Origin of the sequence: Burkholderia sp. GbtcB21 (assembly GCF_019091065.1) — a bacterium.
Taxonomy (GTDB): domain Bacteria; phylum Pseudomonadota; class Gammaproteobacteria; order Burkholderiales; family Burkholderiaceae; genus Burkholderia; species Burkholderia pyrrocinia_C.
In genome coordinates, this window is record NZ_JAGXKA010000022.1 from 1 (window position 1) to 81,705 (window position 81,705).

Sequence of the window (81,705 nt, forward strand, 5' to 3'; positions counted from 1 at the left end):
CCCGCGATACCTTTCGGCCGCGTCGTGCTGTCTCTCGACCCGCACGCCGAACAGGACTGGGTAGAACCGCTTTCGTCCACTTCCTCGAACGTGACTCCGTGCGCCATCGCTTTGTGACGAAGCTTGTTTCGGAAGGACGACCAGGATGCGTCGTAGATGCTCTTCGCCATCCTGGTTCTGGCGAGTTTGGTGGCCGACACATTGCCGACCGCGATGTAGTCGAAGCGTCGCACCAGATCGAGTGCGAGCTTGTGCTGGAAATCGGCGCGGGCATTCGCCACTTTCGCGTGCAGCTTCGCGATATGTCGTTTGTGCTTTCGCGCGCGTTGGGCTCTCGCCAGCTTTTCGGCCGCGCGCTGGCCGAACCGGTCGTTAGGCAGCTTCTCGCCGGTCGAAAGTGTGGCGAAGTCTTTCAGACCGAGATCGAGGCCGACGCCGGAACGGATCGGGCGCGCCTGAACATCGGGCATCTCGATCACGATGTTGAGAAACCAGTTGCCGCGCGCATCCTGCGCAAAATTGGTTCCGTCCTTGATCTTGCCTTCAGGGAGCGGCCGGCTGCTGAACACGCGGAAAGTATGGCCGGCAAAGCGAAACGCGTCGCCTTCACGTTTCATGTCGCGGCCTTTCAACGGCACCCAGCCAAGCGATTTCCTGCCGCGATAGCGCAGGTAAGGGCGCCGGTGCTGGCTGCGCGACTTCGCGTACTGCTCGCACGTTGCGTTGACCGTTCCCGAGTGAATGCCGAGTTCCTTGCTGCTGCCGGTCGTGAGCACATTCAGGTCGAAGCCGGTCGGCCACCTCTTGCTCCACTTGAGCGCGTGCTTCTGCGTGTCGTTGCAGAAATTCCAGACGTAGTTCACCGCACGGCTCTGATTGTTGAGCAGTCCGTTGAGCGACTTCACGCGGTAGCGGTAGACAAGAATCATGCCGGTCATCCTAACCTGCGGAAGAAACTGCCGGTCAAGGGACAAGGCGGTCTCAAGAATCAAGTGCAACGTTTAGCCAACCCGGTGGCAGCTAATTCCATCGCCATGGCCTCTTCGGGGGTTTTCCAGTTGAGGGTTTGACGAGGGCGTCCGTTCATCAGCTTGGCAATATCGTTCAACTGCATCTGGGTCACGCCTGACAGGTCCATTCCTTTGGGTAGAAACTGGCGCAGCAGGCCGTTGGTATTTTCGTTGCTGCCTCGTTGCCAAGGCGCGTAGGGATCCGCGAACCAGATATCCAGATTCAATCGTTCAGCCAGCTCGACATGACAGGTCATTTCCGATCCGCGATCGTAGGTCAGGCTTTCCCGCAGAAAGGCCGGCAGCTTCTTCATCTGGCGCGTGAAGCCTTCCAGTGCATCCTCGGCCGTGCAGCCATCCATGCGGCACAGCACCACGAAGCGCGTCTTGCGCTCGACCAGTGTGCCGACGCAGGAACGATTGAAGGCCCCCTTGATGAGATCGCCTTCCCAATGACCGGGCCATTGGCGCGTTTCGATTGCCTCGGGCCGATGGACGATGCGAAGTTCTTCCGGCACAAAGCTCTTGCGGGCCAGCGTCTTGCGTGCGTTGCCACGCACCGGTTTCTCCTGACGCAGGGCCTCAATCATGGCCTGCTTCAAGCCGCCGCGGGGATGGGTATAAATCGCCGCGTAGATCGTTTCGTGGCTGACGCGTTGCTCGGGGTTGTCTGGATGCATCTCGCGAAGTCTCGCAGCAATTTGCTGCGGCGACCAGCACCGATAAACCAGATCGTGATGCACCCGCCAGTACAGCGTGCTTCCTGCTGCCAGTTTCGCCTGACGCCGACTTCGCTCGCGGCGCGTCCGATAGGCTCTGGCCGCGCTTGTGGCGTCATAGCAGCGAGGCGCTTCCGTACGATTGCGCGCCAGTTCTCGTGTGATCGTCGACGCGCTGCGGCCAAGCAGCCTTGCAATCGCTCTGACGCTCGTGTTCCGGGCCTTCTCGATCATGATCACCGCGCGCTCTTCGGCGCTCAGATGCTTGTAATTCGTCATCGCAACACCCTATCTCATCAAAGGTGTTGCACTTGAAGCTAGAGTCTAAGCAAGTTGGGGCGAAAAGCAGGTCAACTCCATATCCTCTACAATTGCGGGTTCTCAATGCGTCTTTCGACGCGCCATCAAAGGACTACTCATGCGAATCCTGCACACTATGCTTCGCGTAGGCGATTTGGACGCGTCCATCCGCTTCTACACCGAGGTCCTCGGCATGCGTCTGCTCCGAAAGCACGACTACCCTGATGGAAAGTTCACGCTGGCATTTGTCGGTTACGAAGACGAGTCCGAAGCCGCAGCTATCGAATTGACCTACAACTGGGGCACCGACAAGTACGACTTGGGAACGGGGTACGGTCATATCGCGCTGGAAGTGGAAGACGCGTATGCCGCCTGTGAAGAAGTAAAAAAGCGCGGTGGCGTCGTGGCGCGCGAAGCCGGCCCTATGAAGCACGGTACAACCGTGATCGCCTTTGTCGCGGACCCCGATGGCTACAAAATTGAACTGATCCAGAAAAAAGGTCGAGTCGACTAAACCTCACAAAGCGTGAAGCCTCCAACTCTCATCGCACAGAGGACCATAGGCGGCGCTTACATTGCCCTTCGAATGTTCGTCCACCGTGAGCCCGCTCCGAGGCTGCGAGGTCCAAGTTTAGATTCTCGTTCCCGACTCCAAGACCATCTCGCGCCTCTCTAAACTCTCGTGCGAAACCGCCGATTCGAGCGCGCCGAACGCGCCGCCCACCCGATCTCGCTGCTGCTGCCCTATCGAATCAGCGAGGCTCGCCGATGACCACGCTTGCCGCCACGCCCATGCGCCGCGCGCTCGACATGCGCGCGGTGGGCCTGATGCTGTTGCTGTGCGCGATCTGGGGCTTCCAGCAGGTCGCGATCAAGAGCACGAATGCCGCCATCGCGCCGATGTTCCAGGCCGGGCTGCGCTCGGTGATTGCCGCGCTGCTGCTGTGGGGCTGGGCCCGCGCGCGCGGCACGCCGCTGTTCCACGCGGACGGCACGTTCGGCGCCGGCCTCGCGGCCGGTGCGCTGTTCGCCGGCGAATTCGTCTGCGTATTCTTCGGGCTGACGCTGACGAGCGCGTCGCACATGGCGATCTTCCTGTACACGGCGCCCTGCTTCACCGCGCTCGGCCTGCACCTGTTCGCGCCGGGCGAACGGCTGCAGCGCGCGCAGTGGGCCGGCGTCGGCCTCGCGTTCGCCGGTATCGCACTCGCGTTCGCGGACGGCTTCCTGACGCCGCGCGCGCCCGGCGCATCGGTGCTGGCGGGGCTGGCCGGCGACGCGCTCGGCATACTCGGCGGCGCGATGTGGGCCGCGACGACGGTCGTCGTGCGTTCGACGGCGCTCGCGCACGCAAGTGCGAGCAAGACGCTGTTCTACCAGCTCGCGGTGTCGGCGGTCGTACTGGTCGCGCTGGCCGCGCTGTTCGGCCAGATGTCGTTCGCGCATGTGACGCCGGTCGCGGTGGCAAGCCTCGCGTACCAGTCGGTGATCGTCGCGTTCGTCAGCTACCTGTCGTGGTTCTGGTTGCTGACGCGCTACAGCGCGTCGCGGCTGTCCGTATTCACGTTCCTGTCGCCGCTGTTCGGCGTCGCGTTCGGCGTGCTGCTGCTCGGCGAATCGGTCGGCTGGCGCTTCATGTCCGCGGCCGCGCTCGTGCTGACCGGCATCGCGCTCGTCAACACGCCGCCGCGCAGGCGGGCGTGACGGCAGGCGGCAGCCGCACATGCGAAGAAAGGCACGAGCGCAATAAAAAAGCTGCCCCGCGGGGCAGCCTCATCGCGACATCCGGTGGTCCGGCCCGCGCCATGCGCGTTACCCGGCCTTGCGCACCGCCGCGAGCGTCTGCGCGACGCCGACGTATTCGGCCACGCTCACGTCCTCCGCACGGCGCGCGAGATCGAAGCCGAGCGCATCGAAATCGATCGTCTCGCGATAGTCGCCGAGCGTATTGCGCAGCATCTTGCGGCGCTGCGAGAACGCGGCGGTGACGATTTCGCCGAGCAGCACCGGATCGACGTCCGGCAGTTCGTGCGGCTCGTACGGAATCATCCGGACGATCGCCGAATCGACCTTCGGCGGCGGCTGGAACGATTCCGGCGGCACGTCGAGCATCTTTTCCATCACGTAGCGGTACTGCAGCATCACCGACAGCCGCGAAAACGCCTTCGTGCCCGGCTCCGCGACCATCCGCTCGACGACTTCGTTCTGCAGCATGAAATGCTGGTCGATGACCACGTCGGCGAACGTCATCAGGTGAAACAGCAGCGGGCTGGAAATGTTGTACGGCAGGTTGCCGACGATCCGCAGCGACGGCTTGTCGCCGGGCGCCGCGAGCGAACCGAAGTCGAACGCGAGCGCGTCGCCCGCGTGCAGTTCGAGCAGCGCGCCGAAGCGCTGCTGCAGGCGCCCGATCAGGTCGCGGTCGAGCTCGACCGCGTGCAGCGGCGCCTCGGGCGTCGCGAGACGCTCGATCAGCGGCCCGGTCAGCGCGCCGAGCCCGGGGCCGATCTCGACCATGCGCTGGCCGCGCGCGGGGCCGATCGTCGACACGATCGAAGCGATCACGCCGTGATCGACGAGGAAGTTCTGCCCGAAGCGCTTGCGCGCGAAGTGGCCTTGGTGCTGTCTGCTGTTCGACATCGACTCAGTAAAACGAAAAATACGACGAATGGGGTGAGGTCGGGCCGTGTCAGGCCGCGCGGCGATGGCGCGCCATCGTGACGGCCGTATCGAGCGCGGCGACCATGCTGCCCGGATCCGCGCGGCCCGTGCCGGCCAGATCGAGCGCGGTGCCGTGATCGACCGACGTGCGGATGATCGGCAGCCCGAGCGTCACGTTGATGCCCTCGCCGAACGTCGCATACTTCAGCACGGGCAACCCCTGGTCATGGAACATCGCGAGCACGCAATCGGCATCGGCCAGATGGCGCGGCTGGAACAGCGTGTCGGCCGGATACGGGCCGCGCGCATCGATACCCTGCGCGTTCGCGCGGGCCAGCGCCGGCGAGATCACGTCGATCTCTTCGCGGCCGAGATAACCGTTCTCGCCCGCGTGCGGGTTCAGGCCCGTCACGAGGATGCGCGGCGCGGCGAGACCGAAGTCGCGCCGCAGGTCGCGATCGATGATCGCGAGCGTCTCGACGAGCCCGTCGATCGTCAGCGCGGCCGACACGTCCTTCAGCGGCAGGTGCGTGGTCGCGAGCGCGACGCGCAGCGGCCTGGCACCGGTGCCCGCCAGCATCATCACGACACGCGGCGTATGCGTGCGCTCGGCCAGGTATTCGGTATGGCCGGTGAACGGCACGCCCGCATCGTTGATCGTGCTCTTCTGCAGCGGCGCGGTAACGATCGCGTCGTACCGGCCCGCCAGCGCGCCGTCGATCGCCGCGTCGAGAAGGTCGAGCACGTACCGGCCGTTCGCCGCGTCCAGCTTGCCCGCCTGCACGGGAGCGGCGAGCGCGCGATGCGCGACCGACACCTGCCCGCCGGCGAGCGTTGCCGGGTTCGCGCCGACCGCCGCCGCGCGCGCGTCGAGCAGCGCCGCATCGCCGAGCACGGTGAAATGCGCGTCGGGCCAGCGCTGCGCGGCATCTCGCAGCGCCTGCACGGTCAGCTCAGGGCCGACGCCCGCGGGTTCGCCGGTCGTGATCGCGATCTGCAGCGCGGGCGTGGTCATCGGAGGCTCGTTCAGTTCGCCGGGCCGGCGCCGCCGATCTTGAACTGCACGTACGACGAGTCGCGCAGCTCGCGCAGCCAGTCGGCATATGCCTGCTCGGCCTTGCGCTGGCCGATCGCCTGACGCGCGATGTCCATCTGCTGCTGCACCGAGCCTTCCGCCTCGCGGCGGTTCAGCACCTGGATCAGGTGGTAGCCGTACTCGGTACGAATCGGCTGGCTGATCTGGCCGTCCTGCAGGTTGTTCATCGCACGCTCGAATTCCGGCACGGTTTCACCCGGGCTGATCCAGCCGAGATCGCCGCCCTGCGACGCCGAACCGTCCTGCGAGTAAGTACGCGCGAACTTCGCGAAATCGCCGCCGGCCTCGACCTGGTTGCGGATGTCGGCCAGTTGCTGGCGCGCCTGCCCTTCCGACTTGCCTTCGCCCACGCGCAGCAGGATGTGGCGCACGTGCGTCTGGACGATCTTCGGCGCCGCGGCGGAAGCGCCCTGGCTCTGGCGGCGGTCGACGAGACGCACGATCTCGAAGCCGTCCGGCACGCGGATCAGCGTCGGGTTGACCTGGCCCGGACGCAGCTTCGATGCGGCGTCGACGACTTCGGCCGGCAGCGCGCTCGGCGCCTTGAAACCGAGGTCGCCGCCCTTCTTCGCGTCGTTTGCTTCGGAGTTGTTCTTCGCGAGCCGCTCGAAATCGGCGCCCGACTTCGCTTGCTGCAGCAGCGCGTCGGCCTTCTTCTGCGCGGCTTCGATGTCGGCCTGCGGCGCGTTGGTCGGCGCCTTGATGAAGATGTGCTGGAAGCGCAGGTCCTGCTGCTGTGCCGCGTTCGGCCCGCGCTGGCTCGCGATGTAGTTCGCGACCTCGGCGTCCGACACGGTGATCTTGCCGTCGACCTCGCGCTCGCGCAGCTTCGACAGCATCAGCTCGGTACGCGCATCGCTCGTGAAGATGCTCCAGGGCACGCCTTGCGACTCCAGACGCGCGCGGTACTGCTCGAGCGTCATCCCGTTCGCTTGCGCGAGACGCTGCAGCGTCGACTGCACGGTCGCGTCGTCGATGCGGATCCCGTCGTCCTTGGCCTTCTGCACCTGGATCCGCTCGAGCACCATCTGGTTCAGCACCTGCGCGCGCAACTGGTCGGCCGGCGGCACCGGCGCGTTCTGCTGCTGCAGCCGGCGCGCGATCAGGCCGACGCGCTGGTCGAGTTCGCGGCCCGTGATCACGTCGTTGTTGACGACCGCGACGACTTCGTCGGCGAGCTGCGCACCTCGCGAACCGAGCGCCTGCGCCGCGGCCGGCGCGGCGGCGAGCAGCGCGGCGGACGCGGCGAGGCTGGACACGACTGCCGCGAAACGAAGGGATTTCTTCATTGCCACTGATACTCCATTGAAATCGTGCTGACCGGTGCAGACAAGCCGGCGTTACTCGTAGTTGCTGAAGCGGGACATCGGCGGCGGCGGCGGCGGCAGCGGCGTGTAGCCCGGCACCCCGGCGCGGAATGCGGACACGAGGCCGTTGTCGACGGTCGACAAGCCCTTGAGCGTCAGTTGCATCATGAAGCGCGTCGACGAGTTCTGCTGTCCCGACGAATTGATGCCGTTCGCGGCCCGCTGCACCCCGACCCCGAGCGCCCAGCAATCCGCGTCGTATTGTAAGCCGAGCAGACCGTCGACCACGCGATCGCCGGCGAGATCGTAGTTGAAGCGGCCGATCGCATACAGGCGGCGCGTGAGCGGCCACTGCGCGGACACCAGGAACTGGTTGATCGGCTGGTTGTCGAGCGTGGTGTTCGAGCGCGTATAGCGGTAGCCGACGTTGATCACGCGGCGCTCGCCCGGGCTGTAGCCGAAACCGATGCTCGACTTCACGAGCTGGTTGTTGTTCTGGTTGTACTGGAACGCCGTTTCCGACATGAAGCCCGAACCGAGCTTCAGCGCGGCGCCGACGATCAGGTCCGAGTGGCGCGCCAGCACGGCGCTCTGCCCGGGGTTCAGCGTGACGCGCTGATCGGCGAAGTAGTACTGCTGCGCGATCACGAAGCGCGCACGCTCGTCGCCGGTGCGCGGATCGATGAAGCGCGACGTGAGGCCGGCCGTGATCCGGTTCGCATCGGCGATCCGGTCGTTGCCGACGAACGTGTTCGGCTGGTAGATCTCCGCGAGGCCGAAGTCCGATTCCGCGGTGTCGAACAGCGGCGCGTTCGACTGGTCGCGATACGGCGTGTACACGTAGTACAGGCGCGGCTCGAGGGTCTGGATGAAGTCCTGCCCGAACAGGCGCACCGAGCGGTCGAAGATCAGGCCCGAGTCGAAGGTCACGGTCGGGATCGACTCGGTGAAGCGCTTCGGGTTGTTCGGCGTGCCCGACGACAGGTGGCTCAGGTCGTACGACGCGAAGTGGTACTGGACCTTCGGCACGACGAAGTAGCCGGGGCCGTACACGCCGTATGCGATGTACGGGTTGAAGACGATCCGGTCGCCTTCGGTCGCATCGGCCGTCGTGATGCGGAACCGCGAATAATCGGCTTCCGCGCCGAAGTCGAAGCCGCCGACGTTGTACTTCGTGTACTTCACGTTCAACTGCGGCTCGCGGCTGTACGGCGCGATCGACGGCGGCAGCGTCTGCCAGTGCTGGTAACGCGCAAGCACCGACCACGGGCCGTTGTTGTACGTGAGGCCGGCTTCCTGCTGGTACAGCGTCTGCGTCCCGTTGATGAACTGGTTCGTCGAACCGAGATCTTCGGGATAGGTGTTGTCCGAGACCTTGTTGTAGTAGACGTAGCCGCCGAAGCCGCCGCCGAAGTTCTGCTGGTGCTGCCAGTAGATCGCGTAGCGGTTGCGGTGCGCGAGCCGGTCATCCGGCAGGTAATTGGCCGTCAGCGTGCCCGAATACGACGCCGACAGGTAGCGGAACGTCGCTTCGGCCATCACGCCGCGCCGCGAGATGATGCGCGGCGTAAGCGTCAGGTCGCGGTTCGGCGCGATGTTGAAGTAGTACGGCAGCGACAGCTCGAAGCCGTTGTTCGAGTTCATCGAGAACGTCGGCGGCAGCAGGCCGCTGCGCCGCTCACCCGACAGCGGGAACGTCAGCCACGGGCTCGCGAAGATCGGCACGCCCTGGAAGAACAGCACGCCGTTGCGCGCGGTGCCTTCGTCGGCGCCCGTATCGAAGTCGAAGCGGCTGCCCTTGATGTACCACGCGGGGTTCGTCGAGCACTGGCACGCCGTGTACGTGCCGTTGACGAACACCGAGCGCTCGTTGTCGACCATGTCGACGCGCTCCGCGCTGCCCGACCCGCCCGTCACGTTGAAGTGGTACTTCGGCGCCGTCATGAAGCCCTGGTTCGCCTCGATCTTCAGATGCGCCTCGGGGCCCGCGAACGACGTGCCGCCATTGACTATCCTGACCTGGCCGTACGCATCGGCCATGTCGGTATCCTGATCGTAGTGGATCGCGTCGGCCTTCACGACGGCTTCGCCGCGCCGCAGTTCGGCCGAACCCTTCGCGGCCAGATCCTGCTCGGCCGTGCCGCTCGTGTGGTCGGCGATCACGAAGGCGGCCGGCTTCGCGCCGTCCTTCAGCGGATGATCCTCGAGCTGGGGTGCGAGACGCAGATCCCACGGCGAGTCGAGCGGCTGCGGCTGCGCAGCCGCGCCCGACAGCTGCGCGTACGACACGGCCGGCACGAGGCCCGGCACGGCCAGGAGCGCGAGCGCGAGCCGCCGTTTGCGCGGCGCCCCGTCACCGGGGAAAACATTCGGGAATAGCGGTTTGGGCGGCATCTATCGTTTGGCGAATCGCCCCTTGTCAACCGCGCCTTCACGGCACACTCGCGCACGGCGGGCCGCGCCGTCGAACCGCGACTGCGGCTGAGCGCAAACCGGGGAGGCGATCGGGCGGACGGCGCGACAGGCAGCGGACCTGTACGGCGGAAGCTGACGCGGGGCGCGTCAAAAAAGTCGTGGGGTATTATATGGCAAGACGTTCCCCCCTCCCCCGAGTTTCATGACGCCGCCATCCGCCGCATCCCAGCCCGACGCCCGCCTCGACGCACTCACCGCGTGGCTGCGCCCGCTCGCCGGGCGCTACGCCCTTGACCTGTCGACCCTCGCGCCTGCGTCGTCCGACGCCAGTTTCCGCCGTTATTTCCGTATCGCGTCGGCCACGAGCGCCGGCGGCACGCTGATTGCCGTCGACGCGCCGCCGCCCGAGAAGTGCCGCGAGTTCGTCCAGGTCGCGCAATTGCTCGCCGCGGCCGGCGATCACGTGCCGGACATCCTGGCCCACGATTTCGACGCGGGCTTCATGCTCGTGACGGACCTCGGCCGCACGTCGTACATCTCGGTGCTCGATCCGGCCGACCCGGCCGCCGCGCGGCCGCTGATGCGCGACGCGCTCGACGCGCTGATCCGCTTCCAGCTCACGTCGAAGCCCGACGTGCTGCCGCCGTTCGACGAAGCGTTCCTGCGCCGCGAAATGGAGCTGCTGCCCGAATGGTTCGTCGGCCGCCACCTGGGCAAGCCCGTCACCGACGCGATGCGCGGCACGCTCGACCGCACCTTCGCACTGCTGGTCGCCAGCGCGCACGCGCAGCCGCAGGGTTTCATGCTGCGCGACTTCATGCCGCGCAACCTGATGGTCTGCGAGCCGAATCCGGGCGTGCTCGACTTCCAGGACGCCGTCTACGGGCCGCTGACGTACGACGTCGTGTCGTTGCTGCGCGACGCGTTCGTCAGCTGGGACGAGGAGTTCGAGCTCGACTGCTTCGCGTATTACTGGGAAAAGGCGAAAAAGGCCGGCCTGCCGGTCGATCCGGATTTCGGCGAGTTCTACCGCCAGCTCGAATGGATGGGGCTGCAGCGCCATATCAAGATCCTCGGCCTGTTCGCGCGCATCAATTACCGCGACGGCAAGCCGCACTACCTGAACGACCTGCCGCGCTTCCTCGCGTATGCGCGCAAGGTCGCGCTGCGCTACCGCCCGCTCGTGCCGTTCGCGAAGCTGCTCGACGAACTCGAGGGCAACGCGCCGGCCGACGTGGGCTATACGTTCTGACTGTCCTGACACCCGGCCGAACATGAGCGACACCCTGACCACGGCGATGATCTTCGCCGCCGGGCGCGGCGAACGGATGCGCCCGCTGACCGACACCCGCCCGAAGCCGCTGCTCGAAGCGGGCGGCAAGCCGCTGATCGTCTGGCAGATCGAAGCGCTCGCACGCGCGGGCATCGAGACGATCGTGATCAACCATGCGTGGCTCGGTGAACGGATCGAGGCCTCGCTCGGCGACGGTTCGCGCTGGGGAGTGCGGCTCGCGTATTCGGCCGAGGGCGAAGCGCTGGAGACCGCCGGCGGCATCGCGCAGGCGCTGCCGCTGCTGGAACACGACGGGCGCTCGACGGTGTTCGTCGCGGTGGCCGGTGACGTGTTCGCCGAGTTCGATTACGGGAAGCTCGCCGCCCCCGCCGCGCGCATGTCGGCACTCGACGCGCCCGCGATGCATCTCGTGATGGTGCCGAATCCGCCGTTCCATCCGGCCGGCGACTTCGTGCTCGGTGGCGACGGGCGCCTGTCGCTCGACGGCGGCGAGCGCGTCACGTTCGGCAGCATCGGCCTGTACGACACGCGGATGTTCCGCGATCTCGCGCCCGGCACGCGACGCGCACTGACGCCGTACTTCCGCGCGACGATCGAAGCCGGCCGCGCGAGCGGCGAACTGTACGAAGGCGTCTGGGAGAACGTCGGCACGCCCGCGCAGCTCGGCGAACTCGACGCGCGGCTGCGCGCCGCGGGCTGACCGGACGACGGACTACCTACGCGGCGCCGCGTCGTGCCGCTACGCTGCCCGCGCGCGCTTCCGGCAGACCGCCCCGGGTTCCCGCTGCGCGCCACCGCGCGCAGCATCGCCGCTCACGCGGCCTCGGCCTCTTCCCCGCCCGCCGCCGCGCGCTGCTGCTGCAGCGCCCACATCTGCGCATACAGCCCGTCCGCACGCACGAGTTCGTCGTGCGTGCCGCGTTCGACGATCCGTCCGTGATCCATCACGAGGATCTGCTGCGCGTGCACGACCGTCGACAGCCGATGCGCGATCACGAGCGTCGTGCGGTGCCGCGCGATCTGCTCGAGCTCGTGCTGGATCGCGCGTTCCGAACGCGAATCGAGCGCCGACGTCGCTTCGTCGAACAGCAGGATCGGCGGATTCTTCAGCAGCGTGCGCGCGATCGCGACGCGCTGCTTCTCGCCGCCCGACAGCTTCAGCCCGCGCTCGCCGACCGGCGTGTCATAGCCCTTCGGCAAGCTTTCGATGAAATCGTGGATATGCGCGGCACGCGCGGCCGCGACCACCTCGTCGCGGGTCGCGGTCGGCCGGCCGTACGCGATGTTGTAGTAGATCGAGTCGTTGAACAGCACGGTGTCCTGCGGCACGATCCCGATCGATGCGCGCAGCGAATCCTGCGTGACGTCGCGAATGTCCTGGCCGTCGATCCGGATCGCGCCGCCCGCCTGCCGGTCGAGATCGTAGAAGCGGAACAGCAGGCGCGACAGCGTCGACTTCCCGGAACCGCTGTGACCGACCACCGCGGTCGTCGTGCCCGCGTCGATCGTGAACGTCACGTCGTGCAGGATCGACCGCGCCGGCTCGTATGCGAAGTTCACATGCTCGAAGCGCACCTGCGCGCCGGCCACCGCGAGCGGCCGTGCATCGGGTAAATCCGCGACTTCCTTCGCGGCCGACAGCAGCCCGAACATCCGGTCCATGTCGGTGAGGCTCTGCTTCAGCTCGCGATAGACGACGCCGAGAAAGTTCAGCGGAATATAGAGCTGCAGCATGAACGTGTTGATCAGCACGAGATCGCCGAGCGTCAGCTTGCCCGCGAGCACGCCCTGCGTCGCGCGCCACAGGATGAACACGAGCCCCGTGCCGATGATCGCCTGCTGGCCGAAGTTCAGCACCGACAGCGAGTTCTGCGAGCGGATCGCGGCCTTGCGGTAGCGCTTCAGGTTCTCGTCGTAGCGCTGCGCTTCCCACTCCTCGTTGCCGAAGTACTTCACCGTCTCGTAATTGATCAGCGAATCGATCGCCCGCGCGTTCGCGCGCGAATCGAGTTCGTTCATCGTGCGGCGGAAGTGCGTGCGCCAGTTGGTGACCTTCACCGTGAACACGATGTACGTGACCAGCGCCGCGAACGTCACGTACGCGTAATAGGCTTCGTACTTGACCACGAAGAAGCCGAGCACGAGCCCGACCTCGACGAGCGTCGGCAGGATGCTGTACAGCGAATACGAAATCAGCTGCTGGATGCCGCGCGTGCCGCGCTCGATGTCGCGCGACATGCCGCCCGTCTGGCGCTCCAGGTGAAACCGCAGCGACAGCCCGTGCAGGTGCCGGAACACCTGCAGCGCGAGCTGGCGCACCGCGCTCTCGGTGACCTTCGAAAACAGGATCTCGCGCAGCTCGGTAAACAGCGACGTCGACAGCCGCACGAACGCATACGCGACGACCAGCAGCCCGACGCCGCCCGCGAGCACGATGCCGGCCGACTGCTCGGCGCGGCCGAGCGCGGTGATCTGCTGCACGTAGGACAGGTGGTCGACGATGCGCTTCATCACGACCGGCACGCCGAGGTTCGCGACTTTCGCGCCGATCAGGCAGGCGAGCGCGAGCGCGACGCGCCATTTGTAGGTGCTCAGGTACGGCAGCAGCGACCGGATGGTCTGCCAGTCGTTGCGGGGCCCGGTCGAAGCCGGCGCGGGCTCGCCGGAAGCAGGAAATCGGCGCATGGGGGAAGGATCGGCGGCGGCGCCGGACGCGTGCATCGGCGGCCGGCTCGCCCGCTTTCTCGTACAATTTGCGAACGTTGTATTGTCGCAGAAGCCGCTTCGCGCCGCTGCCGGCGGTCTTGCCGGCCAGCCTGCGCGCGGCGGCGAATTTATTACAGGATGAAAGCCCCCGCCATGACCGATTCGACCCTCGAACTTCCGCAAAAGCAGCCCGCGCTGCGCGTCGTCCCGCAACCGCACGACGCGAACGTCCACGGCGACGTGTTCGGCGGCTGGATCATGTCGCAGGTCGACATTGCCGGTTCGATCCCCGCGAGCCAGCGCGCAAATGGACGCGTCGCGACGGTCGCGGTCAACTCGTTCGTGTTCAAGCAGCCGGTGTTCGTCGGCGATCTTCTGAGCTTCTACGCGACCATCATGCGCACCGGCAACACGTCGATCACGGTCGACGTCGAGGTGTATGCACAGCGCATGCGCCTGATGGGCGAAATCGTGAAGGTCACCGAAGCGACGCTCACGTACGTCGCGACCGGCCAGGACCGCAAGCCGCGGCAACTGCCGCCGCTCTGACGCTCCGACGGACAAGCGCCGCGCTGCGGTGCGGCGCGCGGCCCGTCAGTGCGTGGCCGTCAGCCCGAACTCCCGCATCGCGGGCAGGAAATCGTGATTCAGCTTCGGCTTGCGCGACAGCTTCACCAGCACGTAGCGCTGGAACGGCGCGAGCCGCTGCCACTGCGCGAGCGCGGGCGCCGACAACCCGGCCAGCGCGCTCTGCTGCACGAGCGACTCCGGCACCGTGTCGGTGGCGCGCCAGCTCGGCTGCTCGTCCGGCTGGAACCACGACGGTTCCAGATCGGCGTGCGTGCGCAGCATCTCGAACAGCGCATGATCGAAGTTGGGCTCGATCGCGGTGTCGTCGTCGGCCGGAAAGCGCGCGAGCAGCTTGCGGTCCTCGAGCGGCAGCAACTGCCACTGCTCGAGCGAAATCCGCAAACCGAAGCGGTCGAGGTTGAAACGCACGATCATCGGGATGTACGTGAAATTTTCCGACGAATCGTGTTCGAAGTTGAATAGCAACGGAGCGTCGCTGAGTCCCATGGTCGTTACCTGACGTGACGGTTGCCGGCGCGGCCGGCCTGCCTGGGGTATTTTAGAACCTCTGCGCGCGGACGGCGGACACGATTGATGGTCCGCCGGCCGTGCCTCGAATCAACGGGAGTGCTCGTGAATCCGACCGAATCCGACGAACTGCGCGACGAACCGCACGCCGAACCGCGCGGCGCGATCGAGCTGTCCGTGCGCCGCACGCGCGGCGGCGCCGTCGAAACCGCGCACGACTACGTCGGCCAGGAATGGCCCGTCGCACTCGTCTTCAACGGCATCTCGCACGCGGTGATGATGTGCACGCCGTGCGATCTCGAAGCGTTCGCAGTCGGCTTCGCAATCTCGGAAGGGATCGTCGCGCGCGGCAGCGACATCAAGGACATCGAGGTGATCCTGCACGCCGACGCGCCGCTGCCGCATGCGGAAGTCCATCTGGAAGTCGTCCAGCAGGCATTCGCCGCGCTGAAGGACCGGCGCCGCGCGCTCGCGGGGCGCACCGGCTGCGGCGTATGCGGAATCGAAAGCATCGACCTGCTCGACCTCGCGCCCGAACGCGTGCCCGACACGGGCTTTCTCGCGCGCCTCGCGCCCGACGCGCTGGCGCGCGCGGCACATGCGCTGCCGGCCCACCAGGCGCTCACGCAGCTCACGGGCGGCCTGCATGCGGCCGCATGGTGCGACGCAACAGGCGCGATCCGGATCGCGTTCGAGGACGTCGGCCGCCACAACGCGCTGGACAAGCTGATCGGCTCGCTCGTGCTGTCGCGCGCCGACGCGACCGACGGCTTCGTGTTCCTGTCGAGCCGCGCGAGCTACGAGCTCGTGCGCAAGGCCGCACGGGTCGGCATCCCGATGGTCGCAACCATCTCCGCGCCGTCGTCGCTCGCGATCGAGATCGCAAAGGCGGCCGGTTTGCGGCTCGTCAGCTTCTGCCGCGAAACCGGCCACGTGGATTACGGCACCGCGTGAGCGCTCGCGGCGGGCACCTTGCCCGCCGGTTCGGGAACCGCGCCCGGCAGTTCGTCCGCGGCGGCCGGCGGGAGCGCGTCGCATGCCGCGTCGCTCGTCCGGTTTCCGAGGTAGTCCGTCCAGAGCTTGCGGTCGGTGTCATAGAGCTTGCAGCGGCGGGCCGTGTCGAAATACCAGCGCCAGCTGAAGCGCTGCACGACGATCCGCCCGGGCAGCATGTCCTCCAGTTTCGCCTGCGCGGGCTTGAGCCGGTACAGCGGCACGCTCATGTCGACGTGATGCGCCGTGTGCTCCATGATGTGGTGCAGCAGGCCGCCGATACCGAACGGGAACGTCAGGTGCAGCGTGGTCGACACGAACGGCGCGGCATTCGACCATTCCGCGCGGTTCGCATGCCACGCGATGCGCGGGTCGGTGTGATGGACATACACGACGAAGCCGATCATCGAGCACCAGAACAGGAACGGCACGAGCACAGCGGTTGCGAGCAGCAGCGCGATGGGTTGCCCTGTCGCGATCGCCACCCAGACGACGGCGGCGATCCACACGGCCGCGAAGCCCGTCACCAGCAGGCAGTCGCGCCGGAATACGGGCCGCGACGCACCGACATAGGTCCTGGTCGGGAAATACATCCGCAGCCACCAGATCTCGACGAGGTAGTAAACCCCCGGCGCCCAGCCGCTTCGGTAGACGCGATCCAGCAAGCGGCGCACCGGCGACAGCGCGGCGTATTCCGCCGGCGTATGCGGCGCCCATACGAAGTCAAAGCCCTTCAGGTTCGTATAACCGTGGTGCACGACGTTGTGCCCGACTTCCCACAGGCTGTATGGCGTCAGCGACGGCAGGAATGCGATGCGGCCGAGCCAGCGGTTCAGCCGGCGATCGGGCGTCAGGCTCTGGTGACACGCGTCGTGCCCGATGATGAAGAGCCGCCCGGTGATGAAGCCGGCGGCCATCCCGCAGACGATCTTGCCGATGATCGACGGAATCAGCAGCGCGCCGGCGAACGCCGCGAACAGCAGCAGGTAGTCGAGCACGAGCAGCGCGATCGGGCGCACGATCTCGCGCGTGGCGAACGGCACGAGCCACGCGCGGATGACCTTGCGATGCGGGATCGGCTCGTCGGCACGAACCGGGGTCTGGGAATCGTTGTTGATCATGATGCGCAAAGGCGCGCGAACCGCACGCCCGAAAGGAACAAGGCCGTGCTGCGGGCACGGCGCGGAAGGGCGGGCCAAACCACGGCCCGGGCCGGTTAACGCGACATCATGTTCATGCTGACGTTGTGCATCACCCACAGCGTCCCGAAGATCAGGATCAGCGCGGTGAGCACCGTGTAGCTGAACGCCATCACGTTCCAGCGCTGGCTGGACGACGTGTTCATGTGCAGGAAGCACACGAGGTGCACGAGAATCTGCACGAACGCGAGCACCGCGAGCGCGATGAGCGCCGCCCTCGGCGCCAGCACGCCGCCCGTCACGAGGCCGAACGACGCGGCCGTCAGCAGCACCGACAGCACGAAACCGACGACGTAGCCGCCGGCCGTGCCGTGCGCTTCATCGTGGTGGATGAGTTCCGAATGAGCCATTTAGATCACGCCCGCGAGATAGACGAAGGAGAACACGCAGATCCAGACGATGTCGAGGAAGTGCCAGAAGAGGCTCAGGCAGGTGAGGCGCCGGAAGTCGCGTTCCGTCATGCCGGGGCCACGCGCGATCTGCACGACGAGCACGGCCATCCACAACAGGCCCACCGCCACGTGCAATCCGTGCGTGCCGACCAGCGCGAAGAACGCCGACAGGAACGCGCTGCGCTGCGGGCCCGCGCCTTCCGCGATCAGGTGCGAGAACTCGCGCAGTTCCATCGCGAGAAACGCAGCGCCGAGCACGAACGTCACCGCAAGCCAGACGAACACGGTGCCGCGCTGGCGGCGCTGCGCGCCGAGCATCGCGAAGCCGTACGTGATGCTGGACAGCAGCAGCGCGGCGGTCTCGAGCGCGACACCCGGGATATCGAACAGGTCCTTCGCGGTCGGCCCGCCCGCAAACTGGTGGCCGAGCACCGCGAATGTCGCAAACAGCGACGCGAAGATCACGCAGTCGGTCATCAGGTACAGCCAGAAGCCGAACACCGAATGCGACGGCGGATGGTGGTGCGCCGCCGGTTGATGGCCGACGCCCGCGAGAGATTGATAGGACATCAGTTCGCCTCCAGTTCGGCTTGCGGCGCCGGCGTGCCGATCCGCACGCCCGCGCGTTGTTCCTCGATCGTGCGGACGGTATCCGCCGGAATGTAATAGCCGTCGTTGTCCTGTGCGCTGTACAGCACCACCGTCGCGACGATGCCGACGAGCGCGGCAATCGCGAGCCACCAGATGTGCCAGACGAGTGCGAAGCCGAGCATCAGGCTGAAGAGGCCGACGAAGAAGCCCGCACTCGTGTTCGACGGCATGTGGATGTCCTGGTACCTGACGTTCTTGCCGAGGCCGAGCCCGAGGCCCTTCGCCTTGCGATACGCGAGCTCGTCGAGTTCATGAACGTTCGGGATCACCGCGAAGTTGTAGACGGCGGGCGGCGAATTCGTCGCCCATTCGAGCGTGCGGCCGTTCCACGGATCGCCCGTCGCATCGCGATACTGCGGCTGGTTGCGATTGCGCCAGCCGACCCACACCGATGCGACCTGGCACAGCACGCCGAGCGCGATCAGCGCGACGCCGAACGCGGCGGCGACCAGCCACGGATGCCAGGCCGGGTTGTCGTAGTGGTTGAGCCGCCGCGTCATGCCCATGAAGCCGAGCACGTACAGCGGCACGAACGACGCGTAGAAGCCGAGGAACCAGCACCAGAACGCGCGCTTGCCGAACTTCTCGTCGAGCCGGAAACCGAACACCTTCGGGAACCAGTAATGCACGCCCGCGAAGTAGCCGAACACGACGCCGCCGATGATCGCGTTGTGGAAGTGCGCGATCAGGAACAGGCTGTTGTGCAGCACGAAGTCCGCGCCGGGAATCGCCATCATCACGCCGGTCATGCCGCCGAGCGTGAACGTGACCATGAAACCGATCGTCCACAGCACGGGCGCCGTGAATTCGATGCGTCCGCGGTACATCGTAAACAGCCAGTTGAAGATCTTCACGCCGGTCGGAATCGCGATGACCATCGTCATGATGCCGAAAAACGCGTTGACGTCCGCACCGGAACCCATCGTGAAGAAGTGGTGCAACCACACGAGGAACGCGAGCACCATGATCACGCACGATGCATAGACCATCGTCCGGTAGCCGAACAACGGCTTCTTCGCGAACGTGGCGATGACTTCCGAATAGATGCCGAACGCGGGCAGCACGAGGATGTACACCTCCGGATGCCCCCATGCCCAGATCAGGTTCAGGTACAGCATCGCGTTGCCGCCGGCATCGTTCGTGAAGAAGTGCATGTCGAGGTAGCGGTCGAGGCCCAGCAGCGCGAGCGCGACCGTCAGGATCGGGAACGTGGCCATGATCAGCACGTTCGAGCACAGCGCGGTCCACGTGAACACCGGCATCTTCATCAACGTCATGCCCGGCGCGCGCATCTTGATGATCGTCACGAAAAAGTTGATCGCCGTGATCAGCGTGCCGACGCCCGAGATCTGCAGCGCCCACAGGTAGTAGTCGACGCCGACGCCCGGGCTGAACTGCAGCTCCGACAGCGGCGGATACGCGAGCCAGCCCGTCTGCGCGAATTCGCCGATCACGAGCGAGATGTTCATCAGGATCGCGGCCATCGCCGTCATCCAGAAGCTCAGCGAGTTCAGGAACGGGAACGCGACGTCGCGCGCGCCGATCTGCAGCGGCACGATCAGGTTGAAGAACGCGACCAGCAGCGCCATCGCCATGAAGAAGATCATGATCACGCCGTGCGCGGTGAAGACCTGGTCGTAGTGATGCGGCGGCAGGTAGCCGGGGCCGTTGTACGCGAGCGCGAGCTGCACGCGCATCATCACGGCGTCCGCGAAGCCGCGCAGCAGCATCAGCACCGCGACGACCAGGTACATCACGCCGATCTTCTTGTGATCGACGGACGTCAGCCATTCGCTCCACAGCCATTTCCATCGGCCGGTGACCGTCAGCGCGGCGACGATGCCCAGCACGACGAGCCCCATGAAGGCGCTCGCCCCCATGATGATGGGCTGGTCGAACGGGATCGCCGATAGTGTGAGTTTGCCGAACATGCGTTACCCCTTCGTCGTGCAGGCGGCGTCCTTCGGGTCGAGGGCGTGGCCGTTGTTGTATTTCGCGATGATGTTGTGAAAGAGCTTCGGATCCACCGACGAGAAGTAGCGTACGGGCGCCTTCTCGCTCGGCTGTGCGACCGCGCCGTATGCGGTCATGTCGAGCCGGTCGGACGACGCCTTCACCTTCCGCACCCACGCGTCGAACTGCTCGCGCGGCTCCGCGAGCGTGCGGAACTTCATGTCGGAGAAGCCGCGGCCGCTGTAGTTGGCGGACACGCCCGCGTAGCTGCCCGCCTCGTCGGCGATCAGATGCAGGCGCGTCTGCATGCCGGCCATCGCATAGACCTGGCTGCCGAGCTGCGGGATGAAGAACGAGTTCATCACCGAGTCCGACGTGATGCGGAAATTCACCGGCGTGCCGACCGGAATCGCGAGCTGGTTGACCGACGCGATGCCGAGCTCCGGATAGATGAACAGCCATTTCCAGTCGAGCGCGACAACCTCGACATCGATCGGCTTCACCGACGATTCGAGCGGCTTGTACGGGTCGAGCTCGTGCGTCGTCCGCCACGTGAGGATGCCGAGGAACAGGATGATCAGCGTCGGCACCGTCCAGATCACGACTTCGATCGCGGTCGAGTGCGACCAGTTCGGCGCGTAGGTTGCGTTGCGGTTCGACGCGCGGTAGCGCCACGCGAAGTAAAGCGTCAGCAGGATCACCGGCACGACGACGATCAGCATCGCCCACGTCGCCGTCGCGATCAGCGATTTCTCGGCGACGCCCACCGCGCCCTTCGGATCGAGCACGTGAAGGTCGCTGCAGCCGGCGAGTGCCGCCAGCAGCCCGATGGCGGGCGCCGCACGCGCTCCGCCGGTGATTCGTCCGATCATTGTTCGTTCGCCTGATTGTCGTTGAGAAGAGCCGGCCGTATGCCGTCATCGCGCGACGCATCCGGCCGCGGCGACCTGTGCGCGAACTGTACGGAAAATTGCCGCAGTGCAACTTGACGGCGGACAAGCTTTGCCGAGGTGAGCCGGAACCGCCCCGAGCGGGGCGAATCGGGACGCCGGCACCCGTGCACGATTGCCGGCGATGGCCTATGGCGCAACGGATCGGGGGCCGGCGCTCAAGCCCCGCGGATGGCGGGCGGCAATGGCGAAACGGGAAAGATGACGGCGCCGCACCGCGACACGAGAGACGCCGGCCGCGGCATCACGCCACGCCATCGTCGACACCGACGCGCGTTGCGAGTGCAGTACGGCAGCAGAACGGCGCAGGGGAACGCGGAACGCCGCGCGAACGCGCAGCGGCGCAGGTTCGAGCCGACGCGTCGATTGACGCATCGGCCGTGAAGACCGAACGCAAGCCGCGCGGTCGGCGGCTCGCGGGGGCTAGCGTGGCCGCCTCGGACGGCGAAGGAATCCGGGGCGGCAAAGCACGTGTGCCCGGTGTCAGTCGAACTGACGGAAATCCGGCTTGCGCTTCTCGAAGAACGCCGTCATCGCTTCGCGCGCTTCCGGCGCGCGCAGCATCGCGGAGAAATGGCCCGCCTCTTCGGCCATCCGCGCGGCGGTCGCCACGCCGCCCGTATCCTTCAGCAGCGCCTTCGTCACGCGCAGCGACGACGCCGGCAGCGCCGCGAGCTTCGCCGCCTGCTTCGCCGCGAACGCGTCGAGCTCGGCGGCCGGCAGCACGCGGTTGACGATGCCGATCCGGTGCGCTTCCAGCGCATCGAACGCCTCGCCGAGCAGCAGCTTCTCCGCGGCGACCTGATGGCCGGCCAGGCGCGGCAGCAGCGCGCTCGATGCGGCTTCCGGGCACAGCCCGAGCTGCGCGAACGGCAGCGAGAACGTCGCGGTGTCGGCCGCGTACACGAGATCGCAGTGCAGCAGCATCGTCACGCCGACGCCGACCGCGATGCCCGGCACCGCGGCGACGATCGGCTTCGGTGCACCACTGATCCGCGCGAGAAACTGGAACACCGGCGCGTTCTCGTCCTTCGGCGGCGCCTTCAGGAAATCCTCGAGATCGTTCCCCGAGCTGAAATTGCCGTCGCCGCCGCGCAGCAGGATCACGCGGACCGCCTTGTCTTCCTGCGCTTCGGCGAGTGCGTCGGCCATCGTCTGGTACATCGCCGCCGTCAGCGCGTTCTTCTTCGCCGGGCGCGCGATCGTGATCGTCATCACGCCATCGGCGCGTTCCACTTGAATTTCGGCCACAACCGTCTCCTTTGACTTTCCTCTATCGGAATGAAAAAACGGTGCGCGAGCTCGTGGCCCGCGCACCGTCGTCGCTTTTCGTCGCGTCCCGCTTACAGGCGTTCGATGATGCCCGCCGCGCCCATGCCGGTGCCGACGCACATCGTGACCATCCCGTACTTCAGGTTGCGGCGGCGCAGGCCGTGCACGACGGTCGCCGCGCGGATCGCGCCGGTCGCGCCGAGCGGGTGGCCGAGCGCGATCGCGCCGCCCAACGGGTTGACCTTCGACGGGTCGAGGCCGAGATCGCGGATCACCGCCAGCGATTGCGCGGCGAACGCCTCGTTCAGCTCGATCCAGTCGAGATCGTCCTGCTTCAGGCCCGCGGCCTTCAGCGCGGCCGGAATCGCTTCCTTCGGACCGATGCCCATGATTTCCGGCGGCACGCCGCGCACCGCGAAGCTCACGAAGCGCGCGAGCGGCGTCAGGTTGAATTCCTTGAGCACCTTCTCCGACACGACGAGCAGCGCGCCCGCGCCGTCCGACGTCTGCGAGCTGTTGCCGGCCGTGACCGAGCCCTTGTTCGCGAACACCGTGCGCAGCTTCGCGAGGCCTTCGAGCGACGTATCCGCGCGCGGGCCTTCGTCGAGCGCGATCTCGCGCGTCTTCACGTCGACTTCGCCGGTCGCGAGGTTCGGGAAACGCTCGGTGAGCGTGTATGCGGCGATCTCGTCGTTGAACTCGCCGGCCTGCTGCGCGGCGAGCGCCTTGCGGTGCGACTCGACCGAGAACGCGTCCTGGTCTTCGCGGCTCACCTTCCACTGGTCGGCGACACGCTCGGCCGTCAGGCCCATCCCGTACGCGATGCCGAAGTCTTCGTTGCGATCGAAGATGTGCGGCGACATCGACGGCTTGTTGCCCATCATCGGCACCATGCTCATCGATTCGCAGCCGCCCGCGAGCAGCGCGTCCGACTCGCCGACGCGGATGCGGTCCGCCGCCATCGCGAGCGCCGTGATGCCCGACGCGCAGAAGCGGTTGACCGTCACGCCGCCGACCGTCTGCGGCAGGCCCGCGAGCAGCGCGCCCATCCGCGCGACGTTCAGGCCCTGCTCGGCTTCCGGAATCGCGCAGCCGATGATCGCGTCCTCGATCAGCTTCGTGTCGAAGCCGGGCACCTGCGCGACCGCCGACCTGATCGCGTGGACCAGCAGCTCGTCCGGGCGCGTGTTCTTGAATACACCGCGCGGGGCCTTGCCGATCGGCGTGCGGCTGGCGGCGACGATGTATGCGTCTTGCAATTGTTTGCTCATTTCAGACTCCTTGTCCGCTCTGTCCGCTCGCTCAGTTACGCACCGGCTTGCCGGTCTGCAACATGCCCATGATCCGTTCCTGCGTCTTCTGCGTGCCGAGCAGCTCGACGAACGCACGGCGCTCGAGCGCGAGCAGCCACTGCTCGTCGACGAGGCTGCCGGCTTCGACGTCGCCGCCGCACACCGCTTCGGCGATGCGGCTCGCGATCAGATAGTCGTGCTCGCTGATGAAGCGGCCGTCACGCATGTTGACGAGCGATGCCTTGATCGTCGCGATCGCCGAGCGGCCCGCGACCGGCACGTCCTTCGCCCGCAGCGGTGCGCGGTAGCCGCTTGCGGCCAGTGCGCGCGCTTCCTTCTTCGCGGTGTCGAGCAGTTCGAACACGTTGAAGATGATCGTGTCGGACGGCTTCAGGTAGCCCATCGCACGCGCATCGTGCGCGGACGCCGACACCTTCGCCATCGCCGCGTTCTCGAACGACTTCGTGACGAACTTCAGGATGTCGGTGGTCGCGTTCGCGGCCGTGGCGGCATCCGCCGCGCGCAGCGCGGCTTCCTTCAGGCCGCCGCCCGCCGGCACGAGGCCGACACCCACTTCGACGAGACCGATGTAGCTCTCGACGTGCACGACGCGCTTCGCGCTGTGCAGCATCAGCTCGCACCCGCCGCCGAGCGCGATGCCCGACACGGCTGCAACGACCGGCACGTTCGCGTACTTCACGCGCAGCATGCCTTCCTGGAACTTCTTCACGAACGGCTCGATGCCCTTCGCGCCGCCCATCATGAACGCGGGCATCGCCTCTTCGAGGTTCGCACCGGCCGAGAACGGGCCGCCCGGCGTGCCGAGCTTCAGCGACGTCGGCTGCCAGATCACCACGCCCTTGTAGTCCTTCTCCGCGAGTTCGATCGCCTGCACGAGGCCGTCGATCACGCTCGGTCCGATCGTGTTCATCTTCGACTTGAACGACACGATCACGACGTCGTCCTCGCCCGCACGGTCGTCGACCCAGGCGCGCACCGCGTCGGTTTCGAACAGCGTCTTGCCGTACGTCTTCGGATCGGCACCGGTTTCGCCGAGCAGCGGCGCACGGAACACCTGCTTGCCGTAGACCGCGAGGTCCGAGCGCGGCACGAAGCGCTGCGCCGCCGGCGCCCACGAGCCTTCGGCCGTGTGCACGCCGCCCTGCTCGGCGACCGGGCCGTCGAGCACCCACGACGGCAGCGGCACGTTCGCGAGCGCCTTGCCGGCCGCGATGTCTTCCTGCACCCACTCGGCGACCTGCTTCCAGCCGGCAGCCTGCCAGCCTTCGAACGGGCCTTCGTTCCAGCCGAAGCCCCAGCGGATCGCGAGGTCGACGTCGCGCGCGTTGTCGGCGATCGACTCGAGATGCACGCCGATGTAGTGGAACACGTCGCGGAAGATCGACCACAGGAACTGCGCGTGCGGATGGTCCGTCTCGCGCAGCAGCTTCAGGCGCTCGGCCGGCGGACGCTTCAGGATGCGGCCGACGGTTTCGTCAGCCTTCGCGCCCGAATCGACGTAGGTGCCCGTCTTCGCGTCGAGCACCTTGATCGCCTTGCCTTCCTTCTTGTAGAAGCCGCCGCCCGTCTTCTGGCCGAGCGCGCCCTGCTTCACCAGTTCGGCGAGCACGGCAGGCGTCTGGTAGACCGGGAAGAACGGATCGTCGGCGAGGTTGTCCTGCATCGTCTTGATCACGTGCGCCATCGTGTCGAGGCCGACCACGTCCGCGGTGCGGAACGTCGCCGACTTCGCGCGGCCGAGGCGGCTGCCCGTCAGGTCGTCGACTTCGTCGAAGCGCAGGCCGAACTTCGCGGCCTCGGTGATCACCGCGAGGATCGAGAAGATGCCGACGCGGTTCGCGATGAAGTTCGGCGTGTCCTTCGCGCGCACGACGCCCTTGCCGACGATGCTCGTCAGGAACGTCTCGAGCTGGTCGAGGATCTCCGGGCGCGTATGCGCGGTCGGGATCAGCTCGACGAGGTGCATGTAGCGCGGCGGGTTGAAGAAGTGCACGCCGCAGAAGCGCGCCTTCAGCTCGTCCGAGAAACCTTCGGACAACTTCGTGATCGACAGGCCCGACGTGTTGGTCGCGAAGATCGCGTTCGGCGCGATGTGCGGCGCGACCTTCTTGTACAGGTCGTGCTTCCAGTCCATCCGCTCGGCGATCGCCTCGATCACGACGTCGCATTCGGCCAGCTTCGCGATGTCGTCTTCGTAGTTCGCCGCCTCGAGATACTTTGCGTCGTCCTTCACGCCGAACGGCGCGGGCGACAGCTTCTTCAGGTTCTCGATCGCCTTCAGCGCGATCGCGTTTTTCGGGCCTTCCTTGGCCGGCAGGTCGAACAGCAGCACCGGCACGCGCGCGTTGATGAGGTGCGCGGCGATCTGCGCGCCCATCACGCCGGCGCCCAGCACGGCGACCTTGCGAATCAGGAAATTGCTCACGGGATGTCTCCGGATAGTGTCGTGCAGCGCGGAATGTGAGGGCTGCACGGAGAAGTGAGTACCAGGAACCGTTGCGTTCGGGCGGTACGCATCGCACACCGCCCAGACTCGCGTCAGAACAGCGATTCGTCGACTTCCATCAGCGTCTTCGAGCCGGCGCGCGCGGCGCGGATCGTCGACGCCGTTTCGGGCAGCAGGCGCGCGAAGTAGAAGCGGGCCGTCGCGAGCTTCGACTTGTAGAACGGATCGCCCGACGCTTCGTTGTCGAGTGCGATGCGCGCCATCCGCGCCCAGAAGTACGAGAACACCAGGTGGCCGACGGTGCGCAGGTACGGCACGGCTGCAGCACCGACTTCGTCGGGGTTCTGCATCGCCTTCATGCCGATTTCCATCGTCAGCTTCTGCACCTTGTCGCCGATGTCGGCGAGCGGGTTGATGAACTCGGCCATTTCCGGCTTCACGCCTTCGGCTTCCGCGAATTCCGTGACGAGCTTGCCGAACTTCTTCAGCTTCGCGCCCATGTCGCCGAGCACCTTGCGGCCCAGCAGGTCGAGCGACTGGATCGAGTTCGTGCCTTCGTAGATCATGTTGATCCGCGCGTCGCGCACGTATTGCTCCATGCCCCACTCGGAGATGAAGCCGTGGCCGCCGTAGATCTGCATCGCGTGGTTCGTGCACTCGAACGCGTTGTCGGTCAGGAACGCCTTGATGATCGGCGTGAGCAGCGCGACGAGGTCGGCCGCTTCCTTGCGCACCGCTTCGTCGGCATGCGACAGCTCCTTGTCGATCTGCAGCGCGGACCAGTACGTGAACGCGCGCGCGCCTTCCGCGTACGCCTTCTGCGTGAGCAGCATGCGGCGCACGTCCGGGTGCACGATGATCGGGTCGGCCGGCTTGTCCGGTGCCTTCGGGCCCGTCAGCGAGCGCATCTGCAGGCGCTCCTTCGCATACGCGAGCGAGTTCTGGTACGCGACTTCCGTGAGGCCGAGGCCCTGCGCGCCGACGCCGAGGCGGGCCGCGTTCATCATCACGAACATCGCGTTCAAGCCCTTGTTCGGCTCGCCGACCATCCAGCCCTTCGCGTTGTCGAGGTTCATCACGCAGGTCGAGTTGCCGTGGATGCCCATCTTGTGCTCGATCGAGCCGCACTTGATGCCGTTGCGCTCGCCCGGCTCGCCCGCTGCATCGGGGATGAACTTCGGCACGATGAACAGCGAGATGCCCTTCGTGCCCTGCGGCGCGTCCGGCAGGCGCGCGAGCACGAGGTGGACGATGTTCTCGGCCATGTCGTGTTCGCCGCTCGAGATGAAGATCTTCGTGCCGCTGATCGAGTAGGAGCCGTCGCCGTTCGGTTCGGCCTTGGTGCGCAGGATGCCGAGGTCGGTGCCGCAGTGCGGCTCGGTCAGGCACATCGTGCCGGTCCATTCGCCCGTCACGAGCTTCGGCAGGTAGGTCTTTTGCAGTTCCGGTGCGCCGTGTGCGTGCAGGCATTCGTACGCGCCGTGCGACAGGCCCGGATACATCGTCCATGCCTGGTTCGCCGAGTTCATCATCTCGTAGAGCGCGTTGTTCACGAACGCGGGCAGGCCCTGGCCGCCGTAGTCCGGATCGCAGCCGAGCGCCGGCCAGCCGGCCTCGACGTATTGCCGGTAGGCTTCCTTGAAGCCGGTCGGGGTCTTCACGACGCCGTCGCCTTCATACGTGCAGCCTTCGCGGTCGCCGACTTGGTTCAGCGGGAACAGCACCTCGGAGCAGAACTTGCCCGCCTCCTCGAGGACCTGGTTGATCGTGTCGGCGTCGAGGTCCGCATGCTTGGGCATTTGCTTGACTTCGGCTTCGACGTTCAGAAGCTCGTGCAACACGAATTGCATGTCGCGCAGCGGCGCGGCGTACTGTCCCATGACTCTCTCCAAAGGTGGGCAAAACGGCTCGAGCTCCTGGCGGGCGGATCACGCGCCGCTAACGGCTCTCGCTCTGATACGAAACAATCGTCTTTTCCAGCGCGGCCCACGTGAGGCGCACGGCATCCGGCGAATGCAGGAAACGTGCGTCGTGATGCAGGCCGAGCGTGAAGCTGTACAACTCGAAGAGCATCAGGTCCGGATCGGTATCCGTGCGCAGATGCCCCTCTTCCATCGCCTGCGAAATGGCGCGCAGCAACGCGGCACGCCAGGCGGTCACGCTCGCGATCAACTGCTCGCGTACGGGGCTGTCCGGCCGGTCGTCGTACTCCACTGCGCCGCTGATATAGATGCATCCAGTCGTCACCTCCTGGATGCGCTTCTCGATCCAGCGCGCCAGCATCGCCCGCAGACGCGGCAGACCGCGCGCTTCGCGCAGGCTCGGAAAGAACACCTCGTTTTCGAAACGATGGTGATACTCGCGGACGACCTCGACCTGCAGGTCCTCGCGCGATCCGAAGTGCGCGAACACGCCACTCTTGCTCATCTGCATGCGCTCGGCCAGCAGGCCGATCGTCAGCCCCTCCAGCCCGTCACGGCTGGCGAGGTCCAAAGCAGCTTCAAGTATCGCGGCACGCGTCTGTTCGCCTTTTCGCATAGCTATTTCTGTAACCGTTCGGGGGTTCGAATAAAATCGAACGGCCGTACTATTATTGAGTGCGGCCGCTCGCGAAACAAGGAAATTATTAGAAACCGGTGTCTAACCGAGCCGCTATTTTGCGCGATTCCGGCGGGACCGGAGCGGCTTTTCCGCACGAACGTGCGGATAGATTTTTTGAAGCGAACGCTTAGTCCGCGTCAGTCGTAACTGCCGACCGTCAGCGCCTTCATCACGACGCGATACACGGTATAGGCGAGCCAGTTCAGCATACGCTCGACGCGCGGGCGCGCGGCGAATCGCGCGGCGTCGATCTCCCGGCCGTCGGCGAACGCGGCCGCGATCGCGTCGCGCAGTTCGTTCGTGACCGAATCGTAGCGCACCAGCACGACGTTCGCCTCATTGTTCAGCATCAGGCTCAGCGCGTCCAGATTCGACGAGCCGACCGTCGCCCAGTTGTCGTCGATCACGGCCACCTTGCCGTGCAGCATCGTCTTGTCGTATTCGGCAACGCGCACGCCGGCGCGCAGCAGCGTGTGATAGAGGAACGGCACGGCCGTATCGAGCGCCGCGAACTCCTTGCGGCCGATCAGGATCCGCACGTCGACGCCGCGTCGCGCGGCGCCCGTCAGCGCACGGCGCAGCTTGCGGCCGGGCATGAAATACGGATTCGCGACCAGGATCCGCTGGCGCGCCTGGCCGATCGCCGCGAGATAGGCCTTCTCGATCGCGCGGCGGTTCACGACGTTGTCGCGCGCGACGAACGCGACGCTCGGCTCCGTCACGACCCGCAGCGCGCCGGCCTTGATCCACCGGTGGCTGCGTATCCAGCGCCGGAACATGTCGGGGAACGCTTCGCCGCCATGCAGCCCGGCCGCGTACTGTGCGTACGGCTTGTGACCGAACAGGATCCGGTGCCACTGCAGCTCGAACGCGGCGCGCACGTCGGATACTGCCGGCCCCGCCATCTCGACCGCGAAATCCCAGCGCGGAAACGGCAGCGTCGTGCCGTTTTGCGCGTAGTCGTCGATGATGTTGATGCCGCCGCAGAACGCGGCCGCGTGATCGATCACCGCGAGCTTGCGGTGCGTACGCGAGAAGCCGAAGCGGCCGAACAGGAAACGGTTGTAGATGCAGTGCTCGACGCCGGCCTCTGCCCACGTGTCGAACAGCGGCAGGCGCGCGGTGCCGACGCCGTCGGTGATCACGCGCACGCGCACGCCGCGCTGCGCCGCGCGGATCAGCGCATCCGATACCGGCCGGCCGGCCGCATCGTCGCAGAAGATATAGGTTTCGAGCATCACCTGCTCGCGCGCGGCATCGATCCGCTCGATCAGTGCCCGGAAGAATTCGCCGCCGCCCTCGCACAACCGCACCGTGTTGCCCGCCGTGAACGCGAGCCGCGACGCCGAGCCGCGTTCCTGCAGGAACATCTGCCGCAATTGCGCGAAGCGCTTGCGAGCCTCCGCAGTCATGCGGACGAGCCGTGCGGCGTGCGCGCGAGCGCGACGCGCACGGGCAATTGCAGGATCGCCTCGGCGTTCGACGGCGAGAAGCAGCGCGCGGCCGCCTCGCGGAACGGCAGCCACGCGTGATCCACATGCTCGCGCGGCGACAGCGTCACGTCGACGCGACGCGGCACGCACAGGCCGAACCAGTGCTCGGTGTTGCGCGTGACGCCCGGTGCGTAGCGGTGCAGGTATTGCGGATAGATCGTGTATTCGATCCGGTGACGCCAGTCGACCAGCGCGGTGGCCGGCACGTCCGGCGTGCCGACCGAGATACCGGTTTCCTCGGCCACTTCGCGCGCGGCCGTGACCGCGAGCGGCTCGTCGAGCGCGTCCTTCGATCCGGTCACCGATTGCCAGAAATCGGGCTGGTCGGCACGCTTGATCACCAGCACATCGAGGTCGGGCGTGTAGATCACGACGAGAACGGATTCGGGGATTTTCGGCGGCTTCGTCATCTTGGTTTCATGCGGCACGGGGCCGCGCGCCGGGCATGTGCTCCGAACGTGCGGCAAGTGCTGCGACTGTACCGCAAAAACTGAAAAAGGCGCATCGCTGCGCCTTTTTCAGGTGCGTCGTGTGCGCGTCGCCGCACACACGACCGGGTGCGAAAACGCGTTACGCCTTCGGCTGTTCCGGCTGACGCAGACGGATGTGCAGTTCGCGCAGCTGACGCTCGTCGACCGGGCTCGGTGCCTGCGTGAGCAGATCCTGCGCACGCTGCGTCTTCGGGAACGCGATCACGTCGCGGATCGAGTCGGCGCCGGCCATCATCGTGACGATGCGGTCGAGGCCGAACGCGATACCGCCGTGCGGCGGCGCGCCGTACTGCAGTGCGTCCAGCAGGAAGCCGAACTTCAGCTGAGCCTCTTCCGCACCGATCTTCAGCGCGCGGAACACCTTGCTCTGCACTTCCTCGCGATGGATACGCACCGAGCCGCCACCGATTTCCCAGCCGTTCAGCACCATGTCGTATGCCTTCGCGAGGCAGCGGCCCGGGTCGGTCTCGAGGTACTCGAGGTGCTCGTCCTTCGGGCTCGTGAACGGGTGGTGCGCAGCGACGTAGCGCGCATCTTCGTCGTCGTATTCGAACATCGGGAAATCGACGACCCACAGCGGCTTCCAGCCGGCCTGGACGAGGCCGTTCGCCTTGCCGAATTCCGAATGGCCGATCTTCAGGCGCAGCGCGCCGAGGCTGTCGTTGACGACCTTCGCGCGGTCGGCCGCGAAGAAGATGATGTCGCCGTCTTCAGCGCCGGTACGCTCGAGGATCGCCGCGATCGACGCGTCGTGCAGGTTCTTGACGATCGGGCTCTGCAGGCCGTCGCGGCCCTTCGCCTTCTCGTTGACCTTGATCCATGCGAGGCCCTTCGCGCCGTAGATGCGCACGAATTCCGTGTAGCCGTCGATGTCGCCGCGCGACAGCTCGCCGCCCTTCGGCACGCGCAGCGCCGCGACCCGGCCGTCCTTCGCGTTGGCCGGCGTGCTGAACACCTTGAAGTCGACGTCCTTCATCGCGTCGGTCAGCTCGGTGAATTCGAGCTGCACGCGCAGGTCCGGCTTGTCCGAACCGAAACGCGCCATCGCTTCCGAGTACGGCATCACCGGGAAGGTCGCGTCGAGTTCGACGTCGATCGTCGTCTTGAAGATGTGACGGATCATGTCCTCGAACAGGTCACGGATTTCCTGCTCGCCGAGGAACGACGTCTCGCAGTCGATCTGCGTGAATTCCGGCTGACGGTCGGCACGGAGATCTTCGTCGCGGAAGCACTTGGTGATCTGGTAGTAACGGTCGAAGTTCGCGACCATCAGCAGCTGCTTGAACAGCTGCGGCGACTGCGGCAGCGCGAAGAACTGGCCCGCGTTCACGCGCGACGGCACGAGGTAGTCGCGCGCGCCTTCCGGCGTGCTCTTCGTCAGCATCGGCGTTTCGATGTCGATGAAGCCCTGCTCGTCGAGGTACTTGCGCGCCTCGATCGCGACGCGGTAGCGCAGGCGCAGGTTGTGCTGCATCTGCGGACGGCGCAGGTCGAGCACGCGGTGCGTGAGACGCGTCGTTTCCGACAGGTTGTCGTCGTCGAGCTGGAACGGCGGCGTGACCGACGCGTTCAGCACGTTCAGTTCGTGGCACAGCACTTCGATCTTGCCGCTCTTCAGGCCGGCGTTGACCGTGCCGTCCGGACGGTTGCGCACGAGGCCCTTGATCTGCACGCAGAACTCGTTGCGCACGCCTTCGGCGGTCGCGAACATCTCCGCGCGATCCGGGTCGCACACCACCTGCACGAGGCCTTCACGATCGCGCAGGTCGATGAAGATCACACCGCCGTGATCGCGGCGGCGCTGCACCCAGCCGCACAGCGACACGGTTTGGCCCAGCAGGTGTTCGGTCACGAGACCGCAGTATTCAGTACGCATCGACATGATGTTTGCTTTCGTTCGGTTTGATCAACGGGTGCCGCAACGCGCGGCCCGGGCGATGATTCTTTACTTACAGCGGCGGCTCGACGGGGCGGCGGGCGGGCGCCGGAGCCGGCGCCGGGGGCGCCACGACGCCCATCGAGACGATGTACTTCAGCGCGGCATCGACCGACATGTCGAGTTCGATGACTTCGCTCTTCGGCAGCATCAGGAAGAAGCCCGACGTCGGGTTCGGCGTCGTCGGGATATACACGCTCACGTATTCTTCCGTCAGATGATTGAGCACGTCGCCGCCGGGCGTGCCGGTCAGAAACGCGATCGTATACGAGCCGCGGCGCGGGTATTCGATCAGCAGCGCCTTGCGAAACGCGTTGCCGCTGCTCGACAGCAGCGTGTCCGACACCTGCTTGACGCTCGTGTAGATCGGCCCGACCACCGGGATGTGGCGCACGACCGCGTTCCACCAGGTGACGAGCTTCTGGCCGATGAAATTCCGCGTGGCCAGCCCGACGATGAAGATGAACGCGAGCGTCAGCACCGCGCCGATCCCCGGCAGGTGGAAGCCGAGCAGCCGCTCGGGCTGCCACGATTCGGGCAGCAGGAGCAGCGTCTGGTCCATCGTGCCGATGATGAGACCGAGCACCCACAGCGTGATCGCGAGCGGGACGAGAACCAGCAGGCCGGTCAGAAACACCGATTTCAGGGTCGTCTTTTTCATCATCTGCCGTCAATGAACCGCGCCGTCGGCGCGGGGTGGTCGCGGCCCGGCCGGGCCGCGACGGTCAACTGCTGGCGGCGGCGGGCGCTGCGGCCGGGGCCGGCGCGGCGCTCGTCGTCGTGCTTTCGGAACTGCTCGATGCAGCCGGCGCGTCCGCTGCGGGCGCGGCCGCCGCAGCGGCTGCCGGCGCCGCGTCGCCCGACGCCGACGCCGGTGCGCTGGTGCCGCCCGAACCGCCGCGGAAATCGGTGACATACCAACCCGAACCCTTCAGCTGGAAGCCCGCGGCAGTCACCTGCTTGCGAAACGCATCCTTCCCGCATTCCGGGCACTGCGACAGCGGCGCGTCGCTCATCTTCTGGAGCACGTCCTTCGCGAAACCACACGCTTCGCATCGATAGGCGTAGATCGGCATGATATTTTTCCCGCGGAAACTGGAAACGGCTTGCAAAACCTTGAATTATAGCCGAAACCTCGGCGCGCTCCGGCAACGGCCGTGACGCCCGCGCATCAGCGGCGGCGCCACGTGAGCCAGCGCTCGTGCCCTTCGAACACCGGCAGCGAATCGGTCACGGGCAAATCCTCGATCAGTTCGAAGTGCGGCGCGAGCAGCGCGTCGAGTTCGGCACGCTCGATCCCGAACGGCGGCCCTTTCGGTTTCGCCGTCAGGAAGAAATAGCCGGCCAGCAATCCGCCTGCCGGCAGCAGCTCGGCCATCCGTGCCGCATAGTCGGCGCGCAGGCTCGGCGGCAGCGCGCACAGGAACGCACGCTCGTACACCCACTGCACGTCGAACGGCGGCCGGTACGCGAAGAAATCGGCCTGCTCGACGACGTCCGCATGCGCGCCGAGCCGCGCCTTCGCGGCAGCCACCGCCTGCGCGGCGAAATCGATCGCGCGCACGGGCCAGCCGGCCTGCGCGAGCCACCCGGCCTCCTGCGCACTGCCGCAGCCGGGAATCAGCACCGCGCACGGCTCGAGCCGGTGCGCGAACACGCGAAAGCCGTCCGGCACGCCGCCGAATTCCCACGGCGTCACGCCGCGCTCGAAACGCTCGTCCCAGAACGATGCGTTGCCGGGGTCGCGCGTCGCGAAATCGGCGGCCGCCGGTGCGGCCGGTTGCTTCGGATCGGACATCGCGCTGCTCCTTTCGGTCATGCGCCGTACGCGAGCGCCAGCAGCACGCGCGCGACGAGCGCCCCGACGCCGACGGCGAGGCCGAAGATCAGCAGCGCCTGCAGCAGCCGGTTCGTACGCTTCTGCTCGACGAGGACCTGACGCATCAGGTCCTCGCTCGCGGCACGCGGCGCGTCATGGCGCGCCGCCATCGCGTGATGGATCAGGCGCGGCAGTTGCGGCAGCGTCTTGCTCCACTGCGGCGCCTCGACCTTGAAACGCTCGTACCAGCCGCGCAGGCCGATCTGCTCGGTCATCCAGCGCTCGAGGTAAGGCTTCGCGGTCTTCCACAGGTCGAGTTCGGGGTCGAGCGAGCGGCCGAGCCCCTCGACGTTCAGCATGGTCTTCTGCAGCAGCACGAGCTGCGGCTGGATCTCGACGTTGAAGCGGCGCGACGTCGAGAACAGGCGCATCAGCACCTGGCCGAGCGAGATGTCCTTCAGCGCACGGTCGAAATACGGCTCGCACACCGCGCGGATCGCGCTTTCGAGCTCCTCGACGCGCGTCTCGGGCGGCACCCAGCCCGATTCGAGGTGGAGCGTCGCGACGCGGTGGTAGTCGCGCTTGAAGAACGCGAGGAAGTTCTGCGCGAGGTAGTTCTTGTCGAAATCGGACAGCGCGCCGACGATCCCGAAATCGAGCGCGATGTAGCGACCGAACGTGTTCGGGTCGAGGCTCACCTGGATGTTGCCGGGGTGCATGTCCGCATGGAAGAAGCCGTCGCGGAACACCTGCGTGAAGAAGATCTCGACGCCTTCGCGCGCGAGCTTCTTGATGTCGACGCCGGCCGAGCGCAGCGTCTCGACCTGGCTGATCGGCACGCCGGTCATGCGCTCCATCACGAGCACCTGCGACGTCGAGAAATCCCAGAACATCTCGGGCACGAGCAGCAGGTCGAGGCCCGCGAAATTGCGGCGCAGCTGGCTGCCGTTCGCGGCCTCGCGCATCAGGTCGAGCTCGTCGTGCAGGTACTTGTCGAATTCGGCGACGACCTCGCGCGGCTTCAGGCGCCGGCCGTCGGCCCACATGCGCTCGGTCCAGATCGCGATGTCGCGCATCAGCGCGAGATCCGAATCGATCACGGACAGCATGTTCGGGCGCAGCACCTTCACGGCGACGGCCTTGCCCGCGTGCACGCCCTGCTTGAGCTTCGCGAAATGCACCTGCGCGATCGACGCGCTCGCGATCGGCTCGCGCTCGAATTCGTCGAACAGCTCGTCGACCGGCGCACCGAGCGACTTCTCGATGATCGCGATCGCGACCGCCGAATCGAACGGCGGCACCTGGTCCTGCAGCTTCGCGAGTTCGTTCGCGAAATCGACCGACAGCAGGTCGCGGCGCGTCGACAGCACCTGGCCGAACTTCACGAAGATCGGGCCGAGGCTTTCGAGCGCGTGACGCAGCCGCACGGCGGGCGGATCGGAATAGCGGCGGCCGATCGTCGTGATCCGCAGCAGCAGCTTCACGCGCCGGTCGTCGATCCGGGACAGCATCACTTCGTCGAGGCCAAAGCGGATGACGGTGTAGACAATCTTGATGAAACGGAAAATGCGCATGCCCTGCGGCCCTCAGTGCGCGCCGCGCGGGCCTGAACCCGTGCGCGCGCCGATTTTTTGTTCGAGTCGCTCGACCCGCTTTTCGACCCGCGCGAGCGCATCGCGTGCGCGCGCCAGTTCGGCGTCGAAGCCGCCGAGCGCCGTGCGCCGGACGACTTGCGGATTCTCGTCGAGCCAGTACTCGGCGACGGAATCGAGCACGTTGCGGCCGGTACGTCGCGCGCGTGCGCCGGCATCGCGCACGACCGTCGCGATCCGGTGTGCCGCCGCGTCGCCGACCAGCTTCGCGAGATCTTCTTCCGGTTCCCAGCGCAGGTGCTCGGCAAGCTTCGCGATCTGCGTCGCGAACTCCGCATCGCCGTCGATCTTCACGTGCTTCATCACGGCCGCCTGGCCGCCCTGCAGGAACGCGGCGAGCGTGCCGCCCGCGAGTGCGATCGACACGTCGACCTGTTGCGCATCGTGCGCGTCGACAGCCGACAGATAGCCGTCGGGCTGCACCAGCAGCGTGAGCGTGACGGGGGGCACGTCGATCCGGGCAGTCTTGCCCGCATACGGAATCAGGCGGTCGCGCGCCCACGATTCGCGCGCGAGCAGGTGATTGACAGCAGCAGCAAAAGGCTTGGCGGCAAAGGTCATCGGGCTGGGAAAGAAAAAACCCGCGCAGGCCGGGCGCCCACGCGGGTTTCTATTGTAACGTCGGATCGTCGGCAGACCGTGCCCGACCGTACAGCCGGGCGGCAAGCGGTCGCAGTGCAGCGGCGCTCGCCCGGGCATCCGGCGGCGCGGGCCGCCGGTCACGCTCAGTGCGTGTTGAGTTGCTGGATGCCCGCGAGCAGCCAGCCCTGACTGCCCGACTTCGACAGGTTCCACACTTCGTCGAACGGCGCGGCCGACGCATTCGCCGATTCGCGGATCAGGCCGTGGAAGCGCACGCTCGCCGACTGCTCGATGCCGCGATCCTCGATCGCGACCAGTTCCGCGTCGAGCTGCACGACGTCGGTCTGGTTCGACTCGTTGCCGCGCGAATCGAGGTCGATCTTGATCTCGGCGAACATTTCGGGCGTCGTGAACTCGCGGATGTCGGCCAGGTTGCCCTGGTCCCACGCAGCCTGCAGGCGCACGAAATAGACCTTCGCGCTGCGCAGGAACGCTTCGGTGTCGAAGCCGGCCGGCACCTGGAGCGGTGCGGCCGAGGCCATCGCACCCGCCGCCGCGCCGGCAGCCGCGGCACCGCCGCCGAACACGCCCTGCGCTTCGTTCGCGTAGCTGCTGCCGCTGCCCGCCTGATTGCTGCCGGTGTTGCCCTGCTGGAACGACGGGCTTTGCGAGTAGCCGCCCGACGACGATGCCGAACCGCCGACCGAATACGCCGGCTCCTGCGAGCGACGGCGGTTCATGAACTTGCGTACCAGCCAGATGCCGATCATCGCGAGCAGCGCGATCACGATGATGTTCGACATCATGCCGGCAAATGCTTCGCCGAGACCGAAGTGCGACAGCAGCGCCGCGATGCCGAGACCGGCCGCGAGGCCGGCGATCGGCCCGAGCCAGCGCGAGCGGTTGGGCTGCGCGGCCGGCGCGGGCGCGGCCGGGTTCGCACGTTGCGCCTGCGACGGCGCGGCCTGCTGCATCGGCTGCTGCGCGGGCGGCGTGGCCTGGCGCTGCGTGACGGTGGAATTCTGGCGGCCGATGCTGCGCCCGCCACCCATGCGCCGGGCTTCGGCGTCGAGCGACGCGAACGTGCCGGCCGTGAGCAGGCCGACCATCAGCAGCGTGCCGACCCGTCGAGCCCACGGCTTCGACGGCTTGCTACGGTTGAACAACGAACGCGATTCGGACATCACTTTCTCCAGATGTAAGACAAATGTATGGGAAGAACCCCTTAGTACTTGGTTCCCATATGTAAAGCTACCACGCCACCTGACAAATTGTAATATTTGACGGCATCGAGGCCCGCTTGTTCCATCATCGTCTTCAGCGTGTCCTGATCGGGGTGCATCCGGATAGATTCAGCAAGATACCGATAACTTTCAGCATCTTTCGCGAACTTGTCGCCAAGCCACGGTAATACTTTGAAAGAATACAGATCGTACGCTTTTTTCAGCGGATCCCAGACTTTCGAGAATTCCAGCACCATCACGCGGCCCCCGGGCTTCGTCACGCGGCGCATTTCCGCCAGCGCGGCGTCCTTGTGCGTCATGTTGCGCAGCCCGAACGCGACCGTGACGACATCGAAGTAGTTGTCCGGAAAGGGAGTTTTCTCCGCGTCGCACAGCAGCGACGGCGTCACGATGCCCTTGTCGAGCAGCCGGTCGCGGCCGACGCGCAGCATCGATTCGTTGATGTCCGTGTGCCAGACTTCGCCCGTCGGCCCGGCCGCCTTCGCGAACGACTTGGTCAGGTCGCCGGTGCCGGCCGCGATATCGAGCACCTTGAAGCCGGGGCGCACGTTCGCCTGCGCGATCGTGAACGCCTTCCACGCGCGGTGCATGCCCGCCGACATCAGGTCGTTCATCAGATCGTAGTTGCTCGCGACCGAATGGAACACACCCGCCACTTTCTTCGCTTTTTCGTTTTCCTCGACGCTTTCGAAGCCGAAGTGGGTTTTGCTCATCGCGTTGATCCTCAGTAAATGGCAAGACGGCGCCGAGCGGGCGCCGTCGATTTCAGTGGCAGTGGCCGTGCGGCGCCGCGGCCGCCTGCATCGGGGCGTCGCGATCGGCGCCCGCCGCCTTCAGTTTGTCGAAATAGTCGCGCCACAGCGCGTCCTGCTGCGTCGCCAGTTCGTACAGCAGGTCCCATGAGTAGATGCCGGTCGAATGGCCGTCGGAGAACGTCGGCTGCAGCGCATAGTTGCCGACGCCTTCGAGCGCGGTGATCGTCACCTCGCGCTTGCCCGTCTGCAGCGTCTCCTGGCCGGGCCCGTGGCCGCGCACCTCGGCCGACGGCGAATAGACGCGCATCAGCTCGAACGGAATCCGGTAGCTGTCGCCGTTCGGGTACTGCAATTCGAGCACGCGCGACACCGCGTGCACGACGACGCCGGACGGAATCGGCGTCGTGGAAGTCAAACCGCTCATGGCTGCCTCGAATCGGTCGTTCGTTGAATTTCCTCGCGCACCGCATTGTGCAGCAGCGAGGCCTGCGCGGCGCGCGTGCGCAGCAGCGCCTCGGACACGCCGCGCTGGCGCGGCGCCCACACGGGCTGCGGGAAATGGGCGTCGTTCGAGAAGCGCGGGATCACGTGCCAGTGCACATGCGGCACCATGTTGCCGAGGCTCGCGAGATTCACCTTGTTCGGCTGCATCACGCGGCGCACGGCCCGCTCGACCGCGTAGACCACGCGCATCAGATGTGCCCGCTCGGGCTCGCCGAGATCGGAAAACTCAGCCACGTGCGCACCCCAGATCACCCGGCAGAAGCCCGGGTAGTCGTGCTCGCCCGTTGCCAGCACGACGCGCAGCGCGTCGTCCCGCCAGAGCAGCTCGCCGCCGTCTTCACGGCAAAACACGCATTCCATCGTCGCTCCCATGTGGGCGGGCGCCCGCGCATCGGCGCCGGCGCCCGCTCTCATCCCAAGCCCGGTCGGGCGGTCGTCATGCCCGCATTAGACCAGCACGCGCTCGATCCCGCCATGGTTCGCCCGTGCGACATAATCGGCCATCCAGTTCTCGCCGAGCACCTGGCGCGCGATCTCGACCACGATGTAGTCGGCCTCGATGTTCGCATCCTCGTTGTAGCGCGACAGGCCCTGCAGGCACGACGGGCAGCTCGTCAGGATCTTCACGTCCGGGCCGTTCGCGGCTGCTGCGGCCGGCGCCGGCGCATCGCCGGCGACGACCGGGATGCTGCGCAGCTTCGCCGCGCCCTTGCGGATCTCCTCTTCCTTGCGGAAGCGGACCTGCGTCGACACGTCCGGGCGCGTGACCGCGAGCGTGCCCGATTCGCCGCAGCAACGGTCGTTCTTCTCGATCTTGTAGCCGTCCTTCTCCGCGCCCATCAGCTCGTTGACGAGCTTGACCGGGTCCATCGTCTTGATCGGCGTGTGGCACGGGTCGTGATACATGTAGCGCGTGCCCGTCACGCCGTCGAGCTTCATCCCCTTCTCGAGCAGGAACTCGTGGATGTCGATGATCCGGCAGCCCGGGAAAATCTTGTCGAATTCATAGCCGGCGAGCTGGTCGTAACACGTGCCGCACGACACGACCACCGTCTTGATGTCGAGGTAGTTCAGCGTGTTCGCGACGCGGTGGAACAGCACGCGGTTGTCGGTGACGATCTTCTCGGCCTTGTCGTACTGCCCCGCGCCGCGCTGCGGATAACCGCAGCACAGATAGCCCGGCGGCAGCACCGTCTGCACGCCGGCTTCCCACAGCATCGCCTGCGTAGCGAGACCGACCTGCGAGAACAGGCGCTCGGAGCCGCAGCCCGGGAAGTAGAACACCGCTTCCGAATCGACGGTCGTCGCTTTCGGGTTGCGGATGATCGGCACGATCTTGTTGTCCTCGATGTCGAGCAGCGCGCGCGCCGTCTTCTTCGGCAGGTTGCCCGGCATCTTCTTGTTGACGAAGTGGATCACCTGCTGGACGACGGGCGGCTTGCCGACGGTCGCCGGCGGGTGCTGCGTCTGCTTCTTCACGACGTTCTTCAGCATGTCGTTCGCGAAGCGCTGCACCTTGTAGCCGACGCCCATCATCACGCTGCGCGCGGCATTGATCGTCTGCGGATTGGTCGCGTTCAGGAAGAACATGCCCGCCGCGCTGCCCGGGTTGAACTTCTTCTTGCCCATCTTGCGCAACAGGTTGCGCATGTTCATCGTGACGTCGCCGAAGTCGATCTTCACCGGGCACGGCGTCGCGCACTTATGGCACACCGTGCAATGGTCGGCCACGTCGTTGAACTCGTCCCAGTGCTTGATCGACACGCCGCGGCGCGTCTGTTCCTCGTACAGGAACGCCTCGATCAGCAGCGACGTCGCAAGGATCTTGTTGCGCGGGCTGTACAGCAGGTTCGCGCGCGGCACGTGGGTCGCGCACACCGGCTTGCACTTGCCGCAGCGCAGGCAGTCCTTCACCGAATCGGCGATCGCGCCGATGTCGGACTGCTGCATGATCAGCGACTCGTAGCCCATCAGCCCGAAGCTCGGCGTATACGCGTTGCGAAGATCGGCGCCTTCGAGCAGCTTGCCCTTGTTGAAGCGGCCGTTCGGGTCGACGCGCTGCTTGTACGCGCGGAATTCGGCGATCTCGTCGTCGGTCAGGAACTCGAGCTTCGTGATGCCGATCCCGTGCTCGCCGGAGATCACGCCGTCGAGCGAGCGCGCGAGCTTCATGATGCGTGCAACCGACGCGTGCGCGTCCTGCAGCATCTCGTAGTTGTCGGAGTTGACCGGGATGTTCGTGTGGACGTTGCCGTCGCCCGCGTGCATGTGCAGCGCGACGAATACGCGGCCGCGCAGCACCTGCTTGTGGATCGCCTGCGCCTCGTCGAGGATCTGCTTGAACGCGCCGCCGTTGAAGATCGCGCGCAGCTCCGCGCGGATCTCCTGCTTCCACGAGATGCGGACCGTGCGGTCCTGCGTGATGTGGAACACGGTCGCGCCCGGCTGCTCGTCCGCGCGATCCGCGAACTTCTCGGCCAGCGCCTCGTAGCCGAGCTGCACGAGGTAGTGCTGCGCCTCGCGCAACGGCTGGTCGAGCCGGTCGCGCACGAATTCCCAGCGGGCACGCACGCGCTTGAGCAGCTCCAGCGCCTGCTGGACGCGGTCTTCGAGCAGCTCGGCGCTCGGGATCTCGTTCGCGTCGTCGGTCTTGCCGAGCGGCAGGTTGCCGCCGCGGAAGAACGCTTCGAGCGCGTCGACGAGCTGCAGCTTGTTCTTCAGCGACAGCTCGATGTTGATCCGCTCGATGCCGTCGGTGTACTCGCCCATCCGGTTCAGCGGGATGACGACGTCCTCGTTGATCTTGAACGCGTTCGTGTGCTTCGCAATCGCGGCCGTGCGGCTGCGGTCGAGCCAGAAGCGCTTGCGCGCCTCCGCGCTGACCGCGACGAAACCCTCGCCGCTCTTGCCGTTCGCCATCCGGATCACTTCGGACGTCGCGTGCGCGACCGCATCCGCATCGTCGCCGACGATGTCGCCGATCAGCACCATCTTCGGGAACGAATTGCGCTTGCTCTTGGTCGCGTAGCCGACCGCGCGCAGGTAGCGCTCGTCGAGGTGCTCGAGGCCCGCGAGGATCGCGCCGCCCTGCTTCGACGTCTCGAACAGGTAGTCCTTGATTTCGACGATGCTCGGGATCGCCTCGCGCGCCTGGCCGAAGAATTCGAGGCAGACGGTGCGCGTATGCGCGGGCATCTTGTGCAGCACCCAGCGCGCGGACGTGATGAGCCCGTCGCAGCCTTCCTTCTGCACGCCCGGCAGGCCGGCGAGGAACTTGTCGGTCACGTCCTTGCCGAGCCCTTCCTTGCGGAACCGGCGGCCTTCGATCTCGAGCATCTCGGTGCGCAGCAGCTTCTCGCCCGGCGCGTACGCGCCGTCGAACCACTTCAGCTCGAAACGCGCGACCGCGATGTCGTGGATCTTGCCCTGGTTGTGCTCGTGGCGCGTGACTTCGAGCCAGTTGCCGTCCGGATCGACCATCCGCCACCAGGCCAGGTTGTCGAGCGCGGTGCCCCACAGCACGGCCTTCTTGCCGCCCGCGTTCATCGCGACGTTGCCGCCGATGCACGATGCGTCGAGCGAGGTCGGATCGACCGCGAACACGTAGCCGGCCGCCTCGGCCGCTTCGGTCACGCGGCGCGTGACGACGCCCGCGCCGGAGAAGATCGTCGGCACCTTGTGCGCGACGCCCGGCAGCTCGGTCAACTCGACCGCGCCGAGCTGTTCCAGCTTCTCGGTGTTGATCACCGCGGAGAACGGCGTGAGCGGCACCGCGCCGCCCGTATAGCCGGTGCCGCCGCCGCGCGGGATTACCGTCAGGCCGAGCTCGAAGCACGCCTTGATCAGGCCCGCGATCTCGGCTTCGGTATCGGGCGTCAGCACGACGAACGGGTATTCGACGCGCCAGTCGGTCGCATCGGTGACGTGCGACACGCGCGACAGCCCGTCGAAGCGGATGTTGTCCTTCTGCGTGCAGCGGCCGAGCGCCTTGGTCGCGCGGCGGCGCAGGTCGGCCATTTTCTCGAATTCGTCGGCGAACTCGTTGACCGCACGCTGCGCGGCGGCTTCGAGCATCTCGACGCGCACCGCGCGCTCGCGGCCCGCGTCGTCGCGGTGCGCGGTGAGATCCGCGCTGCGGCGCTTGCCGATCTCGGTCAGGCGGTGGTTCAGCGCCTCGATCAGCAGCGCGCGGCGCTTCGGGTTGTCGAGCAGGTCGTCCTGCAGGTACGGATTGCGCCGCACGACCCAGATATCGCCGAGCACTTCATACAGCATCCGTGCCGAGCGACCCGTACGGCGTTCGGCGCGCAGTTCGTCGAGCACCGACCACGCCTCTTCGCCGAGCAGGCGAATCACGATCTCGCGATCCGAGAAGGACGTGTAGTTGTAGGGGATCTCGCGCAACCGGGGCGCGGGGTCGGCGGCGACGGCGGCGGCCGCGCCATTCGGATCGAAAACTTGTGGTGCGTTCATGTTCGGACGACTCGGAGGGCCGATACCCCGTGCACGGGCGTCGGCAAGCGCGTGGGCGCAATCTTGGGGAAATCTGTTCTGTTACCAGGCGCGCGGCTGTCCTTCATGGGGCCGGAGCGGGCGTTGATTCGCCCCTCCTGGCCGGCGACAGGGCCTGGCGGCACTCGGAACCATCAGCACGATCGCGCGCGGCGCGCATGCCGTTCCGCCGCGGGGCTGGCTGCGCGCGGCGTCGGCTTCAACGGGGCGATCCGAGGGTGCCTCTGCATCTTCCGATCCTTGATTCAAAACGGAATTCTAACCCATGATCGGGCCATGCGTGACACGCCGGACAGGTCGTGGGGCTATCCCCGCCAGCCGCGCCAGGCCTGGTTCGGCGCGGATTCGTGCGATCATTCGCCGCCCGTCCGGTCGGTAACCGCGCGGTTAAACCGGTAAAAACGGGACGCCCGGCGTCGCGAATGCGCCGCCCGCGCGGCCCCGCGACCGCTCGCCCGGCATGCCGCTTGCGTGCGGGCGGACCCTTGGCGCTATCATTGACCTTTTACCGTCTGCTTCCGCACTGCACGCGAGCGCCCATGGCATCCCACGATTACCTGAAGAAAATCCTCACCGCGCGCGTCTACGACGTCGCGATCGAGACGGAACTCGAACCCGCCCGCAACCTGTCGGCCCGGCTGCGCAATGCCGTTTACCTGAAGCGCGAGGACAACCAGCCGGTGTTCTCGTTCAAGCTGCGCGGCGCGTACAACAAGATGGCGCACATTCCGGCCGACGCGCTCGCGCGCGGCGTGATTACCGCGTCGGCCGGCAATCACGCGCAGGGCGTCGCGTTCTCGGCGGCCCGGATGGGCGTCAAGGCGGTGATCGTCGTACCCGTCACGACGCCGCAGGTGAAAGTGGACGCGGTGCGCGCGCACGGCGGCCCGGGCGTCGAGGTGATCCAGGCCGGCGAGTCGTACAGCGACGCGTACGCGCATGCGGTCAAGGTGCAGGAAGAGCGCGGCCTCACGTTCGTCCACCCGTTCGACGATCCTTACGTGATCGCCGGCCAGGGCACCATCGCGATGGAGATCCTGCGCCAGCACCAGGGCCCGATCCACGCGATCTTCGTGCCGATCGGCGGCGGCGGCCTCGCGTCCGGCGTTGCCGCATACGTGAAGGCCGTGCGCCCGGAGATCAAGGTGATCGGCGTGCAGGCCGAGGATTCGTGCGCGATGGCGCAGTCGCTGAAGGCCGGTGAACGCGTCGAGCTGACCGAGGTCGGCCTGTTCGCGGACGGCACCGCGGTGAAGCTCGTCGGCGAGGAAACCTTCCGGCTGTGCCGCCAATACCTGGACGGTGTCGTGACCGTCGACACCGACGCACTGTGCGCGGCGATCAAGGACGTGTTCCAGGATACCCGCAGCGTGCTCGAGCCGTCCGGCGCGCTCGCGGTCGCGGGCGCGAAGCTGTATGCGGAACGCGAGGGGATCGAGAACCAGGCGCTCGTCGCGGTCACGTCCGGCGCGAACATGAACTTCGACCGGATGCGTTTCGTCGCCGAGCGCGCGGAGGTCGGCGAGGCGCGCGAAGCCGTATTCGCGGTCACGATCCCCGAGGAGCGCGGCAGCTTCAAGCGCTTCTGCTCGCTCGTCGGCGACCGCAACGTCACCGAGTTCAACTACCGGATCGCCGATGCGCAATCCGCGCACATCTTCGTCGGCGTGCAGATCCGCCGTCGCGGCGAATCGGCGGAAATCGCCGCGAACTTCGAGTCGCACGGCTTCAAGAGCGTCGACCTGACGCACGACGAGCTGTCGAAGGAACATATCCGCTACATGGTCGGCGGCCGCTCGCCGCTCGCGCTCGACGAGCGCCTGTTCCGCTTCGAATTCCCGGAGCGGCCGGGCGCGCTGATGAAATTCCTGTCGTCGATGGCGCCGGACTGGAACATCAGCCTGTTCCACTACCGCAACCAGGGCGCGGACTACAGTTCGATCCTCGTCGGGCTGCAGGTGCCGCAGGCCGATCGCGCCGAGTTCGAGGGCTTCCTCGCGGCACTCGGCTATCCGTATGTCGAAGAGAGCGCCAACCCGGCTTACCGCCTCTTCCTGTCGTAAAGGCGTCACGCAATGAATCCCGAACACTCCCCGCTCGGCAAGGCCACCGTCTACGCAGCCCAGTACGATGCGTCGCTGCTGTTCCCGATCCCGCGCGCGGGCGCGCGCGAGCAGCTCGGCATCGCGTCGGCGCTGCCGTTCTTCGGCACCGACATCTGGAACGCGTACGAGCTGTCGTGGCTCAACCCGCGCGGCAAGCCGCAGGTCGCGGTCGCGACCTTCTACGTGCCGGCCGAATCGCCGAACATCGTCGAATCGAAGTCGTTCAAGCTGTATCTCGGCTCGTTCGCGCAGTCGAAGTTCGACTCGATCGACACGGTGCGCGACACGCTGAAGCGCGACGTGTCGGCCGCATGCGGCGCGAGCGCCGCCGTGCAACTCGTGTCGGCGCACGATTTCGGCAAGCTGGAAATGGACGAGCTCGACGGGCTGTCGCTCGACCGGCTCGATCTCGACACCGACGTGTACGAACCCGATCCGTCGCTGCTGTCGGCCGCCGAGAACGAAGCGCCGGTCGAGGAGACGCTCGTGTCGGACCTGCTGCGCTCGAACTGCCCGGTCACCGGCCAGCCCGACTGGGGCAGCGTGCAGATCCACTACGTCGGGCCGCAGATCGATCATGCCGGCTTGCTGCGCTACATCATCTCGTTCCGCAATCACACGGGCTTTCACGAGCAGTGCGTCGAGCGGATCTTCCTCGACATCCTGCATGCGTGCAAACCGGTGAAGCTCGCGGTGTATGCGCGCTACACACGCCGCGGCGGGCTCGACATCAACCCGTTCCGCACGAACTACAACCAGCCGATGCCGGACAACGCGCGGACTGCGCGGCAGTGACGGCGGCCGGCGAGCGGCAGACGCGAGCCCCAAACAGAACAGCCCGTTCGGCTCGCGCCGGACGGGCTGTTCTCCTGTGCGCGGGGAAGCGCAGCCGTGTTACTTCGCCGGCGCCTTGTAAGCGATGCAGTCGACCTCGACCTTGCAGTCGATGACCATGCTCGACTGCACGCATGCGCGCGCCGGCGGATGCTCGCCGAAGTACGACACGAACACCTTGTTGAACGACGCGAAATCGCGCGCATCGTCGAGCCACACGCCGCAGCGCACGACGTGCTCGAGGCCGTAGCCGGCTTCCTTCAGGATCGCGATCACGTTCTCGATCGTCTGCTTCGACTGCGTGACGATCCCGCCTTCGACGACCTCGCCGTTCACCATCGGCGTCTGGCCCGACACGTACAGCCAGCCGTCAGCCTCGACCGCACGTGCGAACGGCATCACCTGGCCGCCGGTACCCTTCGCTTCGCCTACGCCATATCGCTTCATCGTTTCACTCCTTGTTTTGTCGACCCGGGCAGGCGCTTCAGCACCGCCCCGGATCCCGTGCAACGCTCGGTTGCGGATGCGCGCGCCGGCAGCGGCACACGCGAAGATCGGAACAATCGCCGCGTCCGGACTCAGAATGCAGCTTCGGCGCTCGCCGGCACGCGCTCGCCACGCGCGACGAAGCCGCCGGCGCGCTCGCCGGTCGGCTGGCCGTTCTCGTAGGTCAGCACGCCGTTCACCCACACGGCATCGATCCCGTGCGCGGGCTGCTGCGGCTTCTCGAACGTCGCGGCGTCGAGCACGCGCGCCGGATCGAACAGCACGAGGTCCGCGTGATAGCCGACATGCACCTCGCCGCGCCGCGCGATCCCGTAGCGGCGCGCGGACAGCGACGTCATCTTGCGGATCGCCTCCTCGAGCGGCAGCAGGTTCGTGTCGCGCACGTAATGGCCGAGCACGCGCGGGAACGCGCCCCACAGCCGCGGGTGCGGCAGCGGATCGTTCGGCAGACCGTCCGAGCCGACCATCGTCGCGGGGTGCGACAGGATCCGGCGCACGTCGTCCTCGGACATGTTGTGGTACACGGCACCGGCCGGGCGGATGCGCTGCGCGGCTTCCTGCTCGGTCACGCCCCAGTCGGCCGCAATCGCCTTCAGCAGCTTGCCCGCGACTTCCGGGTGCGGCTCCGACCACGTGATCGTGATGTCGATGTCGCCCGTCACCTGCTTCAGGTCGAGCGTCGACGAACTGCGGCTGTACGGATAGCAGTCGCAGCCGACCGGCTGGTAGCGGCGCGCGCCTTCGAGCGACGCGAGCACTTCGGTGCTGCGCCCCCAGTTCGACGGGCCCGCGCATTTCAGGTGCGAGATCACGACCGGCACCTGCGCATGGCGGCCGACGCGATACGCCTCGTCCATTGCGTCGAGGATCGCATCGAACTCGGTGCGCATGTGCGTCGTGTACAGCGCGCCCGCATTCGCGAGCGGCTCGGCGAGCGCCATCACTTCCTCGGTCGGCGCCGCGAACGCGGAGCCGTACGCGAGGCCCGACGACAAGCCGAGCGCGCCGTTCGCGAGCGCCTCCTCGAGCTGCGTGCGCATCGCGGCGATCTCGCCGTCGGTCGCCGCGCGGTCGAGACGGTCCATCTGGTTGTTGCGCAGCGCCGTGTGGCCGACGAGCGCCGCGACGTTCACGGCCGGACGCGCGTCGTTTACGGCCGCGACGTAGTCGGCGAAGGTCGGGTATTGGAACGCGCCGCGCTCGCCGAGCAGGTTCATCGGGTCGGGCGGATCGCCCGCGAGCGTCACCGGCGACGCGCTGATCCCGCAGTTGCCGACGATCACGGTCGTCACGCCCTGCGAGATCTTCGGCAGCATCTGCGGCGCACGGATCACGTGCGTGTCGTCGTGCGTGTGCACGTCGACGAAGCCCGGCGCGAGCGCGCGGCCGTTCGCATCGACGACGGTCTCGGCGAGCCAGTTCGACAGGTTGCCGATCGCCGCGATCACGCCGTTGCGGATCGCGACGTCGCGCGTGACGGGCGGCGCGCCGGTGCCGTCGTACAACTGCGCGCCGACGATCAGCGTATCGGCGGCTTCGGGATGCGAATGCATGGTCAGTCTCCTACCGGTTGACGGTCTCCGCCGCCGCGATGCGCATCGAGCGCATGCTTGATGCGGCGCAGCGATTCTCGGCCCGCATCGCCGAGCCGCAGCGCGACTCCGGTGACGAGCACGTCGATCGCCATCATCATCGCGTAGCGCGACGTCGACGGCTTGTAAATGAAATCGGTTTCGAACGCGACGACCGGGATCAGGTGGTCGGCGAGCTTCGCGAGCGGCGAAGCCGGCGCGGTGATCGCGATCAGCTTCGCGCCGTAGCGCTTCGCGAGGCGGCAGCTCTCGAGCAGCTCGGGCACGCGCCCGCTCACCGACAGCGCGACGACGACCGCGTCGCGCGACAGCGTCGCGGACACCATCCGCTGCAGCAGGCTGTCCTGGTAGCTCGCGACCGGCCGGCCGAAGCGCACGAGCCGGAAGCGCAGCTCGTCGGCGAGCATGGTCGAGCCGCCGCCCTGCCCGTACACGTAGATCATCTTCGCGCCGGCGAGCAGATCGGCCGCCGCGTCGAACGACGTGTTGCGCAGCAACTGATGGTTGTGCGCGAGCGCCACGCGGATCTCGTCGTAGACGACCGACGCGGGGCTCGCGTCGGCGGTCGGCGCATCGTCGGACGGCACCAGAAAACGCTGGCCGACGGCCGCCGCCTGCGCGACGAGCACCTTCAGTTCGCGCACGTCGCGGCAGCCGACGGCCTTCGCGAAACGCGTGACCGTCGCGACGCTGACCTCCGCGTCGCGCGCGAGCGCGCCGATGCTCGCATGCGCGGCGCGCGCGAGATCGGCGAGGATGAACGTGGCGACCTTGCGCTCGGCATCGCGCAGCTCAGGCGCGCATTCGGCGATCCTCGCGACGATGTCGAGGACCGGCGGGGCGGCCGAAGCCGGATGGGGCTCGGCCGCGAGCGGAGCGGACGGGGTGGCGGGCGTATTCATCTGCGGAAAAGGGTTCGAAGCCTGATGTTACTAAATAACATCACCGCGCCGATGCTACTTTCTGTACCATCGGCATGTCAACTTCAGTGCAATGCATAGTGATGATGGAGCGGGATGACATGAAAGTTACAAACTATCAGGAAGCGACGATCGATCCTTTCGGCAAAGGCCTGGGCAACCTGCCGAGCGCCAGCGTGCCGCTCGGCGACGCGGGCCGCCTCGAGTGGAACCTGCTCGCGGAAGACGTCAGCCTGCCGGCTGCCGTGCTTTACGAGGACCGCATCGAACACAACCTGAACTGGATGCAGGCGTTCGTCCAGCAGTATGGCGTCAAGTTCGCGCCGCACGGCAAGACGACGATGGCGCCGCAACTGTTCCGCCGCCAGCTCGATGCCGGCGCGTGGGGCATCACGCTCGCGACCGCGCACCAGACGCAGGCCGCGTATCACGGCGGCGTGCGGCGCGTGCTGCTCGCGAACCAGCTCGTCGGCCGCCAGAACATGACGATCATCGCCGGGCTGCTGTCCGATCCCGACTTCGAATTCTTCTGTCTCGTCGATTCCGCCGAGAGCGTCGACCAGCTCGGCCGCTTCTTCGGCGACGCGAAAAAAACGCTGAACGTGCTGCTCGAGCTCGGTGTGCCGGGCGGCCGCGCGGGCGTGCGCGACGCCGCGCAGCGCGAGGCCGTGCTCGCCGCGCTCGCGCGCTATCCGGACACGCTGAAGCTGGCCGGCATCGAACTCTACGAAGGCGTGCTGAAGGAGGAAGGCGAGATCCGCGCGTTCCTGCAGGACGCGGTCGCGCTCACGCGCGAGCTGGCCGGCGCCGGCCGCTTCGCGCGCACGCCGGCGATCCTGTCCGGCGCCGGTTCGGCGTGGTACGACGTGGTCGCGGAAGAATTCGCGAAGGCGTCCGACGCGGGCTTCGCGGAAGTCGTGCTGCGTCCGGGCTGCTATCTGACGCATGATGTCGGCATCTACAAGAAGGCGCAGACCGACGTGTTCGCGCGCAACCCGATCGCACGCAAGATGGGCGAAGGGCTGCTGCCCGCACTGCAGCTGTGGGCGTACGTGCAGTCGGTGCCGGAGCAGAATCGCGCGATCGTCGCGCTCGGCAAGCGCGACGCGGCATTCGATGCAGGCCTGCCCGAGCCGGCGCGCCACTTCCGCCCGGGCCGCGACACCGCGCCGCGCGACGTCGCCGCCACCGAAGGCTGGGCCGTGACCGGGATGATGGATCAGCACGCGTACCTGCAGATCCCGCCGGGCGCCGACGTGAAGGTCGGCGACATGGTCGCATTCGACATCTCGCACCCGTGCCTGACGTTCGACAAGTGGCGCCAGGTGCTCGTGCTCGATCCGCAGTTCCGCGTGACGGAAGTGGTCGAAACCTTCTTCTGACGCACGTTGCGCGCGCCGCCCCGCCGCTCGCGCGGGGCGGCCGTCACGCGCGCTTCAATCTGCCGGAGTACACTGCGCTTTCGTCCTCGGGGCCCCTCGCGGCCGTTGCGTCGGTCTGCCGCACGCGGCGCGAACGGGCCCTCAACGCTGCTTCACTGGAGAAAGCCATGGCCGCGAAGAAGATCCTGTTCCTGACCGGCGATTTCGCCGAAGACTACGAAACGATGGTGCCGTTCCAGGCGCTGCAGGCCGTCGGCCATCACGTCGACGCAGTCTGCCCGGGCAAGCGCGCGGGCGACAAGATCAAGACCGCGATCCACGATTTCGAGGGCGACCAGACCTACACCGAGAAGCCCGGCCACCAGTTCACGCTGAACGCGGCGTTCGACGACGTCGACGCATCGCGCTACGACGCGCTCGCAATCGCGGGCGGCCGTGCGCCCGAATATCTGCGACTCGACCCGAAGGTGATTTCGCTCGTGCGCGAGTTCGCCGCGGCCGGCAAGCCGATCGCAGCGATCTGCCACGCCGCGCAACTGCTCGCGGCCGCCGACGTGATCCGCGGCAAGCGCATCTCGGCCTACCCGGCCTGCGCGCCCGAGGTGAAGCTCGCCGGCGGCGAATATGCGGACATCCCGGTCGACGCGGCCGTGACCGACGCGCCGTTCGTCACCGCGCCCGCGTGGCCCGCGCATCCGGCATGGCTCGCGCAGTTCCTCGCGCTGCTGGGAACGCGCATCGAGCTGTGAATCTGAAGTGAATTGAGATGAATTGAAGCGCCGGCCGGTGGCAAGATTTCGTGCTCGCCTGCCGGTCGCGATCGTTCGCGGGCGCGGCGTACGCGCCTGCCCGCGCCGCGCTTCAGCGCGCGACCGGCGTCGAACCGACGTCCGCGATCCGCGATTCCAGCATCGCCAGCGCGCCCGACAGCGCATTCAGCACGTCGTCCGGCAACTGCGCCACCGTCTGTTCGAGAAACGCCTTGCGGCGCGGCAGGCACGCGTCGAACGCGGCGCGGCCGTCGTCCGTCAGCGTCACGTTGGTCACGCGGTTGTCGCGTGCGTCGGATTCGCGCTCGATCCAGCCGAGCGCGTCGAGCGACTTCAACTGGCGCGTGAGCGCGCCCGGATCGATGCGCAGCACTTCGACGAGCTTCTTCTGCGACGAATGTCCGCCCATCGTGTGCAACGCGACCATGATGCGCCAGCGCGGCATCGGCTGCCCGACGTGCGCTTCGAACGCGGTCATGAACGCGCGATACGTGCGTCCGAATTGCTGCAAGATCGCGACGCGGTCCTGTTCTTCCATGCGCTGATTTCGTTTCCGGTGAATCGTTGAATCGTTAATCGGCCGCGACGTGCGGCTCGATCTTGCGCCGCAGCGCGATCGGCGGCACGCGGCGGCACTGCCATACCGACACCACGGCGACGACGGCCGCCATCGCGACGCCCAGGTGAATCGCGCCGACGAGCGATTCGCGGGCCGCTTCCAGCAGCAGCGCGCCATTATGCCCGGCGCGCGTCAGCTCCGCGACCAGACCGCCCTGCGCCGCCCGGTCGATCAGGATCTGCGGATCGGCGAGCTGCGCATGCCACTGCGTCGCATGGTCGGCCGCGAGTGCATTGCGCACGCCGCCCGAATACATCTGGTTGACGAGCGTGCCCGTCAGCGCGGTGCCGATCATCCCGCCGACCATCCGCAGCGACTGCAGCAGCGCCGTCGCGATGCCGAGATGCTCGCGGCCGGCCGCCTGCTGCGCGAACACGGTGAGGTTCGGCAGCACGAAGCCGAGCCCGATGCCGCCCGCGACCATCAGCGCCATCAGCATCCAGGTCGGCGTCGTGTGGGTCGACACGACGATGCCCGCGCATGCGATCGCGAACAGCACGAAGCCGACGTGCAGCATCGCGTTCGGATTGCGGATGCGCGTGACGACGCGGCCGTTCATGATGCTGCCGATCGTGATGAACACGACGAGCGGCGTGATCACGAGCCCGGCCTCCTTCGGCGACATCCCGAAGCCGCCCTGGAACAGCAGCGGCGCGTAGAACAGCAGCGAGAACATCGAGAAGCCGGCGAGGATCGCGAGCACGAACAGCGCCGACAGCGCGCGGTTGCCGAACATGTCGAACGGCAGAATCGGCTGCGCGCAGCGCTTCTCCCAGTGCCACAGGCCGATGCCGGCCGCGACCGCGACGACGAGCAGCAGCGACGCCCAGCTCGCGACGCCGTACTTCGGCAGCCATTCGACGAACAGCTGCAGCGCGCCGAGCGACAGCGCGATCAGCAGCGCGCCCGGCCAGTCGAGCCGCATCTTGCGATCGTGCTCGACGTGGCGCAGGTGCGGCAGGTAGCGCCATACGAACAGCAGCGACAGCAGGCCGACCGGCAGGTTCACGTAGAACACCGAGCGCCAGCCGAACGACTGGGTCAGCACGCCGCCGAGCGACGGGCCGACCGCGTTCGCGATGCCGAAGGCCGAGCTCATCAGCACCTGCCAGCGCAGCCGCACGACCGAATCGGGGAACAGGTCGGGAATGCACGCGAACGCAGTGCCGACCAGCATCCCGCCGCCGATCCCCTGCAGGCCGCGCGCGAGCACGAGGGTCAGCATGTCGTTGGCCATCCCGCACAGCACGGACGCGACGGTGAACACGACGATCGACACGATCACGAACGGCTTGCGGCCGTAGTAGTCGCCGAGGCGGCCGAAGATCGGCACGGTAATCACGGAGCTGAGCAGGTACGAAGTCGCGACCCACGCGTACAGGTCGAAGCCCCTCAACTCGGCGACGATGGTCGGCAGCGCGGTGCCGACCACGGTCTGGTCGAGCGCGACGAGCATGGTGACGAACGAGATCCCGATCATCGCCAGTAGCGATTCGCGGAACGGCAAGACTTGCCCGCTCGAATGGTGGGCGGCAGTATGGACGGCCATTTTTTGTTGATGCAACTTTTGACGAGTCAAACGATCTCAAAATTCTAGCATGTCGGAGTAATCTAGGCCGGCGGCGGTCAAACCGCTCCCCGGCCGCCAAGGAGAAAGATGGAACCGATTTCAATCACGCCCGCGACGACGCTGTCGCCGGAGGACCGGGACGCGCTGCGGCGCGCGAAGCAGGTGCTGGAAAGCCCGTCGCTGACGATGAAGCTGACGGGCGTGCTCGGCGCGCCGGTCGAGAAGATGATCGCGCGGCTGCCTGATTTCGCGACCGGCAAGATCAACGATGCGACGCAGCTCGCGCTGCGCAAGTGCCTGAACATCGCGCTGCGCACGCTCGGCAAGCCGCAGACGCCGGACGCCGAGCCCGAGAAACCCAGCAACCTGCTGCACAAGCTCGCGGTCGCGACGACCGGCGCGGCGGGCGGTGCGTTCGGCTTTCTCGCGCTGCCGGTCGAGCTGCCGGTGACGACCACGCTGATCTTCCGCTCGGTATGCGACATCGCGCGCAGCGAGGGCGAGGATCTCACATCGGTGGACACACAGTTGCAATGCCTGGCCGTGCTCGGCATGGGCGGCAACCCGGACAAGCAGGAAGAGGACGCCGATCTCGGCTATTTCGTGCTGCGCGGCGCGCTCGCGCAGGCGATCTCGAAGGCGTCGTCCGACATCACGACGAAAGGCATCGCCGCGCACAGCTCGGCGGCGGTGTTCAAGCTGGTACAGACGGTGGCATCGCGGTTCTCGGTGCAGGTGACCGAGCAGATGGCCGCGAAGTCGATCCCGGCGATCGGCGCCGTGCTCGGCGCGACCGTCAACACGCTGTTCATCGACCACTTCCAGCAGATGGCGCACGGCCACTTCACCGTGCGCCGGCTCGAGCGCAAGTACGGCCCGGCGGCCGTCCAGGCCGCCTATCAGGCGATCGACGCCTCGCCGACGCGCTGAACCGCGCGTTCGACCGCGACGCGGCGCAGGAACGCGGCCGCGCGGTCGAGCGCATCGCGCGCTTCCGGCACCATCGGCGCATAAAGCTGCCACACGTGCGGCATATCCGGCCATACCTCGATCTCGACCGGCACGCCGGCCTCCTTCGCCTTCTCCGCGACACGGCGCGAATCGTCCAGCAGCACCTCGGTGCTGCCGACCTGGATATACAGCGGCGGCAGGCCCGCGAAATCCGCATAAAGCGGCGATGCGTACGGATTCGTCGCCGACTCGTCGCCGAGATACAGCTTCGCGGCCTTCGGCAGCGCGGCGCCGGCGAACATCGGATCGGCGCCGTCGTTGGTGCGCATCGTATCGCCCGTGCCGGCCAGGTCGGTCCACGGCGAAAACAGGATCGCGCCGGCCGGCAACGGCTCGCCGCGATCGCGCAGCGCGACGAGCGTCGCGAGCGCGAGGCCGCCGCCGGCCGAATCGCCGCCGAGCACGATCGACTCGGGCGGCGTGCCGAGCGCCAGCAGTTGCCGGTACGCGGCCAGCGCATCGTCGAGCGCGGCCGGGAAGCGGTTTTCGGGCGCGAGCCGGTAGTCGAGCGAGAACGAGCGCACGCCCGCGCGCTTCGTCAGGCCGAACACGAGCGGCCGGTGAGTCTTCGTCGAACAGAAGTAATAGCCGCCGCCGTGGAAGTACAGCAGCGTGCGGCCGGGCGCGCGAGCCACGCCCGCGTCGGTGCGTTCGAGCCATTCGCCGCGCAGCGGCGCGTCGCTCGCGCCGTAGCACTGGCGCAGCCGGTAGCCCGACGGCGCGCGGCGCGGCACGACCATCCGCAGGTCGGTAAAGCGCCGTGCGCGGGCGGGATCGAGCACCTCGCGCGTGGTCTCGGGACGGAACTGCCAGCGCAGCAGCCAGCAGGCGAACTTGCTTTGCCAACTCATCGGACGCACTCCGTAATCACAGTGTGACGATGGTACGTGCGATCGTTCCCGCGCCGCTCGAACGGAGGCTCTATATCAAACGCCGGCGCTCAGTTCGCCGGCATCAGTTGGCCGCGGATCTCGCCGGACGGATGCTCCTTCGTATGGACGTTGAAATACCACTTGCCGCCCATCAGGTCGATGACCTGCGCGTCGGTCAGCACCTTCGAGCCCTTGATCGGGCTCGCGAGCTCGTCCTTCGGAATCGGCACCTGCACGCCGGCGTTCTGGCCGACCGGCGCGGGCCCGTGGAAGTGTGCAGCCGTCGCCGGGCCGGTGAGGTGTTCGTAAGTCACCATCCATTGCAGCGTGCGGCTGGCCGTGTCGTAAGTGGCGTCGACGGCGCCCGAACCCTTGGTCGCCGTCGGCGGCACTTCGCTCGACGGCTGGAGACTGGCGGACAGGCGCACCGTTTCGGCAGCGGCGCTGCCGGCGGCCAGCACGCCCGCGAGTAACGCGACCTGGAGCAAACGCAGCTTGAGCATGGACTCTCCTTGCACGACGTTGTACGCCGCCCGAACGGGAGCGCTACACATGATGGTAGTCGATCGCCGCCGATCCGGGAGCCCTCCGAACGGCCATGCCGCGAATCGCCGCAGCCCATCGGCGCGCCGCGCACGGCAGGTCATCTCGCGCGACGCATCGTGTCAGTTTGCGTCAACCTGGAAGAGACCTTTGCAGCCTGACGCCTGAATCCGCGCCCAGCCTTTCGCTACACTTCGTCTCACAGTTGCTTGTTTCCTTCGTCCGAAGGAGTCTGCGAGTATTCACGCGGCCACCCGGCCGCGTTTTTTTTGCGTATGTGGCCGGATCCGGTTCGCGCCGTCTCGAGCATGACGAAGCGAGTCCGCCACCGCTCGCGGCACAACAGCACTTCGCTGTCACGCGCGATAGCCGGGATCGATGCGATCGACGATGCGCTGCAGCGCGTCGAACGCGTCCTGCCCCGCGCCATGCTTCGGGTCGAAATTCAGCGAATCCCGCACGCACGCTTCGAGCACCGGCGGCGCGATCGGCAGCGCGCCGCCGATCGCGTGCGTGGCAACCTGCACCTCGCACGCACGGTTGAGCAGCCACATCAGCGAGAACGTCTGCGCGAGCGTCGCGCCGATCGTCACCGGTCCGTGGTTGCGCAGCAGCAGCACGGGCCGCCCGCCCGCGCTCTCGACGATGCGCCGCCCCTCCTCCAGATGCACGGTGATGCCCTCGAAGTCGTGATACGCGATCTTCCCGTACAACTGCGCCGAATAGAAATTCGAGAACGACAGCCCGTCGCGCGAACAGCACACGGCCATCGCGGGCGTCGTGTGCACGTGCATCACGCAGTGCGCGTCGGGCAGCGCCGCATGGATCGCGCTGTGGAACGTGAAGCCGGCCGGATTGATCGGCCAGTCGGAATGGCCGATCACGTTGCCGTCGATGTCGATCTTCACGAGGTTCGACGCGCACACCTCGCGGTAATGGAGCCCGAACGGGTTGATCAGGAAATGCCCGTCCTCGCCCGGCACGCGTAGCGAGATATGGTTGTAGATCAGCTCGGTCCAGCCGAGATGATCGAAGATGCGGTAGGCCGCCGCGAGCTGCACGCGCGCCTGCCATTCGGCTTCGGAGAAGCGGGCGGGACGCGTGAACGGCTGGTTCGGGACACGTTGCATGGGGGGAACTCCGGTTGCGGGTGTGCGCGGTGCGCGTGGCACGGGCCGCCCGGCAGCATCGTCACGCTGCCACGATCGTTGCGCACACAACCATATCACCTTTCCCCGCGCACCGGTAACGCGGGTTTAGCCGGGGCGCTGCCGTCCTCTTGGGGCCCGTTCACGCCAATGACAGGCCTGCGCTGGCCCTAAAGCTGGTCGTCGACCGGCAGCAGCGTGAAGATGCCGGTCATCAGGTTGCGCAGCAGCCCCGCGTGCGGATCGACGTGATAGGTGGTCGGCCGGCCGTCGTCCGTGCCCGTCCACTCGAGTTCGGGCGCGCCGCCGCCCGCCGGCGTCGCGAGGCTCACGCGATAGCTTTCGTCCGGCTGCGTCACGCGCGCGAAAATCGTCGCGACCTGCTGCGCGAGCGCCGGACTGTGGATCACGAGTGCGAGCTCGGTATTCAGGTGCGCGGAACGCGGATCGAGGTTCATCGAGCCGATCACGAGGATCTTCCGGTCGATCACGTACGCCTTCGCGTGCAGGCTCGCGCGCGAGCGCGACCCGAACAGGCGCGGGCGCTGCCGGCCGGGCTGCGCCTTGAACTCGTACAGCTCGACGCCGTGCCGCAGCAGCGGCACGCGGTACGGCCCGTAGCCGGCCTGCACGGCCACCGCGTCGGTCGCGGCGAGCGAATTCGTCAGGATCGCGACGCGCACGCCGCGCGCGGTCGTGTCGCCGAGGATCTTCACGCCCGCGTCGTGCGGCACGAAATACGGCGAGAACGCGAGGAATTCCTGCTGCGCGCCGCGCGTCAGCTCGACGAGGCGCCGCATCGGCGGGCTCACGTACGCGTCGTCCGGCTGCGCGATCTTGTCGGGCGCGTCGGCCTTGAACTCGGCCGGCGCCCACACGAGCGCGAGCTCGTTGCGCGCGATCTGCTGCGCGAGCGGTGTCGCGTTCAGCGGCTTCGCGTTGTACGGATCGGCGTTCTGGCGCCAGTGGTTGCGCAGCTCGTCGCGCATCGCGTCGAGATCCTTCGGATCGAACGACTGATGATTCAGCACGCGCAGCGGATAGCTGCTCGCGCTCGCCCAGTAGGTGTCGAAGCTCGCCGAGATGTCGTTCGTCACGGGGCCGGCGGCGAGCACGTCGAGATCGCGGAACTGCAGCGTCGGGCTCGCGCTGAAGTATTCGTCGCCGAGATTGCGGCCGCCGACGATCGCGATCCGGTTGTCCGCGATCATCGCCTTGTTGTGCATCCGGCGCGTGAAGCTGTCGATACTCGTGAAGAAATTGGTCGTGCGCTCGACCATGCCCTGCGACGCGCCGAACGGGTTGAACACGCGGATCTCGATGTTCGGGTGCGTGTTCAGCGCGGCCATGATGCGGTCGATGTCGCGGAAGTTCAGGTCGTCGACCAGCATCCGCACACGCACGCCGCGATCGGCTGTGTACAGCGCCGCGGCAAGCAGCAGCTTGCCGGTCGTGTCCTCGGTCGCGATGTAGTACTGCATGTCGAGCGTCTTCGTCGCGGCGCGCGCGAGCGCGATGCGCATCTGCAGCGCCTCGGCGCCGTCCGCCAGCAGCCGGAAACCCGACTGGCCCGGATGCGCGGCCTCGGGCGCGGCCAGCGCGTCGCGCAGCGGCGTCGCGGCATCGGACGGCAATGCATGGGAAACCGGGCGATCGAGCGTGGTGGCGGGCGGATGCGTCGCGCACGCGGCGACGAGCGACAGCAGCACGCAGACGGCCAGCGCACGGGCCGGGCCGCATGCGGCGCGCCACGACAGCGCGGCCGGCGCGCGCCGGATGAAAGACGTGAGCACGGAAGCTTCCTCGACTGGCGGAACAACGGTCCGCATTCGCCGCGGCGCGCGGCTGGCGGGCGGTTCAGCTGATTCTAGTGGGCGCCCGATGAACCGGTCAATCGCGCGGGCGGCGCAGGCGGCGCCCCGTTGCGGCAGCGGGCGGCGTGGGCGGCGGGCGAACGCCCGCGTATCTGGCGTCGAGGTCCGATCGCCCCGGATTCGCCCGCCGGGCGGCCCGCGCACCGAAACGGTCCGACCAATCTCATGCGCCGTCGCCGCTGCGCTCGAAATGGCTGCGCACGTAATCGATATGCGTCTGCATCGCGGTGCGCGCCTCTTCGGGCCGATGCGCGCAAATCGCGTCGCATACGACGCGGTGCTGCAGCAACAGCAGCTCGGACGCCTGCTCGTCGTCCGTCGTCATGCCCGCCACGTTGATCGAGATGTGCTCGCGCAGCATCCCGATCACGCTCGTATGCAGGTGCAGGAACATCGTGTTGTGCGATGCGCGTGCGATCGCCTCGTGCAGCTGCGCGTCGGTCGCGGCCTCGACGGCCGCGTCGTCGTTCGCATGCGCGGTCTCGAGTTCGCGCAGCAGCGTGCGGATCCTGCGCCGGTCGTTCGCATCGGCCCGCAGCGCGGCGAAATACGCGGTCGCGCCTTCGAGCACGCGGCGGAATTCGAGGATGTCGTCGCGCAGCGCCGGATGATCGGCAACCAGCTGGCCCCACGGCGACGCGATGCCCGCGCGCAACTGATCCGTCACGTAGACGCCCGCGCCGCGCCGGCTCTGCAGCAGCCCGCGCGCGACGAGCCGCTGGGTCGCCTCGCGCACCGTGTTGCGCGCGACGCCGTACTGCTGCGCGAGCACGCGCTCGGCCGGCAGGCGCGCGCCGGCCGGCCAGGTGCCGTCGAGCAGCGCCGTCTCGATCTTGCGCATCACCACTTCGGTCCGGCCCCGTGCCGTCATCGCCGCCATCGTCGCGTCTCCCCTCGGAATGCCCGTCGCGCCGATTGGCCCAACCAATTTGAGCTGCGGCGCCGTCGCGGGAATTATGCAGCGAAAACGTCGTCCCGCATCCGCATGCCGGGCCGTCGCCACTGGAGCGAGACATGAACGAAAGGCAGTACCCCGCCGCCGCCCCCGCGCACGTCTATCTGTTCGCGACCTGCCTGGTCGACCTGTTCGTCCCCGAAGCGGGGCTCGACGCGGTCCGCCTGCTGGAGCGCGAGGGCCTGACCGTCCACTATCCGCGCGGCCAGAGCTGCTGCGGGCAGCCGGCCTACAGCAGCGGCAATCCCGACGAAGCGCGCCGCGTCGCGGCCGCGCAGCTCGACCTGTTCGCCGAACCGTGGCCCGTGATCGTGCCGTCCGGCTCGTGCGCGGGCATGATCCGGCACCATTGGCCGGCGCTGTTCGCCGACGATCCCGTCCACGGCCCGAAGGTGCGGGCAATCGCGGAGCGGACCTACGAACTCGCAGAATTCCTCGTCCATGTGCTCGACGTGCAACTCGACGCGGCCGCGGCAAGCGCCGGGCCCGACGAGCGCGTCGTGCTGCACACGTCGTGCGCGGCGCGCCGCGAGATGGGCACGCGCGTGCACGGCGTCGCGCTCGTCGACGCGCTGCCGGGCGTGACGCGGATCGAACACGAACGCGAATCCGAATGCTGCGGCTTCGGCGGCACGTTCTCGCTGAAGCATCCCGACATCTCCGGCGCGATGGTGCGCGACAAGGTCGCGTCGGCCTGCGCGACCGGCTGCGACCGGCTCGTGTCCGCGGACTGCGGCTGCCTGCTGAACATCGGCCACGCTGCGACCAAGGCCGGCGCGCGGCTGCCCGTCGAGCATCTCGCGAGCTTCCTGTGGCGGCGCACGTCCGGCGCCGCATCGCTGCGCGGAGACAAGCAATGAGCGCGCGCGCCGCGATTCTCGCGCGCCTGCGCGGCGCCGCCCCGGGCGTCGCCGCGACGGCCGCCCCCGCGCTCGATGCGCGCATCGATACGCATTACGACACGCGCCGCGCGCCAGCCGCGCGCGATCCACACACGCTCGCTCAGGCGCTGCAGGCCGCGCTCGCCGCCTCGCACGCGGAAGCCTGGTGCGCGACCGACGACGAATGGCCCGCGCAGCTTGCCGCGCGTCTCGCCGACGCCGGCGTGCGTCGCCTGCTGCTCGACCCGGCCCGCGCCGAATCGGCGGCGCTCGCCCGCGCGCTGCCCGACGCGGTCGCGCCCGTGCCGTTCGACCGGCCGATCGACGCATGGAAGACCGAACTGTTCGACACGATCGACGCGGGCTTCACCGTCGCCCGCTCGGGCATTGCCGCAACCGGCACCGTCGTGCTCGCCCCCGATGCCGGCACGCCGCGCACGGTGTCGCTGGTGCCGCCGCTGCATGTCGCGCTCGTCCACGCGAACACGCTGCATGCGGACCTGCACGCAGCCGTGCACGCGGAGCGCTGGCACGCCGGCATGCCGACCAACCTCGTGCTGGTGTCGGGGCCGTCGAAGACGTCCGACATCCAGCAGACGCTCGCTTATGGCGCGCATGGCCCGCGCCGCCTGTGGGTCGTGATCGTCACCGATCCGGCTGCCGATGCCGCGACCGCCCGGCCGGCCGCCACCGCTTGCGAGGACCAACCGCGATGAGCGACCACACGCTGCAATTCGTCGCCCCCGGCGACTTCAAGGCCCGCGCGCGCGCCGCGCTCGACGATCCCGCGCTGCGCCGGAGTTTTCGCGGTGCGATGGATTTCCTGCAGGGCAAGCGCGCGACGCAATTCCCCGACGACACCGAGCTGCAGCAGTTGCGCGATCTCGGCGAAGCCGTGCGCCGGCACGCGCTCGCGCAGTTGCCGGCGCTGCTCGAACGGCTGGAGGCGAAGCTCGTCGAAGCCGGCGTGCACGTGCACTGGGCCGAGACGGCCGCCGACGCGAACGCGATCGTGCTCGGCATCGCGCAGGCGAAGAAGGCGCGCCGCGTAATCAAGGGCAAATCGATGGCGAGCGAGGAAATCGAGCTGAACCATTACCTCGCGGATCACGGCGTCGACTGCATCGAGTCCGACATGGGCGAGTTCATCGTGCAGCTCGCGGGCGAGAAGCCGTCGCATATCGTGATGCCGGCGATCCACAAGACGCGCGGCGACATCGCCGAACTGTTCGAGAAACACATCCCCGGCACGCGCTACACGGAAGACGTCGATGAGCTGATCCAGACCGGCCGGCGCGCGCTGCGCCGCGCGTTCGCCGACGCGGACATCGGCCTGTCGGGCGTGAACTTCGCGGCGGCCGACACGGGCACGCTGTGGCTCGTCGAGAACGAAGGCAACGGCCGCCTGTCGACGACGGTGCCCGACACGCACATCGCGATCATGGGGATCGAGAAGGTCGTCGAGAAGCTCGAGCACATCGTGCCGCTGTCGAGCCTGCTCACGCGCTCGGCTACCGGCCAGGCGATCACGACCTACTTCAACCTGATCTCGGGCCCGCGCCGCGACGGCGAACGCGACGGCCCGCGCGAACTGCATCTCGTGCTGCTCGACAACGGCCGCACGCAGGCCTATGCGGACGAACAGCTGCGCGCGACGCTGCAGTGCATCCGCTGCGGCGCATGCATGAACCACTGCCCCGTCTATACGCGCATCGGCGGCCACGCGTACGGGACGACCTACCCGGGGCCGATCGGCAAGATCATCTCGCCGCACCTGCTCGGCCTCGACGCGACGGCCGATCTGCCGACCGCGTCGACGCTGTGCGGCGCATGCGGCGAGGTATGCCCGGTCCGGATCCCGATCCCGGAACTGCTCGTGCGGCTGCGCACCGAGGCGAACCGCAAGCCCGACGAACCCGTCGCGCATCGGCTGCGCGGCCAGGGCGCGAACTACAACCGCGCGGAAGACCTCGTGTGGCGCTTCTGGTCGGGCGCATTCGCGCATCCGCGCGCGTATCGCGCGTTCCGCTGGACCGCGACGCGCCTGCGCGCGCTGACGCCCGCGAAACAGATGGGCTGGACGCAGCACCGCACGCCGCTCGAACCGGCACCGCGCAGCCTGTCCGACCTGCTGCGCGCACGCGGCCAGCCCGAATAAGACACCGCTTTCCCGACCGTACCCATAGAGATACAGACACAGATGGAGGAGACAACCATGCAGGTTTGGCATCAGATCTACACCCCGCTCGGCAGCCTCGGGCTGTCGGCGTTCGTCGCCGCGATCCCGATCATCTTCTTTTTCGTCGCGCTGGCCGCGCTGCGGATGAAGGGCCACGTCGCGGCCGCGATCACGCTGCTGCTGTCGCTCGGCGTCGCGATCCTCGCGTACGGGATGCCCGTGCCGCAGGCGCTCGCGGCGGCCGGCTTCGGCTTCGCGTACGGCCTGTGGCCGATCGCGTGGATCATCGTCGCGGCCGTGTTCCTGTACAAGATCGTCGTGAAGACCGGCCAGTTCGACGTCATCCGCGCATCCGTGCTGTCGATCACCGACGACCAGCGCCTGCAGATGCTGCTGATCGGCTTCTCGTTCGGCGCGTTCCTGGAAGGCGCGGCCGGCTTCGGCGCGCCCGTCGCGATCACGGCCGCGCTGCTCGTCGGCCTCGGCTTCAAGCCGCTGCACGCGGCCGGGCTGTGCCTGATCGCGAACACCGCGCCGGTCGCGTTCGGCGCGATGGGCATCCCGATCATCGTCGCCGGACAGGTGACGGGCATCGACCCGTTCCACATCGGCGCGATGGCCGGCCGCCAGCTGCCGCTGCTGTCGCTCGCGGTGCCGTTCTGGCTCGTGTTCATGATGGACGGGCTGCGCGGCGTGCGGCAGACCTGGCCGGCCGCGCTCGTCGCGGGCGGCAGCTTCGCGGTCACGCAATACTTCACGTCGAACCACATCGGGCCCGAGCTGCCGGACATCACGTCGTCGCTCGTCAGCCTGGTCGCGCTCGCGACGTTCCTGAAGGTGTGGCAGCCGCGCACCGCGCAGCAGCCGGCAGGCGGCATCGTCGCGACCGGCGGCGGCGCTGCGCTGGCCGGTTTCGGCGCGGGCGGCAACGGCTTCGGCACGGGCACGAGCCGGCAGGCGTCGCCGTACACGCTCGCGCAAACCGTGCGCGCGTGGTCGCCGTTCCTGATCCTGACGGCCGTCGTCACCGTGTGGAGCATCGCGCCGTTCAAGGCGCTGTTCGCCGCGCACGGCGCGCTCGCGTCGACCGTGCTGAAGTTCCATGTGGCGGGGCTCGACCAGCTCGTCGTGAAGACCGCGCCGATCGCCGCGACGCCGAAGGCGCTCGACGCCGTGCTGAAGATCGATCTGGTGTCGGCGGTGGGCAGCGCGATCCTCGTGACCGCGCTGATCTCGATGGCGCTGTTGCGGATGAAGCCGCGCGACGCACTCGTCACGTTCGGCGAGACGCTGAAGGAGCTGACGCGCCCGATCCTGTCGATCGGCCTCGTGCTCGCGTTCGCGTTCGTCGCGAACTACTCGGGGATGTCGTCGACGCTCGCGCTGATGCTGGCCGCGACCGGCGCCGCGTTCCCGTTCTTCTCGCCGTTCCTCGGCTGGCTCGGCGTGTTCCTGACCGGCTCGGACACGTCGTCGAACGCCCTGTTCTGCTCGCTGCAGCAGGCCACGGCCCATCAGCTCGGCGTGCCCGAGACGCTCGCGGTGGCCGCGAACACGACGGGCGGCGTGACCGCGAAGATGATCTCGCCGCAGTCGATCGCGGTCGCGTGCGCGGCGACGGGCCTCGTCGGCAACGAGTCGGCGCTGTTCCGCTTCACGGTGCGGCACAGCCTGCTGTTCGCGGTGATCGTCGGCTTGATCACGCTGGTGCAGGCTTACGTGCTGCCGGGGATGGTGCCGTAAGCGGCACGCGCCCCCGCAAAAACAAAACCCCACGCCCGGAAAAGCGTGGGGTTTTTCTTTCTGCCTGCCGATCGCCGGCGTCGGCCGGCGAGCGGCTGCGCGATCAGCTGCCCTTCGCGATGCGATCCTCGATGTGCTGCGCACGGCTCGTCGACGACGGGTGCGAGCTCATCATCGAGCTCTGGCCGCCATCGAGCTTCGCCAGCTTCTGGAATGCGGTGACGAGGCCCTTCTGGCTCATGCCCTTCTGCTTCATCAGGTCGAACGAGTAGTCGTCCGCCGCGCTTTCCTGCGTCTGCGAGAACTGCGCGTTGATGAACTTCTCGGTGATGTCGCCGAGCTGCGAGCTCGTCAGCGCCGCCACGCCCGGCGATGCCGCACCGGCCGCGCTGCGCGCCGCGCTCACCGCGTACGCCGTCTGCATCGCCTTCTTCGAGTGACCCAGTGCAACGTGGCCCATTTCATGGCCGATCACGCCGCGCAGTTCGTCGTCGTTCATCATGTCCATCAGGCCGCTGTACACGCGCACGCAGCCGTTGCCCATCGCCCACGCGTTGACGTCCTTGGTCACGTACACCTTGTAGTTGACCTTCTGGCCGTTCAGCGTCATGTCGCCGAAGCCCTTCATCACCTTCGTCAGGCGCTTCGAATACGCGCTGTTCGCCGGCGCGATCTTCGATTCGGCGTCGCTGGACTTGCACGAGTCGTTCGACAGCGCGGCGATGTCCGAATCCGACAGCGTCGCTGCCTTGAACAGGTTCGTCCCCGCCGACGTCAGGCTGTTCGCGTCGAGGCTCTGTACCCCGCCACACGCGCTCAACAGAAACGCCACGCCACACGCTGCCACCGCTTTCTTGAGTTGCATCCCGGATCCCTCGATAGTTGTATTTGGGAGCGGCGATTTTGCATAATCCGGCAGAAAATTACCAGATGTTTACATCCGATGACACCTTAATTACTCACATGATTGAAGCGAAGCGGCGATTTTCAGCGGAATTGAAGATCAAAACCGAAGCAATCGCCGCGAGCGGGCGACGATCGGGACGGAAAACGGGCGCGTCGCTCAGGCCGCCTGGTCGCGGCGGCGCGTCAGCCGCCGCGCGACCAGCATCGGCAGCCGCACCGCGAAGCCGGCGAAAAGACGCAGGTGCATCCATACAAGCAGCGCATTGTCGCGGCCGTAGTGGAAATGCGACACGCCGCCCTCGTGCCGGCCGAAGTAGCGCACCGGCGCGTCGATGCGGATCGGACGCACGCCGGCCCAGCACAGCCGCACGGCCGCTTCGGGATCGAAGTCGAAGCCGCGCATCCACGGCTGGCGCCGCATGATCGCGGCGAGCGGCGCGACCGGATACACGCGAAAGCCGTACAGCGAATCGCCGATCCCGGCCCACAGCGTCTCGAGGTCGGCCCAGGCGTTCGACAGCCGGCGCCCCTGCACGCGCAGCTGCGGCGCGCTCGCGTCGAACTTCGGCACGCCGAGCACCATCGCATCGGGCGCGGCCTGCGACGCGGCCATGAAAGCGGGAATCAGGTCGGCCGGATGCTGGCCGTCGGAATCCATCGTCAGCACGTGCGTGAAGCCGCTCGCGGCAGCCGCGTCGAGCCCCGCGAGCACTGCCGCGCCCTTGCCGCGGTTCTCCGGCAGCACGATCACGCGCAACCCGGGATCGTGCTCGGCCATCGCCTGCAGCCGCTCGGCGCTGCCGTCGGTGCTGCCGTCGACGACGACCCACACCGGATTCCACTGCGCGCGGGCATTGCGCACGGTCGTGTCGACCTTGGCGCCGGGGTTGTAGCTCGGAATCAGGACGAGGTGGGTGGACGAGGCGTGCAGCTTGGACATGGGAACGGCCGATTGCGAAGACAGGGATCCTGACAAAAGTTTATGACTTGCCGGCGACTGGCGGCAGGCTTCGTCGACGCCGCCCGTATGCGGTGCCGGTTGCCGGATCGTGAGGTTCTCCCGCTTCATGACAGCCGCTCCACTGCGTGCCCCGCGCTCGCCTCGATCTCGACCAGCAGGTCGTCGCGGCATACATCCGCATGGACGAAGAGCGGCCGCACGCCGGGGCCGGCCGCATCGCGCAGCACCCGATCGATTTCGGCAAGCGCCGCGGCATCGCCAGCATCGCGCACGTAGACGCGATAGCTCAGGTCGGCAAGCGAGAACGGGCCATGCCCCTGCCGCGCGGCCTGCTCGAGCACGGCCGCGAGGTTCGCGACCGTCTCGCGCGTTTGCGCGACGACGTCGCCGGCATGAACGGTGCGATGCCCGACGATGCTCGCGGTGCCGGATACGAACAGCACCGGCGCGGCGCCGCCATTCGCCCAGGCGGCTGCACGCGCGAACGTCGGCGCACGCGGGCCGTATTGCGCCGGATAGTGATACGCGCTGACCTGGCGCGGGTTCTCGACCGGATCCGCGGGCGTGCGGCTCGCGATGAAATGGATCGCGAGCGGCGCGGCCGGCGATGCGTCGCCCGCGACCGGCACGACCGAACCGAGCGCGCACGCGGCCGGCACGCCGCCCGTCAGTGCGCGGCGGCACGCGTCGAAGGCGTGCTGACGGCCGATATTGAACTGACGATAGCGCTCGATCCCGAACTGCACGGCATTGATCGCCGGCACGGTATTCCAGATGCGCAGCGGATGCGGCATGCCGAGCGTATCGAGCACGTCGAACAGCGTGCGATATGCATCGTGCGTCGCGCGTTCGAGCGGCGTGCCGCCGTCGCGCTGCACGTCGTGCACGTCGTGCGTTTCGTGCGTTTCGTGCACGACGATGCTGCCGAACACGAGCCCCGCCGCTTCGCTGTAGCGATAATGCAGCGCACCGCGCCGTTCGCTGCGCAGGTCGCGCGCATCGCATTGCCAGATTTCGCAGACGGCATCGCCCGGTGCGACGCCCGCGCCGAGCAGCGCCATCTGCACCGGTGCAACCGGCAGGTCGGGCACGGCATCGGCCAGCATTCGTGCCGCCGCATCGACGTGCGATTCTGCGTTCGATTCGTCCTGCGATCCGGCCGCGCCGATGCACACCGCGCCCAACGCGCCGGGAAACACGCGGTCGATTCCATCGCCACGCATGCGCGCATCGTGCAGCAACGCGGCGAGCCGCGCATGACTCATCTGGACGAGCCGCAGTGCGCGGTCGCCACCGTGTGCGAGCGGCGCGCCCGATCGCGATGCGTCCGGCCCGCCGGCCGCCTGCCCGCGCGCGACCGGCGCGGTGGCTGACGACAGGGAACACGGGCGCCGTTCGGCGTCGACTGGATGCACGGACACTTCGATTTCCTCACTATGCGGCGCAGGCCGCGCGACAACGCGGCCGGCATCGCGTTGCGCGACGTCAGGCCGACGCCGCGCGTTTCGTCATGCGAGCCCGCCGTTGACGGACATCACCTGCCCCGTCACATAGGCGGCGGCGTCGGACACCAGATACGCGACCATCGCCGCGACTTCGTCGGGCCGGCCCGCGCGCTGCGCGGGCACGAGCTGCTTGATCCGTTCGGCGGGAAACGCCTGTTCGGCCATCGGCGATTCGATGATGCCGGGCGCGACCGCGTTCACGGTAATGCCGCGCGACGCAAGCTCCAGCGACAGCGATTTCGTCGCGCCGATCAGCCCTGCCTTCGCGGCCGCGTAATTGACCTGCCCGCGATTGCCGGTCACGCCGGCCACCGATGCGATGTTGACGATCCGCCCGCGTCGCGTGCGAATCATCGGCAGCAGCAGCGGCTGCGTGACGTTGAAAAAGCCGTTGAGCGTCACGTCGATCACGCTGTGCCACTGCCGACGCGACATGCCGGCCATCGGCGCGTCGTCGTGAATGCCGGCGTTGTTGACGAGGATCTGCACCGGCGCTTCGTCGGCGAGCGGCACCAGCGCGGCGAGCGTCGCGTCGGCGTCGGTCACGTCGAACGCGATCGCGCGCGCGGTGCCGCCGGCCGCGACGATCTGCTGCGCGACCGCCTCCGCCTGCGCGAGATGGCGGTTCGCATGGACCCACACTTCATGGCCGGCCTGCGCGAGCGCCATGCAGATCGCCTGCCCGAGTGCGCCGCTGCCGCCCGTCACGAGCGAGCGCATCGAATTGCTCCGTTCATCGCGTTTCACCTCGATCGACGCGGCGGCGCATCGTCTGCCGATCGCCGCCGCATACCGTCATCACCTGCGCGTCGCGCCCGTGCGCTGCGCCGTCACTTCGTACGATGCGCGGCGACGTACGCGGCCAGCGCGCCGAGCGTCGCAAAGATCTTCTGGTTGTCCGGATTGTCCGAGCGCAGTTCGAAGCCGTATTTCTTCGAGATCAGCAGCGCGATTTCCAGGATGTCGATGGAGTCGAGCCCGAAACCTTCGCCGTACAGCGGGGTTTCGACCGTCACTGTTTCGAGCGGGACGTCTTCGAGATTCAGTTCGCCGATGATCAGCGTGGCGAGCTCTTGTTCCAGTGCGTTCATCATGCGTGCGAGCAGGCGGCCAATGGCAGCGGGAGGCGCCCGGAAACGGCAACCGTCGTGCACGCCCGGCGCGTGCAAATCTCCGTCCCTCCGGCGTCTGCCGGCGTCCCCGCCTGCGTTATTTGGGGATCGTTTGTAAAAGTTACGCGGATTCTAGACGATGGGTATCGGGCCGTATACGGGGAATGGTTACAGACTGGCGAGCCGGCGCCGCGGCCCGTTTCGTGACACGAATGCACGAGACGCTTGAGCCGCTTTGGATGGAAATGGACCGACCCCGCGAAACCGTTCGTCCGATGCCATACAATCGGTTACAAAACCCGCACACGCCCGCCCCGAACACGCCGTGCCACGGCCCTAAAATGGGCGCACTCGACTACCGGCCCCGACCCGCGTTCCGGCCGCCATTCATATGATGTTTGACGGCCCGACCACTGCGTTCAGCCACGATCCGCCCGATGTCTCCAGTCATGCCGCGTCCGTCCTTCCGCTCCGTTCCGGTTCGCCCGTCCGTCTGCCGCCGCCCGGCGGCCGCCGGCGACGCCAGCCCACGCCCGCACGGAGGCCGCCGATGAGCAGGCTGCTGTCCATCGCGCGCGGCGTCGCCGCGGTCGGCGCCGTGGCGGCCTACCAGGCCGGCGCGCACTACGCTGCCGCGACGCCCGGCGCGCACGGCTTCGGCCTCGCGATGGCGCTCGTGCCGCCGCTGCTGCTCGCGCTCGGCGCGGCGCTGCGCTCGCCGCGACGTGCATGGTTCGTGCCGGCGTGGCTGCTGGCCGCCGCCGCACTGTGGGCCGCGCGCGCGCCGCTCGCGCAGCACTTTGAATGGGGCCTGTATCTGGAACACGCGAGCTTCAACGTCGCGATGGCGCTGCTGTTCGGCCGCACGCTCGCGGCAGGCGAGGTGCCGCTGTGCACGCGCTTCGCGACGATGGTCCACGGCCACGGCGCGGTCACGCCGGCCATTGCGCGCTATACGCGGCAGATCACGCTCGCGTGGACGCTGTTCTTCGTCGCGATCGCCGCCGTGTCGACGCTGCTGTTCGCGACCGCGCCGATCGTCACGTGGTCGACGTTCGCGAACTACCTGTCGCTGCCGCTCGTCGCCGTGATGTTCGCCGCCGAGCATGCCTGCCGGCGCTTCGCGCTGCCGCACGAGCCGCGGCCGCGAATGATCGAAGCTGTGCGCGCGTATCGCGCGACAACCCACGCGTCGCAGGCGTCACGATGAATTCACGGCCGGCGCGGCGCCGCAATGCGGCCGCGCCGGCCTTCGCTCCCGTTTTTACCGATTTATGCCGACTCACCCGCTGGTATTCCATTCGTCGCCGGACCAGACGATCGCCTGGCGCGACGGTGCGCCCGTCACCGTGCGCGCGTTCGTCGCCGACGTCGCGCGCGTGGCCGCCGCGCTGCCCGCCGGCGGCCACGTGTTCAACGTGTGCCGCGACCGCTACCGTTTCGCGGTCAGCCTGTGCGCGGCGCTCGTCTCCGGCAGGGTCAGCCTGCTGCCGTCGACGCACACGCCGGAAATGGTCCGCCAGCTCGCGTCGTTCGCGCCCGATGCGTTCTGCCTGCACGACGCGCCCGACTGCGCGATCGACCTGCCGCGCTTCGCGTATCCCGACGCCGCCCCCGGCGACCTCGCCGACGATGCGCCGTTCGCGGTGCCGCAGATCGATGCGGCGCGGATCATGGCGTACGTGTTCACGTCCGGTTCGACCGGCGCGCCGGTGCCGCACCGCAAGACCTGGGGCTTCCTGGTCGGTTGCGTGCGCGCGGCGGCCGACCGCCTCGGGCTGCTCGACGGTCGCGCGGCCACGCTGATCGGCACGGTGCCCGCGCAGCACATGTACGGCTTCGAATCGACGGTGCTGCTCGCGCTGATCGGCGGCCTCGCGTTCAGCAATCGCCAGCCGTTCTACCCGGTCGACATTCGCGACGAACTCGATGCGATCCCGCAGCCGCGCGTGCTCGTCACGTCGCCGATCCACCTGCGCGCGCTGCTGTCGGCCGGCCATGCACTGCCGCGCGCGGCGCTCGTGCTGTCGGCCACCGCGCCGCTGTCGGAAAAGCTCGCATGCGAAGCCGAGGCCGCGCTCGACGCACCGCTCGTCGAGATCTACGGCAGCACCGAGACCGGCCAGATCGCGACCCGCCGCACGTCGCAGGGCGCAGCGTGGCAGCTGTTCCCGGGCATCCGGCTCGACGCGCGCGACGAGCCCGCAAGCGACCACACGGGCGACGACGGCGGGCCGACCGTCTGGGTGTCGGGCGGACACGTCGAGGCGCCCGTGCCGATGGGCGATGCGCTCGAACTGCTCGGCGACGGCCGCTTCCTGCTGCACGGCCGCAAGGCCGATCTCGTCAACATCGCCGGCAAGCGCACGTCGCTCGCGTACCTGAACCATCAGCTCAACGCGATTCCGGATGTAGTCGACGGCGTGTTCTTCATGCCCGACGAAACCGCGGCCGCGCACGCCGACACCGGCCTCGAACCGGTCACGCGCCTCGTCGCGCTCGTCGTCGCGCCGACGCTCGCTGCCGCCGATCTGCAGCGCGCGCTGCGCGAGCGGATCGATCCCGCGTTCATGCCGCGCCCGCTCATGTTCGTCGATGCGCTGCCGCGCAACGAAACGGGCAAGCTGCCGCGCGACGTGCTGGCCGCGCTCGTTGCACGACACCCGCGCGCCGCGACCGCACCGCTGCCCGCACGCGACGCGGCCGACGCACCCGCGCTCGCGTTCACGATTCCCGCCGACCATCCGGCGCTGCCCGGCCACTTCCCCGGCCATCCGGTCGTGCCGGGCGTCGTGCTGCTCGATCACGCGATCCACGCGATCGGCGCGGCGCTGAACCGCCCGATGCACGCTTGGCGGCTCGGCTCCGCGAAATTCCTGAGCCCGGTCGCGCCCGGCGAGCCGCTCGATCTCGCGTTCGACGCCTCGGCCAGCGGCGCGATCCGCTTCACGCTGCGCGCCGGGTCGCGCGATGTCGCGACCGGCGTGCTGTCCGCGCCGCCGGCCGTGCAGGACGGTGCCCAGCCATGAAGCGCACCGCGTGGGCCGAACGCCAGGAGCGCAGCAACGCGGGATTGCTGCGCGCGATGACGTGGATCTCGCTGCGCTTCGGCCGGCAGCGTGCGCGCATCGTGCTGCATCTGATCGCGACGTATTTCGTGCTGTTCTCGCCGGTTGCGTGCGCCGCGTCGCGCGACTACCTGCGTCGCGTGCTCGGCCGCCCCGCACGCTGGCGCGACGTGTACCGGCACGTGTTCACGTTCGCGGCGACGATCCACGACCGCATCTATCTGATGAACGGGCGCTTCGACCTGTTCGACATCCGACTGCACGGCGAAACGCTCGTCGACGATGCGCTCGCCGGCGGACGCGGCGCGTTCCTGATGGGTGCGCACCTCGGCAGCTTCGAGGTCGTGCGCGCGATCGGCCGCACGCACCCGGACCTGCGCGTCGTCGTCACGATGTACGAGAACAATGCGCGCAAGATCAACGCGACGCTCGCCGCGGTGAATCCGGCCGCGACGCCGGAAGTGATTCCGCTCGGACAGGTCGACTCGATGCTGAAGGTGCGCGAGCGCCTCGACGCGAACTGCATGGTCGGCATGCTCGCCGACCGCACGCTGCGCGACGACGCGGCCGCGTCGCTGCGGCGGCTGCCGCTGCTCGGCGCGCCGGCCGCGTTCCCGCTCGGCCCGCTCTACATGGCCGCGATGCTGCGACGCCCGGTGATCTTCATGACGGGCCTCTATCGCGACGGCAATCGCTACGACGTGCACTTCGAGACGCTCGCCGATTTCTCCGACGTGCGGCGCGACGCACGCGCGGCGGCCGTCGACGCGGCACTCGCGCGCTACGTCGCGCTGCTCGACAAGTACTGCCGAGCAGCGCCGTACAACTGGTTCAACTATTTCGATTTCTGGCAAGTCGGCGACGCCGCGGCCGCGCGCCGCGACGCTGCGCGCGCCGCTGCCGACCTGCCCGCCACGAGGGATTCCGACGCATGACCGCCGTTCGCCGCTTCCTGCTCCCGTTCCCGCTCGCGCTGCACCGCGGCGCCCGCTTGCTCGCCGCAACCGCCGCCGCGATCGCACTGGCCGTGCCCGCGGCGCAGGCAGCCGACACGGCGTCGGCCTGGAACCTCGACCGGCTGATGTCGACGCTCGCGCAGCACAAGTCGGGGCGTGCGACGTTCACCGAAACGAAGTACCTGTCGATCGCCACGCAGCCGGTCGAATCGTCCGGCGAACTCGTGTTCGTCGCGCCCGATCATCTGGAAAAGCACACGCTGAGCCCGAAGCCCGAGCACCTCGTCGTCGACGGCGACATGCTCACCGTCGAGCGCAACAACCGCAAGTACACGCTCGCGCTCGCGCGCTATCCGGAACTCGGCGCATTCATCGACAGCATCCGCGCGACGCTCGCCGGCAACCGCTTCGCGCTCGAGCAGGTGTACAAGGTCGCGCTCGCCGGGCGCGGCGACGACTGGACGCTGACGCTCACGCCGCTCGACTCGCGGATGCTGAAGGTGGTCAGCACGATCACGCTCGACGGCACGCGCGACGTGTTGCGCGGCGTCGCGATCCGGCAGGCCGACGGCGATCATTCGGTGATGCGCCTGCAACCCGTTCCGGCGAATCCGAACTGATGGACGAACACACGCGCCCTTCATCGTCACCCGTCACGCGCCGCCTGCACGCGTTGCGGCAGCGCGCGGTGCTCGTGTGGCTGCTCGCGCTCGTCGCGTGCGGCGTCGCGATCGGCCGCGCGCACTTCACGGCCGACCTGTCCGCGTTCCTGCCAAACTCGCCGAGCGCCGGGCAGCGCGTGCTCGTCGACCAGTTGCGCGACGGCATCGTGTCGCGGCTGATCCTCGTCGCGATCGACGGCGGCGATGCAAGTACGCGCGCCTCAGTGTCGCGGCGCATCGCCGGCACGCTGCGCACCGATCCGCAGTTCGCGGCGGTTAACAACGGCGAAGCCGCGAACGACGCGCGCGACCGGCAGTTCATCTTCGATCACCGCTACCTGCTGAGCCCGGCGGTCACGCCGCAACGCTTCAGCGCCGACGGCCTGCACCAGGCGCTCGGCGACAGCCTCGACCTGCTGAGCTCGTCGGCCGGCCTCATGGCCAAGGCGATGCTGCCGCGCGACCCGACCGGCGAAGTCGCCGCGCTCGTCGACCAGCTCGACAGCGCGGCGCAACCGGCGAGCCGCGACGGCGTGTGGACGTCGCACGACGGTACGCGCGCGGTGCTCGTCGTGCAGACCGCCGCGGCCGGCTCCGACACCGACGCGCAGGCGCGCGCGATCGACACGGTGCGCCGCGCATTCGCCGCCGCGACGCAGGCCGTGCCGAACGCGGCCGCGACCACGCTCGCGATGACGGGCCCCGGCGTGTTCTCGGTCGACATGCGCGACACGATCCGGCACGACGTCGAGCGGCTGTCGACGGCGAGCGTCGTGCTGATCGTCGCGCTGCTGCTGACGCTGTACCGCTCGCCGCGCACGCTCGCGCTCGGGTTGCTGCCGGTGCTGACGGGCGTCGCGGCCGGGATCGCGGCGGTCAGCGTCGCGTTCGGCACGGTCCACGGGCTGACGCTCGGCTTCGGCACGACGCTGATCGGCGAAGCCGTCGACTATTCGATCTACCTGTTCGTGCAATCGGCGCAGACCGGCATGCGCGGCACCGCTCGCCCGGCCGATGCGACGCGCGCATGGCTCGCCGCGTACTGGCCGACGATCCGGCTCGGCGTGCTGACGTCCGTGTGCGGTTTCGCGTCGATGCTGTTCTCCGGATTCCCGGGCCTCGTGCAGCTCGGGCTGTATTCGATCGCCGGGCTGACGGCCGCCGCGCTCGTCACGCGCTTCGTGCTGCCGCACCTGCGCGGCGAGCATGTCGCGATCCGCGACGTGTCGCGCGTCGGCGCCGTGCTCGCGCGCGCGGCCGACGCCGCGCCGCGGCTGCGCTGGCCGCTCGCCGCACTGGTGGTCGCCGCGTGCGCGACGCTCGTGCTGCATCGCGACGGCCTGTGGAGCCGCGAGCTCGCCTCGCTCAGCCCCGTGCCGGCGCGCGCGCAGGCGCTCGACGCGCGGCTGCGCGCCGATGTCGGCGCGCCCGACGTACGCTACCTCGTCGTGATTTCCGCGCCGACCGAGCAGGCCGCGCTCGAAGGCGCCGAAAAGGTCGCCGCGCAACTGCAGCCGCTCGTCGACCAGCGCGCGCTCGCGGGTTTCGAAAGCCCCGCGCGCTACCTGCCGAGCGACGCCGCGCAGCACGCGCGCCAGGCAAGCCTGCCCGATGCGGACGTGCTCGCCGCGCGAATGCGCGACGCCGTCGCGAACCAGCCGATCGCGGTAAAGCCCGACCTGTTCGCACCGTTCATCGCGGATGTCGAAGCCGCCCGCCACGCGCCGCTGCTGACGCGCGCGGACTTGCGCGGCACGTCGATGGCGCTCGCGGTCGATGCGCTGCTGACCGAACGCGACGGCCGCTGGAGCGCGATGCTGCCGCTGCGCGCGCCGGACGCCGCACGCGCGGCGCAAGGGTTCGACGCAACGCCGGTACGCACGGCCGTCGCGCAAGCGGGCGTGCCCGATGCGCTGTTCGTCGACATGAAGGCCGAAGCCGATCGCCTGTACGTGAGCTACGTGCACGAGGACATCCGGCTGTCGCTCGCGGGTTTCGCGGCGATCGCCGTGCTGCTGCTGATCGCGCTGCGCTCGCCGCGCCGTGCCGTGCGCGCGCTCGCGCCGCTCGTCGCGGCCGTGCTGGTCGTGACGGCCGGCTTCGCGCTCGCCGGCGTGCAGCTGACGATCCTGCACCTCGTCGGCATGCTGCTGATCGTCGCGGTCGGTTCGAACTACGCGCTGTTCTTCTGCAAGCGCGACGACGCGCAGCCCGTCACGCCGTACACGCTCGTGTCGCTGCTGATCGCGAACCTCGCGACGGTCGCAGGCTTCGGGCTGCTGGCGCTGTCGCACGTGCCGCTGCTCGAAACCTTCGGGCTGACCGTCGGCCCCGGCGCGATGCTCGCGCTCGCGTTCGCGGCGATACTCGCGCCGCGCGCCGCGGCGGCCGGCGATCGTCGTCAACGGAGCCAGGCATGAACGCACCATCGTCCGTTCCGCCTCGACAGCCCGGCCAATCCGGCGCGCGCCGCTGGAAGCCGACGCCGCTGATCGCGGGCACGGTCGCGCTGCACGCGGGCGCGGTCGCCACCGTCGTCACGCAACCGGCCGCATGGCCGTGGGCCGTCGGCGGCGTGGTCGCGTCGCATCTCGCGCTGACCGCCGCCGGCCTGTGGCCGCGCAGCACGCTGCTCGGCCCGAACTGGACGCGCCTGCCGGCCGGCGCCGGCCGCCGGATCGCGCTGACGATCGACGACGGCCCGGACCCGGACGTTACGCCGCGCGTGCTCGACCTGCTCGATCGTTACGACGCGCGCGCGACGTTCTTCTGCATCGGCGATCTCGCGCGCCGTCATCCGCGCTGGATCGAAGCGATCGTCGCGCGCGGTCACGCGATCGAGAACCACAGCCAGCGGCACCGGCACTCGTTCTCGCTGTCGGGGCCCGCCGCGCTGCGGCGCGAGATCGCGGCCGCGCAGCAGACGCTGACCGAGATCGCCGGCACGCGTCCGCTGTTCTTCCGCGCGCCGGCCGGCCTGCGCAATCCGTTTCTCGAACCGGTGCTGTGCGAACTCGGCCTGCAGCTTGCGAGCTGGACGCGGCGCGGCTTCGACACGCGTGCGCACGACGCCGCGACCGTCACGCGCCGCCTGCTGCACGGCCTCGCACCGCGCGACATCCTGCTCGTGCACGACGGTCACGCGGCACGCGACGCGCGCGGCGAACCGGTCGTGCTCGACGCACTGCAAGCGGTGCTGCGCGCAGCCGCCGATGCGCAACTGCACTGGACCACGCTGCGCGCGGCGCTCGTGCCCGAACCGCCCGGCCAGCCGGGCGTTCCGGCACCCCCGTTTGATAAAATCTGAACTTGAACGGCGCGCCTGCCAGCCCTGCTGCGGCGCCCGTTCCGGCCACCGGATGCGACCCTCGTGAAACCTCTCCTGCTCTCGCACTTCACCGCCACCAGCTGCATCGGCCGCGGCCTCGATGCGACCCTCGACGCGCTGCGCAATGCCCGCGGCGGGCTCGCGCCGTGCGACTTCGAGCGTGCGGATCTCGACACGTGGATCGGCGCGGTGGACGGCGTCGACGAGCAACCCGTGCGCGCGGACCTCGCCGACTTCGAGTGCCGCAACAACCGCCTCGCGCAGCTCGCCCTCACGCAAGACGGCTTCGACGCCCGCGTCGCGGCGGCCGTCGCGCGCCACGGCGCGGCGCGCGTCGGCGTGTTCATCGGCACGAGCACGGCCGGCATCCTCGAGACCGAACGCGCGTACCAACATCGAGATCCGGCGAGCGGCGCGCTTCCCACCGACTTCCACTATGCGAACACGCACAACCCGTATTCGGTGGCCGCGTTCGTGCGCACGTATTTCGCGCTGCGCGGGCCGGCGATGGCGATCTCGTCCGCGTGCTCGTCCGGCGCGAAGGTATTCGGCTCCGCGCGCCGCATGATCGAGGCCGGGTTGATCGACGCGGCCGTCGTCGGCGGCGTCGATTCGCTGTGCCTGACGACGCTGTACGGCTTCAACTCGCTCGAACTGCTGTCGCGCCTACCGTGCCGGCCGTTCGACGTTGCGCGCGACGGCATCTCGATCGGCGAGGCCGCGGCATTCGCGCTCGTCGAACGCGTGCCCGAACCGCCCGGCGCGCTCGACGGCAATGCGATCCTGCTGCTCGGCATCGGCGAATCGAGCGATGCGCACCACATGTCGTCGCCGCATCCGGACGGGCTCGGCGCGCGTGTCGCGATCGAGCAGGCGCTCGCGTCCGCGGGCCTCGACGCGAACGACATCGATTACGTGAACCTGCACGGCACCGCAACGCCGAGCAACGACGCGGCCGAAAGCCGCGCGGTCGGCGCGCTGCTCGCGCGCACGCCGTGCAGCTCGACGAAGGGCGCGACCGGCCACACGCTCGGCGCGGCCGGCGCGCTCGAAGCTGTAGTCGCCGCGCTCGCGCTGCGCGAGCAGTTCGTGCCGGCCGGCGTCAACACGACGCAGCCCGACCCGGCGCTCGCCGCCGACTACGTGCTCGCGAGCCGCGATACGCGCGTGCGCACCGTGCTCTCCAATTCGTTCGGCTTCGGCGGCACGAATTGCAGCCTGATCCTCGGCCGCGCCGGCCACGTACGCCGTTGAGGCCCGACATGACGCTCACTGCCTTCATCGAAAGCATCGGTCTCGTCGGGCCGGGATTGAACGACTGGCCGCACGCGGCCGACGTGCTCGCGGGCCGCACGGCCTATGCGAGCGCACGCACCGTGCTGCCGCCGCCGGCCGGCCTGCCGTCGGCCGAGCGGCGCCGCACGGGCCCCGTCGTGCGCGTCGCGCTCGCGGTCGGCCACGAAGCGGTCGCGGCAAGCGGACGCGATGCGGCCACGCTCGCGACCGTGTTCAGCGCGTCCGGCGGCGACGGCCAGAACTGCCACGCGATCTGCGAAACCCTCGCCGGCGACGATCGCCAGCTGTCGCCGACGCGTTTCCACAACTCCGTGCACAACGCGCCGGCCGGCTACTGGAGCATCGCGACCCGCGCGATGGCGACGTCGAACGTGCTGTGCGCGCACGACGGCAGCTTTGCCGCGGGCCTGCTCGAGAGCCTGTGCCAGGTCGCGGTCGATCGCATACCGACCCTGCTGATCGCGTACGACACCGACTATCCGGAACCGCTGCGCACGGTGCGGCCGATCGACGACGCATTCGGCGTCGCGCTCGTATTCGCGCCGGAAGCGAGCGCGCGCACGCTCGCCCGCATCGACGTGCAGCTCACCGACGCGCCCGCTACGACGCTCGCGAATGCCGGGCTCGACGCACTGCGCGCCGGCAATCCGGCCGCACGCGTGCTGCCGCTGCTCGATGCGCTGGCCGCAGGGCGTTCGACGCGCGTCGTGCTCGACTACCTGGCCGATACGCGCGTGCAGGTAGACGTCGCGATGCCGGACGCCTTCGCGGAGCGCACGTGATGGCCGCGACGATCGCGTTGATGCCGCCGCTCGACCACGCGTGGATCGCCGCGCATATTCCGCACGGCGGCACGATGTGCGTGCTCGATACGGTCGATGCGTGGGACGCCGAACGCATCCGCTGCACCGCGACGAGTCACTGCGATCCGCACAACCCGCTGCGCTCGCACGGCCGGCTCGCGTCGGTCTGCGGCATCGAATACGCGGCGCAGGCGATGGCCGTGCACGGCGCGCTGCTCGGTATGCAAGAAGAACGTCCGCGCGCCGGCTATCTGGCGAGCGTGCGCAATGTCGACGCGTTCGTCGATCGGCTCGACACGTTCGACCTGCCGCTCACCGTCGACGCGGAACGCATGAGCGGCGACGGCCGCTCGGTGCTGTACGGCTTCGCGCTGCGCTGCGGCGATCGCGTGCTGCTGACCGGCCGCGCCGCGGTGATGCTCGACGCATCGGCGGCCCGCACGTTTGCCCCGCCGCCCGCCGGCAATTCGAATCCTCGATGAAGAGACTTACACAAGGAAACCAGGTCGTGAAAGTTCGTCAGTTCATTGGCACCGCACTCGTTCTGGCGCTGCTCAGCCCGATCGCGCATGCGGACATTTCGGAAGTGAAGCAGGACATCAAGCGCGATTCGAAGGAAGCCGCGCACAAGACGGGCGAAGCTGCACGCAGCTTCGGCCACGCAACCGCGAGCGCCGCGAAGGCGGTCGGGCACGGAGTCGCACACGCGTCGCGCGAAGGCTGGGATGCCACCAAGCGCACGACGAAGCGGATCTTCCACAAGAACGACTCGAGCGAGTCGGGTGGAAAGAGCGAAAAGAGCAATTGAGCACGCGCATCGCGCGCATCACCGACTGCATGCGCGCGATGCGTGACCGTTCGTCAGTCGCGACGCCGCGTTACCGCGCGCCGCGCATGCGGCGTGCCGGCCTCGCCGGCCTGCGAGCGAAGCACTTGCCGTACGCGACGAACCAGCAATCGCGATGATCGAAGTTCCGCAGCAGCCGCGCGCGGCGCCGCTCGAGCCAGTAGAGCGAGATCGCCATCGTCAGCGCGACGGCCAGTGCCGAGCCGCCGATCGCGAGTCCCATCCAGGTTTCACCCATGCCTTCTCCGGAATGCGAGGCCGAAGCGGCGCGCCTGCCGCCGCTCCGGCACTGGATATAGCGGAACGCGGCCCGAAACGCGTGCGAACGCGGCCCGGGCCGTCGCGCGTCAGTGCATGTGCTGGCCGCCGTTGATCGCGATGTTGGAGCCCGTCACGAAACCGGCCTCCTCCGAGCACAGGTAAGCGACCAGCGCCGCGACTTCCTCGGGCTTGCCGAGCCGGCCCGCCGGAATCTGCGGGAGGATCTTCGTGTCGAGGATGTCCTGCGGGATCGACGTGACCATCTTCGTCGCGAGGTAGCCAGGCGACACCGTGTTCACCGTCACGCCCTTGCGCGCGACCTCGAGCGCGAGCGATTTGGTGAAACCGTGCATGCCGGCCTTCGCGGCCGCGTAGTTGGTCTGGCCGACCGAACCCTTCGAGCCGTTCACGGACGAGATGTTGACGATGCGACCCCAGCCGCGCTCGACCATGCTTTCGCAGACGGGCTTCGTCATGTTGAACACGGAATCGAGGTTCGTTCGGATCACGGCATCCCAGTTCACCTTGTCGAGCTTGCGCAGCGTCATGTCGCGCGTGATGCCCGCGTTGTTCACGAGAATGTCGACCGGGCCGACGTCCCGCACGATCGTCTCGATGCATTGCCGGCACGAATCGTAATCGGCCACGTCCACCGGGTACGCAAGGAACTCGCGGCCGGCCGCGTGCATCTCGGTCAGCCAGCGGTCGGCGCCGGTGTTGTTCGGCGAATACGTGACGACTACCCGGTGGCCAGCGTCGTTCAACCTGATGCTGACCGCTTCGCCGAGACCGCCCATTCCACCTGTCACAATTGCAATTCGCTTAGTCATCCTATAAATTACCGACAAAAAAGTAATCGATGAATGCGGGGCGACGGCATCGCACATGCTGCCGCCCCACCGCTTCGATGCGCAGCCGCCCGCGTCGCGGGCACGGCGCGCACCGGAACATCGCGCTTGTTGTTGGCTGCTTGTCGTGCGCGACAACCGCTTCGCCCGCCCGCGGCGCCGGCCGGCGCCGCCTGCGGGTCGTGTTTTCAGCCCCGGCTCAGACGCGCTCGACCGCGAGCGCGACACCCATCCCGCCGCCGATGCACAGCGACGCCAGCCCGCGCTTCGCATCGCGCTTGGC

74 protein-coding genes are annotated in these 81,705 nt (G+C 67.8%); 26 read left to right on the forward strand and 48 right to left on the reverse strand.

The window, feature by feature from the left end:
• Both KVT39_RS32540 and KVT39_RS32545 read right to left on the reverse strand, forming a co-directional pair.
• Positions 1–929: RNA-guided endonuclease TnpB family protein (locus KVT39_RS32540; RefSeq protein ID WP_217591001.1), on the reverse strand; the 929-nt coding region annotated here is incomplete at its 3' end.
• Between the two features lie 59 nt (positions 930–988).
• Positions 989–2,008, reverse strand: coding sequence for an IS30 family transposase (locus tag KVT39_RS32545; RefSeq protein WP_080484403.1), 1,020 nt, complete (start codon positions 2,006–2,008; stop codon positions 989–991).
• A gap of 139 nt (positions 2,009–2,147) precedes the next feature.
• On the opposite strand from KVT39_RS32545, the gene gloA reads away from it, so the two are divergent.
• A complete protein-coding gene (gene gloA / locus KVT39_RS32550; protein ID WP_034178980.1) occupies positions 2,148–2,543 on the forward strand; it encodes a lactoylglutathione lyase in 396 nt (131 codons plus the stop codon).
• Positions 2,544–2,797: 254 nt separating this feature from the next.
• On the forward strand, positions 2,798–3,733 hold the full coding sequence (locus KVT39_RS32555) for a DMT family transporter (protein ID WP_034178981.1): 936 nt from the start codon (positions 2,798–2,800) through the stop codon (positions 3,731–3,733).
• A 108-nt stretch (positions 3,734–3,841) separates the two neighbouring features.
• On the opposite strand, the gene rsmA is transcribed toward KVT39_RS32555, so the two are convergent.
• The 4 genes from rsmA to KVT39_RS32575 are packed head-to-tail and all read right to left on the reverse strand — an operon-like array spanning position 3,842 to position 9,487.
• The gene (gene rsmA / locus KVT39_RS32560; RefSeq protein WP_034178982.1) at positions 3,842–4,669 is read right to left on the reverse strand and encodes a 16S rRNA (adenine(1518)-N(6)/adenine(1519)-N(6))-dimethyltransferase RsmA; all 828 of its coding nucleotides are present in this window, start codon (positions 4,667–4,669) and stop codon (positions 3,842–3,844) included.
• Between the two features lie 49 nt (positions 4,670–4,718).
• A complete protein-coding gene (pdxA, locus tag KVT39_RS32565) occupies positions 4,719–5,705 on the reverse strand; it encodes a 4-hydroxythreonine-4-phosphate dehydrogenase PdxA (RefSeq protein ID WP_034178983.1) in 987 nt (328 codons plus the stop codon).
• Positions 5,706–5,716: 11 nt separating this feature from the next.
• Positions 5,717–7,075, reverse strand: a complete 1,359-nt coding sequence (locus KVT39_RS32570; protein ID WP_105391409.1) for a peptidylprolyl isomerase — start codon at positions 7,073–7,075, stop codon at positions 5,717–5,719.
• A gap of 51 nt (positions 7,076–7,126) precedes the next feature.
• Positions 7,127–9,487, reverse strand: a complete 2,361-nt coding sequence (locus KVT39_RS32575) for an LPS-assembly protein LptD (protein WP_034178985.1) — start codon at positions 9,485–9,487, stop codon at positions 7,127–7,129.
• A gap of 223 nt (positions 9,488–9,710) precedes the next feature.
• Between KVT39_RS32575 and KVT39_RS32580 the strand changes: the two genes are divergently transcribed.
• Both KVT39_RS32580 and murU read left to right on the forward strand, forming a co-directional pair.
• Entirely contained in the window at positions 9,711–10,760 is a 1,050-nt protein-coding gene (locus KVT39_RS32580) for an aminoglycoside phosphotransferase family protein (RefSeq protein WP_217591002.1), read from the forward strand.
• Positions 10,761–10,782: 22 nt separating this feature from the next.
• Complete coding sequence (murU, locus tag KVT39_RS32585) at positions 10,783–11,502, forward strand: N-acetylmuramate alpha-1-phosphate uridylyltransferase MurU (protein ID WP_217591003.1); 720 nt, start codon at positions 10,783–10,785, stop codon at positions 11,500–11,502.
• 113 nt (positions 11,503–11,615) lie between these two features.
• Here murU and KVT39_RS32590 read toward each other — a convergent pair whose 3' ends face one another.
• Entirely contained in the window at positions 11,616–13,487 is a 1,872-nt protein-coding gene (locus KVT39_RS32590) for an ABC transporter ATP-binding protein/permease (RefSeq protein WP_217591004.1), read from the reverse strand.
• 174 nt (positions 13,488–13,661) lie between these two features.
• On the opposite strand from KVT39_RS32590, the gene KVT39_RS32595 reads away from it, so the two are divergent.
• Positions 13,662–14,057, forward strand: a complete 396-nt coding sequence (locus tag KVT39_RS32595) for an acyl-CoA thioesterase (protein WP_034178988.1) — start codon at positions 13,662–13,664, stop codon at positions 14,055–14,057.
• A 45-nt stretch (positions 14,058–14,102) separates the two neighbouring features.
• Here KVT39_RS32595 and KVT39_RS32600 read toward each other — a convergent pair whose 3' ends face one another.
• On the reverse strand, positions 14,103–14,585 hold the full coding sequence (locus KVT39_RS32600; protein ID WP_034178989.1) for a nitrate reductase associated protein: 483 nt from the start codon (positions 14,583–14,585) through the stop codon (positions 14,103–14,105).
• A gap of 120 nt (positions 14,586–14,705) precedes the next feature.
• On the opposite strand from KVT39_RS32600, the gene fdhD reads away from it, so the two are divergent.
• Entirely contained in the window at positions 14,706–15,560 is an 855-nt protein-coding gene (gene fdhD / locus KVT39_RS32605; protein ID WP_131947145.1) for a formate dehydrogenase accessory sulfurtransferase FdhD, read from the forward strand.
• Here the strand turns inward: fdhD and KVT39_RS32610 are convergent.
• The 23 genes from KVT39_RS32610 to KVT39_RS32720 form a co-directional block, all read right to left on the reverse strand.
• Positions 15,545–16,720 carry a fatty acid desaturase gene (locus KVT39_RS32610; RefSeq protein WP_217591005.1) on the reverse strand — a complete coding sequence of 392 codons (1,176 nt, stop codon included), beginning with the start codon at positions 16,718–16,720 and terminating at the stop codon, positions 15,545–15,547. The genes fdhD and KVT39_RS32610 overlap by 16 nt on opposite strands.
• A gap of 95 nt (positions 16,721–16,815) precedes the next feature.
• Complete coding sequence (gene cyoD, locus KVT39_RS32615; protein ID WP_034178992.1) at positions 16,816–17,148, reverse strand: cytochrome o ubiquinol oxidase subunit IV; 333 nt, start codon at positions 17,146–17,148, stop codon at positions 16,816–16,818.
• Positions 17,149–17,760, reverse strand: coding sequence for a cytochrome o ubiquinol oxidase subunit III (gene cyoC / locus KVT39_RS32620; protein ID WP_217591006.1), 612 nt, complete (start codon positions 17,758–17,760; stop codon positions 17,149–17,151).
• On the reverse strand, positions 17,760–19,772 hold the full coding sequence (cyoB, locus tag KVT39_RS32625) for a cytochrome o ubiquinol oxidase subunit I (protein WP_175750279.1): 2,013 nt from the start codon (positions 19,770–19,772) through the stop codon (positions 17,760–17,762). The genes cyoC and cyoB overlap by 1 nt, the downstream gene beginning before the upstream one ends.
• 3 nt (positions 19,773–19,775) lie before the next feature.
• A complete protein-coding gene (gene cyoA, locus KVT39_RS32630; protein WP_034178995.1) occupies positions 19,776–20,666 on the reverse strand; it encodes a ubiquinol oxidase subunit II in 891 nt (296 codons plus the stop codon).
• Positions 20,667–21,227: 561 nt separating this feature from the next.
• Positions 21,228–21,995, reverse strand: coding sequence for an enoyl-CoA hydratase (locus KVT39_RS32635; RefSeq protein ID WP_131947142.1), 768 nt, complete (start codon positions 21,993–21,995; stop codon positions 21,228–21,230).
• A 92-nt stretch (positions 21,996–22,087) separates the two neighbouring features.
• Positions 22,088–23,287, reverse strand: coding sequence for an acetyl-CoA C-acyltransferase (locus KVT39_RS32640; RefSeq protein WP_034178997.1), 1,200 nt, complete (start codon positions 23,285–23,287; stop codon positions 22,088–22,090).
• Positions 23,288–23,318: 31 nt separating this feature from the next.
• The gene (locus KVT39_RS32645; protein ID WP_034178998.1) at positions 23,319–25,754 is read right to left on the reverse strand and encodes a 3-hydroxyacyl-CoA dehydrogenase/enoyl-CoA hydratase family protein; all 2,436 of its coding nucleotides are present in this window, start codon (positions 25,752–25,754) and stop codon (positions 23,319–23,321) included.
• 113 nt (positions 25,755–25,867) lie between these two features.
• Positions 25,868–27,655, reverse strand: a complete 1,788-nt coding sequence (locus KVT39_RS32650; protein ID WP_034178999.1) for an acyl-CoA dehydrogenase C-terminal domain-containing protein — start codon at positions 27,653–27,655, stop codon at positions 25,868–25,870.
• Between the two features lie 58 nt (positions 27,656–27,713).
• Positions 27,714–28,313 carry a TetR/AcrR family transcriptional regulator gene (locus KVT39_RS32655; RefSeq protein WP_034179000.1) on the reverse strand — a complete coding sequence of 200 codons (600 nt, stop codon included), beginning with the start codon at positions 28,311–28,313 and terminating at the stop codon, positions 27,714–27,716.
• A gap of 200 nt (positions 28,314–28,513) precedes the next feature.
• Positions 28,514–29,788 carry a cardiolipin synthase ClsB gene (gene clsB, locus KVT39_RS32660; RefSeq protein ID WP_217591007.1) on the reverse strand — a complete coding sequence of 425 codons (1,275 nt, stop codon included), beginning with the start codon at positions 29,786–29,788 and terminating at the stop codon, positions 28,514–28,516.
• Positions 29,785–30,279 (reverse strand): dihydroneopterin triphosphate diphosphatase, encoded by a 495-nt coding sequence (gene nudB, locus KVT39_RS32665; RefSeq protein WP_034179429.1) that lies wholly within the window; start codon positions 30,277–30,279, stop codon positions 29,785–29,787. The genes clsB and nudB overlap by 4 nt, the downstream gene beginning before the upstream one ends.
• A gap of 160 nt (positions 30,280–30,439) precedes the next feature.
• The gene (aspS, locus tag KVT39_RS32670) at positions 30,440–32,242 is read right to left on the reverse strand and encodes an aspartate--tRNA ligase (RefSeq protein ID WP_034179002.1); all 1,803 of its coding nucleotides are present in this window, start codon (positions 32,240–32,242) and stop codon (positions 30,440–30,442) included.
• Between the two features lie 67 nt (positions 32,243–32,309).
• Positions 32,310–32,960, reverse strand: a complete 651-nt coding sequence (locus KVT39_RS32675; RefSeq protein ID WP_034179003.1) for a DUF502 domain-containing protein — start codon at positions 32,958–32,960, stop codon at positions 32,310–32,312.
• Positions 32,961–33,021: 61 nt separating this feature from the next.
• Complete coding sequence (locus KVT39_RS32680; RefSeq protein ID WP_131947138.1) at positions 33,022–33,372, reverse strand: FmdB family zinc ribbon protein; 351 nt, start codon at positions 33,370–33,372, stop codon at positions 33,022–33,024.
• A 95-nt stretch (positions 33,373–33,467) separates the two neighbouring features.
• Entirely contained in the window at positions 33,468–34,094 is a 627-nt protein-coding gene (locus tag KVT39_RS32685) for an SAM-dependent methyltransferase (protein ID WP_034179430.1), read from the reverse strand.
• Positions 34,095–34,111: 17 nt separating this feature from the next.
• A complete protein-coding gene (ubiB, locus tag KVT39_RS32690) occupies positions 34,112–35,689 on the reverse strand; it encodes a ubiquinone biosynthesis regulatory protein kinase UbiB (RefSeq protein WP_034179005.1) in 1,578 nt (525 codons plus the stop codon).
• Positions 35,690–35,701: 12 nt separating this feature from the next.
• Complete coding sequence (locus KVT39_RS32695) at positions 35,702–36,328, reverse strand: SCP2 domain-containing protein (protein ID WP_217591008.1); 627 nt, start codon at positions 36,326–36,328, stop codon at positions 35,702–35,704.
• 164 nt (positions 36,329–36,492) lie between these two features.
• Complete coding sequence (locus tag KVT39_RS32700; protein ID WP_034179007.1) at positions 36,493–37,533, reverse strand: Tim44 domain-containing protein; 1,041 nt, start codon at positions 37,531–37,533, stop codon at positions 36,493–36,495.
• Positions 37,534–37,574: 41 nt separating this feature from the next.
• The gene (gene ubiE / locus KVT39_RS32705; RefSeq protein WP_072443509.1) at positions 37,575–38,306 is read right to left on the reverse strand and encodes a bifunctional demethylmenaquinone methyltransferase/2-methoxy-6-polyprenyl-1,4-benzoquinol methylase UbiE; all 732 of its coding nucleotides are present in this window, start codon (positions 38,304–38,306) and stop codon (positions 37,575–37,577) included.
• 52 nt (positions 38,307–38,358) lie between these two features.
• Positions 38,359–38,772, reverse strand: a complete 414-nt coding sequence (locus tag KVT39_RS32710) for a gamma-butyrobetaine hydroxylase-like domain-containing protein (RefSeq protein ID WP_034179009.1) — start codon at positions 38,770–38,772, stop codon at positions 38,359–38,361.
• Positions 38,769–39,212, reverse strand: a complete 444-nt coding sequence (locus KVT39_RS32715; RefSeq protein ID WP_034179010.1) for an HIT family protein — start codon at positions 39,210–39,212, stop codon at positions 38,769–38,771. Before KVT39_RS32715 ends, KVT39_RS32710 begins: the two co-directional genes overlap by 4 nt.
• 87 nt (positions 39,213–39,299) lie before the next feature.
• Positions 39,300–43,325: a DUF3683 domain-containing protein gene (locus tag KVT39_RS32720; protein ID WP_105391396.1), complete on the reverse strand. Its 4,026-nt coding sequence runs from the start codon at positions 43,323–43,325 to the stop codon at positions 39,300–39,302.
• A gap of 578 nt (positions 43,326–43,903) precedes the next feature.
• Between KVT39_RS32720 and ilvA the strand changes: the two genes are divergently transcribed.
• Together ilvA and queF are read left to right on the forward strand one after the other, a co-directional pair.
• A complete protein-coding gene (gene ilvA, locus KVT39_RS32725; protein ID WP_217591009.1) occupies positions 43,904–45,427 on the forward strand; it encodes a threonine ammonia-lyase, biosynthetic in 1,524 nt (507 codons plus the stop codon).
• Positions 45,428–45,439: 12 nt separating this feature from the next.
• Positions 45,440–46,264, forward strand: a complete 825-nt coding sequence (gene queF / locus KVT39_RS32730) for an NADPH-dependent 7-cyano-7-deazaguanine reductase QueF (protein ID WP_217591010.1) — start codon at positions 45,440–45,442, stop codon at positions 46,262–46,264.
• A gap of 99 nt (positions 46,265–46,363) precedes the next feature.
• Here queF and KVT39_RS32735 read toward each other — a convergent pair whose 3' ends face one another.
• The 3 genes from KVT39_RS32735 to KVT39_RS32745 all read right to left on the reverse strand — a co-directional run bounded on the left by KVT39_RS32735 (position 46,364) and on the right by KVT39_RS32745 (position 49,304).
• Positions 46,364–46,750: a RidA family protein gene (locus KVT39_RS32735; RefSeq protein ID WP_006751946.1), complete on the reverse strand. Its 387-nt coding sequence runs from the start codon at positions 46,748–46,750 to the stop codon at positions 46,364–46,366.
• Positions 46,751–46,881: 131 nt separating this feature from the next.
• Positions 46,882–48,363, reverse strand: coding sequence for an amidohydrolase family protein (locus KVT39_RS32740; RefSeq protein ID WP_217591011.1), 1,482 nt, complete (start codon positions 48,361–48,363; stop codon positions 46,882–46,884).
• A gap of 2 nt (positions 48,364–48,365) precedes the next feature.
• Positions 48,366–49,304, reverse strand: coding sequence for a MurR/RpiR family transcriptional regulator (locus KVT39_RS32745; RefSeq protein ID WP_034179015.1), 939 nt, complete (start codon positions 49,302–49,304; stop codon positions 48,366–48,368).
• Between the two features lie 119 nt (positions 49,305–49,423).
• Between KVT39_RS32745 and KVT39_RS32750 the strand changes: the two genes are divergently transcribed.
• Both KVT39_RS32750 and KVT39_RS32755 read left to right on the forward strand, forming a co-directional pair.
• Positions 49,424–50,704, forward strand: coding sequence for an amino acid deaminase (locus KVT39_RS32750; protein ID WP_217591012.1), 1,281 nt, complete (start codon positions 49,424–49,426; stop codon positions 50,702–50,704).
• 167 nt (positions 50,705–50,871) lie between these two features.
• A complete protein-coding gene (locus KVT39_RS32755) occupies positions 50,872–51,453 on the forward strand; it encodes a DJ-1/PfpI family protein (RefSeq protein ID WP_034179017.1) in 582 nt (193 codons plus the stop codon).
• Positions 51,454–51,565: 112 nt separating this feature from the next.
• Here KVT39_RS32755 and KVT39_RS32760 read toward each other — a convergent pair whose 3' ends face one another.
• Entirely contained in the window at positions 51,566–52,012 is a 447-nt protein-coding gene (locus KVT39_RS32760; RefSeq protein WP_034179018.1) for a MarR family winged helix-turn-helix transcriptional regulator, read from the reverse strand.
• Positions 52,013–52,046: 34 nt separating this feature from the next.
• Positions 52,047–53,642, reverse strand: coding sequence for an MDR family MFS transporter (locus KVT39_RS32765; protein ID WP_034179019.1), 1,596 nt, complete (start codon positions 53,640–53,642; stop codon positions 52,047–52,049).
• A 108-nt stretch (positions 53,643–53,750) separates the two neighbouring features.
• Here KVT39_RS32765 and KVT39_RS32770 point away from each other — a divergent pair, with 108 nt between their 5' ends.
• Complete coding sequence (locus KVT39_RS32770) at positions 53,751–54,593, forward strand: EcsC family protein (protein ID WP_217591013.1); 843 nt, start codon at positions 53,751–53,753, stop codon at positions 54,591–54,593.
• Here KVT39_RS32770 and KVT39_RS32775 read toward each other — a convergent pair.
• The 5 genes from KVT39_RS32775 to KVT39_RS32795 all read right to left on the reverse strand — a co-directional run bounded on the left by KVT39_RS32775 (position 54,563) and on the right by KVT39_RS32795 (position 59,991).
• Complete coding sequence (locus KVT39_RS32775) at positions 54,563–55,525, reverse strand: alpha/beta hydrolase (protein ID WP_217591014.1); 963 nt, start codon at positions 55,523–55,525, stop codon at positions 54,563–54,565. The two genes, KVT39_RS32770 and KVT39_RS32775, sit on opposite strands and share 31 nt — an antisense overlap.
• Positions 55,526–55,614: 89 nt before the next feature.
• On the reverse strand, positions 55,615–56,049 hold the full coding sequence (locus KVT39_RS32780) for a CHRD domain-containing protein (RefSeq protein WP_034179022.1): 435 nt from the start codon (positions 56,047–56,049) through the stop codon (positions 55,615–55,617).
• Positions 56,050–56,445: 396 nt separating this feature from the next.
• Positions 56,446–57,219, reverse strand: coding sequence for a class II aldolase/adducin family protein (locus KVT39_RS32785; protein WP_217591015.1), 774 nt, complete (start codon positions 57,217–57,219; stop codon positions 56,446–56,448).
• A gap of 188 nt (positions 57,220–57,407) precedes the next feature.
• Positions 57,408–59,030 carry a phospholipase D family protein gene (locus KVT39_RS32790; RefSeq protein WP_217591016.1) on the reverse strand — a complete coding sequence of 541 codons (1,623 nt, stop codon included), beginning with the start codon at positions 59,028–59,030 and terminating at the stop codon, positions 57,408–57,410.
• A 244-nt stretch (positions 59,031–59,274) separates the two neighbouring features.
• A complete protein-coding gene (locus KVT39_RS32795; RefSeq protein WP_034179025.1) occupies positions 59,275–59,991 on the reverse strand; it encodes a FadR/GntR family transcriptional regulator in 717 nt (238 codons plus the stop codon).
• Positions 59,992–60,125: 134 nt separating this feature from the next.
• Between KVT39_RS32795 and KVT39_RS32800 the strand changes: the two genes are divergently transcribed.
• From KVT39_RS32800 to KVT39_RS32815, 4 genes are read left to right on the forward strand one after another with little or no spacing between them, the layout of a single operon-like run.
• Positions 60,126–60,926 (forward strand): (Fe-S)-binding protein, encoded by an 801-nt coding sequence (locus KVT39_RS32800; RefSeq protein ID WP_217591017.1) that lies wholly within the window; start codon positions 60,126–60,128, stop codon positions 60,924–60,926.
• The gene (locus KVT39_RS32805; protein WP_034179027.1) at positions 60,923–61,663 is read left to right on the forward strand and encodes an LUD domain-containing protein; all 741 of its coding nucleotides are present in this window, start codon (positions 60,923–60,925) and stop codon (positions 61,661–61,663) included. The genes KVT39_RS32800 and KVT39_RS32805 overlap by 4 nt, the downstream gene beginning before the upstream one ends.
• A complete protein-coding gene (locus KVT39_RS32810) occupies positions 61,660–63,105 on the forward strand; it encodes a LutB/LldF family L-lactate oxidation iron-sulfur protein (protein ID WP_217591018.1) in 1,446 nt (481 codons plus the stop codon). Before KVT39_RS32805 ends, KVT39_RS32810 begins: the two co-directional genes overlap by 4 nt.
• Positions 63,106–63,162: 57 nt before the next feature.
• A complete protein-coding gene (locus KVT39_RS32815; RefSeq protein WP_217591019.1) occupies positions 63,163–64,869 on the forward strand; it encodes a lactate permease LctP family transporter in 1,707 nt (568 codons plus the stop codon).
• Between the two features lie 103 nt (positions 64,870–64,972).
• Here KVT39_RS32815 and KVT39_RS32820 read toward each other — a convergent pair whose 3' ends face one another.
• The 5 genes from KVT39_RS32820 to KVT39_RS32840 form a co-directional block, all read right to left on the reverse strand.
• The gene (locus tag KVT39_RS32820) at positions 64,973–65,734 is read right to left on the reverse strand and encodes a M48 family metalloprotease (protein ID WP_034179029.1); all 762 of its coding nucleotides are present in this window, start codon (positions 65,732–65,734) and stop codon (positions 64,973–64,975) included.
• 198 nt (positions 65,735–65,932) lie between these two features.
• The gene (locus KVT39_RS32825) at positions 65,933–66,715 is read right to left on the reverse strand and encodes a glycosyltransferase family 2 protein (RefSeq protein WP_034179030.1); all 783 of its coding nucleotides are present in this window, start codon (positions 66,713–66,715) and stop codon (positions 65,933–65,935) included.
• Positions 66,716–66,840: 125 nt separating this feature from the next.
• Entirely contained in the window at positions 66,841–68,157 is a 1,317-nt protein-coding gene (locus tag KVT39_RS32830) for an endoribonuclease L-PSP (RefSeq protein ID WP_217591020.1), read from the reverse strand.
• Between the two features lie 87 nt (positions 68,158–68,244).
• Entirely contained in the window at positions 68,245–68,961 is a 717-nt protein-coding gene (gene fabG / locus KVT39_RS32835) for a 3-oxoacyl-ACP reductase FabG (RefSeq protein ID WP_217591021.1), read from the reverse strand.
• Positions 68,962–69,071: 110 nt separating this feature from the next.
• Positions 69,072–69,332 carry a phosphopantetheine-binding protein gene (locus KVT39_RS32840; protein ID WP_034179433.1) on the reverse strand — a complete coding sequence of 87 codons (261 nt, stop codon included), beginning with the start codon at positions 69,330–69,332 and terminating at the stop codon, positions 69,072–69,074.
• A 571-nt stretch (positions 69,333–69,903) separates the two neighbouring features.
• Between KVT39_RS32840 and KVT39_RS32845 the strand changes: the two genes are divergently transcribed.
• The 10 genes from KVT39_RS32845 (at position 69,904) to KVT39_RS32890 (ending at position 80,274) form a co-directional block, all read left to right on the forward strand.
• Positions 69,904–70,563, forward strand: a complete 660-nt coding sequence (locus KVT39_RS32845) for a membrane protein (RefSeq protein ID WP_034179434.1) — start codon at positions 69,904–69,906, stop codon at positions 70,561–70,563.
• A 64-nt stretch (positions 70,564–70,627) separates the two neighbouring features.
• Entirely contained in the window at positions 70,628–72,382 is a 1,755-nt protein-coding gene (locus tag KVT39_RS32850; RefSeq protein ID WP_217591022.1) for an acyl-CoA synthetase family protein, read from the forward strand.
• A complete protein-coding gene (locus KVT39_RS32855) occupies positions 72,379–73,356 on the forward strand; it encodes an acyl-CoA synthetase (RefSeq protein ID WP_105391379.1) in 978 nt (325 codons plus the stop codon). Before KVT39_RS32850 ends, KVT39_RS32855 begins: the two co-directional genes overlap by 4 nt.
• Complete coding sequence (locus KVT39_RS32860) at positions 73,353–73,997, forward strand: outer membrane lipoprotein carrier protein LolA (RefSeq protein WP_105391378.1); 645 nt, start codon at positions 73,353–73,355, stop codon at positions 73,995–73,997. Before KVT39_RS32855 ends, KVT39_RS32860 begins: the two co-directional genes overlap by 4 nt.
• Positions 73,997–76,459: an MMPL family transporter gene (locus tag KVT39_RS32865; protein ID WP_217591023.1), complete on the forward strand. Its 2,463-nt coding sequence runs from the start codon at positions 73,997–73,999 to the stop codon at positions 76,457–76,459. The genes KVT39_RS32860 and KVT39_RS32865 overlap by 1 nt, the downstream gene beginning before the upstream one ends.
• A complete protein-coding gene (locus tag KVT39_RS32870) occupies positions 76,456–77,346 on the forward strand; it encodes a polysaccharide deacetylase family protein (RefSeq protein WP_217591024.1) in 891 nt (296 codons plus the stop codon). The genes KVT39_RS32865 and KVT39_RS32870 overlap by 4 nt, the downstream gene beginning before the upstream one ends.
• Positions 77,347–77,409: 63 nt before the next feature.
• Positions 77,410–78,621 (forward strand): beta-ketoacyl-[acyl-carrier-protein] synthase family protein, encoded by a 1,212-nt coding sequence (locus KVT39_RS32875; protein WP_217591025.1) that lies wholly within the window; start codon positions 77,410–77,412, stop codon positions 78,619–78,621.
• A gap of 8 nt (positions 78,622–78,629) precedes the next feature.
• Positions 78,630–79,445, forward strand: coding sequence for a beta-ketoacyl synthase chain length factor (locus tag KVT39_RS32880; protein ID WP_217591026.1), 816 nt, complete (start codon positions 78,630–78,632; stop codon positions 79,443–79,445).
• Positions 79,445–79,948 (forward strand): hotdog family protein, encoded by a 504-nt coding sequence (locus KVT39_RS32885; protein WP_217591027.1) that lies wholly within the window; start codon positions 79,445–79,447, stop codon positions 79,946–79,948. The genes KVT39_RS32880 and KVT39_RS32885 overlap by 1 nt, the downstream gene beginning before the upstream one ends.
• Entirely contained in the window at positions 79,945–80,274 is a 330-nt protein-coding gene (locus KVT39_RS32890) for a hypothetical protein (protein ID WP_217591028.1), read from the forward strand. The genes KVT39_RS32885 and KVT39_RS32890 overlap by 4 nt, the downstream gene beginning before the upstream one ends.
• Before the next feature lie 70 nt (positions 80,275–80,344).
• Here the strand turns inward: KVT39_RS32890 and KVT39_RS32895 are convergent, their stop codons facing one another.
• Positions 80,345–80,551, reverse strand: a complete 207-nt coding sequence (locus KVT39_RS32895) for a hypothetical protein (RefSeq protein WP_034179041.1) — start codon at positions 80,549–80,551, stop codon at positions 80,345–80,347.
• A gap of 109 nt (positions 80,552–80,660) precedes the next feature.
• The gene (phbB, locus tag KVT39_RS32900) at positions 80,661–81,404 is read right to left on the reverse strand and encodes an acetoacetyl-CoA reductase (RefSeq protein ID WP_217591029.1); all 744 of its coding nucleotides are present in this window, start codon (positions 81,402–81,404) and stop codon (positions 80,661–80,663) included.
• 55 nt (positions 81,405–81,459) lie between these two features.
• Here phbB and KVT39_RS38145 point away from each other — a divergent pair.
• Positions 81,460–81,705, forward strand: a 246-nt coding sequence (locus tag KVT39_RS38145) for a hypothetical protein (RefSeq protein WP_254640714.1), incomplete at its 3' end; no start/stop codon positions are given.

Excerpts from the sequence above, each read along its gene's own strand:
- KVT39_RS32545 (WP_080484403.1), bottom strand. The coding sequence starts at position 2,008 with ATGACGAATTACAAGCATCTGAGCGCCGAAGAGCGCGCGGTGATCATG.
- gloA (WP_034178980.1), top strand. The coding sequence starts at position 2,148 with ATGCGAATCCTGCACACTATGCTTCGCGTAGGCGATTTGGACGCGTCC.
- KVT39_RS32555 (WP_034178981.1), top strand. The coding sequence starts at position 2,798 with ATGACCACGCTTGCCGCCACGCCCATGCGCCGCGCGCTCGACATGCGC.
- rsmA (WP_034178982.1), bottom strand. The coding sequence starts at position 4,669 with ATGTCGAACAGCAGACAGCACCAAGGCCACTTCGCGCGCAAGCGCTTC.
- pdxA (WP_034178983.1), bottom strand. The coding sequence starts at position 5,705 with ATGACCACGCCCGCGCTGCAGATCGCGATCACGACCGGCGAACCCGCG.
- KVT39_RS32570 (WP_105391409.1), bottom strand. The coding sequence starts at position 7,075 with ATGAAGAAATCCCTTCGTTTCGCGGCAGTCGTGTCCAGCCTCGCCGCG.
- KVT39_RS32575 (WP_034178985.1), bottom strand. The coding sequence starts at position 9,487 with ATGCCGCCCAAACCGCTATTCCCGAATGTTTTCCCCGGTGACGGGGCG.
- KVT39_RS32580 (WP_217591002.1), top strand. The coding sequence starts at position 9,711 with ATGACGCCGCCATCCGCCGCATCCCAGCCCGACGCCCGCCTCGACGCA.
- murU (WP_217591003.1), top strand. The coding sequence starts at position 10,783 with ATGAGCGACACCCTGACCACGGCGATGATCTTCGCCGCCGGGCGCGGC.
- KVT39_RS32590 (WP_217591004.1), bottom strand. The coding sequence starts at position 13,487 with ATGCGCCGATTTCCTGCTTCCGGCGAGCCCGCGCCGGCTTCGACCGGG.
- KVT39_RS32595 (WP_034178988.1), top strand. The coding sequence starts at position 13,662 with ATGACCGATTCGACCCTCGAACTTCCGCAAAAGCAGCCCGCGCTGCGC.
- KVT39_RS32600 (WP_034178989.1), bottom strand. The coding sequence starts at position 14,585 with ATGGGACTCAGCGACGCTCCGTTGCTATTCAACTTCGAACACGATTCG.
- KVT39_RS32610 (WP_217591005.1), bottom strand. The coding sequence starts at position 16,720 with ATGATCAACAACGATTCCCAGACCCCGGTTCGTGCCGACGAGCCGATC.
- cyoD (WP_034178992.1), bottom strand. The coding sequence starts at position 17,148 with ATGGCTCATTCGGAACTCATCCACCACGATGAAGCGCACGGCACGGCC.
- cyoC (WP_217591006.1), bottom strand. The coding sequence starts at position 17,760 with ATGTCCTATCAATCTCTCGCGGGCGTCGGCCATCAACCGGCGGCGCAC.
- cyoB (WP_175750279.1), bottom strand. The coding sequence starts at position 19,772 with ATGTTCGGCAAACTCACACTATCGGCGATCCCGTTCGACCAGCCCATC.
- cyoA (WP_034178995.1), bottom strand. The coding sequence starts at position 20,666 with ATGATCGGACGAATCACCGGCGGAGCGCGTGCGGCGCCCGCCATCGGG.
- KVT39_RS32640 (WP_034178997.1), bottom strand. The coding sequence starts at position 23,287 with ATGAGCAAACAATTGCAAGACGCATACATCGTCGCCGCCAGCCGCACG.
- KVT39_RS32650 (WP_034178999.1), bottom strand. The coding sequence starts at position 27,655 with ATGGGACAGTACGCCGCGCCGCTGCGCGACATGCAATTCGTGTTGCAC.
- KVT39_RS32655 (WP_034179000.1), bottom strand. The coding sequence starts at position 28,313 with ATGCGAAAAGGCGAACAGACGCGTGCCGCGATACTTGAAGCTGCTTTG.
- clsB (WP_217591007.1), bottom strand. The coding sequence starts at position 29,788 with ATGACTGCGGAGGCTCGCAAGCGCTTCGCGCAATTGCGGCAGATGTTC.
- nudB (WP_034179429.1), bottom strand. The coding sequence starts at position 30,279 with ATGACGAAGCCGCCGAAAATCCCCGAATCCGTTCTCGTCGTGATCTAC.
- aspS (WP_034179002.1), bottom strand. The coding sequence starts at position 32,242 with ATGTCGATGCGTACTGAATACTGCGGTCTCGTGACCGAACACCTGCTG.
- KVT39_RS32675 (WP_034179003.1), bottom strand. The coding sequence starts at position 32,960 with ATGATGAAAAAGACGACCCTGAAATCGGTGTTTCTGACCGGCCTGCTG.
- KVT39_RS32680 (WP_131947138.1), bottom strand. The coding sequence starts at position 33,372 with ATGCCGATCTACGCCTATCGATGCGAAGCGTGTGGTTTCGCGAAGGAC.
- KVT39_RS32685 (WP_034179430.1), bottom strand. The coding sequence starts at position 34,094 with ATGTCCGATCCGAAGCAACCGGCCGCACCGGCGGCCGCCGATTTCGCG.
- ubiB (WP_034179005.1), bottom strand. The coding sequence starts at position 35,689 with ATGCGCATTTTCCGTTTCATCAAGATTGTCTACACCGTCATCCGCTTT.
- KVT39_RS32695 (WP_217591008.1), bottom strand. The coding sequence starts at position 36,328 with ATGACCTTTGCCGCCAAGCCTTTTGCTGCTGCTGTCAATCACCTGCTC.
- KVT39_RS32700 (WP_034179007.1), bottom strand. The coding sequence starts at position 37,533 with ATGTCCGAATCGCGTTCGTTGTTCAACCGTAGCAAGCCGTCGAAGCCG.
- ubiE (WP_072443509.1), bottom strand. The coding sequence starts at position 38,306 with ATGAGCAAAACCCACTTCGGCTTCGAAAGCGTCGAGGAAAACGAAAAA.
- KVT39_RS32710 (WP_034179009.1), bottom strand. The coding sequence starts at position 38,772 with ATGAGCGGTTTGACTTCCACGACGCCGATTCCGTCCGGCGTCGTCGTG.
- KVT39_RS32715 (WP_034179010.1), bottom strand. The coding sequence starts at position 39,212 with ATGGAATGCGTGTTTTGCCGTGAAGACGGCGGCGAGCTGCTCTGGCGG.
- KVT39_RS32720 (WP_105391396.1), bottom strand. The coding sequence starts at position 43,325 with ATGAACGCACCACAAGTTTTCGATCCGAATGGCGCGGCCGCCGCCGTC.
- ilvA (WP_217591009.1), top strand. The coding sequence starts at position 43,904 with ATGGCATCCCACGATTACCTGAAGAAAATCCTCACCGCGCGCGTCTAC.
- queF (WP_217591010.1), top strand. The coding sequence starts at position 45,440 with ATGAATCCCGAACACTCCCCGCTCGGCAAGGCCACCGTCTACGCAGCC.
- KVT39_RS32735 (WP_006751946.1), bottom strand. The coding sequence starts at position 46,750 with ATGAAGCGATATGGCGTAGGCGAAGCGAAGGGTACCGGCGGCCAGGTG.
- KVT39_RS32740 (WP_217591011.1), bottom strand. The coding sequence starts at position 48,363 with ATGCATTCGCATCCCGAAGCCGCCGATACGCTGATCGTCGGCGCGCAG.
- KVT39_RS32745 (WP_034179015.1), bottom strand. The coding sequence starts at position 49,304 with ATGAATACGCCCGCCACCCCGTCCGCTCCGCTCGCGGCCGAGCCCCAT.
- KVT39_RS32750 (WP_217591012.1), top strand. The coding sequence starts at position 49,424 with ATGAAAGTTACAAACTATCAGGAAGCGACGATCGATCCTTTCGGCAAA.
- KVT39_RS32755 (WP_034179017.1), top strand. The coding sequence starts at position 50,872 with ATGGCCGCGAAGAAGATCCTGTTCCTGACCGGCGATTTCGCCGAAGAC.
- KVT39_RS32760 (WP_034179018.1), bottom strand. The coding sequence starts at position 52,012 with ATGGAAGAACAGGACCGCGTCGCGATCTTGCAGCAATTCGGACGCACG.
- KVT39_RS32765 (WP_034179019.1), bottom strand. The coding sequence starts at position 53,642 with ATGGCCGTCCATACTGCCGCCCACCATTCGAGCGGGCAAGTCTTGCCG.
- KVT39_RS32770 (WP_217591013.1), top strand. The coding sequence starts at position 53,751 with ATGGAACCGATTTCAATCACGCCCGCGACGACGCTGTCGCCGGAGGAC.
- KVT39_RS32775 (WP_217591014.1), bottom strand. The coding sequence starts at position 55,525 with ATGAGTTGGCAAAGCAAGTTCGCCTGCTGGCTGCTGCGCTGGCAGTTC.
- KVT39_RS32780 (WP_034179022.1), bottom strand. The coding sequence starts at position 56,049 with ATGCTCAAGCTGCGTTTGCTCCAGGTCGCGTTACTCGCGGGCGTGCTG.
- KVT39_RS32785 (WP_217591015.1), bottom strand. The coding sequence starts at position 57,219 with ATGCAACGTGTCCCGAACCAGCCGTTCACGCGTCCCGCCCGCTTCTCC.
- KVT39_RS32795 (WP_034179025.1), bottom strand. The coding sequence starts at position 59,991 with ATGGCGGCGATGACGGCACGGGGCCGGACCGAAGTGGTGATGCGCAAG.
- KVT39_RS32800 (WP_217591017.1), top strand. The coding sequence starts at position 60,126 with ATGAACGAAAGGCAGTACCCCGCCGCCGCCCCCGCGCACGTCTATCTG.
- KVT39_RS32805 (WP_034179027.1), top strand. The coding sequence starts at position 60,923 with ATGAGCGCGCGCGCCGCGATTCTCGCGCGCCTGCGCGGCGCCGCCCCG.
- KVT39_RS32810 (WP_217591018.1), top strand. The coding sequence starts at position 61,660 with ATGAGCGACCACACGCTGCAATTCGTCGCCCCCGGCGACTTCAAGGCC.
- KVT39_RS32815 (WP_217591019.1), top strand. The coding sequence starts at position 63,163 with ATGCAGGTTTGGCATCAGATCTACACCCCGCTCGGCAGCCTCGGGCTG.
- KVT39_RS32820 (WP_034179029.1), bottom strand. The coding sequence starts at position 65,734 with ATGCAACTCAAGAAAGCGGTGGCAGCGTGTGGCGTGGCGTTTCTGTTG.
- KVT39_RS32825 (WP_034179030.1), bottom strand. The coding sequence starts at position 66,715 with ATGTCCAAGCTGCACGCCTCGTCCACCCACCTCGTCCTGATTCCGAGC.
- fabG (WP_217591021.1), bottom strand. The coding sequence starts at position 68,961 with ATGCGCTCGCTCGTGACGGGCGGCAGCGGCGCACTCGGGCAGGCGATC.
- KVT39_RS32840 (WP_034179433.1), bottom strand. The coding sequence starts at position 69,332 with ATGAACGCACTGGAACAAGAGCTCGCCACGCTGATCATCGGCGAACTG.
- KVT39_RS32845 (WP_034179434.1), top strand. The coding sequence starts at position 69,904 with ATGAGCAGGCTGCTGTCCATCGCGCGCGGCGTCGCCGCGGTCGGCGCC.
- KVT39_RS32850 (WP_217591022.1), top strand. The coding sequence starts at position 70,628 with ATGCCGACTCACCCGCTGGTATTCCATTCGTCGCCGGACCAGACGATC.
- KVT39_RS32855 (WP_105391379.1), top strand. The coding sequence starts at position 72,379 with ATGAAGCGCACCGCGTGGGCCGAACGCCAGGAGCGCAGCAACGCGGGA.
- KVT39_RS32860 (WP_105391378.1), top strand. The coding sequence starts at position 73,353 with ATGACCGCCGTTCGCCGCTTCCTGCTCCCGTTCCCGCTCGCGCTGCAC.
- KVT39_RS32865 (WP_217591023.1), top strand. The coding sequence starts at position 73,997 with ATGGACGAACACACGCGCCCTTCATCGTCACCCGTCACGCGCCGCCTG.
- KVT39_RS32870 (WP_217591024.1), top strand. The coding sequence starts at position 76,456 with ATGAACGCACCATCGTCCGTTCCGCCTCGACAGCCCGGCCAATCCGGC.
- KVT39_RS32880 (WP_217591026.1), top strand. The coding sequence starts at position 78,630 with ATGACGCTCACTGCCTTCATCGAAAGCATCGGTCTCGTCGGGCCGGGA.
- KVT39_RS32885 (WP_217591027.1), top strand. The coding sequence starts at position 79,445 with ATGGCCGCGACGATCGCGTTGATGCCGCCGCTCGACCACGCGTGGATC.
- KVT39_RS32890 (WP_217591028.1), top strand. The coding sequence starts at position 79,945 with ATGAAGAGACTTACACAAGGAAACCAGGTCGTGAAAGTTCGTCAGTTC.
- KVT39_RS32895 (WP_034179041.1), bottom strand. The coding sequence starts at position 80,551 with ATGGGTGAAACCTGGATGGGACTCGCGATCGGCGGCTCGGCACTGGCC.
- phbB (WP_217591029.1), bottom strand. The coding sequence starts at position 81,404 with ATGACTAAGCGAATTGCAATTGTGACAGGTGGAATGGGCGGTCTCGGC.